This window comes from Marinobacter shunpengi, assembly GCF_045449695.1.
Lineage (GTDB): Bacteria > Pseudomonadota > Gammaproteobacteria > Pseudomonadales > Oleiphilaceae > Marinobacter.
The window spans coordinates 115,343-201,681 of record NZ_JBJJKZ010000020.1 but is presented as its reverse complement, the minus strand read 5'-3'; the positions used below and the strand labels follow the sequence as shown (position 1 = coordinate 201,681).

General features: G+C 61.4%; 87 protein-coding genes and 1 pseudogene. 46 read left to right on the top strand and 42 right to left on the bottom strand.

All coding sequences use genetic code 11. From position 1 onward, the window contains the following. The 3 genes from ACJO2E_RS18330 to ACJO2E_RS18320 all read right to left on the bottom strand — a co-directional run. Nucleotides 1-371, bottom strand: a 371-nt coding sequence (locus ACJO2E_RS18330; protein ID WP_406965766.1) for a TRAP transporter small permease, incomplete at its 3' end; no start/stop codon positions are given. Nucleotides 372-451: 80 nt separating this feature from the next. Beyond that, nucleotides 452-1,591, bottom strand: coding sequence for a C4-dicarboxylate TRAP transporter substrate-binding protein (locus ACJO2E_RS18325; RefSeq protein ID WP_406965765.1), 1,140 nt, complete (start codon nucleotides 1,589-1,591; stop codon nucleotides 452-454). Between the two features lie 28 nt (nucleotides 1,592-1,619). Beyond that, nucleotides 1,620-3,311 (bottom strand): long-chain-fatty-acid--CoA ligase, encoded by a 1,692-nt coding sequence (locus tag ACJO2E_RS18320; protein ID WP_406965764.1) that lies wholly within the window; start codon nucleotides 3,309-3,311, stop codon nucleotides 1,620-1,622. A 124-nt stretch (nucleotides 3,312-3,435) separates the two neighbouring features. Here ACJO2E_RS18320 and ACJO2E_RS18315 point away from each other — a divergent pair, with 124 nt between their 5' ends. The 5 genes from ACJO2E_RS18315 (at nucleotide 3,436) to ACJO2E_RS18295 (ending at nucleotide 9,335) form a co-directional block, all read left to right on the top strand. Then, complete coding sequence (locus ACJO2E_RS18315) at nucleotides 3,436-4,047, top strand: QsdR family transcriptional regulator (RefSeq protein ID WP_406965763.1); 612 nt, start codon at nucleotides 3,436-3,438, stop codon at nucleotides 4,045-4,047. Nucleotides 4,048-4,107: 60 nt separating this feature from the next. Further along, nucleotides 4,108-5,262 carry a C4-dicarboxylate TRAP transporter substrate-binding protein gene (locus ACJO2E_RS18310; RefSeq protein ID WP_406965762.1) on the top strand — a complete coding sequence of 385 codons (1,155 nt, stop codon included), beginning with the start codon at nucleotides 4,108-4,110 and terminating at the stop codon, nucleotides 5,260-5,262. A gap of 251 nt (nucleotides 5,263-5,513) precedes the next feature. After that, nucleotides 5,514-6,356 carry a substrate-binding periplasmic protein gene (locus tag ACJO2E_RS18305; RefSeq protein ID WP_406965761.1) on the top strand — a complete coding sequence of 281 codons (843 nt, stop codon included), beginning with the start codon at nucleotides 5,514-5,516 and terminating at the stop codon, nucleotides 6,354-6,356. Nucleotides 6,357-6,371: 15 nt separating this feature from the next. Next, on the top strand, nucleotides 6,372-8,780 hold the full coding sequence (locus tag ACJO2E_RS18300; protein WP_406965759.1) for a sensor domain-containing protein: 2,409 nt from the start codon (nucleotides 6,372-6,374) through the stop codon (nucleotides 8,778-8,780). 138 nt (nucleotides 8,781-8,918) lie between these two features. Then, entirely contained in the window at nucleotides 8,919-9,335 is a 417-nt protein-coding gene (locus ACJO2E_RS18295) for a helix-turn-helix domain-containing protein (protein WP_406965757.1), read from the top strand. 57 nt (nucleotides 9,336-9,392) lie between these two features. Here the strand turns inward: ACJO2E_RS18295 and ACJO2E_RS18290 are convergent, their stop codons facing one another. From ACJO2E_RS18290 to ACJO2E_RS18260, 7 genes are all read right to left on the bottom strand, one after another. Continuing rightward, complete coding sequence (locus tag ACJO2E_RS18290) at nucleotides 9,393-10,196, bottom strand: ABC transporter permease (protein ID WP_406965756.1); 804 nt, start codon at nucleotides 10,194-10,196, stop codon at nucleotides 9,393-9,395. Continuing rightward, on the bottom strand, nucleotides 10,193-11,071 hold the full coding sequence (locus ACJO2E_RS18285; protein ID WP_406965755.1) for an ABC transporter ATP-binding protein: 879 nt from the start codon (nucleotides 11,069-11,071) through the stop codon (nucleotides 10,193-10,195). Before ACJO2E_RS18285 ends, ACJO2E_RS18290 begins: the two co-directional genes overlap by 4 nt. A 67-nt stretch (nucleotides 11,072-11,138) precedes the next feature. Further along, nucleotides 11,139-12,134 (bottom strand): ABC transporter substrate-binding protein, encoded by a 996-nt coding sequence (locus tag ACJO2E_RS18280; protein WP_406965753.1) that lies wholly within the window; start codon nucleotides 12,132-12,134, stop codon nucleotides 11,139-11,141. Between the two features lie 284 nt (nucleotides 12,135-12,418). After that, entirely contained in the window at nucleotides 12,419-12,889 is a 471-nt protein-coding gene (locus tag ACJO2E_RS18275; protein WP_406965778.1) for a nucleoside deaminase, read from the bottom strand. Between the two features lie 48 nt (nucleotides 12,890-12,937). Beyond that, entirely contained in the window at nucleotides 12,938-13,729 is a 792-nt protein-coding gene (locus ACJO2E_RS18270) for an ABC transporter permease (protein WP_406965752.1), read from the bottom strand. Beyond that, nucleotides 13,710-14,498 carry an ABC transporter ATP-binding protein gene (locus tag ACJO2E_RS18265; RefSeq protein WP_406965751.1) on the bottom strand — a complete coding sequence of 263 codons (789 nt, stop codon included), beginning with the start codon at nucleotides 14,496-14,498 and terminating at the stop codon, nucleotides 13,710-13,712. Before ACJO2E_RS18265 ends, ACJO2E_RS18270 begins: the two co-directional genes overlap by 20 nt. A gap of 2 nt (nucleotides 14,499-14,500) precedes the next feature. Beyond that, nucleotides 14,501-15,505, bottom strand: coding sequence for an ABC transporter substrate-binding protein (locus ACJO2E_RS18260; RefSeq protein ID WP_406965750.1), 1,005 nt, complete (start codon nucleotides 15,503-15,505; stop codon nucleotides 14,501-14,503). 435 nt (nucleotides 15,506-15,940) lie between these two features. Between ACJO2E_RS18260 and ACJO2E_RS18255 the strand changes: the two genes are divergently transcribed. From ACJO2E_RS18255 to ACJO2E_RS18245, 3 genes are read left to right on the top strand one after another with little or no spacing between them, the layout of a single operon-like run. Further along, a complete protein-coding gene (locus ACJO2E_RS18255) occupies nucleotides 15,941-16,906 on the top strand; it encodes an isopenicillin N synthase family dioxygenase (protein WP_406965749.1) in 966 nt (321 codons plus the stop codon). Then, nucleotides 16,899-17,705 (top strand): alpha/beta fold hydrolase, encoded by an 807-nt coding sequence (locus ACJO2E_RS18250; protein ID WP_406965748.1) that lies wholly within the window; start codon nucleotides 16,899-16,901, stop codon nucleotides 17,703-17,705. Before ACJO2E_RS18255 ends, ACJO2E_RS18250 begins: the two co-directional genes overlap by 8 nt. Continuing rightward, nucleotides 17,702-19,063, top strand: a complete 1,362-nt coding sequence (locus ACJO2E_RS18245; RefSeq protein ID WP_406965746.1) for an 8-oxoguanine deaminase — start codon at nucleotides 17,702-17,704, stop codon at nucleotides 19,061-19,063. The genes ACJO2E_RS18250 and ACJO2E_RS18245 overlap by 4 nt, the downstream gene beginning before the upstream one ends. Before the next feature lie 4 nt (nucleotides 19,064-19,067). Here the strand turns inward: ACJO2E_RS18245 and rutF are convergent, their stop codons facing one another. Genes rutF through rutA form a run of 6 tightly spaced genes read right to left on the bottom strand, consistent with a single transcriptional unit; the run spans nucleotide 19,068 to nucleotide 23,288 of the window. After that, nucleotides 19,068-19,595, bottom strand: coding sequence for an NADH-dependent FMN reductase RutF (gene rutF, locus ACJO2E_RS18240; protein ID WP_406965745.1), 528 nt, complete (start codon nucleotides 19,593-19,595; stop codon nucleotides 19,068-19,070). Nucleotides 19,596-19,607: 12 nt separating this feature from the next. After that, on the bottom strand, nucleotides 19,608-20,198 hold the full coding sequence (locus tag ACJO2E_RS18235; protein WP_406965743.1) for a malonic semialdehyde reductase: 591 nt from the start codon (nucleotides 20,196-20,198) through the stop codon (nucleotides 19,608-19,610). Further along, nucleotides 20,195-21,028, bottom strand: a complete 834-nt coding sequence (rutD, locus tag ACJO2E_RS18230; RefSeq protein WP_406965742.1) for a pyrimidine utilization protein D — start codon at nucleotides 21,026-21,028, stop codon at nucleotides 20,195-20,197. The genes ACJO2E_RS18235 and rutD overlap by 4 nt, the downstream gene beginning before the upstream one ends. Next, entirely contained in the window at nucleotides 21,025-21,414 is a 390-nt protein-coding gene (gene rutC / locus ACJO2E_RS18225) for a pyrimidine utilization protein C (RefSeq protein WP_328187297.1), read from the bottom strand. The genes rutD and rutC overlap by 4 nt, the downstream gene beginning before the upstream one ends. A gap of 15 nt (nucleotides 21,415-21,429) precedes the next feature. After that, nucleotides 21,430-22,200, bottom strand: coding sequence for a pyrimidine utilization protein B (gene rutB, locus ACJO2E_RS18220; protein ID WP_406965740.1), 771 nt, complete (start codon nucleotides 22,198-22,200; stop codon nucleotides 21,430-21,432). After that, on the bottom strand, nucleotides 22,197-23,288 hold the full coding sequence (rutA, locus tag ACJO2E_RS18215; RefSeq protein WP_406965738.1) for a pyrimidine utilization protein A: 1,092 nt from the start codon (nucleotides 23,286-23,288) through the stop codon (nucleotides 22,197-22,199). The genes rutB and rutA overlap by 4 nt, the downstream gene beginning before the upstream one ends. A 372-nt stretch (nucleotides 23,289-23,660) precedes the next feature. On the opposite strand from rutA, the gene rutR reads away from it, so the two are divergent. From rutR to ACJO2E_RS18175, 8 genes are all read left to right on the top strand, one after another. Then, on the top strand, nucleotides 23,661-24,266 hold the full coding sequence (gene rutR, locus ACJO2E_RS18210; RefSeq protein ID WP_406965777.1) for an HTH-type transcriptional regulator RutR: 606 nt from the start codon (nucleotides 23,661-23,663) through the stop codon (nucleotides 24,264-24,266). Nucleotides 24,267-24,575: 309 nt separating this feature from the next. Next, nucleotides 24,576-25,589, top strand: coding sequence for an isopenicillin N synthase family dioxygenase (locus tag ACJO2E_RS18205; protein WP_406965737.1), 1,014 nt, complete (start codon nucleotides 24,576-24,578; stop codon nucleotides 25,587-25,589). 1 nt (nucleotide 25,590) lies between these two features. Further along, a complete protein-coding gene (locus tag ACJO2E_RS18200) occupies nucleotides 25,591-25,977 on the top strand; it encodes a VOC family protein (protein ID WP_406965736.1) in 387 nt (128 codons plus the stop codon). A 33-nt stretch (nucleotides 25,978-26,010) separates the two neighbouring features. Then, entirely contained in the window at nucleotides 26,011-27,099 is a 1,089-nt protein-coding gene (locus ACJO2E_RS18195; protein WP_406965735.1) for a BMP family ABC transporter substrate-binding protein, read from the top strand. After that, nucleotides 27,096-28,616: an ABC transporter ATP-binding protein gene (locus ACJO2E_RS18190; RefSeq protein ID WP_406965734.1), complete on the top strand. Its 1,521-nt coding sequence runs from the start codon at nucleotides 27,096-27,098 to the stop codon at nucleotides 28,614-28,616. Before ACJO2E_RS18195 ends, ACJO2E_RS18190 begins: the two co-directional genes overlap by 4 nt. Beyond that, complete coding sequence (locus ACJO2E_RS18185; protein ID WP_406965733.1) at nucleotides 28,609-29,700, top strand: ABC transporter permease; 1,092 nt, start codon at nucleotides 28,609-28,611, stop codon at nucleotides 29,698-29,700. The genes ACJO2E_RS18190 and ACJO2E_RS18185 overlap by 8 nt, the downstream gene beginning before the upstream one ends. Nucleotides 29,701-29,702: 2 nt before the next feature. Beyond that, a complete protein-coding gene (locus tag ACJO2E_RS18180) occupies nucleotides 29,703-30,629 on the top strand; it encodes an ABC transporter permease (protein ID WP_406965731.1) in 927 nt (308 codons plus the stop codon). Nucleotides 30,630-30,672: 43 nt separating this feature from the next. Then, nucleotides 30,673-31,467, top strand: a complete 795-nt coding sequence (locus tag ACJO2E_RS18175; RefSeq protein ID WP_406965730.1) for an SDR family NAD(P)-dependent oxidoreductase — start codon at nucleotides 30,673-30,675, stop codon at nucleotides 31,465-31,467. A gap of 25 nt (nucleotides 31,468-31,492) precedes the next feature. Here the strand turns inward: ACJO2E_RS18175 and ACJO2E_RS18170 are convergent, their stop codons facing one another. From ACJO2E_RS18170 to ACJO2E_RS18160, 3 genes are all read right to left on the bottom strand, one after another. Continuing rightward, on the bottom strand, nucleotides 31,493-32,491 hold the full coding sequence (locus ACJO2E_RS18170) for a formamidase (RefSeq protein ID WP_406965728.1): 999 nt from the start codon (nucleotides 32,489-32,491) through the stop codon (nucleotides 31,493-31,495). Nucleotides 32,492-32,560: 69 nt separating this feature from the next. Continuing rightward, nucleotides 32,561-33,265 (bottom strand): GntR family transcriptional regulator, encoded by a 705-nt coding sequence (locus ACJO2E_RS18165; protein WP_406965727.1) that lies wholly within the window; start codon nucleotides 33,263-33,265, stop codon nucleotides 32,561-32,563. A gap of 58 nt (nucleotides 33,266-33,323) precedes the next feature. Beyond that, a complete protein-coding gene (locus ACJO2E_RS18160) occupies nucleotides 33,324-33,545 on the bottom strand; it encodes a hypothetical protein (RefSeq protein WP_406965726.1) in 222 nt (73 codons plus the stop codon). On the opposite strand from ACJO2E_RS18160, the gene ACJO2E_RS18155 reads away from it, so the two are divergent. From ACJO2E_RS18155 to hpxZ, 8 genes are read left to right on the top strand one after another with little or no spacing between them, the layout of a single operon-like run. Next, nucleotides 33,544-35,112 (top strand): ABC transporter ATP-binding protein, encoded by a 1,569-nt coding sequence (locus ACJO2E_RS18155; protein ID WP_406965725.1) that lies wholly within the window; start codon nucleotides 33,544-33,546, stop codon nucleotides 35,110-35,112. The genes ACJO2E_RS18160 and ACJO2E_RS18155 overlap by 2 nt on opposite strands. Next, nucleotides 35,109-36,167 carry an ABC transporter permease gene (locus tag ACJO2E_RS18150; RefSeq protein WP_406965724.1) on the top strand — a complete coding sequence of 353 codons (1,059 nt, stop codon included), beginning with the start codon at nucleotides 35,109-35,111 and terminating at the stop codon, nucleotides 36,165-36,167. Before ACJO2E_RS18155 ends, ACJO2E_RS18150 begins: the two co-directional genes overlap by 4 nt. 37 nt (nucleotides 36,168-36,204) lie before the next feature. Then, on the top strand, nucleotides 36,205-37,137 hold the full coding sequence (locus ACJO2E_RS18145) for an ABC transporter permease (RefSeq protein ID WP_406965723.1): 933 nt from the start codon (nucleotides 36,205-36,207) through the stop codon (nucleotides 37,135-37,137). Between the two features lie 33 nt (nucleotides 37,138-37,170). After that, nucleotides 37,171-38,232 (top strand): BMP family ABC transporter substrate-binding protein, encoded by a 1,062-nt coding sequence (locus tag ACJO2E_RS18140; protein WP_406965722.1) that lies wholly within the window; start codon nucleotides 37,171-37,173, stop codon nucleotides 38,230-38,232. 17 nt (nucleotides 38,233-38,249) lie between these two features. Further along, nucleotides 38,250-38,948, top strand: a complete 699-nt coding sequence (locus ACJO2E_RS18135; RefSeq protein ID WP_406965775.1) for a cysteine hydrolase family protein — start codon at nucleotides 38,250-38,252, stop codon at nucleotides 38,946-38,948. A 6-nt stretch (nucleotides 38,949-38,954) separates the two neighbouring features. Further along, nucleotides 38,955-39,641 (top strand): biuret amidohydrolase, encoded by a 687-nt coding sequence (gene biuH, locus ACJO2E_RS18130; RefSeq protein WP_406965721.1) that lies wholly within the window; start codon nucleotides 38,955-38,957, stop codon nucleotides 39,639-39,641. Further along, entirely contained in the window at nucleotides 39,638-41,455 is a 1,818-nt protein-coding gene (atzF, locus tag ACJO2E_RS18125) for an allophanate hydrolase (RefSeq protein WP_406965720.1), read from the top strand. Before biuH ends, atzF begins: the two co-directional genes overlap by 4 nt. Nucleotides 41,456-41,460: 5 nt before the next feature. Then, nucleotides 41,461-41,850, top strand: a complete 390-nt coding sequence (hpxZ, locus tag ACJO2E_RS18120) for an oxalurate catabolism protein HpxZ (protein WP_406965774.1) — start codon at nucleotides 41,461-41,463, stop codon at nucleotides 41,848-41,850. On the opposite strand, the gene ACJO2E_RS18115 is transcribed toward hpxZ, so the two are convergent. Beyond that, nucleotides 41,845-42,792: an isopenicillin N synthase family dioxygenase gene (locus ACJO2E_RS18115; RefSeq protein WP_406965718.1), complete on the bottom strand. Its 948-nt coding sequence runs from the start codon at nucleotides 42,790-42,792 to the stop codon at nucleotides 41,845-41,847. The genes hpxZ and ACJO2E_RS18115 overlap by 6 nt on opposite strands. A gap of 46 nt (nucleotides 42,793-42,838) precedes the next feature. Then, nucleotides 42,839-44,185, bottom strand: a complete 1,347-nt coding sequence (locus ACJO2E_RS18110; RefSeq protein ID WP_406965716.1) for an amidohydrolase family protein — start codon at nucleotides 44,183-44,185, stop codon at nucleotides 42,839-42,841. A 308-nt stretch (nucleotides 44,186-44,493) separates the two neighbouring features. Here ACJO2E_RS18110 and ACJO2E_RS18105 point away from each other — a divergent pair, with 308 nt between their 5' ends. The 3 genes from ACJO2E_RS18105 to ACJO2E_RS18095 all read left to right on the top strand — a co-directional run bounded on the left by ACJO2E_RS18105 (nucleotide 44,494) and on the right by ACJO2E_RS18095 (nucleotide 47,585). Continuing rightward, on the top strand, nucleotides 44,494-45,228 hold the full coding sequence (locus ACJO2E_RS18105) for a hypothetical protein (RefSeq protein WP_406965714.1): 735 nt from the start codon (nucleotides 44,494-44,496) through the stop codon (nucleotides 45,226-45,228). A gap of 261 nt (nucleotides 45,229-45,489) precedes the next feature. Next, entirely contained in the window at nucleotides 45,490-46,695 is a 1,206-nt protein-coding gene (locus ACJO2E_RS18100) for an amidohydrolase/deacetylase family metallohydrolase (RefSeq protein WP_406965713.1), read from the top strand. A gap of 746 nt (nucleotides 46,696-47,441) precedes the next feature. Beyond that, on the top strand, nucleotides 47,442-47,585 hold the full coding sequence (locus ACJO2E_RS18095; protein ID WP_406965772.1) for a rubredoxin: 144 nt from the start codon (nucleotides 47,442-47,444) through the stop codon (nucleotides 47,583-47,585). A 74-nt stretch (nucleotides 47,586-47,659) separates the two neighbouring features. Here ACJO2E_RS18095 and ACJO2E_RS18090 read toward each other — a convergent pair whose 3' ends face one another. The 13 genes from ACJO2E_RS18090 to ACJO2E_RS18030 form a co-directional block, all read right to left on the bottom strand. After that, nucleotides 47,660-49,045, bottom strand: coding sequence for an amidohydrolase family protein (locus tag ACJO2E_RS18090; RefSeq protein WP_406965712.1), 1,386 nt, complete (start codon nucleotides 49,043-49,045; stop codon nucleotides 47,660-47,662). Continuing rightward, nucleotides 49,042-49,584 carry a (2Fe-2S)-binding protein gene (locus tag ACJO2E_RS18085; RefSeq protein ID WP_406965711.1) on the bottom strand — a complete coding sequence of 181 codons (543 nt, stop codon included), beginning with the start codon at nucleotides 49,582-49,584 and terminating at the stop codon, nucleotides 49,042-49,044. Before ACJO2E_RS18085 ends, ACJO2E_RS18090 begins: the two co-directional genes overlap by 4 nt. Continuing rightward, nucleotides 49,581-51,854: a xanthine dehydrogenase family protein molybdopterin-binding subunit gene (locus tag ACJO2E_RS18080; RefSeq protein ID WP_406965710.1), complete on the bottom strand. Its 2,274-nt coding sequence runs from the start codon at nucleotides 51,852-51,854 to the stop codon at nucleotides 49,581-49,583. The genes ACJO2E_RS18085 and ACJO2E_RS18080 overlap by 4 nt, the downstream gene beginning before the upstream one ends. Then, entirely contained in the window at nucleotides 51,844-52,659 is an 816-nt protein-coding gene (locus ACJO2E_RS18075) for an FAD binding domain-containing protein (protein WP_406965709.1), read from the bottom strand. Before ACJO2E_RS18075 ends, ACJO2E_RS18080 begins: the two co-directional genes overlap by 11 nt. Before the next feature lie 8 nt (nucleotides 52,660-52,667). After that, entirely contained in the window at nucleotides 52,668-53,738 is a 1,071-nt protein-coding gene (locus ACJO2E_RS18070) for an ABC transporter substrate-binding protein (protein ID WP_406965708.1), read from the bottom strand. Between the two features lie 113 nt (nucleotides 53,739-53,851). Then, on the bottom strand, nucleotides 53,852-54,355 hold the full coding sequence (locus ACJO2E_RS18065) for an ureidoglycolate lyase (RefSeq protein ID WP_406965707.1): 504 nt from the start codon (nucleotides 54,353-54,355) through the stop codon (nucleotides 53,852-53,854). Further along, complete coding sequence (alc, locus tag ACJO2E_RS18060; RefSeq protein WP_406965705.1) at nucleotides 54,352-55,380, bottom strand: allantoicase; 1,029 nt, start codon at nucleotides 55,378-55,380, stop codon at nucleotides 54,352-54,354. The genes ACJO2E_RS18065 and alc overlap by 4 nt, the downstream gene beginning before the upstream one ends. Next, nucleotides 55,377-56,318 carry an allantoinase PuuE gene (gene puuE, locus ACJO2E_RS18055; protein WP_406965703.1) on the bottom strand — a complete coding sequence of 314 codons (942 nt, stop codon included), beginning with the start codon at nucleotides 56,316-56,318 and terminating at the stop codon, nucleotides 55,377-55,379. The genes alc and puuE overlap by 4 nt, the downstream gene beginning before the upstream one ends. After that, nucleotides 56,315-57,004, bottom strand: coding sequence for a TetR/AcrR family transcriptional regulator (locus ACJO2E_RS18050; protein ID WP_406965701.1), 690 nt, complete (start codon nucleotides 57,002-57,004; stop codon nucleotides 56,315-56,317). Before ACJO2E_RS18050 ends, puuE begins: the two co-directional genes overlap by 4 nt. Nucleotides 57,005-57,073: 69 nt before the next feature. Continuing rightward, on the bottom strand, nucleotides 57,074-57,850 hold the full coding sequence (locus tag ACJO2E_RS18045) for an outer membrane protein OmpK (protein WP_406965700.1): 777 nt from the start codon (nucleotides 57,848-57,850) through the stop codon (nucleotides 57,074-57,076). Nucleotides 57,851-57,949: 99 nt separating this feature from the next. Beyond that, nucleotides 57,950-58,870 (bottom strand): ABC transporter permease, encoded by a 921-nt coding sequence (locus tag ACJO2E_RS18040; RefSeq protein WP_406965699.1) that lies wholly within the window; start codon nucleotides 58,868-58,870, stop codon nucleotides 57,950-57,952. Nucleotide 58,871: 1 nt separating this feature from the next. Then, complete coding sequence (locus ACJO2E_RS18035; protein ID WP_406965698.1) at nucleotides 58,872-59,978, bottom strand: ABC transporter permease; 1,107 nt, start codon at nucleotides 59,976-59,978, stop codon at nucleotides 58,872-58,874. Next, nucleotides 59,965-61,500 (bottom strand): ABC transporter ATP-binding protein, encoded by a 1,536-nt coding sequence (locus ACJO2E_RS18030; protein ID WP_406965697.1) that lies wholly within the window; start codon nucleotides 61,498-61,500, stop codon nucleotides 59,965-59,967. Before ACJO2E_RS18030 ends, ACJO2E_RS18035 begins: the two co-directional genes overlap by 14 nt. Nucleotides 61,501-61,737: 237 nt before the next feature. On the opposite strand from ACJO2E_RS18030, the gene xdhA reads away from it, so the two are divergent. The 11 genes from xdhA to ACJO2E_RS17975 all read left to right on the top strand — a co-directional run bounded on the left by xdhA (nucleotide 61,738) and on the right by ACJO2E_RS17975 (nucleotide 73,170). Further along, a complete protein-coding gene (gene xdhA / locus ACJO2E_RS18025) occupies nucleotides 61,738-63,201 on the top strand; it encodes a xanthine dehydrogenase small subunit (protein ID WP_406965696.1) in 1,464 nt (487 codons plus the stop codon). After that, on the top strand, nucleotides 63,194-65,548 hold the full coding sequence (gene xdhB, locus ACJO2E_RS18020) for a xanthine dehydrogenase molybdopterin binding subunit (RefSeq protein ID WP_406965695.1): 2,355 nt from the start codon (nucleotides 63,194-63,196) through the stop codon (nucleotides 65,546-65,548). The genes xdhA and xdhB overlap by 8 nt, the downstream gene beginning before the upstream one ends. Further along, the gene (gene xdhC / locus ACJO2E_RS18015) at nucleotides 65,548-66,438 is read left to right on the top strand and encodes a xanthine dehydrogenase accessory protein XdhC (protein ID WP_406965694.1); all 891 of its coding nucleotides are present in this window, start codon (nucleotides 65,548-65,550) and stop codon (nucleotides 66,436-66,438) included. The genes xdhB and xdhC overlap by 1 nt, the downstream gene beginning before the upstream one ends. Then, nucleotides 66,428-66,928 (top strand): 2-oxo-4-hydroxy-4-carboxy-5-ureidoimidazoline decarboxylase, encoded by a 501-nt coding sequence (gene uraD, locus ACJO2E_RS18010; RefSeq protein ID WP_406965693.1) that lies wholly within the window; start codon nucleotides 66,428-66,430, stop codon nucleotides 66,926-66,928. Before xdhC ends, uraD begins: the two co-directional genes overlap by 11 nt. Beyond that, nucleotides 66,925-67,269: a hydroxyisourate hydrolase gene (gene uraH / locus ACJO2E_RS18005; protein WP_406965692.1), complete on the top strand. Its 345-nt coding sequence runs from the start codon at nucleotides 66,925-66,927 to the stop codon at nucleotides 67,267-67,269. Before uraD ends, uraH begins: the two co-directional genes overlap by 4 nt. 20 nt (nucleotides 67,270-67,289) lie before the next feature. Beyond that, on the top strand, nucleotides 67,290-68,666 hold the full coding sequence (gene guaD, locus ACJO2E_RS18000) for a guanine deaminase (RefSeq protein WP_406965771.1): 1,377 nt from the start codon (nucleotides 67,290-67,292) through the stop codon (nucleotides 68,664-68,666). A 3-nt stretch (nucleotides 68,667-68,669) separates the two neighbouring features. After that, nucleotides 68,670-69,863 (top strand): urate hydroxylase PuuD, encoded by a 1,194-nt coding sequence (locus tag ACJO2E_RS17995; protein ID WP_406965690.1) that lies wholly within the window; start codon nucleotides 68,670-68,672, stop codon nucleotides 69,861-69,863. A 239-nt stretch (nucleotides 69,864-70,102) separates the two neighbouring features. Next, on the top strand, nucleotides 70,103-70,963 hold the full coding sequence (locus tag ACJO2E_RS17990) for a hypothetical protein (protein ID WP_406965688.1): 861 nt from the start codon (nucleotides 70,103-70,105) through the stop codon (nucleotides 70,961-70,963). Next, on the top strand, nucleotides 70,960-71,520 hold the full coding sequence (locus ACJO2E_RS17985) for a DUF6843 domain-containing protein (protein WP_406965686.1): 561 nt from the start codon (nucleotides 70,960-70,962) through the stop codon (nucleotides 71,518-71,520). The genes ACJO2E_RS17990 and ACJO2E_RS17985 overlap by 4 nt, the downstream gene beginning before the upstream one ends. 40 nt (nucleotides 71,521-71,560) lie before the next feature. Next, entirely contained in the window at nucleotides 71,561-71,908 is a 348-nt protein-coding gene (locus ACJO2E_RS17980; protein WP_406965685.1) for a hypothetical protein, read from the top strand. 128 nt (nucleotides 71,909-72,036) lie between these two features. Then, nucleotides 72,037-73,170, top strand: coding sequence for a hypothetical protein (locus ACJO2E_RS17975; RefSeq protein ID WP_406965683.1), 1,134 nt, complete (start codon nucleotides 72,037-72,039; stop codon nucleotides 73,168-73,170). Nucleotides 73,171-73,262: 92 nt separating this feature from the next. On the opposite strand, the gene ACJO2E_RS17970 is transcribed toward ACJO2E_RS17975, so the two are convergent. From ACJO2E_RS17970 to ACJO2E_RS17950, 5 genes and pseudogenes are all read right to left on the bottom strand, one after another. Then, nucleotides 73,263-73,715 (bottom strand): hypothetical protein, encoded by a 453-nt coding sequence (locus ACJO2E_RS17970; protein WP_406965681.1) that lies wholly within the window; start codon nucleotides 73,713-73,715, stop codon nucleotides 73,263-73,265. Between the two features lie 294 nt (nucleotides 73,716-74,009). Next, nucleotides 74,010-74,672: a hypothetical protein gene (locus tag ACJO2E_RS17965; protein WP_406965679.1), complete on the bottom strand. Its 663-nt coding sequence runs from the start codon at nucleotides 74,670-74,672 to the stop codon at nucleotides 74,010-74,012. A gap of 667 nt (nucleotides 74,673-75,339) precedes the next feature. Then, nucleotides 75,340-75,741: a GFA family protein gene (locus tag ACJO2E_RS17960; RefSeq protein WP_406965678.1), complete on the bottom strand. Its 402-nt coding sequence runs from the start codon at nucleotides 75,739-75,741 to the stop codon at nucleotides 75,340-75,342. A gap of 217 nt (nucleotides 75,742-75,958) precedes the next feature. Continuing rightward, nucleotides 75,959-76,189 (bottom strand): annotated as a pseudogene (locus tag ACJO2E_RS17955) (AAA family ATPase); the annotation flags it as partial. A 243-nt stretch (nucleotides 76,190-76,432) separates the two neighbouring features. Then, the gene (locus tag ACJO2E_RS17950) at nucleotides 76,433-77,500 is read right to left on the bottom strand and encodes an AraC family transcriptional regulator (RefSeq protein ID WP_406965676.1); all 1,068 of its coding nucleotides are present in this window, start codon (nucleotides 77,498-77,500) and stop codon (nucleotides 76,433-76,435) included. Between the two features lie 72 nt (nucleotides 77,501-77,572). Between ACJO2E_RS17950 and ACJO2E_RS17945 the strand changes: the two genes are divergently transcribed. Then, complete coding sequence (locus tag ACJO2E_RS17945) at nucleotides 77,573-78,382, top strand: class I SAM-dependent methyltransferase (RefSeq protein WP_406965674.1); 810 nt, start codon at nucleotides 77,573-77,575, stop codon at nucleotides 78,380-78,382. Nucleotides 78,383-78,542: 160 nt separating this feature from the next. On the opposite strand, the gene ACJO2E_RS17940 is transcribed toward ACJO2E_RS17945, so the two are convergent. Further along, nucleotides 78,543-79,424 carry a LysR family transcriptional regulator gene (locus ACJO2E_RS17940; protein ID WP_406965673.1) on the bottom strand — a complete coding sequence of 294 codons (882 nt, stop codon included), beginning with the start codon at nucleotides 79,422-79,424 and terminating at the stop codon, nucleotides 78,543-78,545. Nucleotides 79,425-79,704: 280 nt separating this feature from the next. Here ACJO2E_RS17940 and ACJO2E_RS17935 point away from each other — a divergent pair, with 280 nt between their 5' ends. The 3 genes from ACJO2E_RS17935 to ACJO2E_RS17925 all read left to right on the top strand — a co-directional run bounded on the left by ACJO2E_RS17935 (nucleotide 79,705) and on the right by ACJO2E_RS17925 (nucleotide 82,761). After that, entirely contained in the window at nucleotides 79,705-79,992 is a 288-nt protein-coding gene (locus tag ACJO2E_RS17935; protein WP_406965672.1) for a DUF6506 family protein, read from the top strand. Nucleotides 79,993-80,418: 426 nt separating this feature from the next. Then, nucleotides 80,419-80,673, top strand: a complete 255-nt coding sequence (locus ACJO2E_RS17930; protein WP_406965670.1) for an alpha/beta fold hydrolase — start codon at nucleotides 80,419-80,421, stop codon at nucleotides 80,671-80,673. A 138-nt stretch (nucleotides 80,674-80,811) separates the two neighbouring features. Next, nucleotides 80,812-82,761: a laminin G domain-containing metallophosphoesterase family protein gene (locus ACJO2E_RS17925; RefSeq protein ID WP_406965668.1), complete on the top strand. Its 1,950-nt coding sequence runs from the start codon at nucleotides 80,812-80,814 to the stop codon at nucleotides 82,759-82,761. Nucleotides 82,762-82,880: 119 nt separating this feature from the next. Here ACJO2E_RS17925 and ACJO2E_RS17920 read toward each other — a convergent pair whose 3' ends face one another. Next, complete coding sequence (locus ACJO2E_RS17920; protein ID WP_406965770.1) at nucleotides 82,881-83,450, bottom strand: DUF1287 domain-containing protein; 570 nt, start codon at nucleotides 83,448-83,450, stop codon at nucleotides 82,881-82,883. Nucleotides 83,451-83,479: 29 nt separating this feature from the next. Beyond that, nucleotides 83,480-84,040: a TetR/AcrR family transcriptional regulator gene (locus tag ACJO2E_RS17915; RefSeq protein ID WP_406965666.1), complete on the bottom strand. Its 561-nt coding sequence runs from the start codon at nucleotides 84,038-84,040 to the stop codon at nucleotides 83,480-83,482. 99 nt (nucleotides 84,041-84,139) lie between these two features. Between ACJO2E_RS17915 and ACJO2E_RS17910 the strand changes: the two genes are divergently transcribed. From ACJO2E_RS17910 to ACJO2E_RS17895, 4 genes are all read left to right on the top strand, one after another. Then, complete coding sequence (locus ACJO2E_RS17910; protein ID WP_406965664.1) at nucleotides 84,140-84,622, top strand: HPP family protein; 483 nt, start codon at nucleotides 84,140-84,142, stop codon at nucleotides 84,620-84,622. 148 nt (nucleotides 84,623-84,770) lie between these two features. Then, complete coding sequence (locus tag ACJO2E_RS17905; RefSeq protein ID WP_406965663.1) at nucleotides 84,771-85,007, top strand: addiction module protein; 237 nt, start codon at nucleotides 84,771-84,773, stop codon at nucleotides 85,005-85,007. A gap of 5 nt (nucleotides 85,008-85,012) precedes the next feature. Then, nucleotides 85,013-85,324 carry a type II toxin-antitoxin system RelE/ParE family toxin gene (locus tag ACJO2E_RS17900; RefSeq protein WP_406965661.1) on the top strand — a complete coding sequence of 104 codons (312 nt, stop codon included), beginning with the start codon at nucleotides 85,013-85,015 and terminating at the stop codon, nucleotides 85,322-85,324. Between the two features lie 351 nt (nucleotides 85,325-85,675). Next, the gene (locus ACJO2E_RS17895; protein WP_406965660.1) at nucleotides 85,676-86,140 is read left to right on the top strand and encodes an SRPBCC family protein; all 465 of its coding nucleotides are present in this window, start codon (nucleotides 85,676-85,678) and stop codon (nucleotides 86,138-86,140) included. Nucleotides 86,141-86,339 lie beyond the last annotated feature (199 nt).

The following is an 86,339-nucleotide window of genomic DNA, read 5'->3' as shown; positions in this document are numbered from 1 at the left end:
ATGGAGGCGCCCATCTCGAACTTCTTCTGGGCCTCACCAAAGGTGCGTACCGCCAGCAACCCGAACACCACCAGCGAGCACAGCATGGCCAGCCGTTCCAGGTGGTGGCGCATCCACGCCGGCATGCGCTCGGTGATCACCTCCACGGAGATGTGGGCATCCTTCTGCTCGGCGAAGGCCAGCGGGATAAAGGCCGCAATGGACATGTAGTAGTAGGAAACAATGGTGATGGTGCCCGGAATGGGCGTATTGAAGAAGTAGCGCCCGGCCACATCGAAGCTGATGTGGAACATCATCAGGGCGATGGCCAGGCCACCAATAATGGAGACGGTATTGGTAATACGGGACAACAGTCGACCAATGTTAAGCATGGAATGATCTCCACGATCAGATTCTATACTCGGGAAAGGAGCGGCCCGTCGTGATATCCCCACAACGGACCCGCGCCACCTCATAGACCGTAGCTGGACACATCCACCTGCGAATAGACTTCACGCCAGAGGATCTCCCTCACGGCTTCTTCGCTATCCATCTCCGCCCCCAGTCGGATCCAGCGGTCGAGGATCTTACGGAACTGCTTGATGCTCTCTTCCGTGTTCTCCAGGCCATAGCGATCAGCGTATGTGGCGGCAATGGTATTCACATCATCCGTGACGAACTGTTCGGTAAAGTCCGCCAGGCCCGGGTCTGCCTCGTGGACACTGATACCCTGTTCCCGCGCATCCTTCAGGTTCTGGTCATTGCTCAGGTGGTAGGCCCAGATAATATGAGCGGCCATCGCGGCACTGGCCCTGAGGACATTCGTACGCTCCGCTTCACTCAGGGATACCCAGGTATCCTGGTTAATGTTGGCCAGTGCGGTACCACCGTAACCACCCCCCGGGGCCCCGACGGTGATGTCGGTAACCACCTCATTCAACCGGAACACCGTCAGTTCCGTCGCCGTCTGAATGGTGCAGTCCACAACCCCCTGATCGAGTGCATCGTAGACTTCATTGACAGACATCTGGACCGAGTTGGCCCCGATTGCCTGGGCCCAGCGGGAATGCTGCGGACCACCGCCACGCAGTCGCATGCCCCGGGCGTCCTCCAGCGAGGTGACCGGCTGGTTACAGAGCAGGGGCAACGGAGATGTTGTGCCGGTCGCGGTGAACACCTGATTCTGCTGACGAAACTCCTCGACACACTCCTCACAGTGCGCCATGACATACTCGGCAACCGCGCCGCCGAATATGGCTCCGTGGGGCCCACTGAATTCCTGCTGGTCCAGGAGCATGGTCAGCTCCGTGACCATGTGGGTGGAGGGGAACTCGTTCATGAAGTAGGTGGTCAGCACAACGCCCGCATCGGCCATGCCATCACGCAGACCGGGCGAGGTTTCCATCAGGTTCAGGAGTGACAATGGATAAACCTTGGCCGACATCTCACCGTCACTTGCTTCCTCAAGGGTATCCGCCCAAACCTGGGCGGATTCCGCAGGGATGGAACCCTGGGGATAACCCAGGGCAAAACGCAGGTCGGCCTGGGCAATAGAGCCCAGGCAAAGGCAGGCAGAGGCTGACGCCAGAGTCAGCAGTTTCTTGATAGTCATCTTTTCCCTCTTGGACTTCTTGTCAGGATTAGTTATTCACTTCCGCATACAGCTCTTTCTTGGACAGCTTGCCCACGGGGGTCTTGGGCAATTCATCCCGGATTTCCATGCTCTGGATCATTTCGTGTTTACCGAGGCGGGAGCGCAAAAAGGTCTGCATGTCCTGCAGGGTTGGGTGAGGCATGCCGTCCATGATCGTGACATAGGCCCGGGGGCTTTGGCCCCGGTAACTGTCAGGCACGCCGATAACGGACACCTCCGACACGGCGGGATGCTCGTATATGGCTTCCTCGATGTTGCGCGGATACACGTTGTAGCCGCTGCAGATAATCATGTCCTTGGTTCTGTCGACAATGTAGATGAACCCGTCTTCGTCCATGAAAGCCACGTCGCCCGTACGAAAATAGCCCTGCGAGCTCATTGATTCAGCGGTGGCGTCGTCACGCTTCCAATAGCCTTGCATCATGTTGGGGCCCTTGATGCACAGCTCACCGCGCTCGCCCGGGGGCTGCATCGTTTCCTCACCGTCCATCGACAGGATCTGCAGGTCCACGCCGGGCACGGCAACACCGCAGGAACCCGCTGGCGCGGTCATTCCCTGGGGAGTAAAGGTGCCGACGGTTGACGTTTCCGTCATGCCCCAGCCTTCCTTGACGGTACACCCGGCACGTTCCCTGAACCGCTGCTGTAACTCCACGGGCAGCGGTGCACCGCCAGAGTTGCAGAGTTTCAGGGAGTCCAGCCGGTAGTTTTCCAGTTCCGGGTAGGACAACAGCGCCGAGAGCATGGTTGGCACCGCCGGGAAAACGGTAATCCGTTCCTGCTGTATGGTCTCGAGGGCCTGCTTTGGATCAAACCGGAGCTGCTGATACAGCGTGGCGCCGTCCCGCAGGCCAAAGAGCATGTTGACCATGATGGCGTATATATGAAATGGCGGAAGTACCGCCAGTATCCGCTCCTCTCCCGGAGAAACCGTAGTCACAAGGGCGGCCCCCAACTGGTCGGCCGCACTGGATATGGAGCGGTGAGTCAGCATGGCGCCCTTCGGGGCACCGGTGGTACCCCCGGTATACTGGAGCACCGCCAGGCTATCGGGTGCCCGCGCTTCCGGATAGGGCTGGAAGTCGCCGACATTGTCCAGCAGAGCGGCGAAGGTGGTGACCCCGTCGGAAGGGACCTCGCTCAGCTCTCCTGCAGAGGCCATCTGGTTCCGGAGCTGATCCGGAGCACCGGCGAATTCCGCCACCGAACCGACTACCAGTCCTTTCAGGCGCGAATCGCCCATAAACTGAGCTATCCGGGGCAGCAGCGTCTGGAGATCCACAGTAATGATCAGGTCTGTCTCACTGTCGGCGATCTTGTGCTCAAGAATACGCTCGGCGTCCAGTGGCGAGTAATTCACCACCACGCCACCGGCCCTCAGCACCCCCATGAAACTGATGATGCAATGAGGGCTGTTGGGCAGGTACAGACCAACATGAACCCCGGGCTTTACGCCCAGCCTCTGCAATCCTTTTGCTGCCCGTGATACCAGATCGTCCAGTTCCCGGTAGCTGATCTCGCGCCCCATGAAATGGATAGCCGACCGCTCCGGCCAACGACGAGCCGCATCGGTCAACATATCGTGAACCGCACGACCAGACAGATCCGGCCGATGGGGGATGCCCGAAGGGTAACTGCTGAACCAGCGAGCGTCCGGTGGAACCTGCTGATGACTCATCTTGGCAACCTCTCCGCTTGATTGTTTTTATCATTCGGTTGCACCCGGGGCCCTGCGACACTATTCTTGGATTCCAGGCTGCAACACTTTTATATTTCGACACATGATGCAACAAAATAAAATAATGACGCAAGCACAGATAACACCACTGGCCAAAGCACTGGCCGGCGAAGCCAGCACAGGCGCAGCCTCTCCCCTTACGGCGCTGGAGGTCGGCCGACAACGCTGGCTCAATTGTGAACGGATCAACATGGGGTCCATAGCGGATGAAGTGGGCGTCAACAGGGCCACGCTGTTTCGCTGGGTAGGTAGTCGTGAACTGTTTGTGGGTGAGATTATCTGGTCGTTCTACCAGGACCTGATCGACAAGACCCTTGAAGCAACATCCGGGGAAGGCCCTGAGTACGTGGTATCCGTTCTGGAGCATTTGCTCAGAAAGGTTGTGAACACGAAGCAGCTTCACCACTTCATCCGTCAGGATCCGGAGTACGCCATCCGCATCCTCACATCCAGATCCAGCCTCTTCCAGGCACGGTCCGTCAATATGGTTCGGGGGCTTATCGCCGAGCAGACCGGGAAAACCGACTGGACACCCCCCATTCATCAGGACGATCTGGCCTTCCTGATTATCCGGGTAGGAGAGTCCTTCCTGTACGGTGATGTCATCAGCGGCCAGAAGACGGACATCGCTCAGACAACCATGGCATTCAGGCTCCTTTTGTCCGGGCAGGCCTGACCCTGAAAACCTGCCCAGGCATGCGTCACCCTCCCCCAACAGAGCACTCAGGAGACAACTATGACAATAAACCGAAACCTCAATGGGCTTGTCGCAGGCCTTACTCTCGCCTGCCTGGCCGGCACCGGTACCGCCACCGCCGAGCAACTGCGGTTTGCGACCGGCTCCCCTCAGAACACTCTCGGTTCAAAGGGCATGGATGCCTTTATTGACGCCGTGGAAACCCGTTCCGGAGGAGATCTTACGGTCAAAGGGTATGCCCAGTCGCTGCTCAGCTTTATGGAAACGCCGTCCGGTTTGAGGGACGGCATGGCTGATCTTGGCCATGTACTGACGCCCTACTTTCCAGCGGATTTCCCCAACACCATAATGCTCACCGAAATGACCATGGCCCCCGAACTCTCAAGTGTTGAGGCAAAGACGGCCATGTTCGCCTATACCGGCGCGGTGACGGAGTATATCGTCAATCAATGCCCGGATTGCATCCAGGAGCACCTGGACCGGAACCAGGTCTATCTCAACCTGGTGAGCACTTCGCCCTACGGGCTGTTCTGTAACGGCGCGGTTACCGCCTCGGAAGACATTAACGGCAGCCGCATCCGGGTTGGCGGGCCGGTCTGGTCCCGCTGGGTTGAATCCATGGGCGGGTCCCCGGTTTCCATTCCGGTCAATGAAACCTACGAGGGCCTCAGTCAGGGGGTTGTCGACTGCACCGCCCACAACCTGTCCGACCTGCTCAACTTCAAGTTCATCGAAGTGGTCACCGATGTCACCATGGGCGTTCCGGGAGGAACCTTTGGCGGCGTAGGTACCAACATCAACGCAGACACCTGGCGCTCCCTGTCCACGGACGATCGCACAACCATTCTCTATGGTGCTGCAAGGGCTTCTGCGGAAGTCGTCATGCTCTACTACGAAGATCACGTGGAAGCGCTCCGTCAGATTGAGGAAAGCTCCGATATCACTCTGCACGAACCGGATCCGGAGCTGGTTGAAGCCACTCGTACCTTTATCGAGGAAGATCTCAAGACCGTCGCTGCCCACTACCAGGAACGGTACGGTATTGAGGATGCGGAAGAACGCATGGCGTCATTCCGCGAGACCCTGGCGGAATGGGTAAAGAAGGTCGAAGGCGTCAACACCCGGGAGGAACTGACCGACCTTTACTGGGCGGAAGTCTTCTCCAAAATCGACGTCAGCACCTACAGCCTGTAAACGTTCACTCCTCCATGGTCAGGTCACAACCGACCTGACCATGGCCTCCCCCCACGCCAGAAAAGATGCGGAAAAGGCACAAAAGTTTTTCCTGATTGCACAAATTGAACCATACTGACAATTGCAACGGATCCTTGAGCAAACACCAGGGTCAGGGAATACAGGCAGTGTGTACCGGACGGTTCTCATGCTCTATCAGGGGCTCGGCTTATCAGTCGCCCAGCCAGCGGCTGGCAGGCGCCCTCCAGGTTATGGTCATCCTGATTGCGATTTTGTTCGCAATACCGGCTACCCATGCCCGGACCATTACGCTGTCCACCGGAGAATGGCCCCCCTATTTTGACAGCAGCCTCGACAACCATGGGCTGCTGGCACAGATCATCAGTGAAGCCTATGGCAATGTCGGGATATCGGTTGATTACAGCTTCCTGCCCTGGTCCCGGGCCCTGTCCATGGCGCATCACGGCAATTATGACGGCTCCGCTGCCTGGAGCTGTACGCCCTCCCGTTCCGACGATTTTCATTTCAGCCAGCCGATACTGCCCCTTTACTATGTCTTCTTTGTCCGCAAGGGCAGTCAGTTCCATTGGCAGGAGATCGACGATATCAAGGGGCTGACCATTGGCCTGACCCAGGACTACGCCTATGGCGACCAACTGACCTCGGCGGTGGACCGGGGGCTTGTAAACACGGACATGACGGCATCGGATGAATCCAACTTCCGGAAGCTGCGAGCCGGACGGATAGACCTGTTCCCGATGGACCCTCTGACCGGACTGCAGATGATCGACCAGCTGTTCTCCGAGGCCGAGGCCCGGCAACTGACCTACCATCCACGCCCCATACACCAGGCCAGCTATCACCTGATCTTCTCAAGGCAGCAGGACAATGGCGGCGAACTGGCGCGACAGTTCAACCAGGGCCTGGAAACCCTCAGGGTGTCCGGCCGCCTTGATGAAATACTCGACAGTCAGCTCGGGGAATCACCGATGTGGCACGCACTGGGCCCGTTACTGACCACTGAACCACGCCAGAGTCGTTGTGGAATCGGTGACGCCAGAACCGCCGGGCACAATAGCGAGCCCGGGCGCTGAACAGGGAGCAACGCCATGCAGGTCGGAGAAATTACCCAGAAGCTGATAGACGCCGCAGCGGATGCCATTGTCATCCTTGACGTACGTGGGCATATCCGCCACTTCTCCAGCTCCGCCGAAAACCTCTTTGGCCTGGCAGCATCCGACTGCCTGGACCAGCACTTCTCCCTGCTGCTGGCACCGAAACACCGCCAGGAAGTCGTGGACTGCTTTACCGAACTCTGCGACGGCGAGCATCCCCTCAACGGTGTGGGGTACCAGGTAACGGCCCAGGACCGGCAGGGACAGACCTTTCCCATGTCCCTGGAAATCGGGGAGAGCCGACTGGAGGAACACCGCCTCTTCATCGGGGTATGCCGTGACCTGTCCGCGGAGCGTGAGTCGACAGACCGGAAACGGTCCGCGGAAAACCTGAACCGGGCGCTCTTCGAGGCGGCTGTGGATGCCATCATCACCATTGATGCCCACGGGCAGATCCGGGCCTTCAACCAGGCTGCGGAATCTCTGTTCGGTTATCGTCGGTCCGAGGTACTCGACCGCAACGTTGCCCTGCTGATGCCCGACCACTACGCAAAACATCACGACGCCTATATCGACAACTACCTGCGCACTGGTGAGGCCCGGATTATCGGCATTGGCCGGGACGTGGTGGGACAGCGCAAGGACGGTTCCCGCTTCCCCCTGCACCTGTCGGTTGGCGAGGCATGGCACCACAACGAAAAGCACTTTATCGGCATCTGCCATGACCTGTCCGACTACCATGACGCACTGCGCAAACTGGCTATTGCGGAGAAGCGCTACAAAGAGATCGTCCACAGCCAGACCCAGATGATCTGCCGGGTCGATACCGACCTGAAGATTACCTTTGCCAACCGGTCATTCATGAAGTGTCTGGGCAAATCCCACGGGGAGCTGATCGGTACGCCGTTGTACCGTTTCGCCACTGAGAACGAGGCGGCCATCCGCGACCTGCTGGGTCAGCTGTTTGACGCCACCGACGTCCAGCAGATAACGGTGAAAATGACCATGGCGGCACCATCAAGGAACCCCCAGATTGAATGGACCTTTACCCGCCCCGGGACCAGCGACGACGAGGTGGCTGAACTCCAGGGCTTCGGGGTGGACATCTCCGACATGGAGGACGCCCGCCGCGAGGCGGACTATCTGAGAAACCATGACACGATCACCGGCCTCTACAACAAGCAGGGGTTCATGAATGCCCTCAAGTCCTGGGCCTCGGGGGAACCGGCCTTTTCGGTCATCCATATCGACCTGGATAACTTCGGGCTGGTGAACCAGCGACACGGCTTCGACACCGGCAATCATGTCCTCAAAGAGGTTGCCCTCCGGATCCAGTCCATCGCCGGCAACACCAGCCTGGTTGCCAGGATCGGTGCCGACGATTTTCTTCTCGCATCTCCGGTTTCCCGGTTACGGGAGGTCAGGGACGTCACAGGTCGACTCGTGTCCGGGATCGGACGCAGCCTGCTGGTTGATGGCCAGGACCTATCGATAGATGTCGCCATTGGTGTCGCCTTCTACCCGGATGACAGCAAGGACATTCATCGCCTGCCCGACCTGGCCGAATCCGCCATGAGGGACGCCCGCGCCCGCAAGGAAACCATCGCCCTGTTCAACCGGGAATCCCACAGCCAGCTTCACCGCCGCCTGGACGTTGAACAGGCGCTGAAGCGAGCCATTGAGGAACGGATTCCCCACATCCTGCTGCAGCCCAAATACGCCATTCCATCCGGACGGATATCCGGTTTCGAGGCCCTGGTCCGCTGGCAGGATCCGGAGCTGGGCTTCATTTCACCCGCCGAGTTCATTCCCCTGGTAGAGCACTCCAGGCTTGGACAGCGCCTGGACCGTTATGTCATCCGCCAGGCCTGTGACGCCATTGGCAGGATTGCCAGCCTTAGCGACAGGCCACTCCCCGTTGCGGTCAATATCACCGCCCCCCACTTTTCCAACCCGGAACTGGCCGGGTTTATCCTGGGGCAGCTGGAGGAAGCCCGCCTCGACCCGAGGCTACTGGAGATCGAACTCACCGAAGGGGTGTTCCTGGCCGCCAACGACACCGTCACCAACAACCTGTCCACGCTGCGTGAAGCCGGCGTGAAAGTGGCCATCGATGATTTCGGTACCGGCTACTCGTCGCTCAGTTACCTCAAAAACCTCCAGGTGGACGAGCTCAAGGTGGACAAATCGTTTACCGACGAAGCCGATACCAGTACCGGCAAGACGGTCCTCCAGGCCGTGGTGCTGATTGCAAAGGCATTCGGCCTGAAGGTTACTGCGGAGGGCGTCGAGACCAGCCAGCAACTGGCGATACTGGAAGAACTGGGTTGCGATCTGGCACAGGGCTTCCTGCTGTCAAAACCCATCCCGGTCGACGATGCCTGTCGGCTTGTACAAACTTGATCCAGCGCAATCTACCGCACGATTACCACCCGTTTTCGACAAAGTTACTTGCCATTATTCTTCTGAAGCTGAGATCATTTAGTTAGAAAAGGCAGGTATTTTTAATGGGTGCATAAACCTGGCGGGTAAAGTGCCCCAATGACACTACCGGTCTTGCTGCCCCTGTTGTCAGGCAATGACGCCATGAGTCTAGGTCAGGCACTACGCCAGTTCAGGAAACACAAAGGCCTCACCCTGGCCGAACTGGCGGAAAAAACCGGGTCCTATGTGGGCAACCTGTCCCGCATTGAGCGGGACATGGCCAATCCAAGCCTGGATCTGCTCTATCGGATTGCCCAGGCCCTGGAATGCTCCATGGCCGATATTTTCCTCGCGTCCTGCGAAGGCAGTGGCAAGGATCCCTCGCAAGCCGCCCTGAACGCCGTATTCGGCTCACTGATGCAACAGGATCGTGAACTGCTGCTGGACTTCGCCCGCCTGCTGCAGACCCGCACGCAACGGGCTGGAGCCAGGTCACCGGCCGAAGGCCACGATCGCCCCCAGAAAGGCCCCTGACCATGCCCCCGGGCGGTCACGCCGAAGCAGGCACGGCTCCACTAACGGGCAACACCGTCAGTGCTCCACCTTCAGCGCACTCTCATGCCAGTTGCGCAGGGCCCGGTCTGACATCCACACCATCAGGGCGAACAGCAGGATGCCGGTCACCGTAATCAGGATCAGGGCGGCGAACATCTTGGGAATCTGCAGGTTATAGCCGGACTGCAGGATCATGTAGGCCAGCCCTGCCTTCGCCCCGCCGGTACCGGCCACAAACTCCGCCACCACGGCGCCAATCAGCGCCAGGCCGGAGCTGATCCGCAGGCCGCCGAAGAAGTACGGCAGCGCGCCGGGAATCCGCAGTCGAACCAGTTCCTGCCAGCGGCTGGCCCGGTACATGCGAAACATGCTGAGCAGGTTCGGGTCGACACTGCGCAACCCCAGGGTAGTGTTGGAAATGATGGGGAAGATGGCCACGATCACCGCACAGATGGTCAGCGCCCAGGTGGTGTCGTTGACCCAGATAATGATCAGCGGCGCAATGGCCACCACCGGCGTCACCTGCATCAGCACCGCATAGGGGAACAGGCTGATCTCGATCCACTTGCTCTGCACGAACAGCAGCGACGCCGCAACGCCCAGAACCACGGCAATGGCGAAGGCCAGGAAGGTCACCTTCAGGGTCATCAGCAAGGCGTTGAACAACGATGAGAAGTCAGACACCAGCGACTGGCCGATGTCCACGGGGCTGGGCACCAGGTACTTGGGCACCTCGAATGCCATCACGGTGAACTGCCACATCAGCAGCACCAGCACGCCCACCAGCAGGGGGGCGGCAATCTGCACGAAGCGTTCATTACGGATCAGCGGGGCTTTCATGACTGGCTCTCCTCGTCCCGGTCCTCACCCATGGCACTGGCACGTTCCAGGGCATGGGATACCTGTCGGCAGTAACCGGCGAATTCGGTGGACACCCGGAAATCCGGTGACCGCGGATAGGGTTCATCGATGGTGATGTCGTCCACGATGCGACCGGGGCGGGCCGCCATCACCACCACCCGGCTGGACAGGTAGACCGCCTCATAAACGCTGTGGGTGACGAACACGATGGTCCAGCCCTTGTCCTTCCACAGCTTGAGCACATCGTCGTTGAGCCTGTTGCGGGTCATCTCGTCCAGCGCACCGAAGGGCTCATCCATCAGCAGCAGGTTGGGCTCGGTGACCATGGCCCGGGCGATGGAAGCACGCATCTGCATGCCGCCGGACAGCTCCCGTGGAAAGCTGTTGTCGAAGCCCTTCAGGCCTACCATGCCCAGGGCATCGTCGATCTTCTGTTCCGCCTCCGGTGACTTGCCGGCGTGTTCCAGGTCCAGGGGCAGGCGCACATTCCTGCGTACCCGTGCCCAGGGCATCAGGGTGGCATTCTGGAATACGAAGGCCAGCTTGCGGCCCTTGCTGCCCACCACGTCGTAATCCTGCTCCCACCATTTCACGGTACCGGTGGTCACGTCGCCCAACCCCGCCATGATGCGCAGCAGGGTACTCTTGCCGCAACCGGAGGGCCCCAGCAGGCTGACAAACTCGCCCTCCTTTATCTGCAGATCGGCACCCTTCAAGGCCACGGTGCCATTGCCATAGATCTTGTTGACGCCATCCACCTGCAGTACCGGGCGTGAGACCACGGCACCGGCTTCTCCGGCCATGATTTCCTGGTCCGGTTCCGGGTTCAGGGGCGTAACCTTGCTAGCTGTCATAGTGATGTCTCCAGGGCCGACCGGAGTCGCTGACCGGCCGGCATCAGGATGGGGGTCGCGTCGGCGCTTAGGGAAGCACCGGCTCTTCGGGCAGGAATTCCAGGGTGTAGACCTTGCTCAGGTCCAGGTCTTCCGACGCCAGGTCCGCTTCCACCATGAAGTCCCTGATCTTCTGCCAGCGCTCGTCGGTCATGACACCGATGCCCATGGTCTGGGCATCGCCCCCGGTCACCAGCTCGTACTCTTTCATCTTCTCGATGCCGTAGGCGATCTGCTCCGGGGTCATCTCCGGGTTTTCCTGCATGATCAGCTCGTTGCCCGGCGCGGGGTTTTCCAGGTAGCTCTTCCAGCCCTCCATGCTGGCCTGCACAAAGCGCCGCACCACGTCGGGGCGTTCCTCGACCATATCGGTGGTCGTTTCGATGGTGGTGGCGTAGGGAGGGTAGCCATAGTCGGACAACAGGAAGACGCTGGGCTCGATACCACCCTTCTGGATGGCAAATGGTTCGGATGAGAGGTAGCCCTGCTGCACAATGTTCTCGTCGTTCAGGAATGGCGCCACGCTGAAGGTGTAGGCGTGGACCACATCGTCCTCGAAGCCATACTCCGCCTTCAGCCAGGGCCAGAAGGTGGAGTGGGCGAAGGTGGCAATATAGACCGGCAGTTCCTCTTCCCTGATCTGCTCGATGGACTCGATACGGGGGTGGGCAATCAGCGCCTGGGGATCCCCCTGCATGGAGGCCGCCACCGTCATCACCGGCAGGCCCTTCTCCACGGCGTTGATGTTGCCGATGGGGTAGCCCATCAGCAGGTCATAGCGCCCGGTCACCAGCAGTTGGGTACCGTTGACCTGGGGACCACCCATTTTGATTTCCACATCCAGGCCGTAATCCTCGTACAGTCCGGTGGCCAGGGCCTGGTAGAAGCCGCCGTGTTCCGCCTGGGCGTACCAGTTGGTGCCGAACACCAGCTTGTCCAGCTCTTCGGCGGAGACCGGTGACAGGGCCAGCATGCCCGCCATCATGATGGCGCCGCCAAGCGTAGCGCGTGTTTTTAGTGCCATGGAGCCTCTCCTGTGAATGCGGCGACTGCGTCGCTCTTTAATTGACCATTTGTTCAGGTTTTTAAAAGCAACCGCCGTGCCACTCAGGAGAAACCGTACTAAAGCCTCTAATTCATAGGGTTGGATACATTACCCGGACAGCCGGAGTGCACTACACTGCCCCAGCTTCTGGCCAACCGCACCGGTTTTGATCATGGGCAGTATCCTGCAGGCATAAAAAAGCCGCCCGAAGGCGGCAACAAGGAAGACGCAACACTTGCATCTCCATCGTTCGTCGTTACATCTCAATGCCCCTGGTTGCGCCAGAAGGTTTCGTGGACCTCGGCGGCTTCGTCCTCCAGCACCGGACCAATCACCTCGACCTGCCGCTGGCCGGAGGCGAACACCTCTCGGCAGGGCAGATCCAGGGTCGGGTTCTCCGGGTGGTTGCCGGTCATTTCCTTCAGGCGATGCTCGCTCACGCCGTAGACCAGTCGCCCCAGCCCGGCCCAATAGGCGGCACCGGCGCACATGCAGCAGGGCTCAGCGGACACGTACATGGTGAAGGCAGCCATCTCCTCCGGGCGCCAGGTCTGGCTGGCCCGGGTCATCAGTACCCGTTCGGCGTGGCCGGTCATGTCCTGGTGTGGCAGGTAGGCGTTGATCTGCTCCATCAGCACTTCACCCTCGTCGTTCACCAGGATGGCAGCAAACGGATGAATACCCTGGGCAGCGGCACTGCTGGCCAGGTCCAGGGTCTTGCGGATGAACCGCAGATCGGCTTTGCTTGGTTCCAATTCGGTAATCCTCTTTTAAAGCGTGTTTCAGCGAGCCTTGCGGGGCAGGCTCCAGGGGAAGAACAACTGCTGGGTCCACTGCACGGACTTGAACAGCAGCAGGCTTACCACCGCCAGGAAGAACAGTCCCGCAAAGGCCTGGGGAATCCGGAAGAAGGAGGTGGAAAACTGGATGAAATAGCCCAGCCCTTCCTCGGCCGCCACGAACTCCGCCACCACCGCCCCGATAATGGCCAGGGTGATGGCCACCCGCAGGCCACTGAAGATATGTGGAATGGCATAGGGAATGCGGATCTGCCAGGTTTCCCGGCGTAGCGGTGCATCCAGTGACCGACTCAGCTCGACCAGCTCCTCCGGCGTCTCATTGATGCCCGTGGCGGTGGATACCACCAGTGGGAAGAAGGTAAGCAGGCAGGTGATCAGCACCCGGGAGGGGTCATCAGAGCCCATCAACACAATAATCAGCGGCGCCACTGCCACCACCGGCGTGGACTGGATCACCACCAGCAGCGGGTAGAGCGTGCGGCTCAGGAATTCCGAACGCATCATGGCGATGGCAATGGGAATCGCCACCACGATGGACACGGCAAAGCCCATCAGTGCCACCCTCAGGGTCGCCCACAGGTGGGTGAACCAGCGGCTCATTTCCACCTTGAAGAAGGCGTCCACAATCGCGGATGGTGCCGGCAGCACGTATTCGGGTAATGAGAACACCTGGCATACCAGCTCCCACAACAGGATCAGCGACAGGAAGAACAGCCAGGGCGCGGCCATCAGAAGCGAGGCCCGCGTCCTGCCTTCAGGCAGCGTCAGGCTCATAGATATGCTTCCTCAGGCGTTCGGTGAGTTGCCCGAACCGTGGTTCGGAGATGGTATGGGTCGTCCTCGGACGGGGGATATCCACATCCAGCACTTCCAGTACGGTGCCGGGGCGCTTGCTCATCACCAGCACCCGGTCCGCCAGCAGCACCGCCTCGGCGATGGAGTGGGTAATGAACAGCACGGTCTTGGGGTTCTCTTCCCAGATCTTCAGCAGGTCGAAACCGATCTGCTCCCGGGTCATGGCGTCCAGGGCCGAGAACGGCTCGTCCATCAGCAGGATATCCGGGTTCAGCAGCAACGCCCGGACAATACCGACCCGCTGTTGCATGCCACCGGACAGTTCATCCGGCATCTTGTTGGCAAAGCTTTCCAGGCCCGCCATGGCCAGCAGCTCATCGGCGCGCTTCTCGTCATCCCGACCATAGCGCCCAAACTTGTGTTTGAGCGGGAACAGCACGTTCTTGCGCACCGTCAGCCAGGGCAGCAGGGTCGGCTTCTGGAACACAATGCCAACGTCGTCCCGGGGGCCCGTGACCGGCATACCGAACACCGAGACCTCGCCCTCGGACGGCGTCAACAGGCCGGAGATCATCCGTAACAGGGTCGACTTGCCGCAACCGGACGGCCCCACCACCGCCACGAACTCGTGACGGCGGATGTCCAGGTCGATGCCGGTGACAGCCGGCGGCACCCCAGGAGTGGGATCGTACCGGTGCCCGACTCCGGAGAGCCGGACAAACGAACGATTGGTGGCGGGTTCCGTCATGCTTACAGGGCCTCGAGCAGGGTGCGGTCGATGATCGCTTCCGGGTCCAGGGCGTCCTTTTCCAGCTTTTCCGCCTGGGATACCCAGTCCCAGGTCAGTGCAACACGGTCTTCGGTCAGGGCACCGAGGCCGTCCCGCTCGCTCACGTCGTTGACCACCAGTTCCATGGTGTCGCCGATCTGCGCGGTGGCCACGTCCACATCCACCTCCGGCACCATGCTGTTGAGGGCTTCCGCCGCCTGGCGGGGGTTGTCATGGGTAAACTTCAGGGATTTGTCGAAGGCGCGCATAAAGCGCTTGGCCACATCCGGGCGCTCACTCAGGAACTTCTCACTAGCCACCACGGAGGAGGAGTACAACTCCAGGCCAGCGTCGGACCAGGGCAGTACCACCAGTTCGTTACCGGTGGCTTCAGCCTGATCGGCAAACAGGGCAATGTTGGTGACCCAGGCGATAATGGCGTCGGTGCCACCGTTCATCAGCATGGGGCCCAATGCCCCCGGGTCCGCCTTGGTCAGTTGGACGGCGTCTTCCGCCATGCTGTTCTCTTTCAGCACTAGCGGCAGGAAGGCGTTGGAGGACGTAAACGGCGAGGTGGCGACTTTCTTGCCATCCATATCCGTCATCTCGCTGATGTCGTTCTTCTCCAGGGTGAAGAAGGCGTGGGGCGCCTGGTTAAAGATGCTGTAGACGGCCTTCACCGGCAGGCTGTCGTCCTGGGCCTTGGCGGCCATCAGGGCGCCGATATCGGCGCTGCCCACGTCGGCCTGCCCGGTAGCAATCTTGGTGATGGCATCGGTGGAGCCCCGACCACTGGCGATGCTGACTTCCAGGCCTTCCTCCTCGAAGAAGCCTTCCTGGACACCCACGTAGACCGGGGACTTGTCACCACCCGGCAGCCAGTCAAGTTGGTAGGTCACCTGATCGGCAGCGACGGCTGCCTGGGTCATCAGCCCGCCGGCCAGAGAGGCCGCCAGCAGGAATGAACGTGTGAAATGCTTGTGCATGTGCTTTCCCCTTTCATGGTTTATCACTCGCCGAATTTTATTGATCATTCGGTCAGGTTTTATCTGGAGAAAGCAAACGGCAGGCCAGCTTGGAAACGTCCGCTGCATAATTCCCGCCAGAACTGGCGAACTGCCCGAAAAGCGAGGTCTTTCGCCCTTCTACTCCCCTCTGGCCACAGGGCCACACCATAAGCACTGAATATCCAGCCCAGTCCGGGCCCCGTCGTTCAATTAAATCAGGCGCCCGAAACTAGTGCACAAAAACGCGACACGCCCTCATATGAGGCCAAAACCGGACGAATGCTCTGGCCGCAGTCGCCCCCAGATCAACGGATTCCTGAAGTCGGGGCCCCAGTAGATCGCGGGTCTCAATGGCACGCTTTATGAATTACTGACCATATGGACAATTTTAAAGATCGAAAGTGGAGCCACACCATGAGCAAGACTTCCGGGGCGGGCGCCGCGCTGCCCGTTATAGACCTTTCCCTGCTATCGGGAACCGGGGAGCAGCGCCAGTCGCTGGCCCGATCACTGAATGATGCCTGTGTGCATACCGGGTTCTTCTATATCCGTCACCACGGCATTCCCGGTGAGTTGGTGGACCGGGTCTTTCGGGAATCACAGGCACTCTTTGACCTGCCGGCAGAGGAGAAAGAGGCCATCCATAAAGCCCGCTCACCGGCCAACCGGGGCTATGAACCGCTAAAGGGGCAGACCCTGGAGCCCGGGACGCCGCCTGACCTGAAGGAAGGTTTCTATATTGGCGAGGAACTGGACGACTCGGATCCACGGGTCCGGGCCGGGCGCTTCAACCATGGCCCTAACCAATGGCCAGCAGCACTGCCGACGTTTCGCGAGACCATGAGCGAGTATTTTGATGCCATGAACGAGCTGAGCGACCGGATCATGCAGGCACTGGCCCTGGCTCTGGAGCTGCCCCGGGACTTCTTCGACGATTTCTGCCGGCACCCCCTGTCGACCCTGCGATTGCTGCATTACCCGCCGCAACCACCGAAGCCGGCGCCCGGGGAAAAGGGCTGCGGTGCCCACACGGATTTTGGGGGTGTCACCATCCTGCTGCTGGACGACAAACCGGGACTGCAGGTGTGGGATGCGCAGGGCGATCGCTGGATCAATGCAAACCCCATCCCCGGTACCTTTGTGGTCAACCTGGGAGACATGATTGCCCGCTGGACCAACGACCGTTACCGCTCCACGCTGCATCGGGTGGTCAATACGTCGGGGGCGGAGCGCTACTCGGTGCCTTTCTTCTACAGCGGCAACCCGGACCATGAAGTCGCTTGCCTGCCCTCCTGCCTGGCGGACGGCGACCAACCCCACTATCCGCCCACCACCGTGGAAACCCACCTGATGGAGATGTACCGGAGGACCTATGCCTGATGCACACGGCATTACCGCAGTGCTGATCCACGGCGCCTGGGCCGGCGGCTGGGTGTGGGACACCATTGCGCCACACCTGGAAGCACGGGGGTTCCGGGTTCTGGCGCCGGATCTTCCCGGTTGCGGTGCACGTCTCGGTGATCCTGCGAAGGCCTCACTGACCGGATGTGTCGACGATCTTGAACAACAGCTGAGCGCTGTCTCCGGGCCGCTGTTGCTGGTGGGGCATTCCGGCGGCGGCGCCGTGGCCACCCAGTTGGCCGAAGCAGTCAGTGAACGGGTGATCGGCGTCGCCTACCTGGCGGGCATGATGCTCCCCTCCGGCATGGGCTTTGGCGAGATCGTGGCAGAGATGGTGGATCAGCATCCGGAGGCCGCTGGTATCGGCCCGCACCTGGAATGGGAGGCAGGCGGCCTGGTGTCCCGGGTGCCGGCAACCGCCATTCGCGAGATTTTCCTGCAGGATGTCAGCGATGCAACAGCCGCAGCCGCCATCCCCCACTTCGGACCGCAGGCCGAGGGCAGCCGCACCCTGGTTCCCCACTGGACCCGGGAAAGGTTCGGGCAACTGCCAAGGCTGTACGTGGAGGCCCGACAGGACCGCTCGGTGGTGCTGCCGGTGCAGCGCCGCATGCAGCAATTGGTACCCGGTGCCCAGGTGGTGTCCCTGGATACCGCCCATGTGCCGCAGGTGGCGGCACCTGAGGCGGTAGCCGATATACTGACAACATTTGCCGAGGAACAGGTCGGAGTAACCCACCCGGCCACCAACCTCCCGAAAGAGAAGAATCCACAATGACAACGACACTGCTACTGAAGAACGCCCGGGTCATCGCCACCATGGACGACGACCAGCGCGAGATCGACAACGGCTACATCCTGATCCGGGGCAACCGGATTGACGCTGTCGGCCCCATGGACGAGTGCCCGGATGAGGCCGACCGCACCATCGACCTGAGCGGTCATGTGGTGATCCCGGGGCTGATCAATACCCACCATCACATGTTCCAGTCCCTGACCCGGGCGCTGCCCTCCGCCCAGAATGGCGAGCTGTTCGACTGGCTCAGCGCCCTGTTCCCGGTGTGGCGCAACATCACCCCGGCCATGCAACGGGCCGCCAGCCGCACCGCCATGGCAGAGCTGATGCTGTCCGGCTGCACCACGGCGGCGGACCATGCCTACCTGCACGTCAATGGCATCACCCTGGACGACAGCGTGCAGGCGGCCACCGAGATGGGCATCCGCTTCCACGGGGCCCGGGGCGCCATGAGCCTCGGACAAAGCAATGGTGGACTGCCGCCGGATGAACTGGTGGAGGCGGATGAGGGCGCCATCCTCAGGGACATGCAGCGGGTGGTGGAAGCCCACCACGACCACAGCCCCGACGCCATGGTGCGGGTGGCGCTGGCGCCCTGCTCCCCGTTTACCGTGACCACCGACCTGATGCGCGAGGCCGCCACCATGGCCCGGTCCCTGAAGGTGGGCCTGCACACCCACACAGCGGAAAACTGGAAGGATGTGGCGTTCAGCAAGGAACGCTACGGCATGACCCCCACGGAATTCACCGAGGATGTGGGCTGGGTGGGTGAAGACGTATGGCACGCACACTGTGTTCACCTGGACGAGCCGGGCATTGCCCTGTTTGCCCGCACCGGTACCGGCGTCGCCCACTGCCCCTGCTCCAACATGCGGCTGGCCTCAGGCATCGCGCCGGTGAGGAAAATGCTGGATGCCGGGGTCAAGGTGGGCCTGGGCGTGGATGGCAGTGCCTCCAACGACACCGGCAACCTGCTGGACGAAGCCCGGCTGGCGATGCTGTCCGCCCGGGTTCGTAACCAGAACCCCGGTGACATGACCGCCCGGGAAGCCCTGCACATCGCCACCCGGGGCGGTGCTGAAGTACTGGGCCGGGGCGATGCCCTGGGCCGGATCCAGGCCGGTTACTGCGCGGACATCGTCGCCTTCCGCAACGACGACATCGCCATGGCCGGGGGCCAGAGCGATCCGCTGGCATCGCTGGTGTTCTGCACGCCGCCACGGGTCAACTGGAGCATCATCAACGGTCGCGTGGTCATCAAGGAAGGCGAACTGCTGACCCGGTCACTGCCCCATATTATTGAGGAGCAGAACCGGATGGCGGCAGTTCTGGCAGGCTAATCCCCTATCGGACCTTGAGATGGTGGTAGCCTCGATCAAAGTAGACGAGGCTTCCCGACTCCTCCCGCTGACGGACCCCCGCCACCTCGCAGAAGAGGATGTCATGGGTACCGACGTTGACCCGCTTGCTGATGGTACAGTCGAAGCTGACCAGGGCGTCTTCAAGCACTGGCGCCCCGGTCACCGACTGCTCCCAGGTGGCGGCCGCAAAGCGCTCCTCCATGGTACTCTTGCCGCCAAACAGGTTTGAGAGATCAGACTGGGCATCCGTCAGCGTGTTCACGCACAGAACGTCGTTGCGATTGAAGACATCGTAAACCGACGCACCGCGATTCAGGCACACCAGCAGGGTCGGGGGTTCATCGCAGACACTGCAGACGGCGGTGGCGGTAAAACCGGATCGACCACCGGGGCCATCGGTCGTCACTACATTGACCGCGGCCGCCAGGGTCGACATGGCATCCCGGAAACTCTGCTTGTCCACCCGCGGCGGCATGGTCAGTACCTCACTTAATGAGTGCTGTGCTTTCATGATGCGCTCCTTTCAGGCCAGGCGACAGGCGTCGTCGAATTCCAGACGCGGCAGCCGGCCATAGAGTTTGTCGGTGTCCCCGTAACCGAGGTTGATCAACAGGTTGACCTTCCAGGTCCTGTCCGCAAAAAAGGCTTCATTGACTTTGCCCGGATCGAACCCGGACATGGGACCGGTATCCAGCCCCAGTAAGCGGGCCGCCATGATCAGGTAGGCCGCCTGCATGGAACTGTTTCGAAAGGCCGTTTCATAAGCCATTTCCGGGCTGCTGGTGAACCAGCTGCGGGCATCACCGTGGGGGAACAGGTCCGGTAGCTTTTCGTAGAACTGCTCGTCGTAGGCCGCGATCACCGTGACCGGCGCGCTCATGGTCTTGTCCCGGTTGCCGCTGGACAGGCATGGCTCCAGAGCCTCTTTGCCCTCCAGGGTGCGGACGAAGACAAATCGGGCCGGACCGCAGTTGGCGGAGGTGGGCCCCATCTTCACCAGGTCGTAGAGCTGGCGAAGGTCGTCATCGCTAATTGGCCGGTCCTGCCAGCCGTTTTGGGTACGGGCCTCGGTAAACAACTGACCGAGGGTCCGGTCATCCAGTATCTGGCTCATAGGGCCTCCTGTGTCTTGAACGAGTGCGTGGGCATTCGATGTCGCTGGAGATGGGCCAGCAGCAGGGCATTCACCCGCTCCGGTTCGGTTACATTGACGGCGTGACCACCGACGGGCAGCAGTCTCACGCTGGCATTGGGCAGGCGCTGCGCCAGCTCCTGGGAACAGCTCCAGGGCACCAGCGCATCGTCGCGGCTGCCCAGCACCATGGCATCGGTGTGAACCTTTGCCAGGTCGGTCGCCGAGGGCTGCCAGGCCTGGAGTGCTGCCATGCGGCGCAGCAGGTTATCCCGGGGCGGGAAACTGGCCAGCGCATGGGCGGACTCCTGCTCCAGCCACTCGCTGTTCTCCGCAATCCACACCGGCGGATACAGGAACAGGGGCTGGGCTTCCAGGTAGGCCGGCGGCCCCACTTCATCAAGCAGGGTCCGCCGTACCGAGAAACACCGACGGGTATGGGCATTGGGTGACGCCCAGGCATTGATCAGGAACAGGCTGCCAACCCGTTCCGGCACCCGTCGCGCCAGCTCGATACCGATCAGGCCACCGAGGGCATGGCCCACCAGATGCACCCGCCCGGCGTCTGCCGTGGTCAGCATCGCTTCCAGCTCATCGGCCATATCGGCCACGGTGTAGTACTCCGGTATATCACCACTGCTGCGGCCGGTGCCGAAATGGTCATACACCAGAACCCGATAGCGTTCCCTCAATGCCGGCAACTGAGGCGCCCAGTACTGGCCGGACCCACCCAGGCCGGCACTGAGCACCACGGTCTCGCCATCGGCGGGACCCTGGCTCTCCCAGTAGAGGGTCGGTGCGCTGTCGCTCATCCCTTCCCCACATGCGCAATGCTGGCGATTTCCACCAGGGCGTCCGGCTTCACCAGACCACACTGGATGCAGTAGCGGGCCGGCTTTTCGCCGGGGAAGTACTCGGCGTAGACCTTGTTGACCGCCCCATAGTGGGCCCAGTCGGTGACCATGATCATGTTGAAGGTGACATCGTCCATGGTGCCACCGGCGGTTTCGACAACCCCCTTGATGGTCTCCAGCACATGACGGGTCTGGGCCTCGGGATCGCCCACATGGACCACATTGTTGTCCTTGTCGAACGGCAGGGTGCCGGCAACGTAGACGATGCCATCAGCCATGGAGCCAGGTACGTAGGGGGCCAGCGGCTTGCCGCTGCCTTCTGGAATGATGGAAGTCTTGGGCATGATGCACTCCTTGGGTTATGCAGTAGTCGTTTGAAATGGTTGGCTTTCAGCGGCGTTACCCGCCTGTGAGAAGGTGCGGCAGAAGTCCTCGGTGGTGGACACCCAGCCGAAGAAGGTCTCGATGTTGTAGAGCGCCGCCTGCTGGATGTAGTCCGGACCGGCCTGGTGGGTGGCATCCGCCAGCACGACACCGAAGTACTCCAGGAAGAAGCCGTCCCGCAGGGTGGACTCCACGCAGACGTTGGTGGCAATGCCGGTGAACACCAGGTTGCGGATACCACGGCTGCGCAGGATGCTGTCGAATGGCGTGTTGAAGAAGCCGCTGTAACGGGGCTTGGGAATGACAATGTCGCCGTCCTGCGGCTGCAGCTCATCCACCAGGTCGTAGTCCCAGGTGCCCTTGGCCAGCAGGCTGCCGTTCAGTGCTGGCTCCCGCCGCATGGTCTTCAGGGCATTGGACTTGTACCAGTTGGGTGATCCCGGTCCGCCTGCTTCGACATAGTCCGGGTCCCAGCCGTTCTGGAAGAAGATCACCGGCATACCCACGGTGCGGGCAGTCGCGATGGCCTTCTGGATCTGCCGGATCACCGGACCGGTGGCTGATACATCAAAACCCGCCCGGTCGAGGTAGCCGCCGATGGTGGAATAGGCGTTCTGCATGTCCACCACCACCAATGCGGTCTCACTGGCCCGCATATGTAACGGCTCCGGTTTTCCGGGCAGCTCCAGTGCTGGCTCGGAACCGGTGTTCAGGGCATAGCCGGACTGTTCCGTTGCGATACTCATACCGCCGGCTCCAGCGCTTCATTGACATGGGCACGGCTCTTCATCAGCGGCTGGATGTACTGGCCGAAGTCTTCCACCCCCTTTACGAAGTCATCGAAGGTCAGCATGACGCCACTGGTGCCTTCCACCGTGGCCACTTCATCCAGCATGCGGGCTACGGTTTCATAGGAACCCACCAGGGTGCCCATGTTGATATTCACCGCCGAGGTGGGATCCGCCATCTGGCGGACATTGGTGTCGGACTTCGAGGTCTTGTCCGCCGCGCCCTGCTCACCCAGCCAGGCAATAGCTTCTTCGTCGACGCCTTCCTTGTACCACTCCCAGCGCTCCCGGGCCTCTTCATCGGTTTCTGCCGCAATGATCATAAACAGCGCCACGGAGCTGACATCGCGACCGCTGTTCGCGGTGGCCTTGACCAGCCGCTCCACGGTCGGCGCAAAGGCGGTTGGCGTATTCACGCCCTTGCCGAAGCAGAAGTTGTAGTCGGCGTACCTGGCGGTAAAGGCCATGCCGGCCTCACTCTGACCGGCACAGATCACCTTCATGTCCGCCCTGGGGATCGGGCTGACGCGGCAGTCGTCCATCTGGAAATGCTCGCCCTTGAAGTCACTGCGGCCGGTGGCCCACAGCTCCCGCAGCACCTGCGCGTACTCGCCCAGATACTCATAGCGGGTTCCGAAGAACTCATCCCCCGGCCAGAGCCCCATCTGGGAGTACTCCGGCTTCTGCCAGCCGGTCACCAGGTTGATGCCGAAACGGCCATCAGAGATAGAATCGATGGTGGAGGCCATCCGCGCGACGATTGCCGGCGGTACCGTCAGGGTGGCGGCCGTCGCAAACAACTGGATCTTGCTGGTCACCGCAGCCAGGCCAGCCATCAATGTGAAGGACTCCAGGTTGTGCTCCCAGAATTCGGTCTCTCCGCCGAAGCCCCGCAGTTTGATCATCGACAGGGCGAAATCGAAACCGTAGCTCTCGGCTTTCTGGGTGATTTCCTTGTTCAGTTCAAAGGTGGGCATGTACTGGGGCGCATTGCGCGAGATCAGCCAGCCGTTGTTACCAATGGGTATGAAGATTCCGACGTTCATCTGTTTCCCCTCGGGTTGCCAATATGAAGGTGGACTCGAAGATCCCGCCCACCGATGTCAACGAGTCGGCTGCATAATATTGACCAGAATAATTTTTTATTTTTATTTTCAGTACATTGCTTAACTTTCCCTGATTTTTTCAGACCAATTGGTCCGAATTAGAGCACTTGGTTTGTGCGGCGCGTGCGTTTTTGGGGCAGGTCAGGGCAATCACCACGGATATCTTTCCAGCGGACGTTCCGGTGCTAGAATGGGCCGGCCATTTACCCAGCGGAGGATTCAGTGAGCGCCATCAGACGAGGCAAGGAGCCAGCAAAGGCCAGCAATCGAAAGCGCCAGCGTGTACCCACGGCGGCGTCGCTGAACCGGCGGATGCGCCACACCGAAAAGAAGAGGAGTGCGATACTCGAGGCCGCCCTGGCCACCTTTTCCCAGTACGGCCTGCACGGCGCGAGTATCGACCAGATCGCGAGCCGGGCCGATGTTTCCAAGACCAACCTGTTCTATTACTTCAGCAACAAAGAAGAGCTGTACACCAGTGTGCTGAGTTACCTGCTGGACCTGTGGCTGCAGCCACTGATGGCCTTTACCGAAGATCAGGACCCCATCGACGCGATCAGGGACTATATAAGGGTCAAGCTGGAGTTCTCACGGGATCATCCGGCGGAATCCCGGCTGTTCTGCATGGAAGTGATGCAGGGGGCACCGCTACTGCTGAACCAGCTGCAGCAACCGCTCCATGGCCTGGTGGAAAACAAGGTTACCGTGATCCGGACCTGGATCGACCAGGGCCGGCTGGCCCCCATTGAGCCCTACCACCTGATCTTTTCCCTCTGGGCGACCACCCAGCACTATGCCGACTTTCGGGTACAGGTTGAGGCCGTGGCCGGCAGGACACTGGATGATCCTGATTTTTTCCAGGAAACACTGACCAGCCTGGAGAAGCTTGTCCTCGATGGCGTGAGGCCGCGTAACTGACGCCCCATGGCTGACGCTGACACACCTCCGGGAGACATCTCTTCCGGAAGTGGGTCAGTGCCCTCCTCTCAATCCTGCTCCCACCGTCTGAAACCCGCCCTCAATCTGTGCCCACTTTCAAACCATACGCTCTAAGTTGGACCATTTGATCCACACAAAAAAACAATGAATTCTTAACTTGTTGTTTTAAAAAGACAACAGGAAGTGGCACGTTTGCTGCTTCGCCCTCCGTCAAGCGAGTAGGGGCCCAACCCGGCTGCTGCCTGACCCGCCTCTCGCAACCATCGACCTGTCACGAGGGCATGCGCTATGAAGCTGCAACATGTACCAACCATTGATCTTGGCCCCTATTTCGACGGCTCCCCCGAAGGCAAACAGCAGGTGGCCGAATCGGTTGACCAGGCCTGCCAGGACATCGGCTTCCTGGTCATCACCCATCACGGCATCCCCAAAGAGCTGGTGGAGCGCGTCTACAACCTGAGCCGGCAATTCTTCGATCAGCCCATGGCGGAAAAACGCAAGGCCGACCGCCCAAGACCGGACATGGTCCGTGGCTACAGCGCCGTTGCCGAAGAGAGCCTGTCCTACTCCCTGGAAGAGGCCGCACCCGGGGACCTGAAAGAGTCCTTCTCCATCGGCCCGGTCGGGGTACCGGACGACGACTACCACCTGGGACCAGCGGCGGGGCCGCACTTTGCCCCCAATGTGTGGCCGGAGAACATCGATGGCTTCCGCGACGCCTACTGCGATTACTTCGAGGCCATGAGCGATCTGGCCCGCTCGCTGATGCGCATCTTCGCCCTGGCACTGAAGCTGGACGAGCGCTTCTTCGACGACAAGATCGACAAGGAAATCAGCATGCTGAGGACCCTCAGCTACCCCAACATGGGCACCAATATCGAAGAGGGACAGATGCGGGCCGGTGCCCACAGCGACTATGGCAGCCTCACCATCGTCAAGCCGGATGATTCACCCGGCGGGCTGCAGGTGCGCAACCAGAACGGCGACTGGGTGGACGTACCCTACGTCGAAGACAGTTTTGTGGTGAACATCGGCGACCTGATGATGCGCTGGACCAACGACCAGTGGATCTCCACCCTGCACCGGGTGGTCAATCCGCCACTGGATGCCAGCGCCACCCATCCGCGCCAGTCCATCGTCTTTTTCCACCAGCCCAACTACGACGCCGTCATCGAGTGCCTGCCCAGTTGCCTGGGCGACGGTGAGGCCCCGCTCTACCCGGCGGTCAGCTCCGGTGACCACCTGAAATCCAAGTTCGTCAAGCAGACCACCTTCGGTGGCAGCAAGCAGGAGGTGGCCTGAGATGAGCACCCTGTCCTACGTCAACGTGTTTGCCGAAGACATCGAGGCACTCAGTGGTTTCTACCGGAACCTGTTCGGGTTCACGGACATTCCGGAAATCCGTTCCCCGATTTTCCGGGGGCTGGACACCGGCCGTTCCTGCATCGGCTTCAATGCCCTCGACGCCTACGAACTGCTCAAGCTGGAGGACCACGCCGATACCAAGGGCTGCAAATTCCTGCTCAACATCGACGTTGACAGCAAGGACGAGGTGGACCGCTTTGTGCCCGACGCCGTGGCCGCCGGCGCCACCCTCGTGAAGGAACCCTACACCACCTATTACAACTGGTACCAGGCCGTGCTCCTGGACCCGGAAGGCAATGTGTTCCGCATCAATCACATGATGTAAACCCGCCCCACGCAACCAAAGGAAGTACCCGAAATGAGAAAACTCGTACTCAGTGCCTGTTTCGCGCTGGCCAGTTTCTTTGGCCTGGTAAACACCGTTGCCGCTGAGGGGCTGACCCTCGACGGCCCTCCCAAGGTCGCCATGCTCTACATCTCCCCCACCAATGATGGCGGCTGGACCCAGGCCTTCGAAGAGGCCCGACAGCGCCTGGAGGATAAGCTGGACATCAAGATCCAGTATGTGGAAAGCGTTCCCGAGTCCGCCTCCGCGATCCGACCGGCCGTTGAGCGCTTCATCCAGCGCGGCGCCAATATCATTATCGGTACCGCCTTCGGCTACTCCGATACCTTCAAGTCGCTGTCTGAAGAGTACCCGGAGGTGGCCTTCCTGAACGGGTCCGGCACGACCAATGGCCCCAACCTGCTGTCCTTCTACGGACGTACCTATGAGAGTCAGTACCTCTGCGGCATGGCCGCCGGTGCGGCGTCGGAAACCGGCAAACTCGGTTTTGTCGCCGCCAACCCGTTTGGCCAGGTGAACTGGACCATTAACGCCTACGCCATGGGCGCCCGCGAGATCAATCCGGACGCCACCGTGACCGTGGTGTACACCGGTGCCTGGAACGATCCCACCAAGGAACGCTCAGCCACCAAGGCCCTGATCGACCAGGGCGCCGACGTAATCGGCCAGCACGTGGACACCCCCACCCCGCAGCTGGTTGCCAAGGAGAACGGCGTTTACGGCACTGGTCACCACCGGGATTTCCGCGAATTTGCCCCGGAAGCCACCGTCTGCTCGTCCGTCTGGGTCTGGGACCGATTCCTGGAAACCGAGCTGGATAAGATCATCGCCGGCAACTGGGTACCCCGGGAAAACGGCGCCCTGCTTTCCATGGAAGAGGGCGGCACCGACATCGCCTGCTGCGGCCCGAACATCAGTGAAGACGAGGAAGCCCAGATCATGGCTGCCCGCGAAAAGCTGATGAATGGTGAGCTGGACATCTACGCCGGCCCCCTGAACGATCAGGACGGCAATGTAAAAGCTGCCGAGGGTGAGACCATCCCCGACGGTGAACTCTGGCAGATGGACTGGTTCGTTGACGGAGTGATCACGCAGCAATGAGTAAACAGAACGCGATCCAGCTAACTGGCGTCAGCAAGACCTTCGATGGTTTCAGGGCCCTCGCAGACGCCGACTTCACCGCCAAATGGGGAGAGGTACACGCTCTGCTGGGGGAAAACGGTGCCGGGAAGTCGTCCCTGATGAACATCGTGGCCGGCCTCTATGGCCCCGAAGGCGGATCGCTGTTCATTGATGACAACCCGGTCAAGCTCCGTGGCCCCAAGGAGGCCGCCAAACTCGGCATCGGCATGGTTCACCAGCATTTCAAGCTGGTGACACCATTCACCGTTGCCGAGAACATTCTCCTCAACCTGGGCCATATCCAGACCAGAGGAGTGTACCGGGAGCGCCTGCGCCGGGTGTCTGACGACATCCGTGCCATGGCCGACCGCATTGGGTTCGATATAGACCCCGATGCCCCCATTCATCAGCTTTCCATCGCTGAACAGCAGCGCGTGGAGATCCTGAAGGTGCTGTTGGCGGGCGCCAAGGTCCTGATTCTCGATGAGCCCACCGCCGTGCTTACCGAAGAAGAAGCCGAGCGCCTGCTGACTACTGTGCAGGGGTTTGCCCGGGAGGGCGCCGCCGTCATCCTCGTCACCCACAAGATGAACGACGTGCTGCGCTACGCCGATCAGGTCACCATTATGCGTGGCGGCCGCACCGTCACCAGCCTCAAGCCCGATTCGGTAGCGGTGGACGAACTGGTCCGTCTGACGGTAGGCGAATCCACCGCCAACGCCGATCAGGCCAGTGCCGAGCGGACACCCGGCGAGCCCTACCTTCGGGTCAGTGGCCTGACCAGCACGGGTGGTCGCCGGGCCCTCAATGGACTGGAACTGACCCTGAACCGGGGCGAGATCTATGGTATCGCCGGTGTCGGTGGTAACGGCCAGAGCGAGCTCGCCAATGCCCTGATGGGCATACCGGAGCCGGTTCAGGGTGACATGGAAATCATCGGCGAAGGCGACCTTGCCGATCTGGACGCCGCCCAGCGCCGAGCCCTGGGTATCGCATCAATCCCGGCCGACCGTTACGGCTCCGCCCTCGCCGGCCCACTATCCATCACCGACAACTTCGCCCTGGGCGACATCCACTCCGGTCGCTATGGCCCGTTCTGGTACCTCAAGACCCGGGCCATTGAGACCGATGCCGCCGAGGCGGTGCGCCAGTTCGATGTCCAGGGGGTCCGCTCCCTGAAACAGAAGGCCGCCCTGTTGTCCGGCGGTAATGCCCAGAAACTGGTGATCGCCCGGGAGTTCAGCCGCCCGCCGCGACTGGTGCTCGCCCACAGCCCCAGCCGGGGGCTCGATGTGAAAGCAACGGAAGCGGTCCGGGAGCGCCTGCGGGCCGCCCGGGACAACGGCGCTGCCGTTCTGCTGATCAGCGAGGACCTGGACGAAGTCATGGCCATGGCCGACCGGATCGGGGTGATGTCCGCCGGTCGCATCGTGGCCGAATTCCCCCAGCCGGCCGACCGTCAGGCCATTGGACAAGCCATGGTGAATCATGTCTGAACTTGCACTACGACGCCCGCTACTCAATCGCCGGTACACCCTGGAAATCCGCCAGCAGATGGCCTGGCCCTGGCAGGCACTGATCCTCGGCGGTTCACTGGTACTGGGGCTGCTGATTTCCGGTGCGATCCTGGTCATCGCTGGCGTTCCCGCCGGCGAACTGCTCAACGAATTCGTGTTCCTGACCCTGTTCGACGCCCAGAGCCTGAAATCAGTGCTGTTCCAGGCATCGCCCCTGATCATGGTGGGGCTGGCCGGCTGCCTGGCGTTCCGGGCCAAATTCTGGAACCTGGGCCTGGAAGGCCAGATGATCTTTGGTGCCATCGGCGCCACCGCCATCACCCTATGGGAGATTGGCAGCCCGGCCATGCGACTGCCGCTGATGGTGATTGCCGCCATGGCTTGCGGCCTGTTGTGGTCGATGGCTCCGGTGCTGCTGCGACTGAAACTGCAGGTAAACGAGATCGTATCGACGCTGATGCTCAACTACATCGCGATCAACTTCCTGCTGCACCTGATGTATGGGCCGTGGAAAGATCCCAAGGATGCCTTCCCCTACTCTCCCAAATACGAAAGCTTCGAGCTGTTGCCGGACCTGGCCAATGGCCTGAGCCTGTCCATTCCCATCGCGATAGGCACCGCCCTGCTGGTGCTGTGGTTCGTCAGCATCTCCCGTGGCGGCCTGTATCTGCGTTTTGTCGACAAGAGTCCCAAGGTGGCGCGTTCTGTGGGCGTACCGGTGGCCCGCACCATTCTGCTGGCAGTACTCTTTTCCGGTGCCCTGGCAGGCCTGGCCGGGCTGATGGTGGCCGCCGGCCAGGAAGGCCGCCTGACCCACTCCTTCTACGTGGGCTACGGTTTCTCCGGCATCCTGATCGCCTTCCTGGCCCGCAATAACCCTATCGCCGCCACCTGCGCCGCGCTGTTGATCGCCACCCTGTTCGTGGCCGGCCGCAGCCTGCAGGTGTTCTACCAGATTCCCTTCGCCATGGTTCAACTGATCCAGGCGGTGCTGGTGATCTGCGTGGCCTCATCCGACTTCTTTATCCGTCACCGCATTCGCCGCGTACAGCTGGGAGACTGACCATGGACCTGATTACGAGCTGGATCGGCAACATCCCCGAATTCGCCGTGCCCTTCGCCCTTGCCGCCCTGGGGCTGATCATTACCGAGAAATCCGGCGTCCTCGCCCTCGGCGCCGAGGGGCTGATGCTGGTCGGTGCCGTCGCCGGCATTGGTGCCTATCTGACCTTTGAGCAGAACGCCGTCGCCCTGATCATGGCCATGGTGACCGCGAGTGTGGTGTCACTGCTGTTCGCCCTGATGGTGCTGGTCATGCGCATCAACCAGGTTATCTCCGGACTGGTACTGGTGTTTTTCTGCCAGGGACTGAGCACCCTGGTGGGCACCCTGATGGGCTGGACCAACCAGCCAGTGCCGGGACTCCAGGCCATTGCCCTGTGGCCGCTGTCGGAACTGCCCTATGTGGGCCGGTTCTTCGTGCAGAACATCGTCGTCTACCTCACACCGGTCATTTTCCTGGTCACCGTCTGGGCACTGTACCGATCAACGCCAGGCCTGCGGTTGCGGGCAGTAGGTGAGAACCCACAGGCCTCCGATGCAGCCGGTATTACGGTGCTGGGCTACCGGCTCGCTGCCATCGTGGTGGGCGCCGCCCTGATCGGCCTGGCCGGCGCCTTTATCTCGGTACTCAGCACCAAGCTGTGGATTGCCAATATGACCGGTGGTCGCGGCTGGATTGCGGTCGCCCTGGTGATCTTCGCCCGCTGGTCACCCTGGAAGGCCCTGGCCGGCGCCATACTGTTCGGCTGCATCGAAGCGCTGATTCCTCAACTGGCGGCCTCCGGCATCAAGCTGTCCCAGTACTTCGTGTTCATGGCGCCCTACGCCATCACCCTGGGCGTGATGATCTGGGTAGCGGCCAGCAAACGCGACACCAGCAGCCAGCCCGGCGCCCTGGGTATGCCATTCATCCGCGAAGAACGCACATGACGGAAACCTTTCGTTCCACCAGTAACACCTTCAGGAGATCGCCTTGAGCAAGACCGTATTTATCACTGGCGCCACGTCCGGCTTCGGGGCTGCTACCGCCCGCCGGTTCGCCCGCGACGGCTGGGCCGTCGTGATCAGTGGACGGCGCGAGACACGACTGCGTGCGCTCGCCGACGAGCTAAGCTTTCTGGCTCCCGTACACACCATCGTTCTGGACGTTCAGAATGCGGATGCTGTCCGCGATGCCATCGAATCGCTGCCGGCGACATTCCAGGACATCCATACCCTGGTCAATAACGCCGGCCTGGCCCTGGCACCGGATGCCATGCAACGGGTGGATCTGTCGGACCTCCACACCATGATCAACACCAATATCACCGGCCTGGTGAACATCACCCATACCCTGCTGCCCAGCCTGATCCGCACCGGGGCTGGCGCCACCATCATTAATATCGGCTCCACCGCCGGTGAATGGCCCTACCCCGGCAGCCATGTCTACGGGGCCACCAAGGCCTTCGTGAAACAGTTTTCCTACAACCTGCGCAGTGACCTTCAGGGTACTGGGGTGCGGGTAACCGACCTGGCCCCGGGCATTGCCGAGACTGAATTCTCGGTGGTCCGCAATGGTGGTGACCGGTCAGCCGCAGAGGCCGTCTATGAAGGCACAGTACCCCTTACTGCCCGGGACGTGGCGGAGCAGATTGCCCATATCGCCAACCTGCCGGAGCACATCAACATCAACCGGGTGGAAATGGTGCCGGTAAGACAGGCCTGGGGGCCTTACGCCATCCACCGTGACGCCACTCAACCGGCCCCCGCGCCCACACAGGAAGCCTGAACCATGCCGAAACTGACCCGCGCCGTTACCGATCAGATGTGTACTCCCGCACCGGCGGCTCAAAGCCGAAGTCCCGGCCATCCACCACCTTGACGTCGTTGTCCCAGGGCAGCTTGTACTCACCCTTCACCATGTCCTGCATGAAGGTATACGGGCAATCCCCGGCTCCTCCCTTGACCGCAACATATCCCCGGTGCCCCAGCTGGTAGATGTTGTTTTCGACGCCCCAGTGGATACGGGCCTCGTCCACCAGGTCGGGGCGCACTTCCGCGGTGATGATCTCATCGGCAAAGCCGCTGCCTTCCACCATGGGCTCGCCATCGAAGTTGACCACCATGCCCTCGCCCATGGAGTTGAAGGTGCCGTCGGTACCGGCCAGGCAGACGTTGGCGGTGACCATCAGGTTGCAGAAGGCATTGGCCTGGTTGGTGATCTTCCAGGCATGGCGGATGGGCGGGGTGTAACCGGCAGTGCGCAGCATGATGTTGGCCCCCTTGTAGGCGCACTCCCGGGCCACTTCCGGGAACATGCCGTCGTGGCAAATCGCCAATGCTAGCCGGCTGCCATTGGGGCCGTCGCACACCGGAATACCCAGGTTGCCGGGCTCCCAGGGTTCCACCGGCACCCACGGATGCAACTTGCGATAGAACAGGCGCACCTCACCCGTATTGTCGATGATTACCCCGGTGTTGTAGGGATTGCCTCCGGGGTTGTGCTCCATGATGGAAAAGCAGCCCCAGATATCATGCTCACGACAGGCCTGGCGGAATGCGGCCATTTCCGGGCCATCACGGTCACACATAATGGCCGGATCAATGTTCATGGACAGGCCATGCAGGCAGTACTCAGGAAACACCACCAGGTCCATGACCGGTGACTGTCGGCGGGCTTTCCCGACCAGATCACACACACGTCCGGTCTGGGCCTTCAGCTGTTCCGGCGTGGCCACATCGGGCAGCTGCAACTGCACCAGTCCGATCACCACCCCATTCGGGGACTTGTTCAAACCACCTAATCCGCTCATTCCGCTTCCACTCCTGTTTCAATAGGACAATGTCGGAAGCGAATGAGCAGGAAGCGTGCCAGACGACCGTTAGCCGGCGCTGGACTCAGTCTCCATGGCCCGCTCACGCCGGCGCATTTCCAACTGGGCCAGGGTCACCTCACGGCTCTTGGCCTGGCTTTCGAGGATATGGGCCCGCAGCATGGCAGTCGCGCCGTCCAGGTCATTGGCCAGGATCCGCTGGCAGATCTCGTGATGCTCCCGATAGGTCTTCATCACGCTGTCCCGGTCCGGCAGCCCGAGGCGGCGCACGATGCGGATATGGTTGTTGACGTCCCGCAGGTACTGGACCAGCACCGGGTTGCCACAGAGCCCGGCCAGCCGGATATGGAACGACTCTTCCGCATCCTTGAACTGCTCCGAGCCTTCCACGCCGTACCCCAGCCGCTCGGGGTCCCAGTCCTCCGCCAGTTGCGCCACCTCCCGGTAGGGAATGCGCTGTCCCATCAGGGCAATGCCCTCAAGCTCCAGACCAACCCTGACATCGTAGTATTCCGCCAGTTCAAACACGTCCAGTTGCCGGATATAGCAGCCATGCTTGGGCCGGATGGTGAGGTAGCCCTCCACCGCCAACCGTTGCAGGGCCTCCCGCACCGGTGTCCGGCTCACCCCGAAGCGCTGCGCCAGTTCGGTTTCGGTGACCCGGCTGCCGGGATACAACTCGAGATTCATGATGCCCTGACGCAGGTCCTGGTAGATGCGGTCAGTGGTCCATTTCCTGGGTGATTCGGTCATGATTCGTTCCCTGCCATTCTGTTGCATACATCATTCATCAAGAAACGCTGGATTTCAATCACTCTGATAACTCTCCGCCCGCCTTCTGCGCACCACGGGGATGCATCCGCAAGATTCCTGCACCATAAAAGGTCGCAAAAAACAGCATCATTGATCGTTTATCAGCAAGGAACAGAAAGAGTGCCCTCATCAATCCCGGCCCCATGCGCGTCAGGAACAGGTGGCATGAACCATGCAATGTTGTATACAACAAATAATCCAACTCAAGGCTTGCTTGCATGGAGATCCAGCTCTACAACATCACCAAGCGGTTCGGAGAGGTTACCGCCAATGATGGTATCTCCCTGGATATACGCCAGGGTGAAGTCATCGCTCTGCTCGGCGAAAACGGCGCCGGCAAGAGCACCCTGATGAAGATGCTGTTCGGACTCTACCCGCCAGACGAAGGCAGCATCCTCGTCAATGGCAAGGAAACCAGCATCGACTCCCCCCAGAAAGCCATGTCACTGGGCATCGGCATGGTGTTCCAGCAGTTCAACCTGGTGCCGGCCCTGTCTGTGCTGGACAACCTGCTGCTGGCTTATCCCAGGCCACCCTTCTGGACCTTCCGGCGACTGTTTGGCGAGGGAGCCCCCCATCGGCGGGTGCTTGCCTATCTGGAGGAGCTCGCACCGGGGCTGGACCCGAACACCCTGGTGCAGGACCTGTCCGTCGGCCAGCGTCAACTGCTGGAACTGGTCAAGGTACTGAACCTGGACGCCAGGGTGCTGATCCTGGATGAACCCACCTCGGTACTGCCCCCCCAGGAAGCGGAACGCCTCTGGGGACTGATCCGCAAACTGGCCGAGGCCGGTCGCAGCGTGGTGCTGATTACCCACAAGATGCAGGACGTGATGGCCTGTGCCCATCGCGTGGTGGTGATGAGGGCTGGCCAGATGGTACAGACCCTGACCCGGGAGGCGTGCACCGAAGCCTCACTGGTCAGCCTGATGATGGGCGACAGCAGCCAGCGCTCCGACATCGACACCAACAACAGGGCGGATTTTGCCGGCAAACCGCCCCGCATCAGTATCCGCAATCTGCAGGCGCGACACGGCATCCAGTCCATCGAAGACATCAACCTCGACATCGGTCCCGGCGAGATCCTCGGCATTGCGGGTGTATCCGGCAATGGCCAGCACCTGCTGGCCGACTCCCTGGTGGGACTGACCCCGCTGACCCGAGGGGAGGTCATTATCGACGGTACCACCCTCCATTCGGCGGGCCGCGCGCCCCGGACCTCAGACCGGGTGGCTTATATCCCTGAGCAACCGGCTGTCAATGCGGTGGCCAGCGACCTGTCACTGACCACAAACGTCGCCCTTTCCCATTTCCGCCGGCTTCGCTTCTTTCCCGCCTGGGAACCGGAGGAAGAGAACACCCGGGACATAATCCACCGTTACCAGGTCCGCCCTGACAATCCGGCCCTGCAAGCCGGCCAGCTGTCGGGCGGTAATCTGCAGAAACTCGTGGTGGGCCGTGAACTCCAGGGCCAGCCGGACCTGATCGTGGCGGCTTATCCCACCATGGGGCTGGACGCCGGCGCCGCCCATGACATTTACCAGGCCCTGTTCGCCAAGGCCCGTGACGGCGCTGCCGTGCTGTGGATTTCCGAAGACCTGGACGACCTGATGTCCTATGCCCACCGCATTGCGGTGCTGCAGGGCGGCCAGGTGTCCGGCATGTTCGATCCGCAGCAATGCGGCCGCCTGGATATCGGTCGAGCCATGACCGGTGAACATCAGCCCGCCGCTGAGCCGCCTCCCGGCCCCACACCCGCTGAACCCGACGCGAGGACCGCCTCATGACAAGCACCATCCAACCTGCACTGCGGTTCGGACAGCGACTGCTCGGCGGACCGGCCGGCGCCGTTCTGGTGATGACAGCCACCTTTGTAGTGGCAGCGCTGGCGTTCTTTGCCATTAACGGCCGGGAATCAGTTCCCCTGTTCCAGGAAATGGTCATGGGCGCCTTTGGCGACAGCTATTCATTCAGCGAGACCCTGGTCAAAACCGCCCCCATCCTGCTGACAGCTCTGGCAGTGGCATTGCCCGCCCGTCTCGGCCTGATCAGCGTGGGGGGTGAGGGACAGCTCTACCTCGGCGCCCTGTTCGGCACCGGTGCCGTACTGGCGGCGGTGGATCAACCCGGCTGGCTGCTGATGCCATTGATGCTGGCCGGGGCCATGGCGGGCGGCGCTCTGTGGGGCATGATCCCCGGGCTCCTCAAGACCCGCCTCGGGGTGAACGAAACCATCTCCACCCTACTGCTCAACTACGTCGGGGTGTTGCTGGTCAGCTTCGTGGTCCATGGCCCCTGGAAGAACCCCAATTCCCTGGGCTGGCCCGCCACCATCGAGTTCCCGGAAGGCGCCATCCTGCCCCAGTTCTTTGATACCCGGGTCCATATGGGCCTGGTGTTCGGCGTGGTCGCCGCCATCGTGCTGCACATCCTGGTCACCCGCAGTCGCTGGGGCCTGGGGCTTCAGGTAAGCCGCAGCAATCCGCGGGTGGGCGCCACTGCCGGCATCTCCTACGAACGTAACGTGCTGATCGTCATGGCTGTCGGCGGACTACTGGCCGGACTCGCCGGCATCGCGGAAGCCTCGGTGATCCAGAACCGCCTGCAGGACGGCCTCGCCAGCGGCTACGGCATGACCGGATTCCTGGTGGCGTGGCTCGCCGGCCAGCACTTCCTGCGCATCATTCCGCTGTCGGTGCTGATGGGCGGGCTACTGGCGTCGGCGGACTCACTGCAGCTCTATGCCCAGCTCCCAAAGGCCAGCGCCGACATCCTGCAGGCGCTGCTGTTCATCATCGTGCTGGCGGTGGCCAGCCTGTGGGCCAGGCGCCGTGAGGCCTGATCGCACCGTCGCCTGAAAGCAATCCAGAGGAACCTGTATGGAATCGTTTATCACTGAACTCCTCACCCTGCTGTTTGCCGCCCTGCGCAGTGCCACGCCGGTACTGGCGGTGGTTCTGGGTGAGGCCATGACCCAGCGTAGCGGCGTCATTAACCTCGGGGTGGAAGGCCAGATGCTGCTGGGGGCGATGACCGGCTTTGCGGTAGCGTCCATCACCGGCGACCCCTGGCTCGGCGTGCTGGCCGCCTGTGGTGCCGGGATTGCCCTGTCGATGGTGCACGCCACCCTGGTGCTCGGCTGTGGCGCCAACCAGATCGCCAGCGGCGTGGCGGTGCTGATCCTCGGTGGAGGGCTCAGCGCTTACTACGGCATTCCCTTTGTGGGCGACAAGATCGACACCCTCGGCAACCTGAACCAGACCTTCGTCAGTGACATACCGGTGCTGGGCCAGTTCCTGGGCCCCATCACCCCCACCGTGCTGATCACCCTGCTGGCGATCCCGGCCATCTCCATTTTCCTGTTCCGCACCCGGCTGGGCCTGCGCTGGCGCTCAACCGGTGAATCCCAGGACATTACCCGCAACCTGGGCCATAACCCGGTGCCGTACCAGCTCGCCGCCATTGCCTTTGGTGGCCTGATGTCCGGTTTCGCCGGTGCCGCGCTGGCCGTGGACTACACCGCCAACTGGGTAGAGGGCATGACCGCCGGCCGCGGGCTGGTGGCCGTGGGGCTGGTGATCGTTGCCCGCTGGAACCCCTGGTACGCCCTGCCGGCCGCGTTGCTGTTCGGGGCATCCGAAGCCCTCAACCTGAAACTGCAGTCCTGGGGTGTCGATATCTCCCCCTACCTGCTGGCGACCCTTCCCTATCTGATTCCCCTGAGCGTGCTGATGCTCAGCTATCGCGGCCTGCGGGCCAGCGGTGGCGGCATGCCGGCCGGTCTCAGGGTGGTCTTCCAGAGTGCCCGATAACTGACTGAAACAACCATCAAACGGAGAATCACCATGAAAAAAGCCATCCGCACCCTGCTCGCCACATCCATCATCGCCGCAAGCCTCCCGGCTACCGCCGAGACCAAGGTGGGCTTCATCTACGTCGGTCCGAAAACCGATTACGGCTACAACTACGCCCAGGACCAGGGCCGGCTCTACCTGGAAGAACATCTGGACGACGTGGAAACCGTCTACTTCGAGAACATCCCGGAGAACGCCGATGTTCAGCGGGTCATGGAGCGCATGGTGCGCTCCGGTGTCGAGGTGGTCTTCCCCACCAGCTACGGCTACCTGGACCACGCCCTGAAAGTGGCGGAGAAGTATCCGGAGGTGCATTTCGCCCACTCCGGCGGCCTCAAGACCTCCGACAACCTGATGACCTACTTCGCCGAGATCGACCAGGCCATGTACCTGTCCGGTGTTGCCGCCGGCCTGACCACCGAGACCAATCAACTGGGCTTTATCGCCGCCCACCCGATCCCGCAAGTGCTGCGTAACATCAACGCCTTCACCCGGGGCGCCCAGAGTGTCAATCCGGACGTCACCACCTCGGTGATCTGGACCTCCAGCTGGTCCGACCCCACCAAGGAAGCGGAAGCGGCGGAAGCCCTGATCAGTGATGGTGCCGATGTGCTGACCGGTCACGTGGACTCCCCCATCAACTACGTGCAGGTGGCAGAGCGCCGGGGCGTCTACTCCGTGGGCTACCATGCCGATGCCAGCCAGTTCGCGCCGGAAGGCTGGCTGGTGGGTGCTGTCTGGAACTGGGGGCCGATGATGGTGGACATCGTCAACTCCGCCGGGGACGGCACCTGGAAGTCCGAGCACCTGCGTGGTGACCTGCTGACCGGCGCCGCCAAGCTCAGCGACTTCGGCAGCGCGGTGAGCGAGGAAGACCAGCAGACCGTGCTGGATCGCCAAAAGGCCATCATGGATGAAGAATTCCGCGTCTGGGCCGGCCCGGTTGTTGCCCAGGATGGCACCGTGCTGGTGGCCGAGGGCGAGGTGATGACCCTGGAGGAAACCGAGAAGATGGACTTCCTGGTGGAAGGCGTCAAAGGACGGCTGAAGTGAACACCCCGGATACCGTCATGGTCCCCGATGCACGGCCCTATGCCTGGCCCTGCATCGCGCCGGTGGAAGCCCGTAGGCTTGCGCTGGTGGTCATCGACATGCAGAAGGACTTCTGCGCGCCGGGGGGGTATATCGACTCCCAGGGCGTCGACCTGACCCCGGCCCGGGCGACGATCGAACCGATCCAGCGGGTACTGGCAGCGTTCCGTGCGCTGCCGGACTCGCTGGTGATCCACACCCGTGAGGGCCACCGGCCGGAGCTGGTGGACCTGCCCGCCAACAAGCAGTGGCGCAGCGAACAGGTCTGCCCCGGCATTGGCAACGAAGGCCCCCTGGGCAAAATCCTGGTTCGTGGTGAGCCTGGCTGGGAGATTATCCCGGAGCTGGCCCCCGCGCCCGGCGAAATCGTGATCGACAAACCCGGCAAGGGTGCCTTCTATGCCACCGACCTGGACCACATCCTGCGGCTGCGGGGCATCACTCACCTGATTGTCGCGGGCCTGACCACCGACGTGTGCGTGCATACCACCATCCGGGATGCCAATGACCGGGGGCTGGAAACGCTGATCCTGAGGGACTGCACCGCGGCTACCGAGACCCGGCACCGGGATGCGATCTTCACCATGACCGAGATGCAGGGCGGACTGTTCGGCGCCACGGCCACATCCGACCAGCTGCTGTCCGCCCTCGGCCCCCAACGACTGATCCAGGAGTAAATCACCATGACCTCCACCCTGAACTCACGCCCCTATGTCTGGCCCTGGGACAATAATCTGGACAAACTCAACACCGCCCTGGTGATCATCGATATGCAGACGGATTTCTGCGGCAAAGGCGGCTATGTCGACACCATGGGCTATGACCTGTCCCTGACCCGGGCGCCCATCGAACCGATTGGCCAACTGCTGGCACGCTTCCGGGCCCTGGGCATGCCGGTGATCCATACCCGCGAGGGCCACCGCCCGGACCTCAGCGACCTGCCCGCCAACAAACGCTGGCGCTCGCGGCAGATCGGCGCCGGCATCGGCGACCCCGGTCCCTGTGGCCGGATCCTGGTGCGTGGCGAGCCAGGCTGGGAAATCATTCCGGAACTGGCTCCCCGTGCCGGCGAACCGGTCATCGACAAGCCCGGCAAGGGCTCCTTCTACGCCACCGACCTGGAGCTGATCCTCAAGACCCGGGGCATACGGAACCTCGTGCTCACCGGCATCACCACCGATGTCTGCGTGCATACCACCATGCGGGATGCCAATGACCGGGGCTTCGAGTGCGTGCTGGTGGAAGACTGCTGCGGCGCCACCGACCAGGCCAACCATGACCACGCCATCAAGATGATCCAGATGCAGGGTGGCGTGTTTGGCGCGGTCACCGATTCCGGCAGCCTGCTGCAACGACTGGAGTCCCTATGAACAAGGATTTCACACCGCCGGTACGGCTCGATATCGACCATCTGCACTCCCTGTATCGGAGCGGCGAGTTGACACCCCGCCAGCTACTGGACCAGTTGGACGATTATCAGGCAGCGTTCACCGATCGCAACCTCTGGATCCACTACCTCACCCCCGATGAACGGGAACCCTTCCTGCGGGCCCTGGAGGGGGAATCGCCGGATTCCCTGCCCCTGTACGGCGTGCCCTTCGCCATCAAGGACAACATTCACCTGAAGGACATTCCGACCACCGTCGCCAACCGGCACGTGCGCATCGTACCGGACGCCAGCGCCTTCGTGGTGGAGCAGTTGCTGGCCGCCGGTGCCATCCCGGTGGGCAAGACCAACCTGGATCAGTTCGCCACCGGACTCAACGGCACCCGGTCTGATTTCGGCCCCTGTGGTAACGCCTTTGATCCGGACTGGATTTCCGGTGGTTCCTCCGCCGGTTCCGCCGTCGCCGTGGCCCTGGGGATGGCCAGTTTCGCCCTGGGTACGGATACCGCTGGCTCCGGCCGCGTACCCGCTGCCCTGAATCACATTGTCGGCCTCAAGCCCACCCTGGGCAGACTGAGCGTGGAAGGTGTGGTACCTGCCTGCCAGACTCTGGACTGTGTCTCAATCTTCGCCCGCACCGCCGCCCAGGCCGACCGAGTGCTGACCCTGGCTGACCGACACAACCCGGCCGATCCCTGGCAGGAGGATCAACAGCCACCCAAGCGCCTGATGGGTCAGACCTTCCGTTTTGGCGTTCCCGCCGCCGATCAGTTGGGACTGGTTGAATACCCGGAGGCACAGGCCCTGTTTGATGCGGCCGTCGCACACCTGGAAGCCCTTGGCGGGACTGCCGTGGACATCGACCTGACACCGTTCTCGGAGGCTGCGGCACTGCTCTACGACGGCCCCTGGGTCAGCGAACGGCAACTGGCCGTCAACGATCTGGTGAATACCCCGGACCAGGTCCACCCGGTGGTCCGCGACGTCCTCTCCGCAGGCGACCAGTTCACAGCCGGCGACACCTTCAGCGCCAGGTACCGGCTGGCAGCTCTGAAACGCCGGACCGATGCCGTACTGGCAACCCTGGATACCATCCTTGCCCCCACCTGCCCGGCGCCTTACACCATCGCCGACATGATGGCCGATCCGGTCGCCCTCAACGCCCGTCTGGGCGCTTTTACCAACTTCATGAACCTGCTGGACTACTCAGCGGTGTCAGTGCCGGCTGGCTTCCTCGACAATGGCATGCCCTGGGGCGTCACCCTGTTCGGGGCGGCCTGGAGCGATAGCACTCTCAATGGCCTGGCTGGCCGCCTGCACCGCCGGGTCACCGATACGGTGGGAGCCACCAGCGACCCGTTACCCGATGAGCAGCCACCGCAACCGCCGCGCACGCTGCAGGTTGCCGTCTGCGGCGCCCACCTCGCCGGTTACCCGCTCAATCACCAGTTGACCGATCGTGGCGCCGTGCTGGTGAAACGCACCCACACCGCCCCACGATACCGGTTTTATGCGTTAGCCGGAGGGCCTCCCTACCGGCCAGGGCTGATCCGCACCGAAGACCGTGGCGCCGCCATTGAGGTGGAAGTATGGCGCATGCCCGAGGACCGCTTTGGAACCTTTGTCGCCGGCATTCCCCACCCCCTGGGCATCGGTCAGCTCGAGCTGGAAGACGGCACCTGGTGCACCGGCTTTATCTGCGAACCCTGCGGCGTGGACGGTGCCACCGATATCAGCGACACCGGCGGCTGGCGCCGGTACATGGCCGGCATGGCAACGACGGAGACCCAACAATGACTGACCTGACCATCAATCGGCCGGATACTGTCGCCAGCGTCACCCACGCCTTTGAAACCTATGAAAAGGCCCTGATCGACAACGACCTGGCGGTACTGGATGGCTATTTCTGGAGTTCGGAATTCACCGTGCGCTTTGGCGTGGCGGAAAACCTTTATGGCGCGGAAGCCATCCAGGCCTATCGCCGGCAATGCCAGCCGATAGGCCCGGGGCGGATCCTCCATGGAACCGTGGTGACCACGTTCGGTGATTCATTCGCCACCGTCAGCACCCGGTTCCGGGATGGAGAGACCGACGACCAGGGTCGCCAGATGCAGACCTGGGTACGTTTCGCCGATGGCTGGAAAGTGGTGGCTGCCCACGTCAGCGTGATGAGGGCAACCGCCGGCTCATGATGGCTCGCGGTGATCGTAGGTGGCATTCAGCCGTGACGCCAGGTACTCGGCACAGGTAATAGGCTCATACTTGGGTGCCTGGTCCGGCATGATTTCCCTCGAGTCCACCACCGAGTCCGGGTTCACTTCCAGGAAAAAGGCGATGGAGTATCGCTCCTTCGCCGGCGGCCGCACCCGGTGGGGCGTGGACACATAGGTGTCGTTGCTCCAGCGCATCAGGCAGTCACCGATATTGCACACAAAGGCACCCGGCACATGGGGTGCCTGGATCCAGTCCCCCTGCCGGCTCAGCACCTCCAGCCCCGCCACCTCGTCCGTCGCCAGGATGGTGACATTGCCATAGTCGCTGTGGGTGCCGGCGCCACCGTCCTCGCGCTCGAGTTTGTCGGCACTGGGCGGATACCGCAGCATGCGCAGGGTGGCAATGGGCAGGGTCAGGTGACCCGCGAAGAAATCCTCCTCCAGCCCCAGGTCCAGGCTGAACCCCCGGTGGATGGTCCGTCCCAGCTCCAGGCAGTGATTGAAGTAGTCCAGGGCCTGCTGTCGCCAGCCGTTGATGGGCGGCCAGAAGTTCACGCCCCGGAAGGGCTTGCCCGCCAGCACGTCCGGGTGATCCGCCGGGAAATCGGTACCAATATTGAAGGCCTCCTTCATGTCGGCACCGGACTCCGGGTTCAGCTTCTCGTCCGCCATGGCCACGTAACCCCGGTTGTGGGGTGAACGCTTGATGGACAGGGGTTCCTTGTCCTCCGCCGGTAGCGCAAACAGCTGCTTTGCCAGGTCAAAGGCGCCCTGGCAGACCTCATCCGGAATGCCATGGTCGGTAACGTAGAAGAAGCCCACCTCACGGCAGGCCTGGCCCAGCTCGGCGGCGGTGGCCCGTCGTTCAGCCGGATCGTCGCTACGCAGACCGGTCAGGGAAATAATGGGAAGTGACAGCATAAATAGTCTCCAGGGGATTCCAGCGCCCCGGCCAGGGGCACCAATATCAAACCATTGATGTTCGTGTGTGGGAAAGCTGGCGGCAGGCCTCGTGCAGGGCCAGGCCCTGCTGCTGGGCGTCGGCGATAACCCTGCTGCCGTTCACCAGCGTGGCATTGCCGTTATCGATCAGTCGGCGGCCATCCACCCAGACCCCGGCCACGTTGGTGGAGCCAGCGGCAAACACCAGGTTCCACAGCAGGTTGCCGCCCTGCTCATTGATGTTCACCGGGGTCAGGTTGGCGTTCTCCAGATCCAGCAACAGCAGGTCGGCCTTCTTGCCCACCTCCAGCGAGCCGATCTCGTGGGCCAGCCCCAGGGCTCTGGCGCCATTGATGGTTGCCATGCGCAGGATCTGGTCGGCGGGCAGTGCGGTGGCATCCAGCCGGGTGGCCTTCTGGATCAGCGAGGCAAACTTCATCTCCTCGAACAGGCTCAGGCTGTTGTTGCACACCGGGCCGTCCGTACCCAGCCCCACTGTCACGCCGGCGGCCAGCATTTCCGGCACCGGAGCCACACCACTGGCCAGCTTGGCATTGCTGACCGGGCAGTGGGCAATGCTGGTGCCGGTGTCTGCCACCCGGGCAATTTCGTCGTCATTGAGCCAGACACAATGGGCCAGCAGGGTGCGCTCACCGAGGATGCCGTAATGATCCAGCATGGCCAGGGAGCGGCGGCCCAGTTCGGCGGTGACCGCCTGCTCCTCTTCCTTCTGCTCACTGCAATGGGTGTGGATGCCCACCCCGTGCTCTCGACTCAGTTGCGCCGCCTCCCGGTAGGCATCCTCCGTGCAGTAGAACAGGTGCTCCAGCCCCATCCAGACGCGGATGCGGCCGTTCTGGCTATCATGGTGGGAGTGGATCAGACGGCGGTTCTCCTCCCGGGTGGAGAAGAAATCCTTGCCGGGACGGTCCGCCACGTAGGGCGCCAGTTGCACCCGCAGGCCCAGCTCGGCGGCGGCATCCGCACACCGGTCCATGTAGCGGAACATGTCCATCACGCAGGTGGTGCCGGACTGCAGGGCCTCCAGGTAGCACAGACGGGCCGAATGATAGGCAAAGGTCTCGGTCATGGCCTGGTGTTCCAACTGGTACCAGGGCAGCCACTCCATCAGCGGCATGTTCTCGGTCACGCCCCGCATCAGGCTGGAATGGGAGTGGCAGTCGATCAGCCCGGGCAGTAGCGCGTGCCCCCGCCCGTCGAGAACCTCACAGCCTTCGGGCACCGTGACCTCCCGATCATCCCCCACCTGGGTAATCACACCATCCTGCACCACCAGGGTGCCGTCCGGAATGACCCGGTCATGGGGATCGACCGTGAAAATCGCGGCATGACGGATCGCAAAACCGGGCATGGATACTCCTTCAACTTCCTGACCATATGATCAGTTTTTTTAAGCAATCGCTATGCCACGGCTATCCACCGGCCAGGCCCCTGATTCCGACGCCCGTCAATGATGCCGCCGCCAGGCGATGGTGCACCGTTAACGATCACCGCCCCCCTCCGCGCACCATAACCATCCAGCTTACCTGACCGTATGCTCATCATTTTAAGGCGGATAACAAAACGCCAACAATTCGTGGCATGCATCGTGCAAAACCGCTGTAAACACCCATTTACCCCCCAAAGCCCCGCCAGCCAGGGGTTATCAAAGGAGGCTGCATGTACACCGCGACACTCAGGCCAAGGCCGGCCAAGGACCCCACCGTTTTCTACGACGACCTGGCCATCACCCTGACCGCCCGCCGGGACGCCCTTATCGGGTCCTCCAATACCATCAACGGACGGCAACCGCTGGCCTGGGCGGAGTTGATCGAATGGCTCCGCTTCCAGTGCTGGTACCGGCGGGAGGAGGCGGACATCATCGATTCCTGGCTTGATCACGTGCCCAGACCCGACATCGTCACGGCCCTGCGCAGGCAGCTGGCCCAGGCGGGGCGTCACCACCGGCGGTTGCTGGCCCACCTGGACACCCTGGGCACCTCGATGGCGGACTGGTCGCCGGAACCGGAGTGGATGAACTGGGCCAGCGAATTCCACGCCAGTGGTTCAGATACCCCGGAACGGATCATCGCCCATAACCTGGCCGGTGCACCCGGTGCCATGGAGGTGCCGGGCGGGCTGATGCCACGACTGTCCGAAGATACCCACGCGGTGCTGGAGCAACTGCGCCCGGACAGCGGGTTGCACGCTACCCTGGGTCGCATGATGGTGAACCGGTACGCCACGACCCTGGAGACACAGGCCCGGACCCATGCCAGAGTCATGCGCGCCTTTGAACTGGAGCAGAAGGGCCGGCTGGCACTGGATCGTCGTATTCGCGCCATTGGTCAGCAGTCAGCCGCCAATGACGCTATCGATGACAGCCTGGTCGCCGGTGGTGGCGACGTCTCCTGATTCCTGGCGCCCTATCGATGCACCGATAGCCGTCATAACGTGGATTGCTGCACCTCAACGGGCCACACAGGTGGTCCGTTATCAGGCAATAAACAGTCACAACAGCGGTCTGGTGACCCCTGGCATGTATCCTGCAAAATTCCGTTCAGGGAATTTCCGGGCCGAGAGAACCTCCTGGATCAGACTCCTGAGTCAAGATGACATTCCTCTGTCATAACGCCGCGGTGGCGTACGGTTCTCGTGAAATACCGGAGGAATGCTATGCCTTCCGCTCAAGATGCCATTCTTGTACTTAAGGGTGGCCGGGTAATCGACCCGGCCAACGGAACCGACGACATCGCTGATGTGGTCACCCGGGGCGATACCATACTGGAGGTGGGACCGGATGCCGGCACCCGCTATCCCGATGCCCAGGTCAGGGACGTTACCGGCAAGCTGGTCACTCCCGGCCTGATCGATATCCACACCCACTGCTTTACCGGACTCGGAGATTTCTGCCTGCCCACGGACCTGATGGGGGTGGATTCCGGTGTCCCCATTATCGTGGACGCCGGCACCACCAGTACCACCATCTTCGGCCTGGCCCGCAAGGGGATCATCGATCACCCGGACACCAGGACCAAAATCTTCGCCCTGATGGACCCGTCCCAGATCTACCTGGCCAACAAGACCTTTATCTGCCACTACCTGCGCATCGCCGATGACGAACGCAACATCGATATCGACTCCGCAAAGGAAGTGGTCGACGCCAACCGTGACGTCATCGTGGGCTTCAAGGTACGGCCCACCATTACCGACAACCCGGACCGTTCGCCGTTCCTGGAGGCCGCCCACCAGATCGCCCCGGACCTGCCGATCATGATTCACCTGGGGTCCTTCCCCCACACACCGGTGCTGGAAACGGAAAAACTCCTCTATCAACTACGCAAGGGCGACATCATCACCCACGCCTGCCGTGGCGGTGGCGGGCAACTGGACGCCCGGGGCGAACCCACCCAGGCGTTCACCGATGCCTATAACCGCGGCGTCCTGATGGACATCGGCCATTCCGCCGGTGATTTCCACTTCCGCACGGCAAGACGCCTGATCGAACGGGGCTACATGCCCAACACCATTTCCACGGACCTCAACGTATTCAACGTCGATGGCCCAGTGCATTCCCTCTCCACCACCATGTCCAAGCTCTGGGCACTGGATGTGCCCCTGGAGCAGGTCATCGCCATGAACACCATCAATGCGGCAAAAGCCATCAACCGCGAAGACCAGTATGGAACCCTGACGGCCGGCCGGGCCGCCGAGGTCAGCGTGCTGGATATGGAGGAAGGTTCCTGCACCCTCTCCGATGGCCATGAGGAGATCACCGTCGACCGCCGCTTGCGGGCCGTAGGCTGCCTGCGCAACGGCCAGTGGCACGATGCCGTCCATGACCAGAAGGCCCTTCAGGCAGAGATGAAGGAGGCGGTATGAGTACGGCAGCAGCGGAAACACAGTCCGCAGAAGACCCGAAGGCCTTCTACCAGAACCTGGTGAGCACGCTGGAAAGCCGCCGGGATGCCCTCTCCGAGGCGGAAAAGAGCTTTGGTGGCTACCAGCCCCTGGAGCGGGCCGAGCTGATCGAATGGCTGAAGTTCCAGTGCTGGTACGAGCAGGAAGCCGCCGGTTTCATCGGCTCATGGCTCCGGGACACGCCGGAGCCGGAAGTATTCGTCGGGCTCTGTCGGCAGGTGGCCGATGAGGGCAGGCATTATCAATTGATCCTGTCCCACCTGGAGTCCCTCGGCACCAGCATGGAGGGCTGGACACCGGAACCGGAATGGGTGGCATGGGTGAGCGAGTTCTATGCCGCCGGCGACGACACCCTGGAACGGGTGGCCGCCCATAACATCACCGGGGAACTGGGCGCCATGGATGCCTTCGACGGCCTGCTCCCCCGGGTGCCCGACAGTACCCGGGCGGTGTTGGAAAAGATCATCCCGGACGAGAAGTTCCACGTGTCCCTGGGGCGGATGGCGGTTCACCGTTACGCCACCACCACTGACCGGCAGGCCCGGGTGCGTGACCGGGTGATGACGGCCTTCGAACTGGAACAGAAGGGCCGGCTGGCCTTCGAGCGCCGGCTTCAGCAGGTGCGGGAAGAATCAACCGCCAACGACACCAGCCCTGCGCCGGAGAAAGCGGCAGACACCGGCCAATCCCTCCAGTGGGTCTGCCAGGTGTGCGGGTGGATCTACGACGAGGCCGTGGGTGACCCGGACTCCGGCATTCCACCGGGCACCGCCTTCGAGGACATCCCGGAGGACTGGATGTGCCCGGAGTGTCTGGTGACCAAGGAGGATTTCGTCCTGCTGTCCGTCTGATTCAGCCAACCGCGGAGGGCCCCGGCGCCCTCCGCATCATCGTTTCCCTCCACCGACCGTTCCCCCACCGGCCTTCAAGCCAGAGAGGCATCCTCTTTCTGACTGGCCAGCCAGTCATCCCGACGCGTCAGCAATCGCACGGCCGCAGCGTTCGCTTCATCAATATAGGCCGACAGGTCACCGCTCAGCAGCACCTGATCCTCGGCCACAATCCGCCCCGCCACCATGGTCATCCTGACGTCCCCACCCAGGGTGGAATGCACCAGATTGTAGTGCAGGTTCTGCAGTGGCCCGGAGGGAATAAAAGGCGTCATCCTCGGTGTATCCGCCTTCACGGCAATGATATCCGCCTGCTTGCCCGGCTCCAGGGAACCGATCTGATGCTCCATGCCCAGGGCCCGGGCACCTTCAATGGTCGCCGCCCGGAGCACATCCCACGAGCGCCAGGCCGAGGCATCCATATTGCGCAGCTTGGCCAGCAGGGAGGCGAACTTCATTTCCTCGAACATGTCGAGGTTGTTGTTCTCCTTCTCGCCGTCGGTGCCGATACCCACCGCAATGCCGGCCTCGATCATGGCTTCCACCGGCGCCGAGCCACTGGCCAGCTTCATGTTGCTGCAGGGGTTATGGGCCACGCCCACGTTGTAATCCGCCAGCGCCCGGATTTCGTCGTCATCCAGCCACACGCAGTGGGCCAGCAGCACCCGCTCCGGTGACAGCAGGCCCAGTTTTTCCAGGTCGCGGATCGGGCTGAGACCATGGAGCCGTTGGGATTCCGCCCGCTCAATCTCGGCCTCGTTGGAATGGGTGTGCAGCCCGGTCTGGAAGTGATTGCTGAGCTCCACCGCCCGGCGACAGGCCGCCGGCGTGGCATAGGACTGGTGTTCCAGCCCGACCCAGACCTGGACCCGGCCACCGGCACCGCCATGCCACTGCTCCAGCAGCCGTTCGTTGTCGTCCAGGGTATCGAAGTAGTCGTGGCCTTCGGCCTCGCCCACATAGGGCACCATCACCACCCGGTTGCCCAGGTGTTCGGCAGCCCGGGCGGAGCCGGCCATGTAGCGCCACATATCCACTGACGTAGTGGTACCGGCCAGCAGGCTCTCGGCGTAGCACAGCCAGGACGCGGTCTCCGCCTCGTCGGGCCTGAGCACCCGGTGCATGGGGTCAATGTATTTCTGCAGCCACTCCCACACCGGCAATTCCTCCGCGGTACCCCGCAACAGGCCGGAATGGCTGTGGGTATTGATCAGGCCCGGCATCAGCACGGCGCGCCCGTATTCCCGACACTCCGCATCCGGGGCCTGCTGTTCCAGCTGCGACCGGGGCCCCACGGCCTTGATGATGTCACCGCTGACCAGAACGGCGCCGTCGGTGATCACCGGATCGCCCGCGGTCATTGGCAGCACGGCATCGGCGCACAATAGGGTCCGGCGATTGCCGGCAGGTGTTGCGGTCATTCTGGTTCTCCTGGAATCTGGTTCCTGTTGCCGGCCCCGCCATCGGTACTCGTCGATGGGCAGGGGCTCAGATGCTTTTCCACGGCCCGCTTCAGGCCGCCGTAACCGGTGCAGCGACAGAGGTTGCCGGCGATTGCCTCGCCCAGATCCACCGGATTGCCCTGGCGCCGCTCCCGCAGCCCCGATACCAGGGACAAGGCGAAGCCGGGGGTGCAATAGCCACACTGCAGTGCGCTCTCTTCCGCCAGAGCCTGGCGCACCTTCAGGAAGTCGGGGTCACCGCCCAGTCCTTCCACGGTTTCAACCCGACGGCCCGGCAGTTGCCAGGCCATGATCAGACAGGCCGGCATTGCCTGCCCGTCCATCAGCACGTTGCAGGCACCGCAACGACCGATACGGCAGCCGGGGCGCACGGAGGTGCACTGGCCAACCTCCCTGAGCAGGTCCAGCAGCGGCGTGGCGGCGGGTACCGAGCGGGTTACGGTTTCCCCGTTCAGTTCAAAGGTGACGGGCTCCGAGGCCCTGTACAGATCATTCATGACACGGCCTCTCGGGTATGGATGGCAGTCAGCAGAACGCCCGGGTCAACCGGCAACGTTCGGATGCGGACGCCCGTCGCGGCTTCGATGGCCGAGGTGATGGCCGGCGCGACGGCTTCAATGCCCAGTTCGCCCACACCCCGCACCGGGAAGGAATCGTCTTCGGGGGTCTCATCCAGCACATCAACCCGTTGCGCCGGCGCGTCATGGAAGGTGGGAATCAGGTACTGGTCCAGGTTGTCCCGCCGCAGCCGGCCATCCTCCGCCGGCATGTCCTCGGTCAGTGTCATACCAAGGCCCATGACCGCGGCTCCCTCGATCTGTCCGAGATAACCGGGCGGATAGATCACCCGGCCAGCGGCGGTGATGTGGTGGAGATCGGTCACCCTGACACGGCCGGTCAGGCGGTCCACCCTCACCCTGGCCACGGTGGCAATCTGTAGCTGCAGGTATCGTCCCACCGGGTAGTCCTGTTCCGGCGCCACGGGAAAATCCTGGCGGGCATCGGCCACCATCGCTTCCGGTCGCCCGTTATCCGCCAGTTCCCGGTAGCTGAGCACCTGGCGGCCCTGGTGGAAGACACCACCGGGGCCGTGGGCCAGGTCATCCCCGGGATAACCAGTCAGTTCGGCGGCCTGGCACCTTACCGCATCCATCCACCGGGGCAGCATCCCGGCCAGTACACCGTGGACCAGCACCGAACTGCGTGAGGCGCTGGTGGGTCCGGAATCCGGCCCCCGGGAATTCCCCAGCATGACCTCCACGTCGCTCCCGTGGCAGCCCAATACCGCACACACTGAATGGGTGATGGCCTCGCCAATGTTCTGGCCGTAGTCGGAGAATCCGAACTCCACCCGGATACGGCCCTCACGGCTCAGGGAGATACGGCCACCACCGGCATCCGGCAGGCCGTCCCCGAGCCCGTTGCCCTGGGCACCCATGGCCATGCCGGTGCCCGCCAGCCAACGCCCCCGGGGGGCTGTCTCCGGTGACCACAAGGGCGATGCCTGCGCCTGCCGCAGCACCTCGACGGGTGGGGCCGTCCAGCGCACGGGCTGATGGCGGCTGCCGGGTTCATCCACCGACCGCAGGTTGATGCGCCGCAGTTCCCGGGGGCACAGCCCCAGTTCCCGGGCGAGGGCGTCCAGCTGGGATTCCACGGCGAAGGTGGCCTGGTTGCCGCCGAAGCCCCGGAAAGCGCCGCAGACGCCGTTGTTGGTGTAGACCAGTCGCCCGGACACCGCATAGGCACCGATCCGGTACAGCGGTGCGGTGGCGTGGTCGAGGAAGTTCTCCAGTACTGCCGGACCGAGGCTGGCGTAGGCGCCGGTGTCCAGCACCGCCTCCACCCGATGGGCCAGCAGTCGCCCGTCCGCGTCGCAACCAGTGGTCATCCTCACCGCCACGGGATGTCGCTTCATGCCCGCCCGGCAGGACTCGAAACGGTCCAGGTGGATCATCACCGCACGGCCGGTTTTCAGGGCCAGGATGCCCGCCGCCGGCTGCACCGTCAGTTCGTCCTTACCACCGAAGGCACCCCCGGTGGCCATGGCTTCCACGGTCACCTGCCCGGGCGTCAGTGCCAGGATGTCGGCCAGTTGTTCCGCATCCCGGTGGCCGGACTGGCAGCCCACCCGGAAGTGCACACCACCGGCATCATCGGGTATGGCGATGCCACCCTCGGTTTCCATAAAGGCATGCATCTGCCGGGGCGTCCGGTATTCGTGTTCCACCACCACCGCACAGGCGGCAAAGGCCTGCTCCGGATCACCCCGATGGAAGGTCTCCTGCGCCAGCAGGTTGCCGCCCTCATGGAGCGGCAGCTGTTGCTCCGCCGTCATTGGGTCGGTGACCAGTGACAGCGGTTCGTACTCCACCTCGATAGCCGCCAGCGCCGCCCGGGCCTGGGCCCGGGTGTCCGCCGCCACGGCGGCGATGGCGTCGCCCTCGTAGCGCACGCGATCCTCGCAGAACACGGGCTGGTCCCGCACCACGATGCCCAACCGGTTGAGGCCGGGCACATCGTCGGCGGTGACCACCGCGTGCACTCCCGGCATGGTTCTGGCCCGGGTGGTATCCACTCGCAGCAACCGGGCATGGGCGTATTCACTGCGCAGGATCGCACCCTGCAACAGTCCCGGGGTATCGGTAAGATCGGTGGGATAGGTCAGTCGCCCTTCTATGCGGCGATAAAGATCCGACGACGGACCTCCACCGTCAAGGGCATCGGCGCCAAGAGTGACAATCTTCCCAGGGGTATCAGACGCCATGGCCCACCTCCGTCAGCAGGTAATCCACCATCCGCTGGATAGCCAGACGCAGGGTCGGATCCTGCCAGCCACGGAATTCCAGCTCGGTGTCCAGGATCTGGATTCGATCCGCCCCGGACAGTGAGTGGCCATCGTTCAATGCCGCTTCACTGATGGACAGTCGGCCCGGCCCGCCTTCGCCACTCACCGCCAGCCGCAGCCGCTCTCCGTCATGGACACAGACCACCGTTGCCCGGGTGGGGCTGAAGCGCTCACGATGGCCCAGCTTGTCGACGGCAATACGCCATGGCCGGGCATCGGGCAAGGTGACCGACTGGATCAGATCGACACCGGAGTCCGCCGCGTCCCACACCACCAGGCTTTCGCCTTTCGGGTCATGGTGACCGACAAGGTGAAGCCGGGCGTCCAGGGCCAGGAGCAGGGCCGACAGGTCGCCACCGGCGCACAGGTTGCCCCCCACCGTTCCCAGTCGACGCACGCCCGGCCCCGCCACCTGGTCCAGCAAGGTCGCCAGGCCCGGCAGGTAGTCGTGGACCAGCGGGTGCCGGGCCAGTTCGTCCAGGGTGGTCAGCGCACCCATGGTGAGCCCGCACTCGCCCTGGTCAATGCCCCGGAAGCCCGGCCAGCCGGGATCCAGGGCCACCAGGCAGGAAGGCCAGCACTGATCCCGCTCCCAGACAGGCTGCAGCCAGCTGGCACCGGCGATGTAGGTGCCACCGAAACGCCGGGCCATGGTGACGGCTTCGCGGGGGGAATCCGGGCGCAGGACCCGGACCCTGCCCCGCTCTGTCACATCAGGTTGCATGGCGACACTCAGTCCGCTTCCACACCGGACACCTCCGGATACCGGGCCATGATGTCGTGGATTGCCCCGGTGCCCACGAACTCCGTGGTATAACTCTGCTTCGGATCGACGGCGTCATCAACCAGCCCCAGGCCCACCAGTTGCTCCTGGATCGCCTGCCACCGTTCATCGGTCATGATGCCAATGCCACCGGTGAAGGCATCGCCGGAAAGCACAATGCCCCGCTCATCCATTTCCCGCAGGGAGTGGGCCAGTTGGACCGGCCCCTGGTTCTCGTTGAGTTCGTTAATGTACTCGTTGGTGGCTGCCGGATCCTGCAGGTACTGGTACCAGCCCTCGATGGTTGCCTCCACGAACTTGCGGGCCACTTCCGGGCGTTGCTCCAGGGTCTCGCGGGTGGTCACGATCATGGTGGAGTAGGACCGCCAGCCATGGTCCGACAGCAGGAACACATTGGGATCAATGCCGGCTTCCTTCACCACGAAGGTTTCGGAGGTCACATACGCCTGCTGGATCACCTCGGGATCGGCGATGAACGGCCCCATCTGGAAGGTGTAGGGGCGCACCTGGTCGTCGGTGTAGCCGTACTTCTGCTTCAGCCAGGGCCAGAACGACTGGTGGGCGTCCTGGGACAGCAGGATGGGCTTGCCCCTGAGGTCCTCCAGGCTGTCGTTGCCAACGCCCGGGTGACTCATGATGATCTGCGGGTCCTTCTGGTAGAAAGCGGCCAGCGCCACCAGCGGCAGACCTTCCTCGAGGGCGGTGAGGATCTGGCCACTGGAATGGAGCATCACGAAATCGGCACGCCCGCCCAGCAGCAACTGGATGTTGTTCACCTGCGGACCGCCGGGCTCCATGTCCACATCCAGGCCGTAGTCCTCATAGGTCCCCTGGGAATCGGCGTGATACCAGCCACCATGTTCCGCCTGCGGAAACCAGTTGGTGCGGAATGTCACCTTCTCAAGCTCCGCCGACCAGGCCGCCGCCGATGACAGTGTCAGACCTGCCGCCAGGGCCAGCCCCGAAAGCCAGCCAGGACGACCCACCCGGGTCACGTCAGAAATTGTCTTGCTCGTCATACCACTCTCTCCTCGCACAAGGTCACCAGGGCACGGCCCGTTAAGCCCGTGCCCTGTTTTTGAGTTCCCTATTCTTTTTGTTGGAGGGAGGTTTTTTCTGGCATTGGCAGGGATCAGGACGTTGGCAGTACCGGTCGCACCGGCGTCGCCAACAGAGTTTCATCACAGTTATGACCAGGCCCCTGGCGGTCCACCACCAGGTAGTCGGCGTTCGCTTCCAGGGGTAGTAACGGCGCGTGCCAGGTGCCAGCCCGGTAGCTCAGGCCCTGGTTGCCCCGGGCCAGGAACACCCGGATGGCGGATTCGTCGAATTCCCCCGGCGGTGCCACCACCGCCAGGAAGGGCTGATTGTTGATGGGCACGAACGCCTGGCTGCCCAGGGGGTGGCGCTCCATCAGGGTGATGTCGAGGGGCTCCAGGGGCTGGCCCCGGAAAATGGACAGGATGGCCCAGGGATCATCGCCCAGCAGTTCCACACCGGCCAGGGCGTGGAATCGTTCGGTGCGGCCCTGGTTAATGGGGAAGGAGTCGACGCCATCGGTATCGATCACCTCACCAAAGCGGGCGAAAGCCTCCCGGGTCAGAGGCTCCGCGACGATCTCCCGGGGCATGGTCATGAAACCGGCTTCCCGAACAGGCGAACCCGGCTGACACCGCCATCCGGAATCATGTTGAAGCGGATATGGGTAATCGGCCCCAGGTCGTTCAGCTTGCTGAATTGGTGGATGCTGTCGGCGGTCAGCGGCTGCTCGTCCATCAGCGTGTGCCAGAACATACTCTGGGTGATCAGGGACTGGGGCGTCGCCGCACCCTCCTGCACACAGGCGGCCTGGATCGAGCAGCCAGCCGGGAAGTTGCCCTTGAAGTGGGCGGTGTCCACTTCCACATGCTCGGCAATGCCCTTGTGGCCCAGGGCCAGGATGCACCAGTCGTTACCCGGTTCGCGGCGACGACGGGTCTCCCAGCCATCGCCCATGTTGATGCCCCGGCCCGGACGCAGCAGCTTGCGGGGCTCGCCGTAGTGGGCGTCGCTCCAGGCCTGATCCACCTGATCGCCGCCATGTTCCAGGGCCAGCAGGTTGACGGATTCGCTGGCTGCCAGCGTGGACCAGTCACAGAACGGCTTGCCGTAGACCCGCAGCCGGGCCAGGCCGCCATCCGGATAGATCTGCACCCGCACATGGGTGAAGGGCTGGTCGGAGGCGATCCCGCAGAAGCGGTGGTCGTTGCCCCTGAGTTCCATCGCCGGCACCAGGGGCTGCCAGTCGCTGTTTTCGTCCGGCTCCCCCGCCGGGCTGAAGCAGGCCTCCAGGGACGCCGCCGGGGGAAAGTTGCCGGTGAAGAAGCTGGTATCGAAATCCACCCCCATCAGCACGCCGGGAATCGCCAGGCGCACGATGCACCAGTCATGGCCGGTGGTGCGTCGACGGCGGGTTTCCCAGCCGTCCATCCACTTGCCGTGGTCGTCGTAACGGTCCGGGTAGAACACCGGTTGCTCCGGGTTCAGCATCCGGTCCCGGGGGCCGAAGAACTCATCGGTCACCTGGGTCACTTCCGCCCCCAGGCTGCCATCCGCCAGGTTCAGGCCCTGGCGGGTAAAGTCGGGCCCTTCGACTACGGGGGCCACTACTGCATCAGTCATTCGTTGTCTCCGGGGTGATAGGGGTGCACCTGTTTCCAGTGGCGGGCGATATCGATTCGCCGGCACACCCACACCTGCTCATGCTGTTGAATATGGTCGAGAAAGCGCTGCAGTGCCCGGAAGCGTCCGGGACGGCCGATGACGCGGCAGTGAAGACCCACTGACATCATTTTCGGGGATTCCGCGCCTTCCTCGTAAAGCACATCAAAACTGTCCTTCAGGTACTGGAAGAACTGCTCGCCGGAGTTGAACCCCTGGGGAGAACAGAAACGCATGTCGTTGGCTTCCAGGGTATAGGGCACGACGAGATGCGGTTCCTCGGCGCCGTCGCGGGTGGTCACCGTGGTCCAGAACGGCAGGTCGTCGCCGTAGTAGTCACTGTCGTATTCGAAACCGCCCTGCTCCACCACCAGGCGGCGGGTGTTGGGGCTGTCGCGACCGGTGTACCAGCCCAGGGGCGGCGCGCCGGTGAGCTGGGTGTGCTGTTCGATGGCCAGTTCCATGTAGCGGCGCTCTTCCGACTCGCTCATGTCCTGGTAGTGGATCCAGCGCATGCCGTGGCAGGCAATCTCGTGACCATCGTCGATGAAGGCCTTCACCGCCTCCGGGTTGCGGGCCATGGCCATGGTGACGCCAAAGATGGTGAGCGGCAGTTTCCGCTTGCGGAATTCCTTCAGAATGCGCCAGACCCCGGCACGGGAGCCGTACTCGTACAGCGACTCCATACTCATGTGCCGGTCACGGTAGGCCTCGGCACCGATGATGTCGGAGAGAAAGGTCTCGGAGTACTCGTCACCATGCAGCACACAGTTCTCGCCGCCCTCCTCGTAGTTCAGCACAAACTGGACGGCGACACGGGCGTTACCGGGCCATCGGGCGTGGGGCGGGTGTTCACCGTAGCCCCGCATGTCCCGGGGGTAGGAATCGTGTTCGTTCATTTCGGCTTCTCGAGGCCGCACCCCCGCAGGATCACATCGGTGAGAAAGTCGGCGGCGTGGTCAAAGTCGCGCTGCTCGTACTCCGCCTTGTTCTCCACCATCAGGATCTGCACCTGGAAGTCGGCATAATGTTGTGTGGATGACCAGATCAGAAAGATCAGTTGCACCGGGTCCACCTCCGCCATGCGACCGTCGTCGATCCAGTGCTGGATGACCTCGGCCCGGCCCCGGACCCATTCCCGCATGTTGGTACGCAGGTGGTCCATCAGGAACGGCGCGCCCTGGATAATCTCCATGGCGAACAGCCGCGAGGCCAGCGGATAGCGGCGGGACATCTCCACCTTGGTGCGAATGAAACTGGACAGCGCCTCCGCCGGATCGTCCTCCGGCCTGATGTCCGAGAACACCTTGTTCCAGCGCCCGAGGATGTCATCGAACATGGCGCTGTACATGCGCGTCTTGTTGCTGAAGTAGTAAAGCACATTGGACTTCGGCAACCCCGCCCGCTCGGCGATGTTCTGGATGGTGGCGCCCTTGTAGCCATGCTGGGCGAACTCCTCCTCCGCCGCCTGCAGGATCTTTTCCCGGTTCCGTTCCCTAATGCGCCCTGGCCGGTACTTGCGGCCATTGCCGGCTTTCAGGTCCTTGCCGTTCACCGGCGCCTCTGCAACTGGGTTGTTGGTCATTCGCGTCTCACTTGTTGTCCATGTGTTCAGGAGTCCGACAGGGTTATTCTGCCGGACTCCCGTGACGGATCAAAAGTGGAATTTCACCAGGGCACTGACAGAGCTCTGGGTGTCGATCAGGGTGTCGTCCAGACCGAACTTGTTGTTCCAGTACTGGTATTCCACACCGGCATACAGAACGCCCGGCTCACCCCAGAAGTTGCTCACGTCCAGCTTGATCTGCGGGGTGAACTGGAACTCGGACTCGTGGTCGCTGGCCGAGGTGGACCAGTCGATGTAGCCATCCACCAGGAACAGGGCCGGGCCGACATTGAAAGGCACACCCCAGGTCACGGTTGTCTGCCAGTCATCGCTGATCTCGCTGTTGTTCACATAGTAGAACGCGGTATTGAAGTAGTTGAAGCCGGGCACGTCCCAGGCCAGCCCAAAACCGGTCATGTAGTTGTTGGCCTCAGTGCCACCACCGAATTCGTACTGACCCGCCAGCACAACGTCCTTGACCGGGCCAAAGGACAGGTCCTGTCCGGTCAGCCAGCTACCACTGAGGGTAGGTGCGAATTCACCATAGACTTCATCCGTGCCTTCCAGGTCGCCCTGGGGCTGGTCGCGATCAATAAAGAAGAAGGTGCCGCCCCAGTCATGGGCCGTCACATTCTCGAAGGTGAAATAAGTGGCTTCATACTCCATACCGCCATCACCGCCGGCGTCGAATTCGACACCCTGGTACTGATTGCTGTGGAGGATGGAGATGCTGGACCCGCCGAAGAACTTCTCGGCATGGGCTGCGGGTGCAAAGGAAGCGGCCGTCACACAGCCGGCGATCAGTGTCTTACGAAATGCATTCATGGTAATACCTCTGTGGTTACAGTCTCTCGGATTACTTTCTTTTTTGAGCATTGTTGGCGCACGGTGGATCGTTATTTTTGGAAGCTTCTTGCTCGGCTCCTAACGGCCAGGCCGATACGGCTGGCCAAGGGAAAGCGGTGTATTCAATCGGGTCCGGGCCGGGTTCCAGGACAGCAGGATCAGCATCAGGATGGTGACCACGTAGGGCAGCATCGCCAGCAGCTCGGTGGAGCTCTTCCAGCCCAGCCCCTGGAGCACCAGGTGCAGGATGCTGGCGGCGCCAAACAGGTAGGCACCCAGCAACACCCGCTCCGGGCGCCAGGTGGCGAACACCACCAGGGCCAGGGCAATCCAGCCACGACCAGCGGTCATGTTTTCGGTCCACAGCGGGGTATAGGCCAGGGACAGGTAGGCGCCCGCCAGCCCTGCCATGCCGCCGCCGAAGGCCACCGCCAGGTAGCGCACGGTCAGCACCCTCAGGCCATTGGCGTTGGCCGCATCCGGGTCCTCACCCACGGCCCGCAGCAGCAGGCCGCCGCGGGTGTGGCGCAGGAACAGCCACACGGCAGCGAAGGCAGCCAGCGACAGATAGACCAACGGATCCTGGTTGAACAGCACGCGCCCAATCACCGGAATGTCACTAAGCAGCGGGATCGCCACACGGCTGAAACCATCAATGGATTCGCCTACGAAACCGGCACCCACAAAGGCACTCAGCCCGGTACCGAAGATGGTCAGGGCCAGCCCGGCGGCATACTGGTTGGCGGCCAGGGTGACCGCCATGAAGGCGAACAGCAGCGACATGGCGATGCCGGCCAGGATCGCGGCAACCACACCCACAAACAGGCTGCCGCTGGTCAGGGTGGCCACAAAGCCGGCCACCGCGCCCATCAGCATCATGCCTTCCTGGCCCAGGTTGAGGACGCCGGAGCGCTCGCAGATCAGCTCGCCCAGGGCCACCAGCAGCAGCGGCGTGCCGGCCACCACGGTGGCGGCCAGTACATTGGTCAGCAGTTCCATGTCAGGCCTCCTGGGTGGCAGCGCTGGCTGCAACGGGGGTGGATTGGCGTACCGGCTGCTTCAGGCGGAGGCGGTAGTGGATAAAGGCATCGCAGGTCAGCAGGTAGAACAGCAGCAGCCCCTGGAACAGCCCGGTGGTGGCCTTGGGCATGTTCATGGCGATCTGCAGCATTTCGCCGCCGATAAAGGTCAGCGCCAGCAGGGCACTGGCGGCGATGATGCCCAGGGCGTGCATGCGCCCCAGGAACACCACGATGATGGCGGTATAGCCATAACCCGGGGACACCTGCGGGACCAGCTGGCCGATGGGGCCGGTCACTTCCGAGGCCCCGGCCAGGCCGGCGGTGGCGCCACCCACCAGGAAGGCGAACCAGGTCAGACGCCGGGCGCCGAAGCCGGCAAAGGCGGCAGCGCGCTGGTCCTGCCCCACCACATTGAGCTGGAAGCCGATAAAGCTGCGGGCGAACAGCACCCACACGGCCACGGCCGCAAGCAGTCCGAAGGCCAGCCCCAGGTGCAGGCGGGTGCCGGGAATCAGGTCCGGCAACAGGGCGGATTCCGCAAACATCACCGACTGGGGAAAGCCAAAGCCGTACGGGTCCTTCAGGGGACCATGAACCGTGAACAGCAGCAGGTTCAGGGCGATGTAGTTGAGCATGATGGTGGTGAGGATTTCATTGCAGTTCAGGTGGGTCTTCAGACCGGCGGCAATGGCCGCCCACAGCATGCCTGCGATGACACCCGCCACCAGCACCAGTGGCAGCACCCAGAAACCGGAGACATCCACCAGTTGCACGGCCACCACACTGGCGCCCAGGGCCCCCATCAGGAAGTGACCCTCAGCACCGATGTTCCATAACTTGGCCCGGTAACAGACCGTCAGGCCGGCGGCGCATAACAGCAGTGGCGCCATCTTCAGCCCCAGTTCCGCCAGGCCGATCAGGTCACTGACCGGAGTGATGAAGAAGAAGGTCAGGCCTTCCACCGGGTCCTTGCCCATGGCCAGGAACAGCACAAAGCCGGTGATCACGGTCAGCACCAGGGCCAGCACCGGTGAGGTCCAGCGCATCAGGGCCGAGTCTACGGGGCGGCGTTCAAGCAGCAGCATGGACCGCCTCCTCCTCGCCAAAGCCGCCGGCCATCCATTCGCCCAGTTGCTCGATGGTCAGGTCCGCCGTTGGTGCCAGGGGCGACAGGCGACCGTTGCAGATGGCCCCGATACGGCCACAGAGCTGGAACAGCTCGTCCAGATCCTCGGAGATGAGCAGGATCGAGGCGCCCTCATCGCGCAGGCGTACCAGCGCTTCGTGGATCGCCACCGCCGAGCCCACGTCCACGCCCCAGGTGGGGTGAGAGGCCACCAGCAGCTTCGGGTTCTGGAGGGCTTCACGGCCAATAATGTACTTCTGCAGGTTGCCACCGGAGAGACTGGCGGCGGTGCTGTCCTCACCAGTGCAACGCACGCCGAAGCGGCGGATCACCTCGCGGGAGAACTCGCGAACCTTGCCGAAGCGGATCATGCCCCGCTCCACCAGCCCCTGACTGGAGGCGGTCAGCAGGGCATTCTCCGCCAGGGTCATGCCCGGCACCGCCCCTCGTCCCAGGCGCTCCTCCGGCACGATGGCAACGCCAAGCCTGCGGCGTTGATCCGGGTTCAGGGCGCCAATGCCCACCCCGCCGAAGGACAGACTGTCCCGGGCCGAACGGATTTCTCCGGACAGCACCTTGAGCAGTTCGTCCTGGCCGTTGCCGGCCACACCGGCGATGCCGACAATCTCGCCCTGATGCAGGTCGAGGTTGATGTGTTTCAGACTGGTGCCGAACGGGTCGCCGCTTTGCCAGCTCAGGTCACGCACCTCAAGCAGCACGTCGCCGGCGTCCGCAGCCGCCACCCGGGTGGAAATCGGGGTATCGTCACCCACCATCAGGCGCGCAATCTCGGCGGCGGACACCTCCGCCGGTCGGCAATCACCACTGACCCGGCCCTGGCGCAGCACGGTCGCGTTATGGCAGAGCGCCCGCACCTCCTCCAGCTTGTGACTGATAAAGAGGATGCTGCAGCCTTCCTTCGCCAGTTGCCGGAGGGTCGTGAACAGGTCGGCCACCTCCTGCGGGGTCAGTACCGAGGTGGGTTCGTCCAGGATCAGCAGGGTGCTCTCCTGGATCAGGCAGCGCACAATTTCCACCCGCTGGCGCTCGCCCACGGACAGGGTGCTGACAAAGCGCCGGGGGTCCAGGGCCATGCCGTAGCGCTCGGACACCTCACGGATGCGGCGATCCAGTTCGCCACGGTTGCGGGCCTCTTCCGACGGCAGGCCCAGGGCAATGTTCTCGGCCACGGTGAGGGTCTCGAACAGGGAAAAGTGCTGGAACACCATGCCAATGCCCATCTCCCGGGCCTGGGCCGGGCTGGTGACCCGCACCGGGTGGCCATTCCAGGTCATGGTTCCCGCATCCGGTTGCACCACGCCGTAGATCACCTTCATCAGGGTGCTCTTACCAGCACCGTTCTCGCCCAGCAGCGCATGGATCTCCCCGGCTTCCACCGTGAGATCGATACCATCGTTGGCCCGGCAGCCCGGGTATTCCTTGACGATGTTTTCCAGTTTCAGGCGCAGCGCCGCACTCATACACAGCCTCTTCTTGTTCCACATTCCGGCCTGGCCAATTTCATAAACTGACCAACCAATCAACATTTCCAGGCTGAGCAATATGCTTGCCAATCGTTAATAAAAACTGAAAAAACCGGAAATGAACCAATTGGTCAGATTTTTGCAGAATCGGGCGTAGAAGCTGCGAAAAGCCTGTCTATAGTGAAAGGCAGTAGCCCGCGAAATACCGCAAATAGCCCATAAGCGGAGAGAGTCGTGATTGAATTCCTTCTGAACGGTCAAATGGAAAAAGTTGACCAGGTCGACCCAAATTTGAGCATCCTGGAGTGGTTACGCACCAAAATGCGACTCACCGGCACCAAGGAGGGCTGCGCCTCCGGTGACTGTGGTGCCTGCACGGTCATCACAGGAACACCTGACCAGGATGGCAGCATCCGGTACGAGGCCATCAACAGCTGCATCAGCCTGCTGGGCAGCCTGCACGGCAAGGAGCTGATCACCGTGGACGCCTTCCAGCAGGAGCCGGGGCACCCGGTACAGCGCAGCATGATGGAGAAGCACGGCTCCCAGTGCGGCTTCTGCACACCGGGTATCGTGATGTCGCTGATTGCCCTGCACGCCCATAAGGAAGGCACTGACCCGAACGACCACCGCTTGCTGGAAGCCCTGTCCGGCAACCTGTGCCGCTGCACCGGCTACCGCCCGATCATCGACGCCGGTCGCCAGGCCCTGGTGCAGGAGTGGACACCGGAGCCATCCCACCCCGCCGCCAGCCTGTGTGGCACCGGCGCAAACCCCGGACTGACGGGCATCCCGGGAGGCAGCGTCTCGTCCGGCACCGCGGACGGCCTTCGCTACGATGCCCCCGCCACCCTGGCCGAGCTGCGGGACCTGCGCCGTACCTTCCCCGAGTCCCGCCTGGTGGCCGGCAGCACCGACCTGGCCCTGGAGATCACCCAGCAACTGAAGACTCTGCCGCACCTGATCAGCGTGGAACGGGTCGGGGAACTGAAAGGATGCGAGCAGCAAGGGGACGAACTGGTCATCGGCGCCGCAGCCACCTACCAGCAGTTCCGTGGGCCGCTATCAGCGCTGTGGCCGGCCTTCGACGCCATGGTGGAGCGCCTGGGTTCCCTGCAGATCCGCAACCGGGGCACTCTGGGGGGCAATATCGCCAACGCCTCTCCCATCGGCGACATGCCCCCGCCCCTGATTGCCCTGGGCGCCACCCTGGTGCTGGACGGCCCGGACGGCGAGCGCCGCCTGCCCCTGGAGGATTTCTTCCACGGCTACAAGCAGACCGACCTGAAAGCGGGCGAATTCGTACATTCGGTGCGGGTACCCGTGCCTGCGGCCAACGAACACCTTTATATCTACAAGATCTCCAAGCGGCTGGACGACGACATTTCCGCCGTGCTGGGCGCCTTCCGCCTGACCGTGGACAATGGCGTGGTGGCGGACTGCCGGCTGGCCTTCGGCGGCATGGCCGCCACCCCGGCCCGGGCCCTGAAGGCCGAAGCCGCCCTGAAAGGCCAGCCCTGGAACGAGGCCAGCGTGGCCGCCGCGATTACCGCCCTGGCCGGTGATTTCACTCCCATGAGCGACGTCCGCGCCTCCGCCGCCTACCGCCAGCAGGTCGCCGGCAACCTGCTGCGCCGGGCACTGCTGGCCTCAGACGCCAACACCAGCGAATCCCTGATGGTGACCGACTATGCGTAAACTGCCCCTGAACACCCCGACGCCGGCCCACAGCGCACGCGGACTGGCCGGCCACAGTGCGCACCACGACAGTGCCTGGAAGCACGTCAGCGGCCAGGCCCGTTATATCGACGACCTGCCTACCCCCGAACGATTGCTCCACGCTGCCGTGGGCCACAGCGAGCAGGCCCACGCCCGCATCCTGTCCATGGACCTGGAGGCCGTGCGGGCCTGTCCCGGCGTGGTGGCCGTGATCACCGCGAAGGAAGTACCCGGCCACCTGGACATCGGCCCGGTATTCCCCGGCGACCCGGTACTGGCGGACGACATTGTGGAACACATCGGCCAGCCCATCTTCGCCGTGGCTGCCATCACCCACGAAGCGGCCCGCAAGGCAGCGCGGCTGGCGAAGGTGGAGTACGAACCGCTGGATGCCGTGGTCACGGTAGAGCAGGCCCTGGAGAAACAGCTCTTTGTCCGCCCCAGCCACACCCAGCAACGGGGCGAGCCGGACAAGGCCCTGGCGGAAGCCCCCAACCGCCTGAAGGGCGAACAGCACGTGGGCGGCCAGGAACACTTCTACCTGGAAGGCCAGGCCTGCCTGGTGGAGCCCACCGAGGACGGTGGCATGTTCGTGCATACTTCCAGCCAGCACCCCTCGGAAGTGCAGAAACTGGTGGCGGAAGTGCTGGGCCTGCCCATCCACGAAGTGCAGGCGGAGGTTCGCCGCATGGGCGGTGGCTTCGGCGGCAAGGAAACCCAGGCAGCGCCCCTGGCCTGCGTGGCGGCGTTATTGGCTCACGCCACCCGGCGACCGGTGCGGTACCGGCTGTCCCGGGCGGACGACATGGTGCAGACCGGCAAGCGCCACGACTTCTACAACACCTACGACATCGGCTTCGATGACGACGGCCTGATCCGGGGTGCCGACATCATGGTGGCCGGGCGCTGCGGCTATTCCCCCGACCTGTCCGACGCCATTGTCGACCGCGCCATGTTCCACGCCGACAACGCCTACTACCTGGACCAGGCCCGGGTGGTGGGCCACCGCTGCAAGACCCATACGGTGTCCAACACCGCCTTCCGGGGCTTCGGCGGCCCCCAGGGGATGATGATCATCGAACAGGCCATGGACGACATCGCCCGCCACCTGGGCCGGGACCCGCTGGATATCCGCAAGCTCAACCTGTACCGGCCCGGACGGGACACTACCCACTACGGCCAGACCGTGGAGCAGCATGTACTGGCGGAACTGATGGAGACCTTGGAGACGAGTTCCGAGTACCGCCAGCGCCGGGCGGAGATCACCGCCTACAACCGCACCAGCCCGGTCCTGAAACGGGGCCTGGCCCTGACGCCGGTGAAATTCGGCATCTCCTTCACCGCCAAGCACCTGAACCAGGCCGGCGCGCTGGTGCACATCTACACCGACGGCAGCATCGTGGTGAACCACGGTGGCACCGAAATGGGCCAGGGCCTGTATATCAAGATTGCACAGGTGGTGGCCTCCGCCTTCCAGGTGGACCTGGAACGGGTGAAAGTCTCCGCCACCCGCACCGACAAGGTGTCCAACACCTCGCCCACCGCCGCTTCATCCGGCTCCGACCTGAACGGCATGGCGGCACTGGATGCCTGCGAGAAGATCCTGGAGGGGCTGGTGGACTTCGCCTCGAAACACTGGGCGACACCAGCGGAGGAAATCACCTTCTCCGACAACCAGGTGATGATCGGCGGCCTCGCGGTACCCTGGGAGACCTTTATCCAGACCGCCTACATGAACCGCATCCCCCTGTGGTCATCCGGCTTCTACGCCACCCCCAAGATCCACTATGACCCGGAAACCGGCACCGGCCGGCCGTTCCTCTACTACGCCAATGGCGCCGCCTGTTCCGAAGTGGTGGTGGACACCCTCACCGGCGAGTACCGCGTGCTGCGCACCGATATCCTCCACGACGTCGGCCGCTCCCTGAACCCGGAGATCGACATCGGCCAGATCGAGGGCGGCTTCGTGCAGGGCATGGGCTGGCTGACCACCGAGGAGTTGGTTTACAGCGACGAGGGCCGGCTGCTGACCACCGGCCCCGCCACCTACAAGATCCCGGCCGTGTCCGACTGCCCGCCGGACCTGCGGGTGGCGCTGCTGCCCCAGAGCCCGAACCGGGAAGCCACCGTATTCCACTCCAAGGCCGTGGGCGAACCACCGCTGATGCTGGGCATCGCCGTATGGAGCGCCCTGCGGGATGCCGTGGCCAGTCTCACCGATTACCGCTTCAGCCCGCCCCTGGACACTCCGGCCACACCGGAACGGGTGCTGGGCGCCGTCACCGCCAGCCAGCAGTGGCTGGCCCAACAGAAGGAGACCGCGTGATGGAAAAGCGACTGAACTGGTACCAGGCCGTGGCCCACTGCGAGGACCGGGGCGAACCCTACGTGCTGGTGACCGTGCTGGGCGTCACCGGCTCGGTACCCCGCGAGCCCGCCAGCAAGATGGTGGTCACCGGCGAACACAGCTACGACACCATTGGCGGCGGCCACCTGGAATACCGCATCTGCCAGCAGGCCCGGGAGCGGCTGGCCAGACAGGACTACACCAGCGAACTGGCCCACTTCCCCCTGGGCGCCAGCCTGGGCCAGTGCTGCGGCGGCAGTGTCTCGGTACTGATCGAAGCGCACCCGGGCTGCGAGCAGGAACTGGTGATCTTCGGGGCCGGCCATGTGGCCCGGGCCCTGGTCACCATCCTCGGGGACCTGCCCTGGCGCGTCACCTGGGTGGACGAGCGGGCTGACCAGTTCCCCGCCGGGGTGCCCGCCAATGTGCGCATCCACCACACCGACGATCCCGTCGGCGACGCCCCCGCCCTGTGCACCGGCAAACAGGTGCTGATCCTCACCCACAACCACCAACTGGATTTCGACCTGTGCCGCACCCTGCTGACGACGGCAGACTGCGCGGGCATCGGCCTGATCGGCTCCGACACCAAGGCGGAACGCTTCCGCCAGCGGCTGGAGCACCGGGGCTTCAGCGGCGAGCAGATCGCCACCATCCGCTGTCCGGTAGGCCGCTCCGACATTCCCGGCAAGCGCCCCATGGAGGTCGCCGTGTCCATCAGCGCCGAACTGCTGAGCCTGACCGCCAGCGCGGACCAGCCCGCCACCCGCCGTGGCCTGCCCTGGAAGGAACTGAAAGGCCTGATCCAGAACACCGACACCGATCAGCAATCTGAGCCATCCAAAAAGAGAAGCCCGAATGAGTCTTGAGGAACTGAACACCCTGCCCCGTGACCAGGCCGAAGCCCGCTTCCGCGACTGCTGCGCGGCAAGGCCCTGGGTACAGGGCATGGTGGACAACCGCCCCTACGCCAGCCGTGAAGCCATGATGGAACAGAGCCAGCGCCTGTGGCCCACCCTCACCGAAAGTGACTGGCTACAGGCCTTCGAGGCCCACCCGAAAATCGGCGATGTGGACAGCCTGCGCCGCAAGTACGCCAGCACCAAAGCCCTGGCCAGCGGCGAGCAGGCCGGCGCCCGCCAGGCCCCGGAGGCCGTGCTGCGACGCCTGAAGGCGGACAACGACGCCTACCAGCAGAAGTTCGGCTTTATCTTCATCGTCTGCGCCACCGGCAAATCCGCCGAGGAAATGCTCGAGTTGCTGGAAGCCCGCCTGCCCAATACCCGCGAGCAGGAAATCGCAAACGCCGCCCGGGAACAGGCCAAGATCACCGAGATAAGACTGGAGAAACTGGCATGACCGCAAAGAGCCCCATCACCACCCATATCCTGGACCTGGGCGGTGGTCGCCCCGCTGCCGGCGTGGCGGTCTCCCTCTACAACGTGCTGCGCGGCAGGGAAACCCTGATCGCCGAAGGCATCACCGACGACGACGGTCGCATCATGGACTGGTTCGACGCCGCCATTGAAGAAGGCCATTACCGGCTCACCTTCGAGACCGGCGCCTGGTACCAGCAGCACGGGCTGGACACCTTCTTCCCACAGGTAAGCCTGGACTTCCAGGTGTCCGACACCAACGCCCACTACCACGTCCCCCTGCTGCTCAACCAGTGGGGCTACTCAACCTACCGGGGGAGCTGATGACCGACACCAACGCCCGCCTGCCCGAAGGCTGTGAAGCCCATCGGGGCGCCCTGCTCCACTTCCTGGACGACCCGGGCAACGCCCCCGATCCCGCCGATGGCAGCCTGGAATACGTCGAAGACGGTCTGCTAGTGGTCCACAACGGCAAGGTAGTCACCACCGGCCATGCGACCGAGTTGTTGCCCCGACTGCCCGCCGGTACCCCGGTCACCCACTGGGACCAGCGCCTTCTGGTACCCGGCTTTATCGACACCCACGTGCACATGCCGCAACTGGGCGTCATGGCCAGCTACGGCACACAACTGCTGGACTGGCTGGAGACCTACACCTTCCCCCACGAGGCCCGCTTCAGCGATGGCGACTGGGCCCGGGCCGAGGCACAACGGTTCACCGACCTGCTGCTGGCCCACGGCACCACCTCCGGGCTGGTGTTCTGTACTTCCCACCCCGCCTCGGTGGACGCCCTGTTCGAGGCCGCCGAAAGCCGGGGCATGGGCCTGACCGCCGGCAAGGTGATGATGGACCGCCACGCCCCGGACAACCTCACCGACACCGCCCAGGGCAGCTACGACGACAGCCTGGCCCTGTTACAGAAGTGGCACGGCCGTGGCCGCCAGCGCTACGCGATCACCCCGCGCTTCGCGGCGACCTCCACCCCCGAGCAACTGACCCTGGCGGGCAAGCTGGCCACCGAACATCCGGACGTGATGGTGCAGACCCACTGGGCCGAGAACACCGGCGAGATCCAGTGGATCAGCGAACTCTTCCCGGACCGCCATAGCTACCTGGACGTTTACGACCACTATGGCCTGCTAGGGGACCACACCGTGCTGGCCCACGGCATCCATATTGATGACCACGACCGCCAGCGCCTGGCAGAGACCGGCACCCGCATTGCCTTCTGCCCCACCTCCAACACCTTCCTGGGCAGCGGCCTGTTCGACTTCCGCAGTGCGCGGGAGGCCGACGTGACCGTGGGCCTGGCGTCGGATGTGGGCGGCGGCACCAGCCTGTCGATGCTGGCCACCATGGCCGAGGCCTACAAGGTCTGCCGCCTGCGAGGCCAGACCCTGACGCCCTGGCAGGCCTTCTACCTGGCCACCCTGGGTAACGCCCGGGTGCTGCACCAGGCGGAGCAAACCGGCAGCTTCCAGCCCGGTCGCCACGCCGACTTCGTGGTGCTTGACCAGGGCGCCACACCCGCCATGGACATGAAGCAGGCCTATACCAACACCCTGGCCGAAACCCTGTTCAGCCTGATGATCCTGGGGGACGACCGGGCCATCGCCGCCACCGCCGTGGCCGGCGAGGTCCGCTACCGGCGACCGGGCGATGCCCCGCTCTCCACCGCGAGCGACACCCCAAAACCCACCTCCCCCGCCCAAGGAGTCTGATTGATGGAAGCTTACCTCAGCGAGTGGCTAGCCCTGATGGTCCGCTGGTTTCATGTGATTGCCGGGGTCGCCTGGATCGGCGCCTCGTTCTACTTCATCTGGCTGGACAACCACCTGCGGGAACCACCGGAGTGGAAGAAACAGGAAGGCATCAAGGGGGATCTGTGGGCCATCCACGGCGGTGGCGTCTACGAGGTGGCCAAGTACAAACTGGGCCCGAAAAAGATGCCGAAGGAACTGCACTGGTTCAAATGGGAGGCCTACTCCACCCTGCTCAGCGGCCTGGCGCTGCTGTTCGTGGTGTACTACATGGGCTCGCCGGGCTACCTGATCGACCCGGCCAAAGCCGACATCAGCATGGGCGCCGGCATCGCCATCGGCCTGGGCACCCTGATCGGAGTAACGGCGCTCTACGAAGCCCTGATCCGCAGCCCCCTGGCCGACAACGGCAAGGCCTTCGGCCTGGTGCTGTTCGCCATCCTGTTGGTGGTGGACTGGGGCCTGTTCCAGGTGTTCTCCGGTCGCGGCGCCTTCATCCACGTGGGGGCGGTGATCGGCACCATCATGGTGGCCAACGTGTTCCTGGGCATCGTGCCGTCCCAATGGGCGCTGGTGAACGCCCTCAACGAAGGCAGGGAGCCAGACGAGAAGGTAGAAAGGCTGGCCGCCCTGGCCAAGCTGCGCTCCACCCACAACAACTACCTGACCCTGCCGATCATCTTCATCATGATCAGCAACCACTACCCGATGCTGTACAGCCACGAATACGGCTGGGCCATCCTGGCGGCCATCGGCTTTATCACCGCCTTCACCCGCCACTACTTCAACCTGAAGCACCGGGACATCCACCGGCCCTCGATCCTGCTGGCCTCGGCCATCATGACCGTGACGCTGATCTGGATAATCGCCCCCACACCCACCACCTCCGCCAACACGGACAGCGCCGCCGTCAGCGACGAGACCGTGACGCAGATCGTGGAAACCCACTGCGTGGCCTGCCACGCCGAAACACCCACCCAACCCGGCTTCCAATCCGCCCCGGCGGGGATACGGCTGGATGACCTGTCACTGCTGGCCGACCACAACGGCAAGGTGAGGCAGGCCGCGGTGGATACGCATTACATGCCGTTGGGGAATAGTACGGGGATGACTGAGGAGGAGCGGGAGTTGTTGGGGGTTTGGTTGAGTTCGCAGTGAGTGGTGTTGCGCCGGGCGGGTTAGTGGGTGTCTTGCCCGCCTGGCAGACTCTCTGCTTTGGCGTAATTTCTATTGGCGCCACAGTCACTTGTATGGAGACATTTCTAATCCATGAGTCGGTCTGTGCGCTCTATCCAATTCCTGGCGGGTGATATTGAGTACACAGGCCTTACCCGATAGTCTTCGAGACACAGAAGGATATCTGTAACCGACGACATCTGACTCCAAGGAAGGTCATCATGCCCATCCAGGCTCCTGCCGATCTCACTCATTACGAGTTCAATATCCGTTCATTCCATCCTGAAAAGACATTTGGCTGGTCAGGCTTCTGTTTCGAGGGTGATGACCGGGGCTTCTCCCTGGCCCCCAGTGGCCGAGTTACCCGGGTAACCTCAAGAATCTGGCACCGCTTCAAGCTCGGGATCAAATCCGGCTCAGTCAGCGAGCGGCAAACAGAGTCCGATCCCTCCAAAGCGCCATGGTCGGACACTCCCAAGGTCTACTCGTCAGAACTGGGGCCAAGAGGTAGGGCAACGGCCGAAGCTGATCGCCTTACAGACAACCGCTACCGTGTGCGAGTGAAAGGCTTCTACGCCGGTGAAAATCATGCCATGCCGTATTCAGGAGAGTTGCAGGAGGAGTTTGGTGTTACCTACGTGCCAACGCTCGATGTCAATTATGAGCTGATCGTCTATCTCGATCCGTCCAATCGACATCTGGACGTTGTGCTGCTCGTTCGGGGCGACGGGTTCCCCAATTGTGAAGCATTCATGGTGGGTCCGGACGGACAGCCTGTTTTCCTCGGCGTTCATGTCCGTAAAGGGGCTGCGGCAACAAGTCTCTCGAAAGATCGCAATGTCAGCATGATTGCCTGCACAGCCCGGCTTCCGTTGAAGCAAAACGGGGCCTTTAGCGGTCTGATTGCGGACCATCGTGGTAAGACGTTACCGAGCGGCGAGCGTGCCTATCGCCGGATCAGCGACTGGAACCAGGACTTCCTGGGAACCAACCCCAATGACCAACGCTGCATGGGCCTGGAAACCGCCTACTGGGACGATATCTGGACCGATGAGTGCTTTATGGAACTGCAGAATCTATGAATACCAATCTTCGTTGTCTCAGTGCTGTTGTTGCCGCATCTCTCTGGATCGTCACCAGCGGCTGCACCTACGCCTCAGACCGTGAGCCTGAAACCTACGTCATCCCCGAAGGCTTTGTTGGCCAGTTCTATCTGGTGTTCAACATTTCGGGTGGTCAGGAACAGGAATACGAAGGCGATTCCCGGCTGTACCGTATTCCGGATAGTGGATTCCTGCTGATGCAGTCCGATCCGAACGGTGGCTGGATCGAGAGCGACAGGATCCGGTTTTTCTATGTCAGCGAAGATGGCGAGCGTACCGAGATAGATGGTCGCTGGAGCGGCACCATCCACGATACCCCCGATAACCGCTCTGATAACGAATTACGCATCCTTGGCGGCGGTTCGGGAGAATTCCAGATTCTGGACACTTGCCATCTGCGGTATCAGACCTACTACGTTGGCAGCGTCTCTCAGGCGTTGGATGAGCAGGGTATTTTTGATCTGTTCAGTGAGCGGGGTATCTATGGCGTTGATGAGAATATATTGAAAGAGGCCTGCTCTTCCGAGACACAGTGAAGTGCCAATGGACAACCGCGATGGAACCTGAGGTTATTCCATGAACCAACAAACCTGGCTGTTTATCACGGTCTATTTCCTGGTATTCCTGGGCGGGGCGAAACTGCTTACTTCCCTGTCAGCGGGCGAAGCCCTGTCGTTCTGGTCTGCCTTCCTCGGTGCGACCCTGCTATCCTTCGTTCTCTGTAAAAATGCTCATGCCATTTGGCTGGCACCTACGCTCTATTTCCTGTTCTTTGCCATCGACTACTTGTCAGGGTGGCAATTGATCACGAGCGCCAGAACGGAGTCACTGACGACTGGACTCTTTGCAGCGATCGTTTTTGTCACTCCGCTTCTGCTCGGCTGGGGCGTACGGAAACTGGGCAGATGGGTGCCTCAACGTTAAAACGAACCTGGCCCAAGCCATTATGGGAACATGGTAAAGCGCGAGTCCCCCAAGCTCAGGACGGATGGCCCAAGAGCTATAACGGCACCTCATCGAAGAGGCGCGAAATCGCTTAAAAGGATGTTCCAATGACACTATCCGTGGATCAACTCTGTCAGCGCCTGGTAACCGAACAAGGCTGGCTGCTGCTCACGGACTGCGACCGCGAGCCACCTTTCCCCGAAGAGGACAATTACTGGGATTGCTTCGACGCCACCAGCGACCCCGTCGAACAGGACCGCCTCTTCCTTGAACTCTTGGACGAGAAGGCGAAGCATCTCAATGCACTGCCGCTGATTGGTGGCCCGTTCCCCGACATGAGCAGCTTGACGGAGATTGAGGGCATGACCCATGCCGTGGTCATTACCTCCCCGGCCCTGCGGCGACTGAAGCCCTATTGTTCCCGCATGCTGGTAAAACAACGCCCCTTTGCCATCAAGGTAGCCCTGGTTATTGAGGATCACGTGCCTGCGGATCTGAACCGGGAGATGCTTTCTAAAATAGGTGCGCAGGCCCGGGAAGAGTTGTTGGCGGAGCCGGAAGCGGAGGAACCGGTGGAAGAAAGCCGCCACAGTGCAAAAGCCAGGAAGAAGAGAGCCAAAGCCCTGAAACGGCTCCCGGTGTTTTTCGAGCTCATCGTGGTGGGTCAGCGCATCCAGACTGACCATCGTCGGAAGGCATTGCGCGGGCTTCGTCAGGGGCGGCTGCGTATACCCTTTGTTGCAATCCACGGTTATCTCTTGGACAGCACCACCGGATCCGTGTGGTCCACAAACGGACTCTCCGGGTGGCGCCGCCGTGACTACTTCCGGTATGCGCTCAGGCACCACACGGACTCTGTCCCGGAGATTCAGGAAGCCATCCTCAACAGCCGGCCGGGCGCTCTGCTCATTATTGCCAGCGTTGCCATTGCCGTGCTGACCAACTTCGGTTTCAAGGCCCTTGTGCAAGACCTTGGAGAGCTCACTACCGTACTCTGGTTTGCTGCCGACATTCTTGTTCCCACCGCCGCAGTCCTGACCGCCTGCTGCTCAATGAGGCTGAACACCCATGTGGTCACCCAGACCAAGCGCTTCCTGATCGGCTATTTTGCGGTCTACTCAACCCTGTTTCTGGCCTTCGCCTGGATACCCACTTTTCAGCACTTCTACTATCTGACGGTCGTGGGTGTTGTTACAACCGTCGCTAATATGATGGGCGTCTATATGATGAGTCTGGAGTAGGTCCTAAAGATCACGGCATGGTGCTGCCAGGCCGCGACCGCTGTCGGTATCCAGGGCAGGGCTGCGGGCGGCCTTGCGCACCAGCCGTAGCCTTAGCGTGGTTTCGGTATTCCCCCGGACAGGTAGGCCTGTGCCGTTGCTACCGCCTCCTCGCAGGGCTTTCCTGACTGATGGCGGCGCTTGAAGCTCTCGGGTGTATCATCATCCCTAACTTCAAGCGAAGACCTCTGTTCATGGGCTACAACCATGGCCGAGGAAAACAGCTGCTTATCCCAGCCAGTGTCGATAACGCTATCGTAGAGGTTCCAGGCCTTCTGGCTATATTCATCACCTTTCGCCACGTTCTGTTCCTGCTCTGTCGCGTAGCTTGCACAGAGCTGGAGGCCGAGAAAGGTCTGTGCCAGCGGAACAAGTCGTTCGTCGTAGGGCGGTGTCGATTCTGAGGCCTGCGTTACTGAACTCATGCAGGCGAGAAGGCCAAACACAACGCCTTTTCCCAGGTGGCCGATGTCAGGTCTTTTTGAGGCAATGGCTGATGAACGCATGCTCAACTCTCGTCGCTTTCGGTTTCTTTGACGTGTACGCCGGCTACACGGTAACCGGGCTCAAGAGCCAGGATGAATGCGGGCCAGAGGGCAAGCGTAAGAGTATAGGGCGCATCCTCGTAGAAATACCGAACGATGATGCTCCCGCATACGGCTAACATCATGGCGCTGGCAGCCACACACCTGACCCATAACGCGGGCCCTTTGCTTACTGTGCCCAGTCTCAGGCCCCTTAACAGGGAATAGTAGAAGAACGCGCCACCAAGCCCGCTGACCAACATTAGCACTAGCATATTAGAGGTCTTCGTAAACCAGCAGCCCCCTGGCCGCCAGCTCCCGCCTTGCATTCCCTGCCTGCTTCTTAGCCATAATGTTGAGCCCGGAAATGACAATCAGGGCAGGAACGGCGGCTATACCCAGGGATCGGACCGTGGCCGGGCTCAGACCAAAGCGACGACCCACCGCTGTCATCAGATTGCTCTTTCTGATGGAATTGAGCGCGTCAGAGGCCAGCGCCCGACCGCCCCCTTTGGACATAATCAGGACGCCACTTGCAACGGTGGTGACCGTGAGATTTGGAGGGGACAGCGGGTTGAATTGCTCGGTCACTTCCGCAGTGGTCGTGCTGAAATCAAAGAACTCTTTCAGCTCCTCGTCGGAAAGCGACCACATGTACCAGTAGGGCTGGACGCTCTGATCGGCTACGAGTTCCATAAGCCGAGCGGTCAGGCCACTTCGTGGGATGCTGTTGATAATGGCGTCGTTGACTTGCTGTCTTTCCCGGGAGGGCAGATGACGATAGACGACGATGCCGGAAAGTATGGGCGAATACAGTTCAGGTGACGCCGCGATGGTGGGCCGGTGGCTCCTCAGGCCCATCAAGTCTGCCAGAGCCATCAACGGAGTTTGCTTGAAGTCAGGCGTCACGTAACGTTCAGCGACGGCGGGGCTGCTCATCCTAAATCTCCTTTTAGTGCGTGAAACATCCTGTTAAAACAGCAGGCCCAGCTTTCTGGATTTCTGGTTCGATGTCAATGGATGGCGTCTTGCTCCAGCCTTTCGGAGACCACGCAGTCCGGACCTGTTAGTCTTTGCGAGAGGATGTCTCAGCTCTGACGAAAACTCCGGTAGCGAAGAAAAAAATCTGTCCCGGTTTATTACTCGCAATGTAGAGTGGGTGTGCCTGGCGGGTGAGCGGTTGGTCCTCCCGCCTTTTGACCGGCGGGTTTCGGGACGAACAATTAGTACCACAGTCGCGGGTTATGCCACACCCGCCAACCCGCAGGCTTCTGGCCCCCGTCGATGCCAGGGGCGGAGCATATTAATTGTCACCTACCACGGCTCTTCGCTCTCTCTCATACTCTTCGTAGGGCTTATTGGAACGCTCCACACACTCCTCATACTGAGCAGGCGGGACACTGTTGCATTCCTGGCGATTGTTGCGCTGGATGTCCTCATATACGGCTTTGCTACTGCATCCAGCGGTCAAAACAAAGATTACAGACACAATCCAGATCTTTTTCACGATTCATCATCCCTACTCGGCATAACGCCCGATTATGCGGCGCGCCGGAACGTCAGCGGAGGTACGTCCGGCAACAGCCACTGGTTATGAGGTCTTGGCTCACTCTGGCAGACCTTCGAACTCTGGCACGTCACCAATCGCCCCGTCCCACACTGCTCTGCTCGATGTGAAGATGTGCGCAGTTGGCAGCACAGAGACTTCAGTGTCCAGACACCCTGCGGGAACAACGAGCAAACCGGTAAGTTGAGTACTTGGCAATGCTGAACCACACGTCCTACAAAAGCTTTTGTTGTGGCGAGTACCAGGAAGCGTAAAGGACGTTACAGCGTCTATACCCGCCAGCCAGGTCAGTTTAGCTGACTGCGAGAATAGATTTGCTGCATGAGCGGATCCCGTATCTTTCTGGCAGTACTCACAATGACACAGGTAAAAGCTGTCGAAGTCCCCGTGTACCTCAAATTTCACTGTGCCACACAGGCAGGAACCAGCATGCTTAGTCATAGGACTTCCTTCTATAGCCTGTAGGTGACGCACATATTACGCCCTGGGTTAGTGGGTTAGCTGTCGGCGCGCAGCGCAGTATCCGCCAGCTTCACCAGAAACTGGGACAGATTCAGAAACCGGGACCGATTAGAAACCGGGACAGATCTATTTTTGTCTTACCAGAGCGAAGGAAAATAAGTCTGTCACGGTTTTCGTCAAAAAAGGGCCTGTGCAGTCAGAACGAAAAATCCAGGATAGGGCTATTCCTGTCCCGATCTACAGCTTCCAGAATGAAAGAGACCCGCTCTTCGACACGCAGGCTCGGCACTTCCAATGTTGCATAACCCCATTGCAGGTACCACTTTTTCATACCTTCAAACACGTCAACGGATTGCTCAAATGTTTGATCCCGCTCGGAATCAGTGTCATAAATCTCTTTCCATGGAGGTAGAAGAAAAGCGATCCTGTTGTATGTAAAATCGTGAACGTATCAAGTTGTAGTGGTTCAATGATTCTGGACATCAACGTAGGTGGTAAGATCGCCACCATAAGCGAGGTGTCTGATGACCAGAAAGCGACGTTCTTTTCCTCCTGAGTTCAAACAGGAAGCAGCCACACCCTCACGCCTACAAACAGGCCGGCGATGAAGTTATCTCGCGGTAGTGTTGGACGTCCCCAGGCTATTTCCCGAGCCTTTCCATTGGCCCCGCTACGTTGATCCGTTTTTTCGATCCGTTATCACCGGCTGCACAGACCGGCGGAACTCGCTGGGGCTGCGCCCCATGGCGCGTTTGAAGGCCCGGCTGAAAGACGTTTCCGACTCGTAGCCCACACTGAGAGCGATCGACAGTATCTTGTCCTGCCGGTCACGCAGTAGTCGGGCGGCTACCTGCAATCGCCATAGGCTCAGGTACTTCATCGGTGGCACTCCGATGACCCGGCTGAAGCGTTCCGCCAGAACGGACCGGGAACAATTCACTTCGCTGGCCAGCTTCTCCAGGGTCCAGGCATCCGCAATGCGGCCATGCAGAAGAGACAGGCTCCTGGCGACCAGCGGATCAGACAGCCCCCTTATCCAGGGGTTGTTGATCAGGTCCCGCTGCTGCACGTACTGCCGGATGACTTCGATAAACAGCACCTCCCCCAGACGGAGCATCATGGACTGGCTACCAACCTGCGGATGGCGACACTCCCGAAGCACAATATCCACCAGATCGTTAATCGGTCCCTCCAGTGCCGAACGTGAAAGTACGATGTAGCTGGGTAGCCCCTCCAGCAGAGGATTCACCGGATGTCGGTCACACCCCAGGAAGCCGCACACGAGCTGGTTCCGTCCGGGGCCGTTACCACCGTTTTCGATCACCAGGGGCAGGCCACCGGCAGCCATCAGGGAAAAAAATTCTCGGGCGGGGCCTATATCGCCGTCAGAAGGCTCCCGGGGCTGGTCCGATATGATGTAGGCATCGCCGTGAGGTATCAGAAGGATGTCGCCGCCCTCCAGTCTGACGGGCTGTTCGCCTTCCACGGTCGCCCAGCAGGGACCTTCCAGCACGATATGGTAGGAGATCACCTGATCGGACGTCGGCAAGATCAGCTCCCTGAAATGACGCTCGTTGGGAACGCCAGTTGCGTATGGCCAACTGGGCTGCCAGCCAAAGAAAACTGCCCCCTGCAAACGGATGTTTTCCAACACATTGGAGAGAAGCGCATCCACGGCCTTTGCCGGCCCGGACGTTGGGACATTATATTCGGACGACCGGTTATGGTTCCTCTGCATGGCTCGCCCTAGCATTCGAGTTAAGGGAAACGGATCACCATCGCGATCCGACGCCAGATAAGGGAGGCTGCCATGTCCTCGCTCAGCACTGTGGAAATCAATTCCCCAGGTCCTGCTTTAATCTATCACCAACAGTTTGTACCCGCATTGTTTGGCCAGTGGGGTCCTCGACTGGCACAGCAGGCGAACGTCCGTAGCGGTAGCACCGTGCTCGATGTAGGCTGCGGTACCGGCGTATTGGCGTCAGCCGCCGCGGATATCGCCGGTGATGCGTGTGTCACGGGTGCGGATATCAACCCGGAAATGCTGGCGGTAGCCCGGCAGCAGCGCCCGACCATTAGCTGGCGCCACGCCCCGGCCGAGAACCTGCCTTTTACGGACGCCAGTTTTGGCACAGTTCTGAGCCAGTTTGCCCTGATGTTTTTCGACTCCCGGGCACAAGGGCTGGCCGAGATGTGGCGCGTACTCGAACCGGGAGGAACCCTTCTGGTTGCGGTGTGTGATGGCGTGCACCGTTCCCCCGGCTATGCGGTGTTCGCTGAAGTGCTGAACAGCCTGTTTGGTGCCGAGGTTGCCGAATCGTTCAGGGCGCCTTTCAGCGCCGGTAATGTGGACCATCTACGACACGTCGTGGCCCAGGCCGGTATTCCGGACCCACAGATTGAGCAGCAACGGGGAACGGTCAGGTTCGACACCGTCGGCGACATGATTGCGACCGAACGCGCCTGCGTGTTTACCTTGGGCGGCATCCTGGATGATGCGCAGTTCGAAAGACTGGCCAGCGAGGCTGACGTCGCGTTCCGGGACTTTGTCACCAGTACGGGAACGGTCGAGTTCCCCATGCCGGCCCTGACCATTCAGGCGCAAAAACCGGCCCGGTGAGTGTCGGTACTTTCCGTGAACTGCACTGGAAACTGGGACAGACCTGTTTTTCTTTTGAAGGCGGAGGATACGCCCCCTCCCCGGCTAATCTCACGCGCCCGGGATTACAATGTAGCAGGCCTGAAACGCCAATCGCGCCCTTCGCGGCCACGGTGAGTGATTAATCCAAAGCCATATCAACAAACCGTGCGACGGAGGTCTTTTCTATGGCTTTTCTGTGTATCAGATAAATACGGACTGAACACTGTAGCCAAGGCAGTTCTCGCATGACTACATTTTGTGGATGGGAATAACACATACTCTTTTGCACCAAGGCAACCCCGAGACCGGCCTCAACCAACTCTACTGCTGTCGACGGTTCTGAGGCCTCATAGCGAATGTCCAGCTCCCAGCCAGCAGTCTTACATTCCCGTATCAGGTCTTTGTTGGCCTCAGGGTGAAAGGACTTGGGTAGCCCAACCACTGGGCAGTGCTGCAAACGATCTGCAGAGATCGAAGGTTCGTTCGCGAGTGACCAGCTTCCCGGTACCGCAATAATCAGCGGCTCCTCCATAAGCAGGTGCGCCTCTAGCTCGTCAACATCATTGGGCGAGGAGTAAACAAAGCCGATATCCAGACTTCCTTTTCGAACCGCTTCAACCTGTGCGTATGACCGTAATAACCTTGTTTCCACGTCGACGCCAGGAAATTCATCTCCAAATTGACGAAGTGCACTCTGAAGTATCCTGGTGTTCAGCGCTCCTTCGACGTAACCAATGTTTATCTTCCCTGCGAAACCGTCACGTATCTGATGCGCCTGTTGCTCAACTTCCTGTGCATGATGGAGAAGCGATTTTGCACTATGAGCGAACCGCTCACCGTCGTGGGTCAGTCGAATCCGACCGCTTTCACGGGTGAATAGAGATATACCTAGCCTTTCCTCGAGTTGTTGTATTTGTCGACTCAGAGGTGATGCAGAGATACATAACTTCTCAGCCGCCCGTCCAATGCTCTCTTCCTGGGCAACAACGACAAAATATCTCAGAAGCCTGAGTTCAAGCATGTGTCCTCCGAGGTCATCAGCATGACCTTAATAGTCCTTTACCTACACGTGTTCGCTTTCCGATAATCACACCGTTCACATGGGAACCACCCTGTGATTACAGAGAAATGCCAGCCCTATAATACTTGCAATTATATATTTCTCCAGTAGATGCTGTATATCTGGAAACACTTTCATCGCACAAACTAGATAACTCTTAAACACATATTCGACTGAAACTCCAGGGCTTAACATCCAATACTATTCATAATCAAAACCCACTACCCAAAGGAAAGAAGCAATGGCACTGACAAAATTCGGATTCATAGTCACCGGTGACAGTTTTATTCAACAACAGGGGACGGAGAATTTCATGATGACCGTGGTGGGTGTACGAGATCCATCCGAAGGCATTAATGCCGCACAAACTCTATTAAAAAATGGCGTTCAACTCATCGAGTTGTGCGGTGGCTTTAGCCCAGTATGGGCAGGGAAGGTCCTTGAAGCAATTGACTTTGCCATTCCTGTTGGAGTGGTTGCGTATGGACCGGAGTCCATAGAGAAAATGTATAGATTATTTTCTGACTGATATCTGACTTGATACGTAGTCGGTTATCCGGCTAAGCCATCACTTTAAGGTTGCGATTGCCGTCCTTGAAGGGTTATCCGCCAATGGCAATCATCGAGTTTGCTATATAACCTCGCTCATGGAGCCTCTGCATGTATTCATTGACCCTGAAATTGATTCCCACTATACAGCCGATCTCTGCAAGGCTTGCAGCGAGTTTGGCAGCACACCTGCTGGTAGCACCCCGTCGCTTACCACCTAAAGACTGGGAGCATGAGGCTCAAGTGTCTGTAGAGCGAATTACCGTTGGTGGAGGGCTGGATGCAAGGCGGGCGGTTCTGGTTGCTCCACAGGCCTCGGTTCATTGGGGGGGCCCAACGAATCGCGCCCCTGATGGGACTCAAGGGCCGGGCCCGTGAGAGCTTTCCGGCCGCACTTGAGAGTAAGATGGGTGTTTCCCTGAATGAAACACTGGTGCCTGCACTGAAAAACAGCATCACCCAGCCCGTGCTGGTTATTCACGACATTTCAGACAAGGAAGTACCGGTCTCGGATGGACAAACCATTGCTGATGCATTGCCAGATGCTCGGCTTGAGAAAACCGAAGGCTTGGGCCACAGGCGAATTCTCAGGGCCCAAGAGGTCACTAAGCGTGCTGCTCAGTTTCTCTCCGAGGAGGCCGCCCCGACGGAAGTAGGTTAGTTTTCGGGCTGTTCCGGCCCAGCTCGACAAATGCCCGCCGATGCCGCCATCGAGTAACAATTTCTTCATCAGACCTAAATAATTGCTTGCTAATTTCGTTTGCCCGTTCCCCAATTGGAAGTAAACGTGACTAGGCAAATGCAATATCTCAAACTCCCCCCCGGCAATACCTTCACCAGGCTCCTGCTACTGCTGGTGCTGACCTTCAGCCTGCTGGGTTGCAATAGTGACAGCTCAGACGGGGGCGACAGCAGTAATCCTGTTAATGACGGCGACGACGGCAGTCCTGATAATAACGGCGACAGCGATAGTCCCGGTGATAACGACGGTACCAATGAACAACCCGTCAATTCTTTTACGCTCGCCATTCTGCCAGATACGCAGAAGTACTCTCGTTATTCGCCGGAGCGATTTGATGCGCAGACGCAGTGGATTGCCGATAACTACGTGGAGGAGAAAATCCCTTTCACTCTGCATCTTGGTGATGTGGTCGATATTGCCACTCAGGACTATGAGTGGACTAACGCCATGCAGGCGCTGTCCATCCTGAATCAGAACTCGGAAACGCCCTATAGCGTCCTTGCCGGCAACCACGACGTGCTGCAGTCCTGGCAATACGATACTGAACGTGATCAGACGGCGGAGCCCTATCTCGACCACTTCTCGGCCGATCTGCAAGCATCACGCTTCCTGACCTTTCAGGGAACCGACCCAACCGGTTTCAACTCCTACCATATTTTTCATGGCGAGGTCCGTGACTACCTGGTTCTGGCCACCGACTGGCGTACGTCTTTTGCCAGCATCGACTGGCTACAGTCGGTTCTTGACAAGCACCCCGATATGCCGGCCATCCTGACCACCCATGAATTGCTCAATACCACCAAGGATAAAACCAGCGAACATGGTGCAATGTTTACCGATCATGGTCGGCGCCTCTGGAGCAACCTGATCTACAACAATGACCAGATCTTTCTGACCATTAACGGCCATCACCACGGTGAAGGCACGATGATCGCCAAGAACCAGTATGGCAATGACGTCATCATGCAGGTGGTGGACTATCAGTCCGGTTTCTGGGGTGGCAATGGCATGATGCAGCTCATCACCTTCGATCTACCGAATAAGATGCTGCGCTTCCGTTCCTTCTCCCCCTGGGTAGCGAATATTCCGCAGGCTCAGCGCGGGCCGCAGGATGAGCTTGAGCGGTGGGAGCACACTATCCCCATGGACTTTGAAGAGCGATTCTCCAACTTCAATGAGGACCCGGTGGCGAATCAGGGCTCCCCCGGCAACATTGAGGGTACCCTTGCCTACTGGGTTCTGGACGAGGCACACCGGGTCACCGGAAGCAACGGTGCCCCCGGATTCATTGATGCGTCCGGTAACGGCAACAGCATGACCCTGACCGCCCAACAGAACCCGTCACAACCCCTATCCGAGTATTTCAGGGTCACCCCTGAGCACCCACCTTTCGGGCATTCGACCGGCTCAGCCCACTTCGACCCCATCGGCGAGAGTGAAGGCTATTATCTACGTAGCGAGGCGCCTGGCCTAACGTTCCAGGAAGCTCTAAGTGGTGAGCTTGGGTATCTGCCGGAGTACACCATTGAGGCGATTGTGCGCCTGCCGGAAGACTGGGATGCCGACACCTATGCATGGACCGGCATCCTCAACCACCGGCGTTCAATCACCGATATCTGTAACTTCCATAAACTGTCCTGCAGTGGCGACGATCCATCGGTGGGCCTGAACGTTTCCTCTCTGACAGAGTTTCAGTGGATTACCGTCTCACAGAATGGCAAACAGCCGGATAGCTGGTCGTGGGAAGTTCAGCCGGGGCAATGGTACCACGTGGCCATGGTGAACGATGGTGAGCGACTGCTGATGTATGTAAACGGCCAACAGGTCATGCGATCCGGCTCTGCGGTGAAGCAGGGACTACTTGCCGCCCCGGGCCGCCCGTGGGCGATCGGGACAGCCGGCGATGACTATGACACTGTGTCGACATCCTTGTTCAGCGGTTTCATTTCGGAGATACGGATCAACAATCGCGCCCTGGAACAGTCTGAGTGGCTCTATAATCAGTAGTGTATCCACACCTGTTGCCCGGATACCGGGCAACAGGTCAACGTCCCTGCCGAGGTATCCGGCCACTGTCTCATCTTACAACCATCACCTCTCGTTTCTGGTCTTGGCACCCCCTAACATCAATCGCTCCCGGCACCCGACTCCGGAACATATCTGTAATGCCCCGTTATATTGTAGGCAAACAACATATCGTCGAGACGTGGCCCCAGACCTATGTTGTGAACGATCAGGGGATTTCCCGTGGTGTCTGAATACTGGTCCGTAACGATGCCAATATGGGGCTGGTTTCCGGGCAACCTCCAGGTGACGATGTCGCCGGGCAGATAATCAGCCGGGCTGTCGGATACCGCCAGGGATTGCCCCTTTCTCGAGAAGAACACTCTCAGGTTTGGCACACGACGATGGTCAATGTTTCTGTCGGTTCCGGTCATCCCCCAGATCCGGTTTGAAGGATAAGCGTCAAAATTGCTCGCCATGTCCTCATGAACCAGCCGCTGGAGATCCGTGCCGATAGCGCGGTAAGACCGGATTACGACGTCAGTACAGACACCAATATGTGACGGCACATCGCCATTAGGGTAAGGAATGGAGAAGTAGGAGCCGTCGTAAATCACCCTCTCTTTCGTTCGATCAATCGCTGCGCTGACCAGCTCACTTTCCACGCTGTCGCCGAAGCATAGCGGCGACATAAGCAACGCGGTTGCTATCAGAAGTCCTTTCACAGCATGCCCTCCACCAGCCCCCTGGCCTCCAGGGCCGCATCAAGGTTGCCCTGAACATGGGCCATTGAGATAGCCCCTTCCTTCAGCAGGACAATCAGGCGCGTGATCTCGTCCGTCCTTCCCTCCGGGAGGGACAATGCCTCCACATGCTTTCGGATCAATGCCGTGATGCCGGCCTTATGCTCCGCACAGGCCCGGTGGATCGGGTTGTCCCGGTCGCCGAATTCCGCACTGGCATTGATGAAGAAGCAGCCATGGAAGGGTTCGATCTCCGGCACCCGGCTGTGGAACCAGTCATCCAGGGCGCTGAACAGCTCCAGCAAAGCGGGTTTACCGACGAGAACCCGGTTCAGTCTCGACTCAAGCCAGGCCCGGTAACTGCCGTCGCGGTAACGGACGGCCGCCTCCACCAGATCCTCCTTCCCCGGGAAGTGGTGGTAAAGGGTTTTCTTGGCGATGCCGGATTCCGCCAGCACCAGGTTAATGCCCACGGCGTGGATTCCCCGTGCGTAGAACAATGTAAAGGCCGTACTCACTAGCCGTTCCCGTTTATCCATGACTATCCCCGCATCGCACCAAGGTGTACGCATCTTGACATCAGTAGACAACCTTGTCTACTTTAGGGAGACCGATCTGTCTACTATGGAGTTTTACAAATGCAGCAACGCCTGATCTCTTCACGTTACCTCATCCCGTTGATAGCCGGCCTGGGGGCGATGCTGTGCATTACCGCCCTTAGCAGCCTGGGCAGTGCCCTTCAATCTTCGGTCTGGTTAATGGCACCCTTCGGCGCAACCATGGTGATCCTGTTCGGGTTGCCCGAGAGCCCGTTGGCGCAGCCCAGGAACATTATCGTGGGTCACCTGTTAACCACGGCCATTGGCTTGTCCGTGGCTGCCTTGCTGGGTGTTACACCCTGGTCGATGGGACTGGCCGTGGGACTGGCGGTCGGCCTGATGCTGCTGACCAACACCACCCACCCGCCAGCGGGTGCCAACCCTCTAGTGGTGATGCTGGCGGGAGAGCACTGGGATTTCCTGCTGATGCCGGCGGCAGCCGGGGCCGTGCTGATCGTGGCGTTCGGGGTGGTTTACCACCGACTGGTTTCCGGGCATCGCTATCCGATGCGTTGGTTGTAGGCGAGCCGGCGGTGGCCGGGTGGTTTTTCTTTTTGCCTTGAACATCGGGCGCTGGTTCAGAGGGAGTGAACGGCTGAGACCACAGTCACTTGTTATGGGATAAAACATCCTGCATGATTCAGAGAGACCTGTCTCCACGGAGTGTGAAATGACTGCGGTAGAGCTCGAAACCGTAAGAAATGCTGCCCTGACCCTCTCTGAAAAAGAGCGCGCGGCCCTGGCCAGAGATCTGGTTGCCAGTCTGGATGGTCCTGCAGACGACAGTGTTGCAGAGGCCTGGGACCGTGAGATCTGTCGTAGAATCCAAAAAATTGAGTCAGGAGAGGCAGAGTTGCTTGATCCCAGGGAAGTGCTGTCTCGAGCCAGATCTCGAATCGGAGGCTGATACCTTTGCGAGTAAGAGTCAGCAGGGAAGCTGCCACCGAATTCGAAGAAGCGGTTTTCTGGTATGAGCAGGAAGAGGTCGGGCTCGGAAGGCGCCTGACTGATGCTTTTGAACAAGCGATCAGACTGCTCGAAGAACCAAATCCCCCTCTAGTCCCAGTATCCTATAAAGCTGCAGAAGCCGGAGCCAGGCAGCTTGTACTTCATAGATTCCCTTTCTCCCTAATAACCATCGTAAAAGACCGGGTCATCATGGTCGTTGCTTTTGCCCACCACTCAAGAAAGCCCGGCTACTGGCGACGTCGAGTTACCCCATAACACTGTTCAGTACAGAAAGTCGTAGGTACCAACACGATCATTAATTCCGGTACGGGGGCAAGGTCGTTGTTATGGCAACAGAAAGTGAGTCTCAAGCCTGCATAGGTCCGGCACGACCGCTCAGCCTTCCAAGTAGACTCCTGGCCTCCAGGGAGGCATCAATGTTGCCCTGAACCCGGGCCATTGAGGTAGCCCCGTCCTTTCAGCCGACAAGAAGATCCCTTCGGTGTCGATTTCGGGAAGCCCCATCCGACTACCGGCAGGAGCAGACAGGTTCCGGAATGCCCTGGCGGACGCCGGTCATTTTCCAACTGTCTGCTGTCTAACCAACGAGCTACCAGGAAGACCAACATGTCCAATGAAGAAACAGGCACGGTTCACTTGCACCGGGTACTGAAAGCCCCGGCCGAGCGGGTTTACAAGGCGTTTACAGATCAAAGCGCTCTGGAGCGCTGGCTGCCGCCGTACGGGTTCACCGGAAAGATCCACGACTCGGTGGATGCCCGCACGGGTGGTGGTTACCGGATGTCATTCACGAACTTCGGTACCGGTAGCCAGCACTCCTTCACCGTGGAATACGTTGAACTGGTGCCAAACCAGCGTATTCGCCACAAAGACCGTTTTGATGACGCTAATCTGCCCGGAGAGATGACGGTTACGATTGATCTCGAAGCGGTGTCCTGTGGCACGGATATTCGTATCGTCCAGGAAGGGATTCCTGCGATCATTCCAGTGGAGATGTGCTACCTGGGCTGGCAGGAGTCGCTTGAGCAGCTTGCCAGACTCATTGAGCCGGAGATTCCCGACAACGGCTAGCGAAAACGCGACCATGACTGCCCCGACCAGCTAATCCGGGGCAGTACCTGGCCTTTTGCCTTATGTACCAGAAACCGGAACAGAGCGTCCCGACGCGATTGCTTTACAGCTTGGACGGGACTCATTAACGTCTTCGATATCATGCCTATTAAAGCCCGCCCGCAGGCGGGGACCATCTCCATGCAAACCAGGCACGCCG

What these genes read in the sequence shown, in the direction of transcription:
- ACJO2E_RS17915 (WP_406965666.1), bottom strand. Translation starts at nt 84,040, where the DNA reads ATGGATAAACGGGAACGGCTAGTGAGTACGGCCTTTACATTGTTCTAC.
- ACJO2E_RS18260 (WP_406965750.1), bottom strand. Translation starts at nt 15,505, where the DNA reads ATGCACAAGCATTTCACACGTTCATTCCTGCTGGCGGCCTCTCTGGCC.
- ACJO2E_RS17960 (WP_406965678.1), bottom strand. Translation starts at nt 75,741, where the DNA reads ATGACTAAGCATGCTGGTTCCTGCCTGTGTGGCACAGTGAAATTTGAG.
- ACJO2E_RS17910 (WP_406965664.1), top strand. Translation starts at nt 84,140, where the DNA reads ATGCAGCAACGCCTGATCTCTTCACGTTACCTCATCCCGTTGATAGCC.
- ACJO2E_RS17950 (WP_406965676.1), bottom strand. Translation starts at nt 77,500, where the DNA reads ATGCAGAGGAACCATAACCGGTCGTCCGAATATAATGTCCCAACGTCC.
- ACJO2E_RS17995 (WP_406965690.1), top strand. Translation starts at nt 68,670, where the DNA reads ATGGAAGCTTACCTCAGCGAGTGGCTAGCCCTGATGGTCCGCTGGTTT.
- ACJO2E_RS18315 (WP_406965763.1), top strand. Translation starts at nt 3,436, where the DNA reads ATGACGCAAGCACAGATAACACCACTGGCCAAAGCACTGGCCGGCGAA.
- ACJO2E_RS17980 (WP_406965685.1), top strand. Translation starts at nt 71,561, where the DNA reads ATGAACCAACAAACCTGGCTGTTTATCACGGTCTATTTCCTGGTATTC.
- ACJO2E_RS18030 (WP_406965697.1), bottom strand. Translation starts at nt 61,500, where the DNA reads ATGAGTGCGGCGCTGCGCCTGAAACTGGAAAACATCGTCAAGGAATAC.
- puuE (WP_406965703.1), bottom strand. Translation starts at nt 56,318, where the DNA reads ATGAACGAACACGATTCCTACCCCCGGGACATGCGGGGCTACGGTGAA.
- ACJO2E_RS18200 (WP_406965736.1), top strand. Translation starts at nt 25,591, where the DNA reads ATGAGCACCCTGTCCTACGTCAACGTGTTTGCCGAAGACATCGAGGCA.
- rutA (WP_406965738.1), bottom strand. Translation starts at nt 23,288, where the DNA reads ATGAACGTCGGAATCTTCATACCCATTGGTAACAACGGCTGGCTGATC.
- biuH (WP_406965721.1), top strand. Translation starts at nt 38,955, where the DNA reads ATGACCTCCACCCTGAACTCACGCCCCTATGTCTGGCCCTGGGACAAT.
- ACJO2E_RS18065 (WP_406965707.1), bottom strand. Translation starts at nt 54,355, where the DNA reads ATGACCATGCCCCGGGAGATCGTCGCGGAGCCTCTGACCCGGGAGGCT.
- ACJO2E_RS18035 (WP_406965698.1), bottom strand. Translation starts at nt 59,978, where the DNA reads ATGCTGCTGCTTGAACGCCGCCCCGTAGACTCGGCCCTGATGCGCTGG.
- ACJO2E_RS18165 (WP_406965727.1), bottom strand. Translation starts at nt 33,265, where the DNA reads ATGACCGAATCACCCAGGAAATGGACCACTGACCGCATCTACCAGGAC.
- ACJO2E_RS18140 (WP_406965722.1), top strand. Translation starts at nt 37,171, where the DNA reads ATGAAAAAAGCCATCCGCACCCTGCTCGCCACATCCATCATCGCCGCA.
- uraD (WP_406965693.1), top strand. Translation starts at nt 66,428, where the DNA reads ATGAGTCTTGAGGAACTGAACACCCTGCCCCGTGACCAGGCCGAAGCC.
- ACJO2E_RS18320 (WP_406965764.1), bottom strand. Translation starts at nt 3,311, where the DNA reads ATGAGTCATCAGCAGGTTCCACCGGACGCTCGCTGGTTCAGCAGTTAC.
- ACJO2E_RS18100 (WP_406965713.1), top strand. Translation starts at nt 45,490, where the DNA reads ATGCCTTCCGCTCAAGATGCCATTCTTGTACTTAAGGGTGGCCGGGTA.
- ACJO2E_RS18270 (WP_406965752.1), bottom strand. Translation starts at nt 13,729, where the DNA reads ATGAGCCTGACGCTGCCTGAAGGCAGGACGCGGGCCTCGCTTCTGATG.
- ACJO2E_RS18185 (WP_406965733.1), top strand. Translation starts at nt 28,609, where the DNA reads ATGTCTGAACTTGCACTACGACGCCCGCTACTCAATCGCCGGTACACC.
- ACJO2E_RS18195 (WP_406965735.1), top strand. Translation starts at nt 26,011, where the DNA reads ATGAGAAAACTCGTACTCAGTGCCTGTTTCGCGCTGGCCAGTTTCTTT.
- rutD (WP_406965742.1), bottom strand. Translation starts at nt 21,028, where the DNA reads ATGAGCGACAGCGCACCGACCCTCTACTGGGAGAGCCAGGGTCCCGCC.
- ACJO2E_RS18245 (WP_406965746.1), top strand. Translation starts at nt 17,702, where the DNA reads ATGACAACGACACTGCTACTGAAGAACGCCCGGGTCATCGCCACCATG.
- ACJO2E_RS18150 (WP_406965724.1), top strand. Translation starts at nt 35,109, where the DNA reads ATGACAAGCACCATCCAACCTGCACTGCGGTTCGGACAGCGACTGCTC.
- ACJO2E_RS18255 (WP_406965749.1), top strand. Translation starts at nt 15,941, where the DNA reads ATGAGCAAGACTTCCGGGGCGGGCGCCGCGCTGCCCGTTATAGACCTT.
- ACJO2E_RS18285 (WP_406965755.1), bottom strand. Translation starts at nt 11,071, where the DNA reads ATGACAGCTAGCAAGGTTACGCCCCTGAACCCGGAACCGGACCAGGAA.
- ACJO2E_RS18085 (WP_406965711.1), bottom strand. Translation starts at nt 49,584, where the DNA reads ATGAATGATCTGTACAGGGCCTCGGAGCCCGTCACCTTTGAACTGAAC.
- ACJO2E_RS17895 (WP_406965660.1), top strand. Translation starts at nt 85,676, where the DNA reads ATGTCCAATGAAGAAACAGGCACGGTTCACTTGCACCGGGTACTGAAA.
- ACJO2E_RS17985 (WP_406965686.1), top strand. Translation starts at nt 70,960, where the DNA reads ATGAATACCAATCTTCGTTGTCTCAGTGCTGTTGTTGCCGCATCTCTC.
- ACJO2E_RS18135 (WP_406965775.1), top strand. Translation starts at nt 38,250, where the DNA reads ATGGTCCCCGATGCACGGCCCTATGCCTGGCCCTGCATCGCGCCGGTG.
- ACJO2E_RS18235 (WP_406965743.1), bottom strand. Translation starts at nt 20,198, where the DNA reads ATGAGCCAGATACTGGATGACCGGACCCTCGGTCAGTTGTTTACCGAG.
- ACJO2E_RS18105 (WP_406965714.1), top strand. Translation starts at nt 44,494, where the DNA reads ATGTACACCGCGACACTCAGGCCAAGGCCGGCCAAGGACCCCACCGTT.
- ACJO2E_RS18170 (WP_406965728.1), bottom strand. Translation starts at nt 32,491, where the DNA reads ATGAGCGGATTAGGTGGTTTGAACAAGTCCCCGAATGGGGTGGTGATC.
- ACJO2E_RS18310 (WP_406965762.1), top strand. Translation starts at nt 4,108, where the DNA reads ATGACAATAAACCGAAACCTCAATGGGCTTGTCGCAGGCCTTACTCTC.
- rutC (WP_328187297.1), bottom strand. Translation starts at nt 21,414, where the DNA reads ATGCCCAAGACTTCCATCATTCCAGAAGGCAGCGGCAAGCCGCTGGCC.
- ACJO2E_RS18280 (WP_406965753.1), bottom strand. Translation starts at nt 12,134, where the DNA reads ATGGCACTAAAAACACGCGCTACGCTTGGCGGCGCCATCATGATGGCG.
- ACJO2E_RS17965 (WP_406965679.1), bottom strand. Translation starts at nt 74,672, where the DNA reads ATGAGCAGCCCCGCCGTCGCTGAACGTTACGTGACGCCTGACTTCAAG.
- ACJO2E_RS17905 (WP_406965663.1), top strand. Translation starts at nt 84,771, where the DNA reads ATGACTGCGGTAGAGCTCGAAACCGTAAGAAATGCTGCCCTGACCCTC.
- ACJO2E_RS18305 (WP_406965761.1), top strand. Translation starts at nt 5,514, where the DNA reads ATGGTCATCCTGATTGCGATTTTGTTCGCAATACCGGCTACCCATGCC.
- alc (WP_406965705.1), bottom strand. Translation starts at nt 55,380, where the DNA reads ATGACTGATGCAGTAGTGGCCCCCGTAGTCGAAGGGCCCGACTTTACC.
- ACJO2E_RS18040 (WP_406965699.1), bottom strand. Translation starts at nt 58,870, where the DNA reads ATGGAACTGCTGACCAATGTACTGGCCGCCACCGTGGTGGCCGGCACG.
- ACJO2E_RS18265 (WP_406965751.1), bottom strand. Translation starts at nt 14,498, where the DNA reads ATGACGGAACCCGCCACCAATCGTTCGTTTGTCCGGCTCTCCGGAGTC.
- ACJO2E_RS18050 (WP_406965701.1), bottom strand. Translation starts at nt 57,004, where the DNA reads ATGACCAACAACCCAGTTGCAGAGGCGCCGGTGAACGGCAAGGACCTG.
- ACJO2E_RS18295 (WP_406965757.1), top strand. Translation starts at nt 8,919, where the DNA reads ATGACACTACCGGTCTTGCTGCCCCTGTTGTCAGGCAATGACGCCATG.
- ACJO2E_RS17940 (WP_406965673.1), bottom strand. Translation starts at nt 79,424, where the DNA reads ATGCTTGAACTCAGGCTTCTGAGATATTTTGTCGTTGTTGCCCAGGAA.
- ACJO2E_RS18145 (WP_406965723.1), top strand. Translation starts at nt 36,205, where the DNA reads ATGGAATCGTTTATCACTGAACTCCTCACCCTGCTGTTTGCCGCCCTG.
- ACJO2E_RS17925 (WP_406965668.1), top strand. Translation starts at nt 80,812, where the DNA reads ATGCAATATCTCAAACTCCCCCCCGGCAATACCTTCACCAGGCTCCTG.
- rutB (WP_406965740.1), bottom strand. Translation starts at nt 22,200, where the DNA reads ATGAGTATCGCAACGGAACAGTCCGGCTATGCCCTGAACACCGGTTCC.
- ACJO2E_RS17990 (WP_406965688.1), top strand. Translation starts at nt 70,103, where the DNA reads ATGCCCATCCAGGCTCCTGCCGATCTCACTCATTACGAGTTCAATATC.
- ACJO2E_RS18090 (WP_406965712.1), bottom strand. Translation starts at nt 49,045, where the DNA reads ATGACCGCAACACCTGCCGGCAATCGCCGGACCCTATTGTGCGCCGAT.
- ACJO2E_RS18205 (WP_406965737.1), top strand. Translation starts at nt 24,576, where the DNA reads ATGAAGCTGCAACATGTACCAACCATTGATCTTGGCCCCTATTTCGAC.
- ACJO2E_RS18155 (WP_406965725.1), top strand. Translation starts at nt 33,544, where the DNA reads ATGGAGATCCAGCTCTACAACATCACCAAGCGGTTCGGAGAGGTTACC.
- xdhC (WP_406965694.1), top strand. Translation starts at nt 65,548, where the DNA reads ATGGAAAAGCGACTGAACTGGTACCAGGCCGTGGCCCACTGCGAGGAC.
- ACJO2E_RS17975 (WP_406965683.1), top strand. Translation starts at nt 72,037, where the DNA reads ATGACACTATCCGTGGATCAACTCTGTCAGCGCCTGGTAACCGAACAA.
- ACJO2E_RS18075 (WP_406965709.1), bottom strand. Translation starts at nt 52,659, where the DNA reads ATGCAACCTGATGTGACAGAGCGGGGCAGGGTCCGGGTCCTGCGCCCG.
- ACJO2E_RS17970 (WP_406965681.1), bottom strand. Translation starts at nt 73,715, where the DNA reads ATGCGTTCATCAGCCATTGCCTCAAAAAGACCTGACATCGGCCACCTG.
- ACJO2E_RS18180 (WP_406965731.1), top strand. Translation starts at nt 29,703, where the DNA reads ATGGACCTGATTACGAGCTGGATCGGCAACATCCCCGAATTCGCCGTG.
- ACJO2E_RS17935 (WP_406965672.1), top strand. Translation starts at nt 79,705, where the DNA reads ATGGCACTGACAAAATTCGGATTCATAGTCACCGGTGACAGTTTTATT.
- uraH (WP_406965692.1), top strand. Translation starts at nt 66,925, where the DNA reads ATGACCGCAAAGAGCCCCATCACCACCCATATCCTGGACCTGGGCGGT.
- ACJO2E_RS18080 (WP_406965710.1), bottom strand. Translation starts at nt 51,854, where the DNA reads ATGGCGTCTGATACCCCTGGGAAGATTGTCACTCTTGGCGCCGATGCC.
- ACJO2E_RS17945 (WP_406965674.1), top strand. Translation starts at nt 77,573, where the DNA reads ATGTCCTCGCTCAGCACTGTGGAAATCAATTCCCCAGGTCCTGCTTTA.
- atzF (WP_406965720.1), top strand. Translation starts at nt 39,638, where the DNA reads ATGAACAAGGATTTCACACCGCCGGTACGGCTCGATATCGACCATCTG.
- ACJO2E_RS18160 (WP_406965726.1), bottom strand. Translation starts at nt 33,545, where the DNA reads ATGCAAGCAAGCCTTGAGTTGGATTATTTGTTGTATACAACATTGCAT.
- xdhB (WP_406965695.1), top strand. Translation starts at nt 63,194, where the DNA reads ATGCGTAAACTGCCCCTGAACACCCCGACGCCGGCCCACAGCGCACGC.
- ACJO2E_RS18045 (WP_406965700.1), bottom strand. Translation starts at nt 57,850, where the DNA reads ATGAATGCATTTCGTAAGACACTGATCGCCGGCTGTGTGACGGCCGCT.
- rutF (WP_406965745.1), bottom strand. Translation starts at nt 19,595, where the DNA reads ATGAAAGCACAGCACTCATTAAGTGAGGTACTGACCATGCCGCCGCGG.
- ACJO2E_RS18300 (WP_406965759.1), top strand. Translation starts at nt 6,372, where the DNA reads ATGCAGGTCGGAGAAATTACCCAGAAGCTGATAGACGCCGCAGCGGAT.
- ACJO2E_RS18290 (WP_406965756.1), bottom strand. Translation starts at nt 10,196, where the DNA reads ATGAAAGCCCCGCTGATCCGTAATGAACGCTTCGTGCAGATTGCCGCC.
- ACJO2E_RS17930 (WP_406965670.1), top strand. Translation starts at nt 80,419, where the DNA reads ATGGGTGTTTCCCTGAATGAAACACTGGTGCCTGCACTGAAAAACAGC.
- ACJO2E_RS18070 (WP_406965708.1), bottom strand. Translation starts at nt 53,738, where the DNA reads ATGACGAGCAAGACAATTTCTGACGTGACCCGGGTGGGTCGTCCTGGC.
- ACJO2E_RS17920 (WP_406965770.1), bottom strand. Translation starts at nt 83,450, where the DNA reads ATGTCGCCGCTATGCTTCGGCGACAGCGTGGAAAGTGAGCTGGTCAGC.
- ACJO2E_RS18110 (WP_406965716.1), bottom strand. Translation starts at nt 44,185, where the DNA reads ATGCCCGGTTTTGCGATCCGTCATGCCGCGATTTTCACGGTCGATCCC.
- ACJO2E_RS18325 (WP_406965765.1), bottom strand. Translation starts at nt 1,591, where the DNA reads ATGACTATCAAGAAACTGCTGACTCTGGCGTCAGCCTCTGCCTGCCTT.
- rutR (WP_406965777.1), top strand. Translation starts at nt 23,661, where the DNA reads ATGCGCCACACCGAAAAGAAGAGGAGTGCGATACTCGAGGCCGCCCTG.
- ACJO2E_RS18115 (WP_406965718.1), bottom strand. Translation starts at nt 42,792, where the DNA reads ATGCTGTCACTTCCCATTATTTCCCTGACCGGTCTGCGTAGCGACGAT.
- ACJO2E_RS18190 (WP_406965734.1), top strand. Translation starts at nt 27,096, where the DNA reads ATGAGTAAACAGAACGCGATCCAGCTAACTGGCGTCAGCAAGACCTTC.
- ACJO2E_RS18250 (WP_406965748.1), top strand. Translation starts at nt 16,899, where the DNA reads ATGCCTGATGCACACGGCATTACCGCAGTGCTGATCCACGGCGCCTGG.